This window comes from Curtobacterium sp. AG1037 (assembly GCF_003349855.1).
GTDB lineage: Bacteria > Actinomycetota > Actinomycetes > Actinomycetales > Microbacteriaceae > Curtobacterium > Curtobacterium citreum.
The window spans coordinates 399,964-515,306 of the sequence record NZ_QQAO01000001.1; the positions used below are offsets into that span (position 1 = coordinate 399,964).

Here is a 115,343-nt window from a genome sequence, read left to right on the forward strand (position 1 = left end):
GGCACGTCGTCGGCGTCGTGGGCATCCTCGGCGACAAGGACGCCCGCGGGTTCGTCCGCGCGCTCCGGGACACCGTGCAGACGTTCGTCGTCACGCAGCCGCCGGGGGACCGCGCGCTCGACGCGGACGCCTTCGCGCGGATCGTCGTGGCCGAGGTCGGCGAGGACCGCGTCGTCGTGGAGCCCTCGCTCGAACAGGCGCTGCACGAGGCACGTGACCTCGCGGACGAGGCGGACGCCGAGGACGCGCTCGTGCTCGTCGCCGGCTCCATCGTGATGGTGGGCCGGGTCATGGACCTGGTGCACGCAGAAGGTGAGCGGTGATGACGGACGCACCACGCGCCTCCAGGCCGGGTCGACCGCCCCGGGTGCGGAAGCCGCGTCGCGAACGCGGGGCGCAGGAGAGCCTGCTCTCGATCACCCTCGTGCTCGAGGCGATCATGTTCTTCTTCCCGATGCTCGTCGTGTACGGCAAGGGCACCCTGCCGCCCCTCGCGGCCTTCGGCGGGGGCATCGCGGCGATGATCGTCCTCGCAGCTGCCTCACGCCTGACGGGCAAGTCGGCCGGTGTATGGTTCGGGTGGCTGCTGCAGGCGGCCATCCTCGCCACCGGGCTGATCGAACCGTTCATGTACGCGGTGGGCGTGGTGTTCCTGGCGCTGTGGGTGTTCTGCTTCGTCAAGGGCGGTCAGCTCGACCGGCAGAACGCCGCGCGGCGCGCCGCTCTCGGCGAGGAGTGACCAGCACCCCCGCGACCGAACACTAGGAGCAACTGCGTGTCCGACCTCGAAGAGACCCTCGTCCTCGTCAAGCCCGACGGCGTCGCCCGCCAGCTCACCGGAGAGATCCTCCGGCGCATCGAGGCCAAGGGCTACGAGATCGTCGACCTGAAGATGCTGACCGCGCCGCGCGACCTGCTCGACGCCCACTACGAGGAGCACCAGGGCAAGCCGTTCTTCGAGCCCCTCGTCGAGTTCATGCAGTCCGGGCCGGTCGTCGCCGTGCGCGTCGGCGGCAACGCGGTGATCCAGGGCTTCCGCTCGCTCGCCGGCACCACCGACCCGACGACCGCCGCTCCCGGCACCATCCGTGGCGACCTCGGCCGCGACTGGGGCCTGAAGGTCCAGCAGAACCTGGTGCACGGCTCCGACTCGCCCGAGTCCGCCGCGCGCGAGCTCGCCCTCTGGTTCGCCTGATCCTCCGGCCCGACAGGACATCGAAGCGATGACGAACAACGACCGACCGACCAAGAACGAACGCCGGCAGCACGCCCGCGAGGTCGCCCGGGAGCGCGCCGAGGCCGAGAAGCGCCGCAAGCGCCGGAACAAGTGGTTCCTGCAGGGCGGCATCGGCCTGGGCATCGTGGCCGTCGCGGCGATCATCGCGATCGTCGTGGTGAACGTGAACAGCGGCGGGACTACCTCGGCCGCCGGCCCGAAGAACATGGCGACCGGTGCGATCCAGTTCACCGGGCAGAACGGCGAGGTCACCCCGGTGACCTCGAAGGCCGTCAGCGCCTCGGGGACCGAGTCCGCCGTGCCGACCAAGGGCGTCGACGGCTCCGTGCAGGTCACCGAGTACGTCGACTGGGCCTGCCCGATCTGCAAGCAATTCGAGGGCGCCTACGCCGACCAGATCCTGGACAAGGTGAAGTCCGGCGAGGTCACGCTCGCGATCCACCCCGTGTCGATCCTCGACCACAGTTACGCCGGCTCCCGGTACGCCAGCCGTGCCGCGAACGCCGCGATGTGCGTCGCGAACTACGAGCCGGACAAGTTCCTCGACGTGCAGACGCAGTTCTTCGACAAGCAGCCTGAGGAGGGCACGAAGGGCCTGACGAACACCGAGATCGAGGACCTCGTCAAGGCCGGCGGAGCGACCTCCTCCCAGGTGGCGTCGTGCGTCGCCGACGAGTCCTTCAAGGGCTGGGTCACGAAGACCACGAACGTCGTGCTTGCGGACACCTCCCTGCAAGGTGCCCAGGGCTTCGGCACGCCGACCATCGTGGTGGACGGCAAGCGCCTCGACAACCTGACCGACGTCATGACCGCGATCGAGTCCGCAGCGAAGTAGTCCGCCGCGCAACGCCGCTGACGCCCCGCGTTCCCGTCCCGGGAGCGCGGGGCGTCGTCGTGCGCGCGCGGCTGGGTGCCGTTCCGCGCGCAGGAGGCCGTTCCGCGCGTAGGGTGCCGTTCCGCGCGAAGAAGACCGTTCTTTCCGCCGCCCCACGCGCGTTCCGCCTTCCCAGGTCACGCGCGATGGGATCCTCCGCGTAAGGTCAGCCGTTCCCGTTCCCGTTCCCGTTCCCGTTCCCGTTCCCGTTCCCGTTTACCGAACGCAGGGCGCACCCGCCGAGCACGGGCACGGGCACGGGCACCCCGTACACACCCGGACGTTCCGGGCGTACCGGGACACTCCGGGCGTACCTGGGCCGCCGTTCCGACCAGCAACGCCCGGTTCCACCCGGTACCGCGCGGAGGAAGACCAGGCAGCCCATTAGGCACCCGGCCCAGCGCCCGGTCTCAGCGAATCAGAACGAGCTGAACAGCCGCGGGAACATGATCAGGATCGACACGACGATCACCGCGTAGTTCGCCAGCACGAAGGCCCACGAGTAGGGCAGCAGCGTCCGACCGACCCGCTGGAGCCCGGCGCCGAAGCGCCCCTGCGCCGCGTTCCAGATCGTGAACACCCAGAACATCGGGATCGTCATCGACCAGACCAGCAGGCACCATGGGCAGAGGTAGCCGATCACCCACACGGTCTGGGTGAACAGCCACGTCACGAAGACCCAGGCGAGGAAGACGCCGGTGTTGAACGCGACCCAGAACCACCGACGACCGTTCTGCGCACCGGCGAGGAGCATCACTCCGACGGCCACCGGGGCCACGAAGCCCATGACGCCGAGCAAGGGGTTCGGGAAGCCGAGGAGGTGACCCTGCCAGCTCGTCATGACCTGGGAGCAGTTGACGAACGGGCTGACGTCACAGCTGAGTGCCTTCGTCGGGTTCTCGTACTTCGCGAACTCGTCGAGGACCAGGGAGAAGGCCGCGTAGAGACCGACCAGACCGGTCACCAGCAGGAAGATCCCCATGGCGATCGGGCGGCGGGGCGTGGTTGCGCTCGTGCTCACGGCGTCATCTTCGCACGCCGGTTCCGGCCCTTCCCTGGCAGGGCGTGCGACAATGACGAGGTCGCGCGGTCCGCTGCGCGGCGAGCAGAGCTTTCCGGGCCCAGCCCGGACGATCAGGTGCGGTGAGAGCGCACCGTGGTCGGACGTGCGTCACTCCGACGCCGAGCCGCACGGGCCGGGTGCCCGACACGGATCGGTCGCGGACCACCTGAAGACGGCGCACACCGGTCACGAGAGCACGACGACGGGGGCGTGGACGCCGCCCGTCACAACCGAAGAGTTCCCGCGGCCACAGCGGTCGCGGACAGAGTTCCCGCCGCCCGTCAGGGCGCGAGCGGGGTCAAGGAGTGCACCAGGACATGGTGGAGCAGAACACCGACAACACGAACAACGACGACACCACCCCGAAGCGTCGTGGTCGCCTGTTCGGCGGGCGTCGCGCCCGCTCGACCGGCCAGGAGGCCCGTGGTGACGTCGACCAGACGACGGACGTCGATGAGACGGTCGCGCTGACGGACGAGACGGCTGACGCTGCCTCGCCGGTCACCACCGTGGACGTCGACGGCACCGCGGTGCCGGTCGAGGTCGCCCCGGTCGCGGGCGGCTCGGACACCCCGGAGGCCGTCTCGACGGTGACGGGTGACCTGCCCGTGGTCGAGCAGCCCGAGGAGTCGGGCATCGGGGAGACCCGCACCGAGGAGTCGGGCACCGACGCTGCGACGGTCGCGGAGCCGAGCGCCGCCGCGGCGACCGGCGAGACGGATGCGCCCCGTGCCTCCCTGCCGTGGTCCGACGAGCCGGAGGGCGGCGAGCCGACCCCGGAGCCCGCCCCGGAGGTCGTCGTCCCGAAGGCGACGAGCACCCTCAGCCTGATCTTCCACGCGCCGGTCCTGCCGGAGCTGCCCGCGCGCTCCGCCCAGGACGACCGCTTCGACGAGGACGACGAGCAGGGCGCCGGTCGGCGCCGGTCGCGTCGCCGCGGTACCAGCGCCGACCGCGAGCAGCGCGGACCGCGCGACCACCTCGAGCCGCGTCGTCGCGAGCCCGAGCTCATCACCGAGCCGCAGCGCATCAAGGGGTCCACCCGACTCGAGGCGAAGAAGCAGCGCCGCCGCGACGGGCGTGACGCCGGCCGTCGCCGCACGGTCGTGACCGAGGACGAGTTCCTCGCCCGTCGCGAGAGCGTCGACCGGCAGATGATCGTCCGGTCGAGCTCGTCGAAGATCGAGATCGGCGTGCTCGAGGACGGCATCCTCGCCGAGCACTACGTGACGAAGTCGCACAACGTGTCGCTCATCGGCAACGTGTACCTGGGCAAGGTGCAGAACGTGCTGCCCTCGATGGAGGCGGCCTTCGTCGACATCGGCCGCGGTCGGAACGCCGTGCTCTACGCGGGCGAGGTCGACTGGGCGTCGGTGGACACCGGCAACCACGGCCGTCGCATCGAGGCCGCGCTCAAGCCGGGCGACAAGGTGCTCGTGCAGGTCACGAAGGACCCGGTCGGCCACAAGGGCGCCCGTCTGACGAGCCAGGTCTCGCTGCCGGGTCGCTACCTGGTGTACGTGCCGAACGGTTCGATGAACGGCATCTCCCGCAAGCTCCCGGACACCGAGCGTGCCCGGCTGAAGAAGATCCTCAAGGAGATCCTCCCGGAGCGCGCCGGCGTCATCGTCCGCACCGCGGCCGAGGGCGCGACCGAGGAGCAGCTGACCCGCGACGTGCAGCGCCTGACGAGCCAGTGGGAGGCGATCCAGAAGAAGGTCGCCGCCGGCCACGCGCCCGTGATGCTCCACTCGGAGCCGGACCTGCTCGTGAAGATCGTCCGCGACGTCTTCAACGAGGACTTCACGAAGCTGATCATCGACGGCGACGCCGCGCGCGGCACGATCGAGGAGTACCTCGACGCCGTCGCGCCGGACCTCAAGGACCGCGTCGAGGTCTACGACGGCCCGGACTCCTTCGAGGAGTACCGCCTGAACGAGCAGATCGAGAAGGCCCTCGACCGCAAGGTGTGGCTGCCCTCCGGTGGATCGCTCGTGATCGACCGTACCGAGGCCATGACGGTCGTCGACGTCAACACGGGGAAGTTCGTCGGCTCCGGCGGCAACCTCGAGGAGACCGTCACGAAGAACAACCTCGAGGCGGCCGAGGAGATCGTCCGGCAACTCCGCCTGCGGGACATCGGCGGCATCATCGTGATCGACTTCATCGACATGGTGCTCGAGTCGAACCGGGACCTCGTGCTCCGTCGACTCGTCGAGTGCCTGAGCCGCGACCGGACGAAGCACCAGGTCGCCGAGGTCACGTCGCTCGGCCTCGTGCAGATGACCCGCAAGAAGATCGGCGTCGGGCTCCGCGAGTCCCTCGACGAGGTGAACGCAAAGGTGAACGACAACAACGCCGACCCGGGGCCGACCAAGGGTCGTCGCAAGAGCCGCAGCGGTTCGGGCAACGGCTCCACCGGCGGCAACGGTGGCGGGTCGAACGGCGGCAACGGGTCGAACGGCGGCGGTTCCTCGTCCGGCACCGGCTCGTCGCACGCGTCGCAGGCGCACCAGATCACCGAGGACGTCAAGAACGCCCTCTCGCGGATCGCTGCCTCGACGCTCCCGCACGACGAGCCGCTGACCGGCATCGCCGCCCCGGCGCGCGGTGCCGCGACGCCGGACGCCGCGTCGGAGACCCCGCTGTCGCCCGTCTCGACCGCCACGCCCGCCTCCGCTCCGGAGGAGTCCGAGCAGCGGAACGGCGACCAGCCCTCGGGCAAGCGTCGTCGTCGCCGCGGTGGCCGCGGTGGCAACGGTGGCTCGGCGCAGACCGAGTCGACGACCACCGAGTCGAGCAGCACCGAGTCGAGCAGCACGGACGCCTCCGTCGAGGCGCCCGCTGCAGCCCAGGATTCGGTCGTGCAGCCTGCCGCTGCACCCGCGGAGTCCGAGCCCGCCGCGACGGAGCCGAAGGCCAAGGCCCCTGCTCGCCGCCGCGTCAGCTCGAGCGCGCCGGTGACCCCGACGGAGAACACCGTCGCGATCCTGGACATCCCGGTCGCGGTGACCCAGCGTGCACCCCGCCCGGTCTCCGGCGACGCCGAGTCCCTGCTCGACTCCGTGCTGCAGGCGCTCCCGGAACCGAAGCAGCCCGGCCAGGGCCGCTCGCGCTCGCGCCGGGTGTCCTCGCCGAGCATCAGCGCACCGGCGACGAAGGACGACGGCACGGACGGCGACGACGACGGCTCCGTGATCGTGGGGAACTGACGTGACGGGACCGGGGGAGCCGAGCGGGCAGCAGGACCGCGGGTACTACGGTGCGGGCTGGCAGCAGCCCGCGCCGTCGGCCCCGGCGCCGCAGGGCGGGTACATCCCGCCGCTGCCGCCCGCCCGGGGACCCCGGGACCGCGCCGAGGCCGACCCGCGTCGGGCCTTCGCCCCAGGGGCCTCGCTCGCGAACACCACGGGCGCGCTCATCGCGGTCGTCTCGATCGTGGTCGTCGAGTTCGTGTCGGGGGTCTTCGGGCTCCTCGGGACGTCGCTCGTCGTGCACCCCTTCACGACGTCCGGCACCGGGGCGAGCCTGATCGGCAGCTTCGTCTCCGGGGTCTTCGCGTCCCCGTTCCCGTTCTACGCCGGGGCCTTCCTGGCGCTGGCGTTCCTCACGCCGATCGCGCGCCGCAGCCCGCTGCCCACCGTGCTCCTGCGGGCCGTGCTCGCCGGGGCGGCCGGCACGGTGGCGCTCGCCCTCGTCGGCGTGTTCACCGGGCTGTACGCGGCGACGCGGACCGGCAGCGGTGTCCGACTCGTCACCGACGTGCTGACCGGGCCGCTGCAGAACGGGGTGCCGTTCACGCTCATGCTGCTCGGGACCGCGACGGTCGCGTGGCTCTGGACCGGTCGTCCCCGCGGCGGCCGTCGTGCCCTGTCGGGCTCCGGCGGGCGTCCGGGGACCGTGCGGCCCGCCGACGCGGTACCCCCGGCGACCGTGCAGCAGCAGCCGCAGTACCAGCCGCAGCCGCACCACCCGCAGTACCAGCCGCAGGCGCCGCAGTACCAGCCGCCCCTCCAGCAGCAGCCCGGCCCGCAGGCATCCGACGGCCGCTGGGCGCCCCCGGCGCCGCGCTGACCCGACGAGCGCAGCCCCGACGAGCGCAGCCCCGACCAGCGCAGCCCCGACCAGCGCTGATGCGAGTCGCGCCGGTGGTGCGCTGCGCGCCGGACCGGTGTCGTGCCTCCAGGCCGTCGACCCCGCGGGCTGCGCAGCCCGCCGTCGTCAGCGCGCCCGCTTGTCCCGCTGCGCGACCCGCAGGCCGCTCCCGATGAGCCGGAGGACCAGCTCGCGGCCGGTCACGGCCGTCGCCCCCAGCGAGACGAGCTCGTCGTAGCGCGCGAGCGGCACGTCGTAGTGGTCGTGGTCGAACGCGCGGCGGGGGATCCCGGCCCGTTCGGCGAACGCGTGCAACTCGTCGTAGGATGCGTCACTGACGAGGTGCGACCAGACGGTGTCGTGGGCGGGCCACGTCGGCGGGTCGATCAACACGGTCACGCGTGCCATCGTACGTGTGTCGCCGTTTGACCGGACCCGTGGGCATCGAGTAAACTCGATCCCTGGTGTCAGCGGGCCGTTCTGCCTGCGTCGCCGATCGGGCCCGGCCTACCGGGAGCCGCTCGTGCAGAAGTGGGCACCCGAGACTTCCCTCAAGCAGAGTACGTAAGGATTTCCACGTGGTTTACGCAGTAGTGCGCGCCGGCGGCCGTCAGGAGAAGGTCGAGGTCGGCACGATCCTCACGATCGACCGTGCCAAGGCCGACGACAAGGGCAACATCGACCTCGCCCCGGTGCTCCTCGTGGACGGTGACAAGATCACCTCGGCGGCTTCCGAGCTCGCCAACGTGACCGTCACCGCCGAGGTGCTCGAGGACCTCCGCGGTCCGAAGGTCGTCATCCAGAAGTTCAAGAACAAGACCGGGTACAAGAAGCGCCAGGGCTTCCGCGCTGAGCTCACCCGCGTCAAGATCACCTCGATCGCGTAAGGCGGGAGTAGAAGATGGCACACAAGAAGGGTGCGAGCTCCACTCGCAACGGTCGTGACTCGAACGCGCAGCGCCTCGGCGTGAAGCGCTTCGGTGGACAGGTCGTCAACGCCGGCGAGATCATCCTGCGCCAGCGCGGCACCCACTTCCACCCGGGCGCCAACGTCGGCCGCGGTGGCGACGACACGCTGTTCGCCCTCTCGGCCGGTGCGGTCGAGTTCGGCACCAAGGGCGGCCGCAAGGTCGTCAACATCGTCAACGCGTAACACCGCGACGATCTGACTCTGCGGGAGGGGCGGGCCACGTGCCCGCCCCTCCCGTTCTTCGTTCTGCAGTACCTAGGAGTGGACCCATGGCGACCTTCGTCGACCGAGTGACCCTGCACCTCAGCGCGGGCAACGGTGGCAACGGCTGCGTGTCGGTCCGCCGTGAGAAGTTCAAGCCCCTCGCCGGACCCGACGGCGGCAACGGTGGTGACGGTGGCGACATCGTCCTCGTCGCCGACCCGCAGGTGACGACCCTGCTCGGCTACCACCGCTCGCCGCACCGTTCCTCGAGGAACGGCCAGCCCGGCATGGGCGACATGCGCAGCGGTGTGAGCGGCGAGACGCTCGAGCTCCCGGTCCCGATCGGCACCGTCGTGCACGACGAGGACGGCGAGGTGCTCGCCGACATGACCGAGCCGGGCATGCGCGTCGTCGTGGCCCCCGGCGGTCAGGGCGGTCTCGGCAACGCCGCGCTCGCGACCACGAAGCGCAAGGCCCCGGGCTTCGCGCTCCTCGGCACCCCCGGGTGGGAGGGCGACGTCAGCCTCGAGCTGAAGACCATCGCCGACGTGGCCCTGGTCGGGTTCCCGAGTGCCGGCAAGTCCTCGCTCATCGCCGCGATCTCCGCCGCGAAGCCGAAGATCGCGGACTACCCGTTCACCACGCTCGTGCCGAACCTCGGCGTCGTCGAGTCGGGGGAGTCCCGCTTCACGGTCGCCGACGTCCCCGGCCTGATCGAGGGTGCCTCGGAGGGCAAGGGCCTCGGTCTCGAGTTCCTCCGCCACGTCGAGCGCTGCGAGGCGCTCCTGCACGTCATCGACTGCGCGACGCTCGACCCGGGCCGCGACCCGATCAGCGACCTCGACGTCATCCTCGGCGAGCTCGAGCGCTACCCGGTGCCGGAGGGGCAGACGCCCCTGCTCGAGCGTCCGCAGCTCGTCGCGCTGAACAAGGTCGACGTGCCCGAGGCCGCCGAGCTGGCGGAGTTCGTGACCGCCGAGCTCGAGGGCCGCGGCTACCGCGTGTTCCCGATCTCCACGGCCTCCCGCGCCGGGCTCCGCGAGCTGACGTTCGCGCTGGCCGACGTCGTCGAGCAGGCCCGTGCCGCCCGTCCGGCCGCGCCCGAGCAGGAGCGCATCGTGCTCCGCCCGAAGGCCGTCGACGAGAAGCCCTTCACCGTGCGTGCGGAGGGCGGCGAGGAGCACCGCTTCTACCGCGTCCGCGGCGCGAAGCCGGAGCGTTGGGTCGTGCAGACGGACTTCACCAACGAAGAGGCGATCGGCTACCTGGCCGACCGGCTCGCGAAGCTCGGTGTCGAGGACGGCCTGTTCAAGGCCGGTGCCGTCGCCGGGTCCACCGTGGTCATCGGTGGCGACGGCGGCATGGTGTTCGACTGGGAGCCGACGCTCACCTCGACCGCGGAGCTCATCACGAGTGCCCGCGGCACCGACGCCCGCGTCGGTGGTTCCTCGCGGCCGACCCGCAACGAACGGCGCGAGGAGTACTTCGAGCGCATGGACGCCAAGGCCGCCGCCCGCGCCGAGCTCGAGCAGGAGCGCGTCTCGGGTCTCTGGGCCGACGACGACGAGGACTGATCCCGGCATGACCGAAACGACCGCGCGCACCGACCTCGGCCCCGTCGCCGGGCGGCAGGACATCCCGCGTGCGCGGCGTCTCGTGGTGAAGGTCGGGTCGTCCTCGGTCAGCGGGGAGAACACGGCGCAGATCGCCGCCCTGGTCGACGCCCTGGCCGCGGCGCACGCCCGCGGGACCGAGGTGGTGCTGGTGTCCTCCGGCGCCATCGCCACCGGCTTCCCGTTCCTCGGGCTCGAAGGACGCCCCGACGACCTCGCGACCCAGCAGGCCGCGGCGGCGACCGGGCAGAACGTGCTGATGTTCCGGTACCAGAAGGAACTCGACCGGCACGGGGTGATCGCGGCGCAGATCCTGCTCACCGCGGGTGACCTGCAGAACCCCACCCACCGGGTGAACGCGCAGCGGGCCGTCGACCGGCTCCTCGCGCTCCGGGTGCTGCCGATCGTGAACGAGAACGACACCGTCGCGACCCACGAGATCCGGTTCGGCGACAACGACCGGCTCGCGGCGCTCGTCGCCCGCCTGCTCGGTGCGGAGGCCCTGGTGCTGCTGTCGGACGTCGAGTCGCTCTACACGCGTCCGCCGGAGCACCCCGACGCCGAGCCGATCGACGAGGTCCCGTTCGGCGACGAACTCGCCGGAGTGACCTTCGGCTCGATCGGCAAGGCCGGCGTGGGCACCGGGGGAGCGGGGACGAAGGTCGCCGCTGCGCGGCTCGCGGCCGAGGCCGGGACCGCCGTCCTCGTGACGGCGACGGCGCTCGTCGACCGGGCGCTGTCCGGCGAGCAGGTCGGCACGTGGTTCCACGCGGGGCCGCGTCCGTAGGTCGGTCCGGCCCGGCGTCGATCGGGCAGACCGGACGGGAGGCGCGGGTCACCCCGCGCGTGACGGGTCGCGTCACCGGCGTGTCACGGGGGCAGGGGCCGCACTACGATCGTCCCATGTCGCTGACCGCAGCCGCCCCGACCCTGACCGACAAGCTCGTCGCCGCCCGCGCCGCGTCGTCGGCGCTCGCGACCGCGACGACCTCGGTCAAGGACCGCGCGCTGCGCACGGTCGCGGAGGCGCTCCGTGCCGGGACGGCGGACATCGTCGCGGCGAACCACGGCGACCTCGTGGCGGGCGAGGCGGACGGGCTGTCGTCGGGCCTGCTCGACCGGCTCCGGCTCGACCCGGACCGCATCGAGGCGCTGGCCGCCGCGGTCGAGCACGTCGTCGGGCTGACCGACCCGGTGGGGGAGCAGGTCCGCGGGTCGCGGCTCCCGAACGGGCTGCAGCTGTCCCAGGTCCGCGTGCCGTTCGGTGTCGTCGGCGCGATCTACGAGGCCCGACCGAACGTGACGGTCGACATCGCGGCGCTCGCGCTGAAGAGCGGCAACGCGGTCGTGCTCCGTGGCGGTTCGGCGGCGCTCCGGACGAACGCGGTCCTGGTCGAGCGCATCCGGCAGGCCGTGTCGTCGGTGGGGCTGCCCGCCGACCTGGTCCAGACGATCGACGAGTTCGGGCGGCCCGGCGCCACCGAACTGATGCGCGCACGGGGGCTCGTCGACGTGCTCGTGCCCCGGGGCAGCGCGTCGCTCATCCAGACCGTCGTCACCGAATCGACCGTCCCCGTGATCGAGACCGGCGCCGGGGTGGTGCACGTGTTCCTCGACGCCTCGGCACCCGAGGGCCGCGCGGTGGACATCGTCCTGAACAGCAAGGTGCAGCGCCCCAGCGTGTGCAACGCGCTCGAGACCCTGCTCGTGCACGAGGGAGCGGCCGATCGACTGCTGCCCGTGCTGGCCGACCGACTCCGTGCCGCCGGGGTCACGCTCCGCGGTGACGACGCCACGCGGACGATCGTGCCCGGTGTCCTCCGGGCGACCGAGGCCGACTGGGCGACCGAGTCGATGGACCTCGACCTGTCGATCCGGGTCGTCGCCGACGTCGACGAGGCGATGGCGCACATCGCGCGGTGGTCGACGCACCACACCGAGTCGATCGTGACCGACGACGTCGACACTGCCGAGCGCTTCCTCGCCGAGGTCGATTCGGCCGTGGTGATGGTCAACGCCTCGACGCGGTTCACCGACGGCGGGGAGTTCGGCTTCGGCGCCGAGGTCGGGATCTCCACCCAGAAACTGCACGCTCGCGGGCCGATGGGCCTGCCCGAGCTCACGAGCACCAAGTGGATCGTGCGCGGCCAGGGACAGATCCGCGGCTAGACTGAGCGGCGTCTTCCCACCCGACCGAACGGAGCACCGGACCGATGACCTTCCTCGCTGCAGCTGCAGAGACCTCCTCCGGGGTGCCCGCGTTCGTGTTCCCGCTCTGCGGGGCGCTGTTCTTCACGTTCCTCGGCTTCGTCACCTGGAGCTTCCGCGACGTCGCGTACCGTCACTCGCACAAGTTCGAGGCCACCCGCCACGACGAGACGGGTGTCGACGAGTTCGGTCACACCAAGCACTGACCCCCGGCTCGATGCTCGAGAGCACGGGGCGCCCACGCATCGGCGTGATGGGCGGCACGTTCGACCCGATCCACCACGGGCACCTCGTGGCGGCGTCGGAAGTCGCGCGCGCCTTCGACCTCGACGAGGTCGTCTTCGTCCCGACCGGTCAGCCGTACATGAAGTCCGACGTGACGGACGCCGAGCACCGGTACCTCATGACGGTCGTGGCCACCGCGTCCAACCCGATGTTCACCGTGAGTCGTGTGGACATCGACCGCCCGGGGCCGACGTACACGGTCGACACGCTCCGTGACCTGCACGAACAGCGACCGGACGCGCAGCTCGTCTTCATCTCGGGCGCAGACGCCGTTCAGCAGATCCTCGACTGGAAGGACCACGATGGTCTCTGGGACCTCGCGCACTTCGTCGCGGTCACACGCCCGGGTCACGACCTGAGCATCACCGGGCTACCGGAACGCGACGTAAGCTTGCTCGAAGTCCCCGCGCTGGCGATATCGTCCACCGACTGCCGCGACCGGGTCAGGCGCGGGTTCCCCGTGTGGTACTTGGTCCCCGACGGCGTCGTCCAGTACATCTCCAAGCACCATCTGTATCGGAGCGTTGCATGAGTTCGTCCGACGCGCAGCCGCCACTGTCGCGACGCCAGGCGCGCGAGCGGGAGCGTGCCGCCGCAGCGGGTTCGCAGCCCGTCACGCCTCCGCCGACCGTCGCCGCCCCCGACCGGACCGAGGAGGCTCGGCGTCGGCCCGGCTCGCACGTGGCCCCGTCGTTGAACGGTCCTGCCCAGCGACCGGTCCCGTCGGCGCCGGACTCGTCCGTTCCGTCCGCGCCGAACTCCTCCGTCCCGTCGGCGCCGATCGCTCCTGCGCCCGGGGGTTCCGCGCCGGTCCCGTCGGTGCCCGTGACCAGCGTGCCCGTGACGTCGGCGCCGGCGTCGGCGACCGAGATCGTCCCCGGGACCGGCGGCATGACCCGCCGGCAGCTCCGGCTCCTGCGCGAGGCCGAGGGCCAGGCCGTCCAGCCCGTCCCGCTCCGTGCACCGACCCCGCAGTCGTCGGACCGGACCGTGCAGGACGTCATCGGGTCGGTCGACACCCTCGACCGCGGTGCCGACGGCGGACGTCCGCCCGGCTCGGCGCCGCAGCCCGCCGTCGTGCCGTCCGACGGCCGCCGTGACGAGGAGTCCGCGACGGATCAGGTCGCCGAACCCGAACCCGAGTCCGACGTCCTGGACGACGCCGCGATCGCGCAGGCGACCGAGGCGGACGGCTCCCCGGACGCGATCGAACCCCTCAGCGAGGCCGCCGCGCACGCCGAGGAACCCCGACGTCACCGGTCCACCTGGGCCGCGCACGACGACGAGACCCCTGCCGAGGACGGGTCGGTCGACGCCGCGCCCACCGCTGCGCCGCTGCCCGGGGCCCCCGCCGTCCCGGTCGTGCCGTCGTCCGCGACCCCCGGGGTCTTCCCGCTGTCGCTCGACGACGACACGAACGAGGTCCCGGTCCAGCAGTCGGCCGCCACGAGCGACCCCGACGACGAGCTCGACGCCCCGGCCGTCCCCGACGCGTTCCGTCGGCCGGTCGAGCCGAAGCCCGTGACGACGGCGTTCGCCCCGCCGACCGGACACTGGTCGCAGCTCGCGCACGACTCGAACGACGCCGAGGTCCACGACGAGGAGACCGGCACCCGCCGCGTCGCCGTGCACAACACGAACTCGATCGTCCTGCCCGACTCGGCCCTCGCGGACCCCACCGGTGCGCTGAACGCCACCGGCGAGGTCATCCTCACCGGGTCGATCGACCTGCCGGCGTCGCTGTCGTCGACCGGGTCGCACCGGCCGATCGACGGGGCCGAGGTCGACCGTCTGCTCGAGCAGCACGACGAGCAGCCCGAGACGGACGCCAGCCCGGTCCGGGCCAGCCGTGCGATCTCCAGCCACACGTCGACGCGCCAGGTCGTCCTCGCGGCCGCGAAGCCCAAGGAGTCCCGCACGCCGGTGATCCTCGGCGTGACCGTGGGGGCCGTCGGCGTCGCAGCGGCGGCCGTGATCATCGTCGCGCTCGTCACCACGCACATGGGCGGCTGACCCGGCCGCCACCGTCCCGATCACCCACCCCGCTGCCCGGCCTGGCCGGTGTCGGCGGGGTGGCCTATGATCGGGTCCCATCACCGGGGCCCGCGCACCGCGGGTCCGACCGACCGGAAGGACTCCGTGACCGCCTCCCCACGCGCACTGGAACTCGTACAGCTCGCGGCCACCGCGGCCGACGACAAGCAGGCAGAGGACCTCGTCGCCCTCGACGTGACCGGACCACTGCAGCTCACCGACGTGTTCCTGCTCGCGACCGGCCGGAACGAGCGCAACGTGCTCGCCATCGCCGACGAGGTCGAGGACCGCCTGATCCAGGCCGGTGCCAAGCCCCTCCGTCGCGAAGGACGGACCGAGGGCCGCTGGGTCCTCATCGACTTCGGCGACATCGTCGTGCACGTCTTCCACGAGGAAGACCGTCAGTACTACTCGCTCGAGCGTCTCTGGTCGGACTGCCCGACCATCCCGCTCGAGCTGTCGGTCGACCAGACCGCGGCCGCCGACCAGTCGGTCTGAGCGCCGCCCGCTCGCGACGCGCCCGGGTGACGAGGCCGATTTCGTCACCCGGCGTTCGCGTGGTGTACGCTTCCATGGTGCCTCCGGGAACGGGGACACGGAACACAGCAACACCCGTACGGGTCTGTGGCGCAGCTGGTAGCGCACCTGCATGGCATGCAGGGGGTCAGGGGTTCGAGTCCCCTCAGATCCACCCGAACACAACACGGAACAACCCCGTCGCTCACGAGCGACGGGGTTGTTCCGTTCCCGCCACCCGTGCCCGTGCCCGAGGGCGTCCGGCGGCCCCACTACGCTGTTGCGCATGAGCAACGACGCGCCCCTGTCCGGATCCGCCCTGACGATCACCGCAGCCGGCTACACGGCCGAGATCGCCTCGGTGGGGGCGTCGCTCCGCACCCTCCGGTACGCGGGCCGCGACCTGGTCGTGCCGTTCGACGCCGACGAGGTCCGCCCGGCCTTCCGCGGCGCCGTCCTCGCACCGTGGCCGAACCGGGTCGTCGACGGTCGCTACACGTTCGGCGGCCAGGAGCACGAGCTCGCCCTGACCGAGCCGAAGCGGCACCACGCCCTGCACGGTCTCGTCGCGTGGACCGACTTCCGCACGGTGTCCCACGAGCCCGACCGGGCCGTCCTCGCCACCACGGTGGCCGCCCAGGAGGGCTACCCCTTCCGCGTGGAGGTCCTCGTCGCGTTCCACCTCGACGCAGACGGGCTCCACACCACGATCACGGGGACGAACACCGGCGGCGCCGCAGCGCCGTGGGGGACCGGACCGCACCCGTACCTGGTCGGTGGGGCCGGCCGGGTGGACGACTGGACCCTGACGCTGCCCGCGGCCCGGGTGCTCGAGGTGACCGAGGACCGCCTCGTCCCGACCGGCCTCGCGGACGTGCACGACGCCTTCGACCTCCGCACCCCCACGCCCATCGGTGACCGGTTCATCGACCACGCCTACACGGACTTCGACCGCGACGACGCCGGCACCGCCACCATCGTGCTCACCGCCGCCGACGGGCACGGGGTCCGCGTCGCGTTCGGTCCGGAGTGCCCGTGGGTCCAGGTCCACACTGCCGACCACGTCGTACCCGAGTACCACCGCGCCGGCCTGGCCGTCGAGCCGATGACCTGCGCCCCCGACGCGTTCAACGCCGGCGCGGACGCGGGCCTCGTCGTGCTCGAGCCCGGTGCGTCCCACGCCGCCTCGTGGACGATCGCGGCGGTCTGACCGGAGCGCGGGTCGTCGTCCGTCGGCTGACCGACGGCACGGGCGCCGCGCCGGACCTCGGGGCGATGTGCGCCGCGACCCCGGCGGACGTCGTCTGGCTCGACTCGGCACTGCCGACCGGTGCGCCGGACACCGCCCACGATCGAGCCCGCTGGTCGGTGGTCGCGTGCACGGACGGGCCGTTCGCGACGCGCTTCCGGCACGAGGACCGGCTGGCCCACATCTCCGTCAGCCCGGCCGCCGAGCGCTGGTTCGACGGGACCCGGACCGAGGACCGGCCCGCCTTCGTGGTGCTCGCCGACCTGCTCGACCGGACGCCGCGGCTCGACGCCCCGGTGGACGGCTGCGGCTTCGCGCTCGGCTGGGTCGGGTTCCTCGGCCACGAGCTCGGCCGCGAGGTCGACGGCCCCGACCGGACCGCTGACGGCCACGCCGACGCCGACCTGCGGTTCGTCGACCGTGCGGTCGTCGTCGACGCGCGCGGTGGCACGTGGGCCCTCGCGCTCGTCGACCCGGCGGAGGCGGCCGCCAGCGCGGCGAACCGGGCGTGGCTCGACGCGGTGCCGGTGCCGGTGCCGGTGCCGGTCCCGACGACTGCAGCGGGATCGGCGGACGCCGCCACGATCCTCCCGTCCGGCACGGCGACCGGCCGCGTCCCGCGCGCCGCGTACGAGACGGCGGTCGAGGTCTGCCGTGCGGAGATCCGCGAGGGCAACGCGTTCCAGGTCTGCCTCACCACCGCCTTCGCGGTCGGCCTGGAGGCGCGGGTCGGGTCCGGCACGGACCCGCACCTGGACGAGTACCTGCGGCTGCGTGCCGTCGACCCCGTCCCGTTCGGCGCCTACCTGCGACTCGGCCCGCTGCGGGTCGCGAGCCGGTCCCCGGAGCGGTTCCTGCGCATCGAGGCGACCGGGCGCGTGGTCGCGGAACCCATCAAGGGGACCCGTCCGCGCGACCCCGACCCGGAGCGGGACCTGGCCGTGCGGACCGGGCTCGCGGCGAGTGCGAAGGACCGCGCCGAGAACGTGATGATCGTCGACCTGCTCCGGAACGACCTGCTGCGTTCGGCGCGGCCGGGGTCGGTCCGGGTGGAGCGCCTGTGCGACGTCGAGACGTACGCGAGCGTGCACCAGCTGGTGTCGACGGTCACGGCGGTGCTGCCGGACGGGACGTCACGGGCCGAGGTCGTGCGCGCGGCCTTCCCGCCGGGGTCGATGACGGGCGCGCCGAAGCCGAGCGCGTCGGCGATCGCGGACCGGCTCGAAGGGGCGCCGCGCGGGGTGTACTCGGGGGCGATCGGGTACTTCTCGGCGGACGGCTCGGTCGACCTGTCGGTGGCCATCCGCACACTGGTGACGGTCCTCGACGACGCGGGCGCGGTGCGGACGAGGACGTTCGGGGCCGGGGGTGCGGTGACGTGGTCCTCGGTGGCGGCGGACGAGGCGGACGAGGTCGAGGCGAAGACGCGGTCGGTGTTCGGCGGGCTGGGGATCGTCGGGCGCTGGTAGGGGCGCGGGCGCGGGCGCGGCGGGCGTGCGCGTACGGGTGCGTACGCGTGTGCCGGGCGGGTGCGTACGCGTGTGCGCGGGCTGGTACGTGCGTGCGCGCAGGTGCACTCGGCGTGTCGAACGGGTGTTCGATCCGGTTGTCCACCGGATGTCGGACCCGGTTGACATCATCGAACACATGTTCGAATATGAGGGCATGCAGACGGCGGCGGCACTCCGGTCGCCCGGGTCCCCGCGGCAACCCCGGCGGGAGTCGACCGGGCCCGCCGGTGCTGCTCGCCCGAGCCGTGTCGACCACCTCGGGGATGCTCGTGCGGCGCTCGACCGCATCACCGCGCTGCGCTCCCGGGTCGCCGAGATGGAAGCCCCCCGGGTCGACGTGCAGGGCCTGCCCACCGCGTCGGCGCTGCAGCCCCTGCTGCCGGGCGGTGCGATCCGTGTCGGCGGTTCCTACGCCGTGCAGGAGTCGGTGCTGCTCGCGATGACCATGCTGCAGGCGGCCTCGGCCGAGGGGGCCTGGTGTGCCGTGGTGGGCGTGCCGTCCCTCGGGGTCGAGGCCGCGGCCGCGATGGGGATCGACCTCGAACGCCTCGTGCTCGTCCCCGACCCGGGTGACCAGTGGCTCACCGTGACCGCAGCGCTCGTCGACGTCGCGCAGGTCGTCCTCACCCGGCCGCTCGGGCGCGTGGTGCCCGGTGACGTCTCCCGGCTGGGTGCCCGGCTCCGCCAGCGCGGCGGGGCGCTCGTCGCGCTGGGGGCCTGGCCGGGCGCGGACGTCACGCTCCGGGTGACCGACTCGGTGTGGAGCGGCATCGGCGACGGACACGGACACCTGACCGAGCGTCGGGCCACCGTCACGGCCTCGGGACGCTCGGGGGCCGGACGTCCGGTCAGCGCCGACCTGCTCCTGCCGGCGGCGGACGGCGCGGTGCGTGCTGCCGATCCGCTGGCGGCGGCCGGGGCGTCCGACACGCGGGTGCTCCGCCCGGTGGCGGTGGCCTCGTGAGTCCGCGCGGCGGCGGGCGCACCCGGACGACCGGACCGCGCGTGGCGGTGCGGGGGAGCGGTGTGCCCGGACCCGCGACCGTCCGGGCCGACGCCGTCGCCCGCGGCGGGGCCCTGCCGGAGCCCCCGCCCACCCGGACGGTCGTGCTGTGGTGCCCGGACTGGCCGGTGATCGCCGCCGCACGGGCGGCGGGGACACCACCGGACCAGCCGTTCGCCCTGGTGGTGCACGGGCAGGTCTTCGCGAGCTCCGCCGCTGCTCGGCAGCAGGGGGTGGTCCGCGGGCTGCGGGTGCGCGAGGCGCAGGCACGCTGCCCGGAGCTCGTGGTGCAGCCGTACGACGACGCGCTCGACCACCGGGCGTTCGAACCGGTGATCCGCGCGATCGAGGCGGCCGTCCCCGGGGTCGAGGTCCTGCGACCAGGCACGGTGGCCCTGCGCTCCCGCGGCCCGGCGCGGTACTACGGCGGCGAACGTGCGGCGGCCGCGACGCTCGCGGGCATCGCGGCCGACCACGGGGCGCCCGGGGTGCGTGCCGGGGTCGCCGACACCCCGTTCGCCGCGGAGCAGGCCGCCCGGGCACGCCCGGTGCGCCCCGGCGAACGCGTGCGGATCGTGCCCGTCGGGGGATCCTCGGACTTCCTGGCCGACCTGCCGCTCGGGGTGCTCGGCGACCCCGACCTGGCGATGGTGCTCGGGCGGCTCGGCATCGCGACGCTCGGGGAGTTCGCGACACTCGGCGACGAGCAGGTGCGTGACCGGTTCGGGGTCGCCGGCGCTTTCCTGCACCGGCTCGCGGGCGGCCGCGACCCGCGCGAGGTCGCCTCGCGCGCGGTGCCCCCCGAGCTCCGGGTCGAGGCGTCGTTCGAACCGCCGCTCGACCGCGCCGACCAGGTCGCGTTCGCGTTCCGACGGTCGGCGGACGACTTCGCCGCGCGGCTGCGGTCCGCGGGGCTCGTGGCGACGACGATCCGGGTCGGCATCGTCGACGAGCGCGACCTGTTGCTCGAGCGGACCTGGGTGCACCCCCGCTGGTTCGACGCGGCCGACGTGGTCGACCGGGTGCGGTGGCAGCTCGCCGGCGGGGTCGACCCCTCGGGACTCGAGGCACCGGTGGTGCAGGTCGTGCTCGAACCGGTCGCGGTGGACGACGCCGCGAACCACGAGCGTGGGCTGTGGGGGACCGGTCCCGACGAACGCGTGCACCACGCCCTGGCCCGCGTGCAGGGGCTCGTCGGGCACGACGGGGTCGTCACACCGCGGATCGGCGGGGGCCGCACGCTGGCCGAGCGCGTCGTGCTCGTGCCGTGGGGCGACGCGCCGGTCGGGGGCGAGCGTGCCCTGGCGACCGTCCGTGACCGTCCCTGGCCCGGCAGGCTCCCGGGACCGCCACCGGCGACCGTGCTCGAACGACCGCGCCCGGTCGACGTCGTCACGGCGGACGGCGGCACCGTCGACGTGGACGACCGCGGGGCGCTGACCGGAGCCCCGGAGCGGTTCCGGGCCGACGGGGAGCGCGGCGGCGGCTTCGCGTCGGTGACGGCGTGGGCGGGACCGTGGCCGCTCGTCGTGCGCTGGTGGGAGTCGGGCGGTCGTCGACTGCACCGTCTGCAGCTCGTCGACGAGGGCGGCCGGGCGTGGTACCTGGTGCTCGCCGACCACCGCTGGTGGGCCGAGGCGGTCGCGACGTGACGGAAGGTACCTGATGGGCTACAGCAACCCACCCATCCCGTGGTCGCAGTTCGAGCGCGCGCTCTCCGACAAGCGCCCGGACGCGGCCCACGCCGGTGACGGCGGCGACAGCCCCGCGTGGTCGCGGAAGCGCTCCCGCTACGTCCCGCCACCGCCGCCGTCCGACGACGGCGACCCCGTCGTGCCGTACGCCGAGCTGCACGCGCACTCGACCTTCAGCTTCCTCGACGGTGCGAGCGGACCGGAGCACCTGGTCGAGGAAGCGGCGCGCCTGCACCTGCACGGGCTGGCGCTGACCGACCACGACGGGTTCTACGGTGCCGCCCGGATGGCCGAGGTGGCCGAGGCGTACCCGACCGTGTCGACGGTCTACGGCACCGAGCTGTCCCTCGGGCTGACCGGGCCGCAGAACGGCGTCCCCGACCCCGAGGGCACGCACCTGCTGCTGCTCGCGGACGGTCAGGACGGCTACCACCGGCTCGCCGGAGCCGTGACGCGCGCGCACCTGGCCGCCGGCGCCGAGAAGGGCCGGCCGCGGTACGACCTGGACGACCTCGCGGCGCAGGCGGACGGGCACTGGCGGGTCCTCACCGGCTGCCGCAAGGGGACGGTGCGGCAGGCCCTCGAACGTGGGGGCGAGTCCGCCGCGGACGAAGCCCTCCGGGCGCTGCTCGACCGGTTCGGCACCGCCGGGGTCGTCGTCGAGCTCACCGACCACGGCGATCCGCTCGACACGGCCCGGAACGACGTCCTGGCCGGGCTCGCAGCGCGGCACGCCCTGCGGGTCGTCGCGACCGGGAACGTGCACTACGCCACCCCCGACCAGTTCCCCGTGGCCACCGCCCTCGCCGCGGTGCGTGCACGGCGCAGCCTCGACGAGATCGACGGGTGGCTGCCGGCTGCCCCGACCGCGCACCTGCGCTCCGGCGCCGAGATGGCCAGGCGCTTCGCCCGGTACCCGGGAGCGGTCGCGACGAGCGTCGAGCTGGCGGACGAACTCGGCTTCCGACTGCGGACGGCGAAGCCCGGGCTGCCCGACGTCGAGGTCCCCGAGGGGCACACCACGATGACGTGGCTCCGGGAGCTCACCTGGCGCGGGGCCCGCCGGTTCTACCCGGGCAGCGCGGACGGCGTCGACCCCGTGAAGCGCGAGCGCATCGAACGCGAGCTCTCCGTGATCGCCGACAAGGACTTCCCGGGCTACTTCCTCATCGTCCGTGACATGGTGCAGTTCGCCCGCGAGCGGGGCATCCTGTGCCAAGGGCGCGGGTCGGCGGCGAACTCGGCGGTCTGCTACCTGCTCGAGATCACCGCGGTGGACTCGATCCGCTACGGGTTGCCGTTCGAACGGTTCCTGTCGGCGATGCGCGACGAGGAGCCGGACATCGACGTCGACTTCGACTCGGACCGCCGCGAGGAGGTCATCCAGTACGTCTACGACAAGTACGGCCGGTTCAACGCCGCGCAGGTCGCGAACGTGATCACCTACCGGCCGAAGGGCGCGGTCCGGGACATGGCGAAGGCCCTCGGGCACAGCCCCGGGCAGCAGGACGCCTGGTCGAAGCAGGTCGAGCGCTGGGGGTCGGTGACCGAGAGCCAGGACCACGACATCCCGGACACGGTCGTCGACATGGCGCAGCAGGTCCTCGGGTTCCCGCGGCACCTCGGCATCCACTCCGGGGGCATGGTGCTGACCGACCGTCCCGTGGGCGAGGTCGTGCCGATCGAGCACGCCCGGATGGACGGTCGCACGGTCCTGCAGTGGGACAAGGACGACTGCGCGTTCATGGGGCTCGTGAAGTTCGACATGCTCGGCCTCGGCATGCTCGCGGCCCTGCAGTACTCGTTCGACCTGGCGGCCGAGCACTGCGGGGAGCGGTGGGACATGCACTCCATCCCGAAGGAAGAGCAGGGCGTCTACGACCAGCTGTGCCGCGCGGACACGATCGGGGTGTTCCAGGTCGAGTCCCGGGCGCAGATGGGCACGCTGCCCCGGCTGCTGCCGCGGCGGTTCTACGACCTGGTGATCGAGGTCGCCCTCGTCCGACCGGGGCCGATCCAGGGCGGCGCGGTGCACCCGTACATCCGTCGACGGACCGGCGAGGAGCCCATCACCTACATCCACCCGTCGCTCGAACCCGTGCTCGAACGGACGCTCGGGGTGCCGCTCTTCCAGGAGCAGCTCATGCAGATGGCGATCGCGGTCGGCGGGTGCTCCGGCGACGACGCCGACCTGCTCCGTCGTGCGATGGGGTCGAAGCGGGGCCTCGAGAAGATCGAGCGACTGCGCGAGAAGCTCTACGCCGGGATGGCGGCGAACGACATCCACGGCGAGGACGCCGACGCCATCTACGCCAAGATCCAGGCGTTCGCGAACTTCGGGTTCGCCGAGAGCCACTCGATCAGCTTCGCCCTCATCGTGTACGCGAGCGCGTGGATGCGTCTGCACTACCCGGGGGCGTTCCTCGCCGCGCTGCTCCGCGCCCAGCCGATGGGGTTCTACTCGCCGCAGACCCTGGTGGCGGACGCCCGGCGCCACGGTGTGCAGGTGCTCCGACCCGACGTGCTGCGCTCCGGGGTCGACGCCACGCTCGAGGCGCTGGGCGACGCCTCCGGGGCGACCGGCGACGATGCGTGCACGGCGGAGGAGCAGCCGCCCGTGCTGCCGTTCGACCCGGCGACGCCCGACGACACCGCACGGCACCGTCGCGACGGCGCGTACGCGGTCCGGCTCGGGCTGGCCGAGGTCGCCTCGCTCGGCAGGCGGAGCGCCGAGACGATCGTCGCCGAGCGCACCGCGCACGGACCCTTCACGGACATGTCCGACCTGGCCCGGCGGGTCCGGCTGACGACCGCGCAGCTCGAGGCCCTGGCTGCCGCCGACGCGTTCGCGGGCCTGGGGATCGACCGGCGGAGCGGGATGTGGTCGGCCGCCCAGGCCGCGGCCGAGCGTCCCGACCAGCTCCCGGGCACGCAGGTCACGGTGCAGCCGCCGCTGTTCGGACAGATGACGAGCGGTGACGTGCTCATCGCCGACATGTGGTCGACGGGCATGACCACCGACGACCACCCGGTCCGGCACGTCCGGGACCGGCTCGTCGCCCGCGGGGTGCTCAGCGTGCAGGACACCGCGACGGCGGAGACCGGGCGCCGGGTGGAGGTCGGCGGCATCGTCACACACCGACAGCGTCCGGCGACGGCGTCCGGCATCACGTTCATGAACGTCGAGGACGAGACCGGTCTCGTGAACGTCATCTGCAGCGTCGGCGTGTGGGGACGGTACCGCCGGGTCGCGCGGGAGTCACCCGCGGTCGTGGTCCGCGGGATCCTCGAGCGGTCGCCGGACGGGGTGGTGAACCTGGTCGCCGACCGGATCGAGCACCTGCCCCTGGCGGTTCGGACGCGCTCGCGCGACTTCCAGTGACCGGCGCCCGGCCGGAGGTCAGCCGCGCGATGCCGGCTCGTGGACGGCGGGGATGCGGATGGTGACCTCGAGCCCACCGGAACGGACGTTGCGGAGGGTGGCCGTGCCTCCCGCCCGTTCCGCGATGGCGCGCACGATCGCGAGCCCGAGGCCGGAGCCGCCCGGCATCGGGACCGCGCCGGTCGCGGGGTCCGGGTCGGGGCGCGAGGTGCGTGCCTCGTCCGGACGCGTGAAGCGGTCGAACGCGACCGGGATGAACGATTCGGGCACACCGGGACCGTCGTCGGTGACCTGCAGGACCCCCTCGGTCCCCTCGGTGCGCCACGAGACGAACACGCCGCCGCCGCGGGGGAGTGCCGCGACGGCGTTGCTCGCGGTGTTCGTCACGAGCTGGGCGATGCCCCCGGTGTCGAGTCGGTAGCGGGGCTCGTCCGTGCCGCCGGCCGACGACGGGGGCTCGAGCTCGAAGTCGACCGTGACGTCCTTCGTCGACGCGATGAGCCGCACGCGGTCGACGGCGGCCATGACCTCGTCACCGAGGTCCGTCCAGGCGGCGAGCGGTGGCGGTCCGCCGTCCTGTTCGCGGCGCTCGGACTCCTCGATGCGGGACAGGGTGAGCAGGTCGTTCGCCAGGCGGGACAGCCGGGCCACGCTCCGCTTCGCGCGGTCGATGTGCGCCGCGAGCGCCGTGGCGTCGTCCGCATCGAGCGACGCGAGGTCGAGCTGCGTGGTCAGGATCGCGAGGGGCGTCCGGAGCTCGTGGCTCGCGTCGGACACCATCTGCCGCTCGCGCTCGGTCGCCTGGCGGGTGCGCGCGAGGAACGCGTTCAGGGTGGTCGCGAGCGAGGCCAGCTCGTCCTGCGCCGGACCGACCGGCAGCTCCGCGCGCTCGGGCGCGACGGAGAGCCGCTCGGCCTCGCGGCGCATCCGGTTCACGGGGCGGAGCGCCGTCGTCGCCAGCACCCAGGACGCGATGCCGAAGGCGATGAGGATCGCCAGACCGGTGAGCGACAGGGTCGTGGTGAGGTCGTCGACGACGATGGCCTCGGCCTGCGAGTTGCGTGCGGCGACGACGGTCCACCGCCCGGCCTGGTTCACGGGGTGCTCGATGACGACGCGGTACTCGGACCCGGCGACGTCGACGAGCGACGCCCCGGCCGGCCGTGCGGTCAGGCTGCCGAGGGCCCGCTCGACGCTCTCGGGCATCGTCGACAGCCGGATGTCACCGGACGGGGCGACGACCGCGACGAGCTGCAGGTTGCCGGGGGCCGACAGGTCCGGGTCGCTGTCGACCTCGAGGGTGGCCACGTACGGGTCGACGTCGGCGTCGAGCAGCGTCCGCGTGGCGCTCGCGACGACGCTGACGACCTGGAAGCGCATGACGAGCACGAGCAGCAGGATCACCACGGCGGCGATCGCCGTCGAACCGATCGTGATGCGCGCCCGCAGCGAGAGCACCCGGAGGGGCCGGGGCAGGCCGCGCCCGACGCGGCCGACCCCGGAGACGGGTGCCGACCCGGTCACGCCCCGAGCAGGTCGAGCCGGTAGCCGCGGCCCCGGACGGTGGAGATGGCGACCGTCGCCTCGTGCGAGGTCAGCTTCTTGCGGAGGTACGAGATGTACTGCTCGACGACGTTCGGGTCGACGTGCTGCGAGCCGTCCCAGACCTCCTCGAGGATCTTCGGCCGGTCGACCACGGTGCCGACCGAGCGGGCGAGGAGCCGGAGGAGCGCGAACTCCGTCGGGCTCACGGCGACGCGCTGGCCCTTGATCGAGACCCGGCGGGCCTCGGAGTCGATGGAGACGTCCCCGACCTCGATCGTGCGGGGTGCACCCGCGCTCTCACGGCGGCCGAGTGCGCGGAGCCGGGCGGTGAGCTCGGCGAAGGCGAACGGCTTCGTCAGGTAGTCGTCGGCGCCGGCGTCGAGCCCGAACACCCGGTCGTCCACGGCGTCGCGGGCCGTCACGAGCAGGATCCGCACCGGGTCCTCGCGCTCGCGGATGCGGCGGGCCAGCTCGAAGCCGGACATGCCCGGCATCATCACGTCCACGACCGCGAGGTCGAAGCCCTGCTCGCCGAGGGCGATGAGCGCCTCGACCCCGTTCTCGACCGCCGTGACGCGGTACCCCTCTGCCGCGAGCCCACGCTCCATGAGCGCGCGCATCTCGTCGTCGTCCTCGACCACCAACAGGCGCATGATCGACCTCCTCTCGGCCCATCGTGGCATCGAACGGGGCAGTCGGGGCGGTACCGGCCCCGGAGTCGCTGAATCTCGTCACATGATCGCCCCGGAGGCACCTGGGAACGGGGGTCGCGGCGCGCCCCGAGGCCCGCGGACGAGGGCAGAACGGTCTGTCCCGCGGAGTGGGGTGGTGAAACCCCTACAACGCGTTGCTATGGTTCCCCCGGACGCGGCGTACCCGACGCAGCGTCCGAGTGGGGGCACCATGAACGACCAGTCGGACCACCCGGCCTTCGTCCGCCTGCGTGCGGAGCTCGACGCGGCCTGGGACGGCCTCGACGTGCTCGGCGAGCTGGAGGACGGTGGGCGCGAGCGTGTCGTCGCCGACCTGTTGACGAGCGTCCCGGACGCCGCGAGCCGCGCGGCCCGGGAGACCGATCCCGAGGCGGTCGTGGCGGAGGTGCGTCGCCGGCTCGTGCCGGACGCGCCGACGAGCGACCGGGCGCCGGGGGAACCGGGGCTGCGCGACGACCTCGTGCGCGCCGCCCTCGCGGCAGCCACGGCAGCCGAGCCGACGAGCACGGACCTGGCGAACTCCGGGCCGACGAGCGCCGACCTGACGCGCGCCGGGCCGACGGACGCTGAGCCGACGCCTGCCGAGCCGACAGCTGTCGAGCCGACGAGCGACGAGCCGACGAACGCTGGCCCGGTCCGGGCGGACCTGCCCCGCGTCGCGACGAAGCTCGTCGACGAGCCGACGCACGCCGAACGCGCCGACGCCTGACCTGCCCGCGCCGGGACCGATCACCGACGACGCGGCGCGACCAGCTGCCCGAGCGCGCCCCGCGCCCGACCAGCGGCCCGACCAGCGGCCCGACCAGCGCCCAGCACCACGGGCCCGCGTCAGTCGTCCTCGCCGAGCAGCTCCTCGCGGACGCGCCGGATGTCCTCGAGCAGTGCGCCGATGAGCACCCAGTGCTGTGAATTCGGCCGGACCACCCGCAGCGGCGCCGTGAGCGCCGGCGCCGCGGCCTCGGCGGGGTCCGGTCCCTCGTCGAGCGCCGCCGTGCCGTCCGGGGCGTCGATCCGGGTCGCCTCGACGCGGGCGCTCAGCGCACGGACGTCCGCGCCGATCCGGGCGACCTCGGTGGCGATGCTCCCGACGACCGGGTCGGAGCGGAGTCCCGGCGCGGTGTTGTCCCGGATCGCCCGGGTCATGCCGGTGACCCGCGTCACGAGGACCCGCAGGTGCTCGGCGACCGCGACGTCCCGCTGCAGGATCGTGCGGTGCCGTCCGCCCCGGGGGTTCATGGTGAGCGACTCGCCGGCGGCGGTGAGCGAGGCCTCGGCCCGGGCGTGCTGCTGCCGGAGCGCCCGCGCCTGCAGCAGTGCCTCGTGCCACCGGTCGTCGTCCCACCCCTCGGTGAGCCCGATCGCGATCCGCTCGAACGCCGCGGCGGTGTCGCGTGCGAGCCGGGCGACCGCGAGGTGCGCGGGCTCGAGCAGCACCGGCGGGACGATGAGCGCGTTCACCACGAGCGCGACGACCGCGCCGATCACGGTCTCGAGGATCCGGTCGGCCGAGTAGTTCGGCGTGACCACCCCGGCGGTGAGCACGAGCATGCCGCTGATGCCGACCTGGGTCGCGGACGTCGGGGTCAGCCGGAGCGCCCAGCTGAGCAGGATCGCGAGCACGATCACCACGAGCACGACCCACACGGCGTCGCCGAGCCACAGGTGGAACCCCGTCGCGAGCACCACCCCGAGCACGACGCCGGCACTGCGCTCGAGGCCCTTGACGAAGGACTGGTTGATGCTCGGCTGCACGACGAGCAGCGCGGCGATCGCGGCGAAGGTCGGGAACGGGCCGTCGATCACGAGCCGGCAGAGCAGCACGGCGGCGACCACCGCGACCGCGGTCTTCACGACCTGCAGGAACGGGGTCCGGCTGGAGCTGCGGAGTCGCGAGACCGGGTTCACGTCGACCACGCTAGCCACGAGCCGCACGCCGAGCCGTGCACGATCGCGACGAATCCGCACCGGCACGGTTGACTGGTCCCGTGTGGCCCAACCATGAGCGCGTCATCCCGCAGGCCTTCGCCGGCTCCGGGACCTCGGTCGTGGCCGCACGGGCACACTCCGTCGAGCCGTCCGGCAACGGATACCTGTACGGCTACGAGGTCGACACGGTCGACCGCGCCGGCCAGCGGTCGACCGTCCTGACCTACGTCGACACCGGCGGGGCCCACGACCAGAACAGCGCCATCGTCACCGACCCGGCGACCGGCGACCCGGTGTCCGTCTGGGCGTACCCGAACGACCCCGGCCTGCCGGTCCTGCCGCAGGTGACCTACCGCGACGCGGTGGCCGAGCTCCTCGCGGGCATCGGCATGCCGGTCACCGACCCGACGCTCTCGGTCGCCGCCTACCGTCCGGGCAAGCGCGCGGTGGTCCGCGTCGACGCCCCCGAACGCACCCTCTTCCTGAAGATCGTCCGCCCGCACCGTGTCGCCCCGATCGTCGAGTCGCACGAGCAGTTCGCGGCGGCCGGGCTCCCGGTCCCGCGCGTGCTGTCGAGCCGCGGCGACGGGCTCCTCGTCCTCGAGCGCATCCGCGGCGTGCCCGCCGGCAGCCGCATCACCGAGATCGCCGACGACCCGCGCTTCGTCGCGTCCCTCGCGGCGCTCACGGGACGGATCGCGACGGTGCCGATGACGCAGCAGGCCCGCGCGGACGCGATGGACCACGCCGACTGGCACCGCCGGACCCTCGTCGCCGCGCTGCCGCAGGACGCGGTCGAGATCGACGCGCTGTACGACGACATCGGTCGCCGCTCGATCGGCTGGGGCAACGCGCCCCGGCAGGTGGTGCACGGGGACCTGCACCTCGAGCAGGTCTTCGTCGACGAGGACGAGCCCTGGCGCATCTCCGGGCTGCTCGACATCGACACCGCCGGCTGGGGGTTCCCGGTCCGGGACATCGGCGCCGTGGTGGCACACCTGGTCGTCACGGGGTTGTGGCACCGGTCGCGCGGCGACGCGGAACGGGGTGCCGCGGCCGAGCGGCTCGCCGACGCGGTCGCCCGCGACTGGGTCGCGCGCAACCCGGCCGAGTCCGACCGCATCGGTCCGGCGATCGGTGCGCAGCTCCTCGCGCACGCCGGTGGGCAGGCGACGACGGGCTCCGCGAACGGCATCGCCACGGCCCAGCAGCTCCTCGCTGCCACGCGTGCGGCGCTCGCCGAGGCGGCTCCCGCGCTGCCGTCGGACGGGCTGGTCCGTCCGCGGTCGGCCCCCCAGGTCTAACCGGCGGCCGGCCCACCGGGCGAGGTCGCGCGGTGACGCGGCGACGGACGGGAGGCACGTGGCGGCGCCGCCACGTGCCTCCCGTCCGGCGCCTGGTCACCCACGCGACGCGCGCGGGTCGCGTGGAGTCGCCGGTGTCGGCGGTGCGGGAGTAAACTGCCCAGAGCATGCACCGCGTGCCCGCGTGCTGCGTCGATTCCGGATGCGGCGGTCGGTCGCTTGACCGACGCGGGGACCGGATCCGTGACCGCCCAGCAGGGCGTCGCGTGCGTGCGACGGCGCCGGATCCCGGCGCGGACCGTCGTGTCCGACACCGAGTGGTGTCACGGCGGAACGGTCCGCGGGACTCCACCGGACGTCCCGAGGCGGGACCGGCGAACGAGCGGGCCAGGGTGGCCCGTGGACCGGAGCCGCGCCAGGCGCCGGTCGATGACTTCCCGCCACGACGGCGGCTCGCCCGGACACGGGCGGAACAAGGAGGAGCGTTGGCTCGATCAGGCACCCGGCGTGCAGCCGGCGGGACGCGGACCGCGTCGCGTCGGACCAGGCCGCTCGACAACGACGGCGTCATCCCGGTCCTCGCGCGTGCCGTGCGCGAGGTCGAGGCGGCTGCCCAGCGCGGCCCGCTGAAGGCGTCGAACCGGTCGAAGTTCCAGGCCGTGGCCCTGCTCATGCGCGAGGAGCGCGCACGGGTGAAGGCCGACCAGGAGCTCACCGACGCGCAGCGCGCGGAGCAGCTCAAGCGGCTCGACGGCGTCGCGACCATCCTCGCGAAGACCGCGGCCCGCGACACGAGCGTGATCCAGCTGCTGACCGAGGAGGCCTCCGTCAGCGAGGCGACGCGGACCGTCAAGCGGGACATGATGATCGCGGGCGGTATGGAGCTGCAGCCCGAGGAGCTCGTCATCGCGGCGGAACCGTCGCCCGTGGTCGAGAGCCCGGTCCGTTCGGTCGTGCCGCAGGCCGTCGTGCAGCGGCAGCTCGCGAACCCCTTCCTGCCGCCGGACTTCGCGCTCGCCGACCAGCCCGTCGCCCACCCGCGACGCCTGGCGAACTGGGAGCTGTTCGGTCCGCTCTTCAAGTCGTTCGAGTACGGCGCGGGCGGGGGCGCGGCGTCGATGCCGCTGCCGGAGCCCTCGACGCTGCACTCGAAGTCGGGCACCACGCTCATGAAGCACCAGGCGGAGCTCGTCGCCGCCGCGTCGCACGGCCACCGCACGTTCCTGCTCGCCGACGAGCCCGGCCTCGGCAAGACCGCGCAGTCGCTGCTCGCCGCCGACGCCGCCGACGCGTTCCCGCTGCTGGTGGTCGTGCCGAACGTCGTCAAGACGAACTGGGCGCGCGAGGCCGAGCGCTGGGTGCCGAACCGACGCGCGACGGTCATCCACGGCGACGGCGGCGACCTGGACGGGTTCGCCGACATCGTCATCGTGAACTACGAGATCCTCGACCGGCACGCCGGCTGGCTCGGGTCGTTCGGGTTCAAGGGCATGGTCGTCGACGAGGCGCACTTCATCAAGAACAAGGAGTCGCAGCGCTCCCGGTTCGTGCTGCAGATCGCCGAGAAGATCCGGTCGCGGGTCGCGGCGCCGCTGCTCATGGCCCTGACCGGCACACCGCTCATCAACTCGGTCGAGGACTTCCGGACGATCTGGGAGTACCTCGGCTGGATCGACGACAAGAAGCCCCGCGCGAAGCTCATGAACGAGCTCGAGGACATCGGCCTGACGCCGGCTGATCCCGGGTTCTTCGTCGAGGCGCGGAAGGCCGTCATCGACCAGGGCATCGTCCGGCGCCGCAAGGTCGACGTCGCGGCGGACATCCCCGCCCGACGCATCGCCGACATCCCGGTCGAGCTCGACGGCGAAGAGGGCCGCTCGATCCGCGACGCCGAGCGGGAGCTCACCGCGAAGCTCGTCCGCCGGTACCACCAGGCGCTCGACGCCCGGACCGGGCAGGACCCAGTCGTCGGCATCGACCACAAGCTCGTCCGGCAGGTCGCCCGCTGGGAGCTCGAGGACCAGGACGCCTCGTCGACCGGCGAGAACGTGTTCTCGATGGTGCGGCGCATCGGCCGTGCGAAGGCGCAGCTCGCGGCGGACTACGCGGCGCAGCTCGCCTCGAACGTCGGCAAGGTCGTGTTCTTCGCGAAGCACCTCGACGTGATGGACCAGGCGGAGGAGGTCTTCGCCCGCCGGCACCTGAAGACCGCGACCGTCCGCGGCGACCAGACGCCCGCGCGGCGCACGGCCGAGATCGACGCGTTCGTGAACGACCCCGAGGTCGCCGTGATCGTCTGCTCGCTCACCGCGGCCGGTGTCGGCCTGAACCTGCAGGTCTCGTCGAACGTCGTGCTCGCGGAGCTGTCGTGGACGAGCGCCGAGCAGACCCAGGCGATCGACCGCGTGCACCGCATCGGGCAAGAGGAACCGGTCACCGCGTGGCGCATCATCGCCGCGCAGACGATCGACACCAAGATCGCCGAGCTCATCGACTCGAAGGCGTCCCTGGCCGCTCGCGCGCTGGACGGCTCGGACGAGGAGCTCGTCGACTCCGGCGACATCCAGCTCGACGCGATGGCGGCGCTGCTCACGGAGGCGCTCTCGCGCTGAGCCCTTCGCGGCGGCGGCGCGGCCCCGCCGATCGCACCCCGGAACGCACAACGCGCCCCGTCACAGTGGGGCGCGTTGTTCGTCTCGGGGTGCGACGTGTCAGATGCGGGACTGGACCTCGGCGAGCGAGGGGTTCGTCGCCGTGCTGCCGTCCGGGAACACCAGCGTCGGCACGGTCTGGTTGCCGCCGTTGACCTCGGCGACGAGCTCGGCCGTCCCGGGCGTGTGCTCGATGTCGACCTCGCGGAAGGGCACGCCGGCCTTCGTCATCTGGCTCTTCAACCGGGCGCAGTAGCCGCACCAGGTCGTGGTGAACATCGTGACGCCGCCGGCCTCCGGCACGAACGCGTCGCGGGTGATCGTCTCGCTCATGTCCACAGGCTAACCCGTCCGGTTCGGGGAACCCGGTGGCTCCTGGTAGACAGGAGCGCGTGACGGACACGCACCTCGAGATCGAGCGCACCTACGACCTGCCCGAGGGCGGGGACCTGCCGGACCTCATCGGCGTCGGCAGCATCCTGGCGACCGACCACCAGGCGCCGATCGCCCTCGACGCCACGTACTGGGACACCGAGCGCTACGACCTCGTCGCCGCCCGCGTCACCGTCCGCCGACGCACCGGCGGCGCCGACGCCGGCTGGCACATCAAGCGCGCGGCGTCCGACACCGTCCGGCACGAGCAGCACTTCCCCCTGACCGAGGGCGCCGACACCGTCCCGGACGCCGTCCTCGCCGCGCTCTTCACCGAGCGTCGCGGGCGCGGACTCCGCCCGGTCGTCCGCATCACGACGGCGCGCACGATCACCCGGCTCCTCGACGAGGACGGCGAGCAGGTCGCCGAGCTCGCGGACGACCGCGTCGCCGCGCAGCGCCTGGACGACGACGCGCCGACCACGCCGCGCACCTGGCGCGAGGTCGAGGTCGAGACCGTCGACGGCGTCGACGAGCAGGTCGTGCACGAGCTGTTCGCGGCCCTCGACGCGCGCTTCGCGGCCGTCGGCGCCGCCCCGGCCGCCGTGGCGTCCAAGCTGGCACGTGGGCTGGCAGGAGCACCGGCACCGCGCCTCCGGACCGCGGACAAGCCGGAGAAGGGCACCGCCGCCCGCGCGCTGACGAAGCGGCTCAAGAAGCTGCGCAGCAGCTGGCTCGAACAGGAGGCGCGGCTCCGCTCCGGCGAGCAGGCCGACCTCCGCGAGACGGCCCGGACCGCCCTCGGCATCGCCGCGGTGCTCGGCTCCTACCGACCCGCGTTCGCCGCGACCGAGGCGGCCGACCGCGCGGCCGAGGCCGCGGACGGCCTGGCGGCCGTGACGGCGCGGGCCGCACTCGCCGACTACCTGGTCGAGCGGCTGCCGTATGCGTCGTCCCCGGCGCAGGACCTGCTCGTCGACGCGATGACCCGGGAGCGCGTGCTCGCGGCCACACGGGAGCGTCGGGCCGTCGCCGTGCGCGAGGTCGTCGCGTTCCTGCACGACGAGCCCTACCTCGAGTTGCTCGACGCCCTCGACGACGCGGTGGAACGCCCGGCGCCGACGGACTGGGCACTCCGGTCGCCGAAGCACGTCGCGCAGGACGTCTCGGCGATCGAGAAGCCGCGGGTGCGGGAACTCGTGCAGCGCGCGGTGTCCGACGACGACGAGAGCGTGGGCCTGGTCGACCGCGAGGCCTCCGAGCGAGCTGCGACCGAGGACGCCTGGCGCGCGGCCACCCGGGCACGCGCGGCGATGGACGTGCTCGGCGACGACGCGTTCCCGCACGCGCTGTGGAAGCGGATCGGCGACGCGGCGGACGTGCTCACCGAGCGGGTGCGGTCCCTGCACGCCCTCGACGTGCTGCGGGTGCACTCGGGCATCGCCGAGCGCGGAGGCGAGGGCACCTTCGGCTACGGCGTGCTCGCGGGGGACCGCGTGCGCCTGGCGGAGGAGTCCTACGACCAGGCGGTGCACGCGCTCAACCGCGTGTGACGCCCGCGGAGCGGTGGCACGACTCCACGCGCGCAGCGACACTCCACGCGGCCGTCAGCCCGTGAGGTGTCGCTGAGCGTGTGCGAGCGGCGGACTCAGCCGGCGGCGATCGGCTCAGCGGACGCGGCGGCCGGGTTCACCTCGGCGAGCCCGAGGACGTTGAGGAGCCAGGCGAGCTCGAACGCCCGCTCCTTCCACGAGTCGTACCGGCCGCTCACCCCGCCGTGGCCCGCCGCCATCTCGGTCTTCAGGAGCACCGGCGCACCGACCTCCCGCAGCTTGGCGGTCCACTTCGCGGGCTCGACGTAGAGCACCCGGGTGTCGTTGATCGACGTCACCGCCAGGATCCGCGGGTACTGCACGTCGTCGCGGACGTTCTCGTACGGCGTGTACTCGCTCATGTACCGGTAGACCTCGGGGTCGTGCAGCGGGTCGCCCCACTCGTCCCACTCGATCACGGTCAGGGGCAGGTCCGGGTCGAGGATGCTCGTCAGGGCGTCGACGAAGGGCACCGCGGCGAGGATCCCGGCGAAGCGCTCCGGCGCCAGGTTCGCGACGGCGCCCATCAGGAGTCCGCCCGCGCTGCCGCCCTCGGCGACGAGCCGGTCCGCACTCGTGCGCCCGGTGTCGATCAGGTGCTCGGCGACCGCGACGAAGTCGGTGAAGGTGTTCTTCTTCGTGAGGGTCTTGCCGTCCTCGTACCAGTGCCGGCCCAGCTCGCCGCCGCCGCGCACGTGCGCCACGGCGAACACGACGCCACGGTCGAGCATCGAGAGCCGCATGACGCTGAAGCCCGGGTCGATGGAGTGCTCGTACGAGCCGTAGCCGTACAGGTGCAGTGGGGCCGGACGGGTGGGGTCGACGGCGTCCCGGCGCCAGACGAGCGAGATCGGGACCTTCGTGCCGTCCGCCGCGGTCGCCCAGTCGCGCTCCTGCACGTAGTCGTCGGGGTCGTAGCCGCCGAGCACCGGCTGCCGCTTGAGCACCGTGACCTCGCCGGTCGCCAGGTCCAGGTCGCTCACCTCGGACGGCGTGACGAAGGACGTGTACCCGATCCGCAGCGTCGGCTGGTCCCACTCGGGGTTGCCGCCGAGCCCCGCGGAGAACAGGGCCTCGTCGAAGGGGACCTCGTGCGCGTCGCCGTAGCCGTCGCCCTCGATGGGGATGACCGCGACGCGCGGGAGCGCCTCGGACCGGTACTCGAGCGCCAGGTGGCCGGCGAAGGCGTCGACCGACTCGATGCGCCGCTCGGGGTGGTGCGCGACGACGACACGGCGGTCCTGCTCGGACGTCGGGTCGTCGGCCGGGACGTCGACGAGCTCGAAGTTCTCGGCGCCGTCGTTGTGCAGGACGAGGAACCGGTCGCTGCCGCCGACGATCGCGTGCTCGATCTCGTACTCGACGCCCTCGCGGCGCGGCCACACGACCTGGAACTCCCCGGTCGGGTCCGCCGCGTCGAGGACGAGTGCCTCGGACGTGATCTTCGACCCGAGCTCGATGACGATGTACTGCGACGACCGGGTGACCCCGACACCGACCCAGTAGCGGTCGTCCGGCTCCTCGAAGACCACGACGTCGTCCGCAGCCGCCGAGCCGACGGCGTGCCGCCAGATGCGGTCGGGTCGCCAGGACTCGTCGACGGTGGGGTAGAAGACGTAGCGGCCGGACGGGTCGAACGTGGCGCCGCCGCCGGTGTTCGGGATCTCGTCGCCGAGGTCCTGCCCGGTGGTCAGGTCGCGGACGTGCAGCGTGTACCGCTCGTCGCCCTCGACGTCGACGCCGTAGACGAGCCGGGTGCCGTCGTCGCTCAGGTCGTAGCTGCCGAGCGAGAAGAAGTCGTGCCCCTCGGCCAGGGCGTTGCCGTCCAGGACGACTTCTTCCCCGGGCAGGCTGCCGTCTCCGTCTCCGTCGCCGACGCTCGGGGGCGTCCAGTCGTCCGGGCCGGCGATCGGGGCTCGGCAGTGCACCCCGTACTGGCTGCCCTCGGCCGTCCGCGTGAAGTACCACCAGCCGCCCATGCGCACGGGCACGGAGAGGTCGGTCTCCTGCACGCGGTTCTTGACCTCGGCGAAGATCCGGTCGCGCAGCGGTCCGAGGTGCTCGGTCGCCGCGTCGGTGTGGGTGTTCTCGGCTTCGAGGTACGCGAGCGTGTCCGGAGACTCCTTGTCGCGCAACCACTCGTAGTCGTCGACGAAGTCGATGCCGTGGTGGCTCCGGGTGACGGGCCGCTTCGCGGCGGACGGAGGGGTGGTGGCCTGGGCGTGCTCGCTGCTCACCGACCCAGCCTATGCGTCGCCCCCGGAGCGCCGCTCGTGCTCGAGTCGGCGCGCCCGTGCCTCGACCCCGTCGCGCACTCGCTCCGTGAAGGCGTCGAGCTCCCGGACGACGGCGGGCGCGACCCACGCCCGCCGTCGCCGCCGCGTGGTGACCGGGCGGAGCGCACCGGCGGCGCACAGGTCCTCGACCACGGCGTCGAGCGCCTCCGGCCCGGCGACCGGGTCCACCACGGTGAGGAGCCGTTCGGCAGCGTCCTCGGTCAGCACGCCGTCGGTGTCGAGCCCGCGTCCGACCACGGCGTGCAGTCCCGTCGCGCACACCGTCGCCGCCCGGTCGGACGCGGCCTCGGCGAGCAGGAGCCCCGTGACGAGGGCTTCGTCGGCGGCGGCCCCGAGGGCGATCGCGAGGTCGCGGACCCACTCGTCCACGGCGCCGTCCCGGTACCGGTCGAGGTGCGCGAAGTAGCGGTCCCGGTCGGCGACGAGCGCGGCCGACACCGGTGCGCTGACGGTCCGGGTCACCCCGCGCCGCCGGAGCACCGCGGCGACGAGCGCCCGGCCGATCCGTCCGTTGCCGTCGGTGAAGGGGTGGATCGACTCGAACTGTGCGTGCGCGAGCGCTGCCTGCGCGACCGGGTGCAGGTCGTCCCGGTCGAGGAACGCGAACAGGTCCGCCATCAGTCCGGGCACGAGGTCCGGCGGCGGCGGCACGTGGGTGGCGAGTCGGGGCGTGGCCCCGCCGCCGATCCAGTTCTGCACCGTCCGGTACCGTCCGGCGACCGGGCCGTCCACCGGGTCGTCGCGCAGCAGCCTGCGGTGTGCCGCGAGCAGGGCGTCCTCGTCGATCCGCCCCGACCGGGCGGCGTCGACGAAGCCCTCGAGGGCCGCAGCGGCGTGCACCATCACGGTGGCGCTCGTGTTCGCCCGGATCCCGACGAGCGCCCGGGCGACGTCCTCGAGCCCCGCGCTCTCGTGCTCGATGCGGGACGAGGCGACGGCATCCGTGCGCAGGAGCATGCGCCGGAGCGGCCCGGTGCCGTCCGCGTCGTCGAGGGCGCGGAGCGCGAGGGCGGTCCGGGCGAGCAGCGCGGCCGTGCCGTCGTCCGGTGCCCAGTCGAGGTCGGCGATCCGTGGTGGCACGGAGACGGTGACGGTGCGGAGCTCACGGTCGGCGCGGGAACCGCGTCCGGTGCTCCGCCACGGATGCTCCTCGCGCCGGTGCGACGGCCATCGCCGGTCGTCCGGGACAGGGCCAGCGGCAGCACCGGGAGCAGGATCAGGCAGGGTCACGAGGGCTCCTCCGGGCTCGTCCGACCGGGTGCCCCACGCACCCGGGACCGACGACGCTAGGACCCGCCGCCGCTCCACGGCCAGCAATCCACATGTCGCATGCACGGACGGTCCTACCGTGGTGACATGCGCAACTCCTTCGTCGTCACCGGGGCGCACGTCGTCCCCGTCACCGCTCCGCAGTTCGACGGCGGCGCCGTCGTCGTCCAGGACGGCCGCATCACCGCGGTCGGCCCGGACGTCACCCCGCCACCCGGCCTGCCCGTCGTGGACGCCGCCGGCGCCTGGCTCGTCCCCGGCTTCGTCGAGGCGCACGGCCACGTCGGCATCCACGAGGAGGCCAACGGCTGGGCCGGCAACGACACGAACGAGATGACCGACCCGAACACCGCGGCCGTCCGGGCGATCGACGCCGTGGACATCGACGACGAGGGCTTCCGCGACGCCCTGTCCGGCGGGATCACGAGCATCGTCGTGAAGCCCGGCTCCGGCAACCCGATCGGCGGCCAGACCGTCGCGATCAAGACCTGGGGCGGCCGCACGATCGACGAGCAGCTCATCTCCGACGCCGTGAGCGTGAAGAGCGCCCTCGGCGAGAACCCCAAGCGCGTGTACGGCGAGAAGGGGAAGACCCCGTCGACACGCCTCGGCGTCGCGAAGGTCATCCGCGAGGCGTTCGTCGCCGCGCAGGACTACCGCGCCGCACGGGACGCCGCGGCGGCGAAGGGGGAGCCCTTCACCCGCGACCTGACGAAGGAGACCCTGGTCCGCGTGCTCGACGGCGAGCTCGCCTGGGACCAGCACGTGCACCGGCACGACGACATCGCGACCGCGCTGCGCCTGGCCGACGAGTTCGGCTACCGGCTCGTCGTGAACCACGGGACCGAGGCGCACAAGATCGCCGACCTGCTCGCCGAGCGGGACGTCCCGGTGATCTACGGCCCGCTCTTCACGAGCCGCTCGAAGGTCGAGCTCCGCGACCGCGGCATCCCGAACCTCGCGGTCCTCGCAGCCGCGGGTGTCCGGGTGGCGATCACGACCGACGCACCCGTCGTGCCGATCAACATGCTCGTCGACCAGGCCACCGCGGCCGTCAAAGAGGGGCTGCCCTGGCAGACCGCGCTCGAGGCGCTCACGGTCAACCCGGCCGACTTCCTCGGCTTCGGGGACCGCGTCGGTCGCATCGAGACCGGCTTCGACGCCGACCTCGTCCTGTGGGACGGCGACCCGCTCGCCGCGACCAGCCGCGCGACGCGCGTCTGGATCGAGGGCGCGTCCGTCTTCGAGTGGGCCGACGGGACGGGCGTCACCACCCCGCGCTGGTGACCGGACGGCGGACGGAAGGATCGGGGCGACCCCGCCACGATCCTCCCGTCCGCCTCCCTCCACCCGCAAGACGCAACGTCAGCGGTTCCTCGCAGCGCTGTGACGCTGCGGGAAACCGCCCACGTTGCGTCTTGCGAAACCGACCGTGGGAAAGCAGTGGGGGCTACTGCTCGCGGGACAGCAGGAAGTCGTTGATGCGCTCGGTCATCGCCAGGTCCATCGCCCGGGTGACCCCGTTGACGGACCGGACCGGGGCCGCCTGGCGGACGCTCGAGAGCAGCCACAGGGCGTCCGCCGCCTCGAGGTCCGCGAGCGTGACCAGTTCGTACGACGTGGCGATCCCCTCGCCCTCGGCGAAGCGGAAGACGTCGGCCTGCGTGGTGCCGGCGAGGATGCCGATGTCCGTCCGGGGCGTCACGAAACGCCCGTCGACGGCCATCACGAGGTTGGCGCGCGTGCCCTCGAGCACGTAGCCGTCCGTCGAGACGAAGAGCGCGTCGTCCGCCCCGCGTCGCTCGGCCTCGCGCAGGGCGGCCATGTTCACCGCGTACGACAGCGTCTTCGCGCCCTGCAGCAGCCACGGCGAGGTGCGCTCGACGTCGTGCCGGTAGCCGCGGTCGAGCGTGACGACCGCGATGCCCTCGGTGCGTGCGACGCTCTGGTCGCCGGACGGCGCCGCGTAGACCCATCCGGTCGGGCGGCCGGAGCCCTCGACGCCCCGGGTCATGACGGTCTTCGCGAACGCCTCGTGCACCGGGTCGAGGCGGGCGCACACGGCCTCGATCGCCTGCCGCCAGGCGTCGACGTCCGGCTCCGGCAGGTCGAGCATGGCGGCGCTCCGGACGAACCGCGCCAGGTGCGGCTCGAGCGCCTGCGGGCGGCCGTCGACGACCGTGATCGTCTCGAAGACCCCGTCGCCGCGGATCGCCCCGAGGTCCTGGACCTGCAGGTGCTCCTCGAGCGGCTTCGCCCACGTGTACGCGTCGGCCGACGGGTCGTGGGGGTCGGCGTGCCGCGATGGCTGGTTGAGGACGGCGAGGACGGTGTCGGTCATGCCCCCATCCAACCGCAGGTCGGTCGGCCCGGAGCGCAGGTCAGTGGTCGCCGGGGAGCGCGCCCATGAGCTTCCACACCGCGGGGGTCAGCTCGGGGTGCAGCAGGGCGATGCGGCGCAGCCGGTGGTACTCCTCGCCGAGCTCGGTGCCGTGCCCGGAGGCCGGGTGCACCGCCCAGTGCGCGCTCCGCTGCCCGATCGCGGCGTCGAGCTCGACGGACTCGGCCCGCAGGATCAGCACGACCTGCTCGTCGACGGTGGGCAGGAGCGGCATGAACTCCCACGGGTCCTCGCCCGCGCGGCTGCGGTGCTCGACGAGCATCGCGATCTCCTCGGCGGCCTCGGCGCGCAGCACTTCGAGGCTGCGCCCGGTCCTGCGGGGCTCAGCCATGGTGCCCCCGCAGCACGCCTGCCATGGAATCAGCGTACGGCAGATCGTCCGACAGACTGGACGCGTGACCGAGCGCGACGAGAGCAAGTCCCAGCACGCCCCCGTGGTCGTCGTGTACCTGCTCCGCGACGGCGACGCCGGTCCGGAGGTCCTGCTCGGCGAGAAGCGGCGCGGGCTCGGGACGGGCCGCCTGGTCGGTCCGGGCGGCAAGCGCGAGACCGGCGAGCCACCGGTGGCGGCCGCCGTGCGCGAGGTGCAGGAAGAGGTCGGCCTGCGGCTCGACCCCGCCGACCTGGAGGCTCGTGGCACGTTGGACTACCGGTTCCCGTACCGTCCGTCCTGGTCCCAGGTCTCGGACGTGTTCGTCTGCCGCCGTTGGCACGGCAGCCCGTCGGGGAGCGACGAGCTCGAGCCGCGGTGGATCCCGGTCGACGCCGTCCCGTACGACGCGATGTGGGACGACGCGCGCTACTGGCTGCCGGCCGTGCTCGCAGGGGGAACGGTGGACGCGCGCTTCACCTTCGCCGAGGACAACGCGACGGTGTCCGGCTTCAGCGGCACCGGGGTCTGACGGCGGGACCCGCCGGCGACGTCAGCGCTGCGCCTGCGTGCGGGTGCTGCCGGTCCGGGCCTCTTCCGCGGCGGCGATGACCTCGGCGTCACCGCTCCGGCCGCCGAGCGGGCGCACGAAGAAGTCCACGATGCCGACCGCGATCGCGGCGAGCACGGCGAACATCGCCCAGCCGACGAACAGCCCGGCGACGTTCCGGCCGTCGGCGGGAGCGAGGACCACGCTCGTGATCCAGAGTCCTGCGGCGAGCACGAGGAACACGACGACGGCGGTGACGAGCGTGCGGTGCCAGACGGTGCGGGAGTCCATCGCGTCAGGATACGCCGGAGCGGGCGTCCCTCAGCGCTCCGCGTGCCGCCCGTGCTGCGGCTCCGGGGCGCGTGACGCGTCCGTCCGCGGGACGGGACGCGTGCGCGGACCGTTCCCCGAGCCTCCCGGCCGCCCTGGACCGGACCGGTCCGCCGGACGCACCACGGGGATCCGGCCCGTCTGCGGAGCCTGCCCCTCGAGCCCGTCCCGGCCACCCGTGAAGACGTCGCCGCCGACGCGGTCGTCCTCCCAGTCGTCGTCGCGCACGACGCTCAGCGTGCCGGTCTCGGTCGAGGTCAGCCCGTGCCGCTCGAGCTCGGCGTCGCGCTGCTTGCCGAGGAACTCGCGGTTGGCGTTCTGGGCATCCTGGAACATCGTCGTGCGGCCGTTCACGATCGCCGCGATCCGCCGGCGCTCCCACCACTTCTTGCCGAAGAACATCAACACGAGCCCGGCCGCGGCGTAGCAGGCCATCGTGAGCAGACCGCGGCCGGAGCCGGGGCCGACGCCGTAGATCTCGTGCTTGATCATGTCGACCATGCTCGAGCCGACGACGACGTTGTTCAGCCACGCGAACGGCTCCGGCATGAACCACTTGGGGTACGCACCGCCGGAGGACGGCATCGACAGGAAGACGAAGCAGATCATCGCGGGGGCGGCGATGAACCGGCCGACGAAGTAGCTCAGGCCGTTCACCGCCAGGCCGATCGCGACGATCCAGCCCCAGGCGATCAGGACGAGTTCGATCCAGTGGCCCTGGATCGCGCCGACGACCGGGCCGGCGAGCGTGTTCGTGATGAGCGAGATGACGAGGCCGCCGACGACGATGACCGTCATCCGGGTGCGGTGTCGGAGCGGGCCGCCCATGATGCCGATGAACATCGCGACCATGTAGCCGCCGATGCACCACGCGAGCATGACGTACATCGCGACGGTGCCGTACTCGTCGTACGCGGGCAGGGGTGCCAGTTCGGTGACGGTCGGGGCGGCGGCGCCGGTCGCGGTGAGGACGCTCGTCAGCGTCGCGGGGACGAGCGAGGCCACCTGGAACTGGTGCGCGCTGGCCTTGAAGACCTCGTTGGTCGACGGGTCGTACGCCACCGCCATTGTCCCGGCGAGCACGTCGCGCTTCGCCTGGGCGAGCGAGTCGTACAGGTGGAACACGTACTCGCCCGGCAGGGCCTTGTCGACGGCGGCGACGAGCGACGGGTCGCTGCCGACGAGCGCCACGGGCACGTCGTGCGGGTGCGGGGCGTGGAACGCGAAGACGTAGCAGAGGCAGAAGCCGACGATGAAGAACAGCGGCATCCAGAGCTGCAGGCCGATGAGCTGCAGCGACGGGTGGAGCGTGCCGTACCAGCGGCGGTAGCGGCTGATCCGCTGCGGCTCGGGCACGGACGCCTGGCGGATCCGGGTGGTGCGTGCTCCGGTCGACCGGCTCCCGGCCACCGGGGCACCGCGGCGGGGCTTCGAGCCGCCCCGCGTGGAGGGCCGGGTCTGCCGGGGCTTCGGCGCGGCGGTGCGCGGCGCTCCGTCTCGATCAGGGAGGTCGTGGTTCCTGGGGACGTCGTTCCGCGGCTCGCTCACTCGGCGCAGTGCTCCTTCAGCTGGTCGGAGCGTCACGATACGCCCGGTGTACTCACCGTGCGCCGAGAGCGGGGAACGTCACGAGCGGCTGCGGGACGCCTGGGCCGAGTCCATCGCGAGCTCCTCGGCGTCGAGCGTCACGAGCACGCGGCGCATGACCTCCTCGTCGAGGTTGCCCTTCTCGCGCTCCTCGAGCACGATCTCCCGCCGTCGGTCGAGCAGTTCGCGTCGGATGTCCTGGATCTGCGCACCCCGGAGGCGCATCGGGGCGTTGCGCTCCTCGTCCTCTTCTTCCTCGGCGTCGCGGCGGAAGGTCTCGGCCTGGCGCTCGAGCCGGGCCTTGAGGCGGTTCACCACCGAGTCGACGGCCGGGGCCCCGTACTGCTCGGACCACGCCGGCCGACGGCGCTCGAGCAGCGCGATGGCCGCCTCGGTCGTCCGCTGGTTCAGGCGCATCTCGCTGCGGACGTCCTCCTCGCCCTCGCCGGGGTCCTGCACGCGGAGCGCCCGGATCACGAACGGCAGCGTCAGGCCCTGCAGCAGGAGCGTGCCGACGGTCACGACGAACGCGATGATGAAGATCGTGTCCTGCGCCTTGATCTCCACGGGGTCGGCCACGACGGCGACCGCGGCCGCGAGCGTCACCACACCGCGCATGCCGGTCCACGAGATGACGAGCAGCTCCCGCCAGTTGAGCTTCGGTTCCGCGGAGCCCCGCAACCACCGCAGCGACGGGTGTCCACGGGACAGGCGGATGCGCAGCGGCCGGAGCCACCGTCCGTTGAAGCGGTTCCGCACGTACGACTCGAACACGAACAGCGGGCGGACCAGGATCACGACGAGGAGCACGACGGCGGCCGCGGTGAGCGTCTGCGTCAGGCTCCGGTCGCTCTCGAGGAGGTCCTGCACCACGGTCTTCAGCTGCAGGCCGATGAGCGCGAAGACGAACCCCTCGAGGATGACGTCGATGCTCGTCCACAGCGGACGCTCCTGCAGCCGTGTGGCGTAGCCCTCCTTCGGCGAGTTGTAGCCGATGTACAGGCCCGCCGTGACGACCGCGATGACCCCGGACCCGGACAGGTGCTCGGCGAGGACGTACGCGACGAAGGGCAGCAGGATGCTCATGATCGTCTCGACCACGGGGTCGTTGATGCGCATCCGGATCCAGTGCACCGCGACGCCGAGCACGATCCCGACCGCGAAGCCGACGCCGATCGCGAGCCCGAAGATCCCGAGGTCCTGCCAGATCGTCAGCGAGGTGCCCGCGGCGATGAGCGTGAACACCCGCACGAGCGTCAGCGACGCCGCGTCGTTGATCAGGCTCTCGCCGGACAGCACCGTCATCACGCGGCGGGGGAGTCCGAGCTTCCGACCGATGGACGCCGCGGACACCGCGTCCGGCGGGGCGACGACGGCACCGAGCAGGATCGCCGCGGGCCAGTCCATGTCCGGGATGAGCAGGTAGGCGGCGACCGCGACCGCGAGGGCCGTGATGATGACGAGGAAGATCCCGAGGCGGCGGATCTGCTTGATCGACTGCCGGAAGCTCTGCCACGACACGTCGAGCGCCGCCGAGTAGAGCAGCGGGGGCAGGACCACCGTCAGGATCACCTCGGAGTCGATCGTGATCTCCGGCAGGCCGGGGACGAACGACACAGCGAGGGCGACCGCCGTCACGAGCAGCGGCGCGGGGAGGCCCTTCGCCCGCGCGAACCCGGTCACCGCGAGGGAACCGATCAGCAGGATGAGGAGTTCCGCGGTGTCCATGACCCTCATCCTCCCATCCGGGTCGTACCGAACCTGAACGACCCCGCAGGTGTGGTGAACACCGGGTGAACGGCAGGGTTTGTGCTCAGCGGTCCGGCCTGGGACACTTTCCCGCGGTGGACATCACACTCATAGTCGTCCTGGTCATCGCGTTGGCCCTGTTCTTCGACTTCACAAACGGTTTTCACGACACCGCCAACGCGATGGCGACGCCGATCGCCACGGGCGCTATGAAGCCCAAGGTGGCGGTCACGGTCGCCGCGGTGCTCAACCTGATCGGCGCGTTCCTCAGCACCGCCGTCGCGACGTCGATCTCGCACGGCCTGATCAACGAGGGCCCGGGCGGGGTCGCGATCACGCCCGAGATGATCTTCGCCGGACTCATCGGTGCGGTGGTCTGGAACATGATCACGTGGCTGCGCGGTCTGCCGTCGTCGTCCTCGCACGCACTGTTCGGCGGGCTCATCGGCGCGGCGATCGTCGGCGCCGGCTTCGGGGCGGTGAACTACGCCGCCCTCCTGACCGTCGTCATCATCCCGGCGTTCCTGTCCCCGGTGATCGCGGCGCTCGTCTCGCTCCTCGCGACCCGCATCGCCTACCGCGTCACGCGCCGTCCGGTCTTCCCGAACGAGCGCGGCGGCTTCCGGATCGGGCAGGTCTTCACGAGTTCGATGGTGTCGCTCGCGCACGGGACGAACGATGCGCAGAAGACGATGGGCGTCATCACGCTGACGCTGATCGCCTCCGGTGCGCAGTCCGCCGACTCCGGCGTCCAGTTCTGGGTCATCGTCGCCTGCGCGCTCGCGATCGCCCTCGGCACGTACACCGGCGGCTGGCGGATCATCCGCACGCTCGGCTCGGGCATCACCGAGATCCGCGCGACGCAGGGCTTCGCAGCCGAGGCGTCGACCGCCGCCACGATCCTCGCGTCGAGCCACCTCGGCTTCGCGCTCTCCACCACGCAGGTGTCGTCCGGCTCGATCATCGGCGCCGGCCTCGGTCGCCGCGGCTCGAAGATCCAGTGGTCGACCGCGGGCAAGATCGTCATCGCCTGGTTCATCACGCTCCCCGCCGCCGCGGCGGTCGGCGCGGTCGCCTCGGGCATCGCGCTCCTCGGCGTCACCGGGCTCGTCATCGACGCGGTCGTCGGTGCCGCAGTGATCCTCGGCCTGTACCTGTGGTCGCTGCGGAAGCCCCACGAGCAGGCGATCGAGGTCGACGTGGCCGCGAACGCGGTGTTCACCCGCAAGGAGCTCCGCGACATGCAGCGCAAGAAGCGCGCCGCCCGGGTCGCCGAGCGCCGTGCGGAACTGAGCCGCGAGCGCACCCTGCGCCGCATGGCGGGACGGAACGGAGGACGTCGCTGATGGGCATCGACTGGTTCGCCTTCCTGACCGTCGCGATCGTCGCGGTCGTCTCCGCGTGCTTCGTGGTCCTCGTCTACTCGATCGGCCTGCGCCTCTGGAGCGCCGCCGACACCCGCGCCGGCAAGTACACCGTCAAGGACGACGGCACGGTCGGCCCCGCCACCGCCGGCTTCCCCCAACCGGGCGTGGTGCAGCCCGGCGTCCGCGCGTTCCGCGCGCTCGCCGTCGCCTGCTTCGCGGTCTCCGGCATCGCCGTGCTCTACGGGATCTACCTGATCGTCCCGCAGTTCCACTGACGCGGGTCGCGGTCGCGACCACCAGACGGACGGACGGGAGGCGCGTGGCGACGCCGCCACGGGCCTCCCGTCCGTCCGTCTGGTGGCGTTCTGGGCCCGCGGGAGATCCGTGGAGCAGGTCTCGTCGGGTCTGCGGATCGGACCCGACGTGAACTGCTCCATCGATGTGACTCGCGCACAGCAGCCTGCCGGACCCGACCGGCCGGACGGGCTAGCCTCGGACGGGTGACCGGCAACGAAGCACCACGAACGCGCACCGAGACCGACTCCCTGGGGGCCCGCGAGGTCCCGGCAGACGCCTACTGGGGCATCAACACCCTGCGGGCGAAGGAGAACTTCCCGATCACCTCGGTGCCGATCGCGGTGTACCCGGACCTGGTCGAGGCGCTCGCGACCGTCAAGCAGGCGGCCGCCCGGGCGAACAAGGCGATCGGCGTGCTCGACGCGGAGCGTGCCGACGCGATCGACCGGGCCGCGCAGGAGGTCCGCGACGGCGCCCTCCGAGACCAGTTCGTCGTCGACATCGTCCAGGGCGGTGCCGGGACCTCGACGAACATGAACACGAACGAGGTGCTCGCGAACCGGGCCCTCGAGCTCCTCGGTCGCGAGAAGGGCGACTACGGGTACCTGCACCCGATCGACCACGTCAACCGCAGCCAGTCGACGAACGACACCTACCCGACGAGCATCAAGCTCGCGATGATCCTCGGCGTGCAGCGGCTCGTCGAGCAGCTCACCCTGCTGTCCGACGCCTTCGCCGAGCGCGGCCACGCGTTCGCCGACGTCCTGAAGATCGGGCGCACCCAGCTGCAGGACGCCGTGCCGATGACCCTCGGGCAGGAGTTCACCGGCTTCGCGCACACCATCCAGGAGGACGTGCTCCTGCTGCGCACCGTGATGCCGCTGCTCGCGGAGACGAACCTCGGGGCGACGGCGATCGGCACGGGCATCACCGCCGACCCGCAGTACCGGGACGAGGTGCGCCGGCAGCTCCAGGTCGCGAGCGGGCTGGACATCGTCACGGCCCCGGACCTCATCGAGGCGACGAGCGACGCCGGGGCGTTCATGACGCTGTCCGGCACCGTGAAGCGCAGCGCCGCCAAGCTCTCGAAGATCTGCAACGACCTGCGGCTGCTCGCCTCGGGACCGCAGGCCGGCCTGGGCGAGATCACGCTCCCGGCACGCCAGGCGGGGTCGTCGATCATGCCCGGCAAGGTCAACCCGGTCATCCCCGAGGTCGTGAACCAGATCGCGTTCGCCGTCGCCGGGGCGGACACCACCGTGACGATGGCGGCCGAGGGCGGGCAGCTGCAGCTCAACGCCTTCGAGCCGATCATCGCGCACTCGATCCTGCAGTCGCTGCAGTGGATGGCGAGCGGGTGCGCGACGCTCCGGATCAACTGCGTCACGGGGATCCAGGCGAACGAGGCGAAGCTCGCGGCGCAGGTCGACACGAACGTCGGCGTCGTCACCGCGCTGACGCCGTACATCGGCTACGCGGCGGCGGCGTCGATCGCGCACACGGCGCTGACCACGTCGACGCCGATCGCGACGCTCGTCACCGCGGCGGGGCTGATGGACGAGGACCAGGTCCAGCGCGTCCTGAGCCCGGCGCGCCTGTCGGGTATCGAGCTGGCGACCGGCGCCATCCCGGTCATCACCGAGGAGATGTTGGACGCCGAGGCCGCCCGGGTGCACCGCGAGCGCTGAGCCGCTCGCCCGTTCCTCGTTCCGCGTTCTCCGTTCCGCGGAACGCAAGGACGGCGGTTCCTCGCAGCGACGTTCCGCTGCGAGGAACCGCCCACGTTGCGTTCTGCGGGCAGCCCCACCCCGCCCGGCCCGGCCGAGCCCGTCTCCGCCGCTCCGCGCTACGGCAGGGGACGCTCCCCGGCCCGGACCTGCCGGGACATCGCCCGCAGGTGCTCGGCGACGGGGTCGGGCTCGTCGTCCTCGGCCGCCCGCTCGAGCGCCGCGGTCCGCACGTCCTGGGCGGCCCGGATGTCCTGGTCCCGCCATCGTGCGAGCGTGAAGTTCCGCGCGACGTCCCGGAGCGGCAGCCGGATCGACTCGTCCGCCTCGATGCCGGCGAGCAGCTGGCGCATCCGGATCACCTCGGAGTCGAGTTCCCCGCCGACGACGAGCACGAAGTTCGAGATGTACAGGTAGACGAGCAGCAGGATCGCGCCACCGAGCCACCCGTACGCCCGGTTCCCACCCCCGCCGATCGTCTCGACGTAGACCGAGAAGCCCAGGGTCGCGAGCGCCCACGTCACGATCGCGAACCCGGCGCCGGCGGACACCCAGCGCAATCGCGGCGTCCTCACGTTCGGTGTCGCGTAGTACAGCACCGCGACCATCACGACGAGGTCGACCGCGAGGACCGGCCACTTCGCCACGTTCCACACGTCGTCGATCCAGGGCGCCCACCCGAGCTGCCGGATGATCGCCGCGGAGATCGTGGGGGTGCCGAGCAGGATGACGATCGCGATCGCCCCGCCGACCATGACGAGCAGCGTGACGAGGAGCATCATCGACCGGAACTTCCAGATCCGCCGCCCCTCCTCGACCTCGTACGCGGTGTTCATCGCGCGGCCGAACGCGGTCGCGTACCCGGACAGCGACCAGAGCGTCAGCACGACCCCGATCGAGAAGCCGAGCCACGGGTTGTCGAGCGTCAGCAGCTGCCGGAGCGGCCCCTCGAGGTGCTGCGCGGTCTCCGGACGCACGATGAACCCGAGCACCTGCACGACGTCGGTCAGGCTGTCACCCTGCCGGTCCACGACGGACAGTGCGGACACCACCGCGAGGGCGGTCGGGAACACCGTCAGCAGGGCGAAGAACGTCAGCGAGGCGGCGGCGTCCACGACGCGGTGCCGGATGACCGAGTGGTAGGTGCGCCGGACGACCGCGCGGACCCCGGTCCGCTGCAGGTCGCGCGAGGCGCTGTCGGGCATGCGATGTACGGTACCCGACCCCGTACCGGCCGGGAGGATCGTGGCGACCCCGCCACGCGCCTCCCGTCCGCCCCTGGTCGCGCCCGAGGGCGGCGCGCTCAGTTCGCGTGCGGGTCCAGCGCGTCGTAGCGGCGGAAGGACGGCACGAGCCGGAGCAGCAGCGCGACCAGGCCGATGATGAGCACGCCGCCGATGACCGGCGGGTACGCGATCCCTGCCGCGACGACCAGTCCGGCGTACAGGTCACCGAGCCGCGGACCACCGGTGACGACCACGATGAAGATGCCCTGCAGACGACCGCGCATCCCGTCCGGCGACGCCGCCTGCAGGATCGTGTTGCGGAAGACCGAGCTGACGTTGTCCGCCCCGCCCGCCAGCGCCAGGAACAGCGCGGCCAGCCCGAGCGCCGGCAGGATCTCGACGCCGAACGCCTCGCCCGACCGGCCGCCGAGGACGTGCGCCAGCGCGATGAACACGCCGAACGCGGCGATCGCGCCGCCGTAGGCCGTGATGGCCCAGCCGACGGCCTCGCCCTGGCGGCGCACGTGCCCGAGCGGGCCGGAGAACACGCTCGACAGCAACGCGCCGACGGCGTACGCGGCGGTGAGCGTGCCGACCGTGATCGACCCGCCGCCGATGACCAGCGCGCCGATCGCGGGGAAGAGCACGCGGGGCTGCCCGAACGTCATCGCGACGATGTCGAGCACGAACGTCATGGTGATGTTGCGGGAGCGTCGGAGGAACCGCGCACCTTCGATCAGCGAGCCGAGCCCGGGCTTCAGGGCACCGTGCTCCGCCGCCATCCGGGGCAGCGTGAAGACCCCGAGGAACGCGAACGTGAACAGGACGACGTCGATCGTGTAGGTCGGCGCGAACCCGACACTCGCGATGAGGACGCCGGCGATCGCTGGCCCGACGGTGACCTGGAAGCCGGACGCGATGCCGCCGAGGGCGCTCGCCGCGGGGAGCAGGTCGGTGCCGACGAGCCGCGGGACGATCGCGGACCGGGACGCGTTGCTGACCGTGGCCGCGACGGCGTTCACGGTCGCGAGGACGTAGAGGAGCGCGACGCTGTGCAGTCCGAGCCAGGCGTGCGTCGCGATGAGGGCGACCGCGGCCCACGCGACGATCGCGGACACCAGGGCGACGAGCCGCCGGTCGAACGCGTCCGCGAGCATGCCGCCGTACAGTCCCGCGACGATCATCGGGACGAGGGCGATGACGCCGACGAGGGCCACCGCGAAGGTGGAGTGGGTGATCTCGTAGACCTCGAGCCCGACCGCGACGGTGGTCATCTGCGTGCCGATGCCGGCGATCGCCGTGCCGGCCCACAGCCGCGCGAACGCGGGGGAGCGGCGGAGCGGGGTGAGGTCGGCGAGCAGGCGGCGGCGCGGGGCGGTGTCGGATCGTGTCACGGTGGAACCATTCTGGGGCCTCGGCGGGCTGGACAGCGATGCCCGCGCGAACTGGTTGACTGGCGGGCATGACTGACCTGAACAGCAAGCCCGAGTTCGACGCCCCCGACGGCCCGGCCCCCACCGAGCTCGTGATCACCGACATCGTCGAGGGCTCCGGCGACGAGGCCACCGCCGGCTCGACCGTCAAGGTGCACTACGCCGGCGTCGAGTACGAGACCGGCGAGGAGTTCGACAGCTCCTGGAACCGTGGCGAGCCCATCGACTTCCCGCTCGCGGCGCTCGTGCGCGGCTGGCAGGAGGGCATCCCCGGCATGAAGGTCGGCGGTCGCCGCAAGCTCGTCGTCCCGCCGGAGCTCGCCTACGGCCCCGCCGGTGGCGGCCACTTCCTGTCCGGCAAGACCCTGATCTTCGTGATCGACCTGCTCGGGGTCCGCTGATGCAGGTCGGCGCCCCGACGATCGAGCTGAACGACGGCCACCGTCTCCCGGAGCTCGGTCTCGGCACGTACGGACTGAACGGCGACGAGGGCGCCGCCGCGGTCGGCGCGGCGATCGCGGGCGGCTACCGGCTGCTCGACACCGCGCTGAACTACGGCAACGAGGACGCCGTCGGCCGCGCCGTCCGGGACGCCGAGGTGGACCGCGAGGACATCGTGGTCACCTCGAAGCTCCCCGGCCGGCACCACGGCTACGACGAGGCGCACCGCTCGGTGGACGAGACGCTCGCGAACCTGGGCCTCGAGCGGGTGGACCTGTACCTGATCCACTGGCCGAACCCGTCCGTCGACAAGTTCGTCGAGACGTGGAAGGCGTTCGTCGACCTGCGGGACAGCGGCAAGGTCCGTTCGATCGGTGTCTCGAACTTCACGCCCGAGCACCTGACGCGGATCATCGACGCCACGGGTGTCGCCCCGGCCGTCAACCAGGTCGAGCTGCACCCGTACTTCCCGCAGGCAGCGCTCCGGAAGGTGCACGCCGACCACGGGATCGTCACGGAGAGCTGGAGCCCGCTCGCGAAGCGCTCCGAGCTGCTCACCGAGCGCCCGGTCACCGACGCGGCCGCGGCGCACGGGGTCACCCCTGGTCAGGTCGTGCTCCGCTGGCACGTCCAGCTCGGCGCGGTGCCGGTGCCGAAGTCGGGCGACGCCGACCGGCAGCGCGAGAACCTCGACGTCTTCGGCTTCGCGCTGACCGACGACGAGGTCGCCGCGATCTCCGCCCTCGAGCGCGGGCGCCTGTGGGACGGCGACCCGGACACGCACGAGGAGATGTAGGGGCTGACGCCCCAGCGGACGGGAGGCACGTGGCGGGTCCGCCACGTGCCTCCCGTCCGTCGCGGTCCGGACCGCTGCTGCGCGGCACGGAGTGTCGGTCCGGCGGGACTACACTGGACACCCCTGTTTCCCGAAGGGTGGCGTGTGTCCGAACCGACCGAGATCGACCGCGAGCGCGGCTACGTGGACGGGCTGTTCGCGCGGCTCGACGAGCTGACGGCGGAGGCCGAGCAGCGGCTCGCCGAGACCCGTCGACAGACGGTCGGTGGCAACCACCAGAGCCGCAGCGAGCGTGACGCGTACGCGCGGCTGTACGAGGACACCATCGCGACGCTCGACCGGGTCGGCGACCGCCTTGTGTTCGGTCGGCTCGAGGTCTCCGAGCCGGACGACGACGAGGACACCTTCCGCTACATCGGCCGTGTCGGCCTGCGGGACGACGAGCACCGCCCGCTCCTGCTCGACTGGCGCGTCCCCGGGGCGAGCGCCTTCTACCAGGCGACCGCGGCGCACCCGATGGGCATGCGCGCCCGCCGGCACCTGACCCTCGACGGCCGCACCGTCGTCGGCGTCGAGGACGAGGTCTTCGACGCGACGCTCTACGACGACGAGCGCACGCACCTGCAGGGCGAGGGCGCGCTGCTCGCGGCGGTCACGGCGGAGCGCACCGGCCGGATGACCGACATCGTCGCGACGATCCAGGGCGAGCAGGACCGGATCATCCGCTCCCCGCTCGAGGGCGTCCTCATCGTGCAGGGCGGCCCCGGCACGGGCAAGACCGCCGTGGCGCTGCACCGTGCGGCGTACCTGCTCTACTCGCACCGCGAGCGCCTGCGCGGCTCCGGGGTGCTCATGGTCGGGCCGTCGTCGGCGTTCCTCACGTACATCGAGCAGGTGCTCCCGTCGCTCGGCGAGACGGGCGTCGTGATGGCGTCGCTCGGGTCGCTGTACCCGGGCCTGCACGCGACCACGCACGACCACGGCGACGTCGCCGCGGTGAAGGGCTCGGCGCAGATGGCCGCCCTGCTCCGCCGGGCGGTGCGCTCGCGCCAGGTCGTGCCGACCGCGTCCGTGACGCTCGACGTCGAGGGCGAGCGGCTCACCGTCCCGCCGCAGCTCGTGGCCGACGCCATGAAGCGCGCGCAGGACCGGGGGAAGCCGCACAACGTCGCCCGGGTGACGTTCAACAAGATCGCCCTCGACGCGATGACCCGCCTGCTCGCCGACCAGCTCCGGGAGCGGGGCACCACGGTCGACGAAGCCGACGAGAAGGTCCTCCGCGAGGACATCCGCAGCTCGTACGACGCCCGCGTGCTGCTCAACACCGCGTGGCTGCCGCTGCCGCCGGAGAAGTTCCTCGAGGACCTCTACGCCCGGCCGAACTGGCTCGCGTCGCTCACGCCGGACTGGACCCCGGCGAAGCGCGCACTGCTCGAACGCCCGCGCGGCTCGGGCTTCACGGTCGAGGACGTTCCGCTCCTCGACGAGGCGGCAGAGCTCCTCGGCCCGTTCGACCCGACGGGCGGGGCCGCGAAGCGCCGTGCGAAGGCGAGCCACGCCCGCGACGTCGAGAACGCGCGGCAGGCGATCGAGAACATGGGCGTCGAGGGCATCGTCACCGCGGAGCAGGTCGCCGGCTCCTTCGCCGAGGGCGGGGACCCCCGCACCACGGCAGAGCGCGCCGCCGAGGACCGCGAGTGGACCTACGGGCACATCGTGGTCGACGAGGCGCAGGAGCTCTCGCCGATGCAGTGGCGCGTCCTCGCCCGCCGCAACCCGCTCCGGTCGTTCACGATCGTCGGCGACATGGCGCAGGGGTCGTCGCCGGCCGCGGCCCGCTCGTGGGACGACGTCGTCGGCGCGCTCGCCCGTCGTCGCCGGGGTCGTGCGCCGCTCGTGCCGATCGAGCACCGCATCGCGGAGCTCACCGTGAACTACCGCACGCCGCGGTCGATCGTCCAGGCCGCCGGCGCGTTCGCGGACGCCGTCGGGCTCGCCGTCACCCGGACCGAGGCCGTGCGGGACGGCGACCCGGTGGACCGCGTTTCGGTGTCCCGGGAGGCGCTGCTCGACAGGGTCGCAGAACTCGTGCTGTCCGAGCGCGACTGGATCGGCTCCGGCACCGTCGGCGTGATCGTGCCCGAGGCGTCGGTGTCTGCGGTCCGGGAACGGCTCGCGGCGACGCAGGCCGACGTCCGGGGGCTCGGCTCGCCGCGTCCGGGGTCGGTCACGGTGCTCACGGGTGCCGACGCGAAGGGCCTGGAGTTCGACGGCGTGCTGCTCGTCGACCCCGAGCGGGTCGGGGCCGACGCGGCACGTGCGGCCGCGGCCGTCTACGTCGCGATGACCCGGCCGACCCGGCGGCTCGTGGTCGTCGACGTCACCGACTGACGACCGCGCCCGTCCGGGTCGACCGACCGGACGGGCGGGACGCGGTCAGGCGGGGTCGCCCTCGTTCCGCACCCGTGAGACGAGCGCGGCCCATGGTCCGTCGAGCTGGCTGCCCGGGATCTCGACGGTCGTCCGCGCGACCGTGACGGTCCACGTGAAGTCGTCCGGCGCCGTGCGGCGACGCGCGCCGGGCGACTCGCGGGGGAGCGCGCCGACGAGCTCGTGCCAGGCGTCCGGGTCGGCACACGACTCCGTGTCGACCCGCCAGCCCCGCGTCAGGCCGGCGAGTCCACCGCTGCGACGGACGACGATCTGCATGCCCCGGTTGTACGCCGTCACGACGCGGTGTGGACGCCCACCGTCCGCCAGGCGTCGCGGACCGCCGTCCACTCGGTCGACCCGGCACCGAAGCGGGCCGACGCGGCATCGAGCGTGACGCCCGCGAAGCCCGCGAAGTCGATCCCCGCGGTGGTCGCGGGCGAGGTCAGTGCGTCCCACCAGACCGCGCCGGCGCCCTCCCACGCCCGACCCCCGATCGCGGTGGCGGCGAGGGTGAAGGCGTGGTTCGGGATGCCCGAGTTGACGTGCACGCCGCCGGAGTCCTCGGTGGTCTGCACGTACCCAGCCATGGTCGCCGGCTGCGGGTCCTTGCCGAGCACCGGGTCGTCGTAAGCGGTCCCCGGCGCCCGCATCGAGCGAAGGGCGACCCCGTGCACAGCGTCCGTGAAGAGCCCCTCGCCGATGAGCCAGCTCGCCTGGTCGACGGTCTGCCCGGCGGTGTACTGCGCGACGAGCGAGCCGAAGACGTCCGACACCGACTCGTTGAGCGCGCCGGACTGCCCCTCGTACGTCAGGTCGGCGGTGTACTGCGTGACGCCGTGCGCGAGCTCGTGGCCGATCACGTCGAGGGCGATCGTGAAGCGGTTGAACACCTCGCCGTCACCGTCGCCGAAGACCATCCGCTGCCCGTCCCAGTACGCGTTGTCGTAGTCCTGCCCGTAGTGCACCGTGGCGTCGAGGGGGAGTCCCGCGCCGTCGACCGAGGCCCGCCCGAACACGTCGAGCCAGAAGGCGTGCGTCGCGCCGAGGCCCGCGTACGCCTCGTCCGTCGCGGCGTCGTCGGTGTCCGGCTCGCCCTCGCGGCGGACCACCCGCCCGGGCAGGGTCGTGCCGCCGGCCGCGTCGGCGATCGTCCGCTGCGGGGAGCGGTCGACGGTGCCGGCGACGCCCTGGGGACGGATGCGGTGCTCCCGCTTCGGCGCCGCGACCGCGGTCATCTCGCCCAGGACCGTCCGGGCGGCCGCGGCGGCGCGGGGGTGCTCGGCGGCGTCGGCGACGGCGCGGAGCAGGTAGGGCGGGACGACGGAGCGGATGCGGTCGGGCGCGGTCATGGCGTCATGCAACCACCGACCCCCGACCGGTGGCCGACGGAACTCAGTCCTGCTTGCGGTTCTCGACCAGCGCGAGCGCGTACGACTCCCACCACTGCCCGGCCGGTGGTCCGCCGTGGCAGGTGCCGTCGCTCAGCCCGGGGGTCTTCACCCAGAGCAGGGCGTCGAGCCGCGTCGTGCCACCGGTGACGTGCGGTGCCTGCCCGAGTCCGGCGCCCGGCGGGTTGCACCACGTGCCCTTCCAGCCCTGACCGTTGCGTGAGACGTCGATGACGAAGTGCGGGTCGTCCCCGATCGCGTCGGCGAGCCGATCCGCGTACGCGCGTTCCTGGTCGACGCGGTAGAAGTTCGAGACGTTCGTGGCGAACCCCTGCACCCGGTCCACGCCGGCCTGCCGGAGCCACCCCGCCATCGTCGTGACGGGGACGCGGTTCTCGTTGCCGCCGTCCAGGTACACCGTCAGGCCGTGTCCGGTCAGCTCGCCGACGGCCTTCCGCAGCAGGTGCAGCCGGTCCTCGCCGAGTCGCTTGCACACGTGGATCTGCGCGATCGAGTCGGGTTCGACGAGCACCACGGCGTGCGACCCGGCCATCGCCCGCACGGCCGAGCGCACCCACGGCAGGTAGTCGCGCTCGGTCGTCCCGCCGGCGGAGTAGCTGCCGCAGTCGCGGTCGGGGATCGCGTACAGGACGAACACCGGTGTGCGGTCCTGCTGCTCGGCGTCCCGCACGACACGACGGACGACCTGGCGGGTGGCGTCCTGCGACGGGTCGGTCAGCCAGGTCGCGACGGGCTGGTCCGCGATGACGTCGAGCCGGGACGCGGTGGTGGTGTCACCGGCGGCCCGGGCGTCCGACTCCCGGCGCAGCGCCTGGTTGTCGGTCGCGGGCTGCTGGGCGAGGCCACCCGGGAAGGCCTGCGCCGCCGTGCGTCGGTCGGTCACGTCCCGACCGTCCGGGTGGTCGCCCGCGGGCAGAACGAGGAGGAGCGTCGTGACGAGGGCCGCGACCACGACGGCGGCACCCCCGATCCACGCCCACTGGCGCCGACCGGCACCCCGGCGACTGCGGTTCCCCTGCTCCGGCATGCGCCCATGCTGGCAGGTCCGGCCCGCTCCGGGGAACCGCGACCCGGCGTCCGCCCAGCCGGCCCGCCGGGATCTGCCAGCCGCGTGCACCGATACTGACCGGATGTTCCGGAAGACCCTGCTCCTCGCCGTCACCGTCGGCTACGCCTGGGTGATCTGGCGGATGACCCTCACCCCGCAGGTCTTCACGCACGCCCAGAGCGAGCTCGTCCTGCACGCCATCGCCTGGCTCCAGCAGCTGCCGCACGGCGCCTGGTTCGGCTACGACCGCGTCGAGTTCCTCGCGAACATCGCGATGTTCGTGCCGGTCGGGATGCTCGCGGCGCTGTGGTTGCCCCGCCGGTGGTGGTTCCTCGGCGCCGTCGTCGGCGTCGGCCTGTCCGTCGGCATCGAGGCAGCGCAGGCCGCCTGGCTGCCCTACCGCGTCGCGGACCCGCGGGACGTCCTGTCGAACGGCCTCGGTGGCCTGCTCGGCGCGACGCTCGTCGGACTCGTCCGGAGCCTGCTGCCGGCCCCGCGACGCCGCCGCCTGCGTGCCCGCACGGTCTGATCTCTGGTAGTCTCGTCCGGTTGCCGTCGAACGGCCGCGGACAAAGAGCGCTCGTGCATCAGGCACGGGCACCGCGCAACGGACAGAAAGGGGATCATCCATGGCACTTGACGCGAAGGTCAAGCAGGAGATCATCGAAGAGTACGCGACCCACCCGGGCGACACCGGATCCCCCGAGGTCCAGGTCGCTGTTCTGACGCGTCGCATCAACGACCTGAACGAGCACCTCAAGGAGCACAAGCACGACCACCACTCGCGTCGTGGTCTGCTGCTCATGGTCGGCCAGCGTCGCCGCCTCCTCGGGTACCTCTCCGACGTCGACATCAGCCGCTACCGTGCGCTCATCGAGCGCCTCGGCCTGCGTCGCTAGTCGTCTCGCAGACACTGCTCGACCGAAGGCCCCGGTCCTCCTCGTGAGGACCGGGGCCTTCTCCGTTCCCGCGCACGACGGCGGGGAATGGTTGCGCCCGTCCGCCGGTTCGGTACGATGTTCATGCAAACGCATCGAAAGTCGGGAATCGCCATGACCACCATCGCCGTCGTCTCCGCCGGGCTCTCCGAACCCAGCTCCACTCGCCTGCTCGCGGATCGCCTCGCCGGGTCGGCCGTCGCCGCGATCACGGCGGACCAGCCGGGAGGCTCGGTGGACGTCCGCCACGTCGAGTTGCGTCCGATCGCCCACGAGATCGTCGACGCGATGCTCACGGGGTTCGCGGCGCCCGGGCTCGCGGCCGCGCAGGCGACGGTCCTCGAGGCCGACGCCGTCGTGTTCGTCACACCGGTCTTCACCGCCGGGGTGAGCGGGCTCGCGAAGTCCTTCCTCGACGTGCTCGACAAGGACGCGATGACCGACGTGCCGGTGCTGCTCGCCGCCACGGGCGGCACGGCGCGCCACTCGCTCGCGATCGACCACGCGCTCCGTCCGGTCTTCGCGTACCTCCGCGCCGCGGTCGTGCCGACGGGTGTCTTCGCCGCGACCGACGACTGGGGGAGCCCGGAGGACGCGGCCGCCCTGGACGCACGCATCCGCCGGGCCGGGGTCGACCTGGCATGGGCGATCCGATCCTCCCGGCGGACCCCGCAGCGGACCGACGCCCTCCCCGAGACGGTGGACTTCGCGTCCCTGCTCGGCGGACTCGGTCACTGATCCCTTCTTACAGTCCTCATCGGATCCGCGGGGCGCGAGCGCAGCGCACGCTCCGGGGACACCCGGGGCCGTCCGCGAGCCTCGTCCTGACGACGAGGAGGACCCATGGACGGCAACCGCAGGAACGGGCGACGCACCACCAGCGCGATCGTGAGCTCGGCGGGACTGGTGGTCGCCGGACTCGCCGGCGCCGGGGTGTGGATCGGGCACGAGGTCACGACCGCGACCGGCACGAGCGCGACGGACTCCAGCACGACGGGCACGAGCACGTCCGGCTCGAGCACGACGGGCTCGGGCGGCACCAGCTCGGGCAGCACCAGCTCGGGCAGCACCAGCTCGGGCGGCACCAGCTCGGGCAGCACCAGCTCGGGCAGCACCAGCTCGGGCGGCACCAGCTCGGGCAGCTCGAGCGACAGCGGCACCTCGGACCAGGGCGTCTCGCAGGGGACCACCGGTGGTTCCGGCGCCACCGACGCGACGACGACGGGATCGTGACCGTGCGCGCCGCCGCCGAGTGGGACCTCTGGACCACCACCGCCCGGGTCGTCCTCGACCGCCGGGACCGTCGGCACCTCCCCGCAGCCGAGGCCTGCGTGCGCGAGGTGACCGCGGCGGTCGACGCCGCGTGCAGTCGGTTCCGCGCCGACTCCGAGCTCCTCGCCCGCGCCGACGCACTCGTCCGCGGCACCGAGGTCTCCCCGCTCCTCGCGTCGCTCGTGCACCAGGCCGTCGACGCCGCGCGCCTGACGGACGGCGACGTCGACCCGACGCTCGGCCGCCGCATGGTGCGCCTGGGCTACGACGCTGCGTTCGTCGACGGTGCCCTCGTGACCGCGGGGCCCGGCCCCGAGGCGTCGCCGGACCTGCTCGCCCGGGCGCTCGACGTCCGTCCGGCGTGGCAGCGGATCCTGCTCACCGGCACCTTCCTGCGCGTCCCCGAGGGCGTCACGCTCGACCTCGGCGCGACCGCGAAGGCCGCCGCGGCCGACATGGCCGCGGCGAGCATCACCGCCCGCCTGGGCATCGGTGCGCTGGTCTCGCTCGGCGGCGACGTCGCGACCGCCGGCCCGGACCCGTCCGGCGGCTGGCAGGTGCGCGTGCAGGACCTCGACGACGATCCCGCGGACCGCGTGCGGATCGCCTCCGGCTGGTCCGTCGCGACGTCGAGCACGCAGAAGCGACGCTGGGAGCAGGACGGCCACGCGCGGCACCACATCCTCGACCCCCGGTGGGGCCTGCCGGTCGACCCGGTCTGGCGCTCCGTGACGGTCGTGGCACCGTCGTGTGTCACGGCGAACACGATGACGACCGCCGCCGTGGTGCGGGGGCACGCCGCCGTCGACTGGCTGCGGCAGAGCGGGCGGGCGGCGCGGCTGGTCGCAGCGGACGGCTCGGTCGTGCGCCTCGGCGGCTGGCCGGCAGAGGACGCGGTCGCCGCCTGACCGGGCCGGGGGCGTCCCGCCGTCACCCGGACGCGCACCCGCTCAGTACCAGTGCGGGTTCTCGCTCATCTCGTGGTTCCACGCGGCACAGGGCGAGCCGTACGCGTCGTGGATGTACGCCAGGCCCCAGTTGATCTGCGTCGCCGCGTTCGTCCGCCAGTCCGCTCCTGCCACGCCCATCTTGCTCGCCGGCAGGGACTGCGGGATCCCGTACGCCCCGCTCGACACGTTCAGGGCGTTCGCACGCCAGCCGGACTCCTGCGTCCAGAGCGACACGAGGCACGAGAACTGGTCGGAGCCCCAGCCGTACGCACCGATGGCGCCGCGGGCGTAGGCCTGTGCGCCGGCCGGGTCGACCACGACGCCGTCGGTGCTCGGGTACGCGTTGCCGGAGGACGCCGCACTCGAGCTCCCCGGCGTGGCCTGGGCCTTCGCCGCTGCCGCTGCCTGCGCCGCAGCCTGCGCCGCGCGTGCCTGCGCCGCCGCCTGCGCGGCCACCGCCTGCCCGACGGCGTACTGCTGCTCGGTCGCCGCGGTCGTGTCCTTCAACGAGGCGAGCTGCGCGTACAGCTCGTCGCTGTGCTGCTGGGTGCTCGCGACCGCCTGCGCCGCGGTCTTCGCCGCCGCCGTCGCCGCGTCGGACTTCCGCTCGGCAGCCGACGCGAGGGACGCCCGCTCGTCCTCGGCGCGGGTCGCCTGCTCGTGCAGCGACGACGCGGTGTGGGCGGCGACCGAGGCGTCGTCCAGGACGTCCGTCCACGTGCCCGTCAGCTGGTCGAGCGCGCCGAGTTGGTAGAGCAGGTCGTCCGGGTCCTCGGCGGTCGCGATCCGGGTGGCCATCGCGTTCTCGCTGCCGTCCCGGTACAGGCTCGCGGCGAGCTGACCGGCCCGGGCCTGAGCACGGTCGGCCGTCCGCTGGGCGTCGTCGGCCTGGGCCTGGAGGCTCGTGGCGGCCTGCGTGGCGGCGCTGAGGTCCGCCTCGGCGGCGTCCGCGGCGGCCGACGCGTCGAGCGCGGTCTGCGACTTGGCGGCGGCGTCGGCCTGGGCGGCGTGCAGGGCGTCCTGCACGGTGCCGATCTCGGCCTGCTTGGCCTGCTCGTTGCCCTTCGCGGCCTGCACGTCCGCCCACGTGGGGTAGTCGGTGGCGCTCGCGGGCGCGGCGGTCAGAGCGGGCACGACGAGCGCGCCGACGACCACGGCGGCCGCGACGAGCACGCTCCGGGACGGAGAGAGACGCATGTCGGCAGGCTAGCGGGGACACGCCCGCGTCCCCGGCGCCTCGCCGCCGTGGTGCCTGAGGGCTGGTAAAGTCCTCACCGTGCGGGGACCGTTCCCCGGACGTCACACTCGCTGTGACACCAAAACACTGCGCAGACCCGGCACGGAGCTGGTCATCGGTGGTGGCTCGCGGGCCGTTCGGAGTCCCGAGTGCTTCTACTGCTGGCCAGACATGCGCCCCGACCCCTCGGCGTGCACGCACCACAGGTGCCGTCGCCCCGGTCTGCCGAACACGTCAAGGAGGCACCCTTTTGGAGGGTCCCGAGATCAAGTTCGCCGAAGCCGTCATCGACAACGGCAAGTTCGGCAAGCGCGTCGTCCGGTTCGAGACCGGCCGCCTCGCACAGCAGGCGCAGGGCGCGGTCGCCGCGTACCTCGACGAGGAGACCATGCTCCTCTCGGCCACCAGCGCCGGCAAGCACCCGCGGGAGGGCTTCGACTTCTTCCCGCTGACCGTCGACGTCGAGGAGCGCTCGTACGCCGCCGGCAAGATCCCCGGTTCGTTCTTCCGTCGTGAAGGCCGTCCCAGCACCGAGGCGATCCTCGTCTGCCGCCTCATCGACCGGCCGCTGCGCCCGTCGTTCGTCGACGGCCTCCGCAACGAGGTCCAGATCGTCATCACCGTCCTGAGCATCGCGCCGGACGAGTTCTACGACGCACTGGCGATCAACGCCGCGTCCGCCTCGACGCAGATCTCCGGTCTGCCGTTCTCCGGCCCGATCGCCGGTGTGCGCCTCGCCCTCATCGGCGACCAGTGGGTCGCGTTCCCGAAGGCGTCGCAGCTCGCCGAGGCCGTCTTCGACCTCACGGTCGCCGGCCGCGTCGTCACCGACGACCAGGGCAACGAGGACGTCGCGATCATGATGGTCGAGGCCGAGGCCACCGAGCACAGCTGGGACCTCATCCAGGGCGGCGCGACCAAGCCGGACGAGGCCGTCGTCGCGCAGGGCCTCGAGGCGGCCAAGCCGTTCCTCAAGGTCCTCGTCGAGGCGCAGGCGAAGATGGCCGCCCAGTCGGCCAAGGAGATCCAGGACTACCCGGTCTTCCCGCCCTACGCCCCCGAGGTCTACGACGCGGTCGAGGCCCTCGCGCTCGACGAGCTGGGGGACGTCTACCAGATCGCCGGCAAGCTCGAGCGCCAGGACAAGGACGACGCCCTCAAGGCGAAGGTCAAGGAGGCCATCGCGGCCAAGGTCGAGGCCGGGGAACTCCCCGAGTCCGCCAACGGCCAGGTCAGCGGCGCCTACAAGTCGGTCACGAAGAAGGTCGTCCGCGGCCGCATCCTGACCGAGCAGGTCCGCATGGACGGTCGCGGCCTCGCCGACATCCGTCCGCTCGACGCCGAGGTCGCCGTGATCCCGCGCGTCCACGGTTCCGCGATCTTCCAGCGCGGCGAGACGCAGATCCTCGGCGTCACCACGCTGAACATGCTCAAGATGGAGCAGCAGATCGACTCGCTGTCGCCCGTCACGAAGAAGCGCTACCTGCACCACTACAACTTCCCGCCCTACTCGACCGGTGAGACCGGCCGCGTGGGCTCGCCCAAGCGTCGCGAGATCGGGCACGGCTTCCTCGCCGAGCGCGCCCTCGTGCCGGTGCTGCCGTCGCGCGAGGAGTTCCCCTACGCCATCCGTCAGGTGTCCGAGGCCCTCGGCTCCAACGGTTCGACGTCGATGGGCTCCGTCTGCGCCTCGACCCTGTCGCTCCTCAACGCCGGTGTGCCCCTCAAGGCGCCGGTCGCGGGCATCGCGATGGGCCTCGTCTCCGACACCGTCGACGGCCAGACCCGCTACGCGGCGCTGACCGACATCCTCGGTGCCGAGGACGCCCTCGGCGACATGGACTTCAAGGTCGCCGGCACGTCCGACTTCGTCACGGCGATCCAGCTCGACACGAAGCTCGACGGCATCCCTTCGTCGGTCCTCGACGCCGCGCTCAAGCAGGCCAAGGAAGCGCGCTCCGCCATCCTCGGCGTGTTGACCGAGGCGATCGACGCCCCCGACGAGATGGCCGACACCGCCCCGCGCGTCATCTCGGTGCAGATCCCCGTCGACAAGATCGGCGAGCTGATCGGCCCGAAGGGCAAGACGATCAACGGCATCCAGGACGAGACCGGTGCCGACATCTCGATCGAGGACGACGGCACCGTCTACATCGGCGCCGTCGACGGTCCCTCGGCCGAGGCCGCCCGTGCGCAGGTCAACGCGATCGCGAACCCGACGAACCCGGAGATCGGCGACCAGTTCCTCGGCACGGTCGTCAAGATCGCGACCTTCGGTGCCTTCGTGTCGCTGCTCCCGGGCCGCGACGGGCTGCTGCACGTCTCCGAGGTCCGCAAGCTCGCCGGTGGCAAGCGCGTGGAGAACGTCGAGGACGTCCTGGGCGTCGGCCAGAAGATCCTGGTCGAGGTCACCAAGGTGGACGACCGCGGCAAGCTGTCGCTCGCGCCGGTCGTCGCCGACGAGGTGGACACCGAGGGCCGCGAGGGCCACGAGAAGCACACCGAGGACAACGCCGAGGGTTGATCCCCGGCTGACCCACGACGGCCGTCACTCCCGCGGGAGTGACGGCCGTCGTCGTCTTCGTGGCGCGGGGCGTCAGGACGCCGGGGTCTCCTGCGTGCCGGTGAGCTGCGCGCGCCCGAGCAGGTGCTCGCGGAGCAGGAAGCCGACCACGGCGGGGGTGGCGTCGGCGGGTGCCTCGAGCACGGGTACGTCGAGCGCGCTCAGCGTGAACACGTACCGGTGCGGGCCGTGGCCGGCGGGCGGTGCGGCACCCAGGAAGGTGTCGGTCCCGTACTCGTTGCGGCGGCGGAGCGCCTCGGCGGGGAGCAGCGCGTCGTCGGTCCCGGCACCCTGGGGCAGCGAGGTCGTCGACGCCGGCAGGTCGGTCAGGCTCCAGTGCCAGAAGCCCGAGCCGGTCGGGGCGTCGGGGTCGTACACGGTGAGGACGTAGCTCTGCGTGCCCTCGGGCGCCCCGGACCACTCGAGCGCGGGGGAGCGGTCCTCGCCACCGGCGTCGGCGCCGCGCGCCCAGTCGGGCAGCGCGTCGCCGTCGGAGAAGTCGGGGCTCGTCAGGGTGAACGTGGGGACCTCGGGGAGGTTCCAGTTGGGGTCGTTGGCCATGCCGCCAGCAAACACCCTGCTCCTGTCGCACAGGTGGGACGGGTCGGCCCGGAGGATCGTGGCGGGCCCCGCCACGCGCCTCCCGTCCGCCGGTCGGGTCGGAGGCGAGGCGTCAGGCCGCGATGACGCGGTCGACCACGCGGCCGAGCGCCGCGGTCGCGGCGATCGCGTCGCCGGCGTACGCGCCGGCCATCGCGCCGTCGCGCGCGAGCATGAGCTCGTCGGCCCCGTCGCCGGGCAGCGGGTGCCCGGCGCGCTGCAGGAGCGAGGCGAGCTGGTCCGTGTACCAGTCGCGGTGGGTGGCGACGACCTCGCGCACGGGGTCGCGCGGGTCGTGGTACTCGGCGGCGGCGTTGAGGAACGCGCAGCCGCGGAACTCGGCACGACCGACCTCGTCCGAGACGGCGGCGACCCAGGCGCGCACCGCGGCCTCGGGGCTGGCGGCGTCGGAGACGAGCTGCTCGAAGCCGGCGCGGACGCGCTCGTGCTGGGTGCGCACGTAGGCGAGGATCAGGTTGTCCTTCGAGCCGTAGTGCTTGTAGAAGGTGGCCTTCGTCACGCTCGCCTCCGAGATGAGCCGGTCGACGCCGACCCCGCGGATGCCCTCTTCGTAGAACAGGCGTGTCGCGGTCTCGAGGATCCGGACCTTCGCGCCGCCGGAACGGGGAGCCGGGGGGACGCTCGACCCGTCCGGCGACGCGAGGTTCGTGCTCGGGCCGAGGAGACGCTGGACGGCCGGTTGGGGGGAATCGACCGTCACAGCGTTGCTCCTCGGACTCATCGGCTCCGCGGGGGAGTGGGGGGACTCCGCCGCGCGAGGACTGATGTCCCGAGCCATCGGGTCGGAATCTAGGGGGGCTTCCGACCCGATGCAAGAACTGTACCACGTGGAGGACAGACAGACGAGTCTTTCTATCCTCATCCGATGTACCCCAGTTCGAGGCACGTGCTGTGGGCCTGGGGAAACTGGGCGGTCGGCGCCCGCGGGTCAGTAGGCTCGTCTGCGATGAACCAGCCAGTACCGTTGCCGCTCGAGGCCCCGGACACGTCCTTCCTGACGTCCGGTGGTGCCTTCGTCCGTCGGACCGTGCTGCCCTCCGGAGTCCGGGTCCTCACCGAGTCGGTCCCCGGAGCCAGTTCCACGAGCCTCGGCTTCTGGGTCGGCGTCGGGTCCCGCGACGAACGCGAGGGCCAGTTCGGCTCCACGCACTTCCTCGAACACCTGCTCTTCAAGGGCACCGAGCGCCGCAGTGCGCTCGACATCGCGATCTCCTTCGACTCGGTCGGCGGCGAGCACAACGCCGCGACCGCGAAGGAGTACACCTGCTACTACGCCCGCGTCCGGGACACCGACGTCCCGATGGCGGTCGAGGTGATCGGGGACATGGTCACCGGTTCGGTGCTCGAGGCCGAGGCGTTCGACGTCGAACGCGGCGTGATCCTCGAGGAGCTCGCGATGGCCGCGGACGACCCGGCCGACGTCGCGGGCGAGGCGTTCTTCGCCGCGGCCTTCGACGGGCACCCGCTCGGTCGGCCGATCGGCGGGACGCCCGAGAGCATCCGCGCGGTCGGGCGCGCCGAGGTCCTGGACCACTACCGCGAGCACTACGCACCGAACGGCATCGTGGTGACCGCCGCCGGTGCCGTGGACCACGACCGCTTCCGCGAACTGGTCGAGCACGTCTTCCGGGACGCCCCGCACGCGTCGCCGCTGGCCCGGCGGACGCCGCAGCCCGTGGCGGACCCGGCCGTGCCGAAGCTCGCCGTCGCGCACCGTCCGACCGAGCAGGTCAGCATGCTCCGCGGATCGCAGGGTCTCGACCTCCGTGACGAGCGCCGTCCGGTGCTCAGCGTCCTGAACGCCGTCCTCGGCGGCGGGATGAGCTCGCGGCTGTTCCAAGAGGTCCGTGAGCGCCGGGGCCTCGCCTACGCGGTGTCGTCGTTCGCGCCGGCGTACCTGGACAACGGGGCCTTCGGGGTCTACGCGGGCTGCGCCCCCGACAACGTCGCCGGGGTCGTCGAGATCATCGACGCCGAGTTCCGGCGCATGGTCGACGACGGCATCACCGACGACGAGCTCCGTCGCGCGAAGGGCCAGATCGAGGGCGCGCTGACGCTCTCGCTCGAGGACAGCGACGCACGGATGACCCGGCTGGGCCGGTCCGAGCTCGGCACCGGCGAGTTCACCGACCTCGGCACCGCCCTGCAGCGGGTCGACCGGGTGACCCCGGCGGACGTCCTCGACCTCGCCCGCGACCTGCTCACCCGCCCGACCATCACCTCGGTCGTGGGGGCCGTCCAGCGCGACGAGCTCGCGGCCGCCATCGGCGCCGAGGGGTGACCGACGTGTCGCACTACCTGTACCTCGTCCGGCACGGTGAGCACCAGGACGCCGAGCACGGCCTGCGGGACGGCAAGCTCTCGGAGCGCGGGAAGCGCCAGGCGATGCTCGTCGCCGACCGGCTCGGCGGGGTCCCGTTCGACGGCGTGTACCACTCGCCGCTCGACGCCCCGAGCGAGACCGCGGCGTTCCTCGCGCAGCGCCTGCCGTCGATCCAGCCGGAGCCCTCGACCCTGCTCTTCGACTGCATCCCCTCCGGTCCGACCCCGGACATGCCGCACGCCTACCACGGCTGGTACGGCGGCGTCACGGAAGAGGAGATCGTCGCGGGCCAGGCGCAGATGGGCGATGCCGTCGCGGAGTGGTTCACGCCGGCGCGCGAGGACCGCCACGACCTGCTCATCACGCACAACGCCGTCATCGGGTGGTTCGTGCGCGAGGCGTTCCAGGCGCCGGAGTGGCGGTGGATGGGGACGAACGTCGCGCACACGGCGTTGACGATCATCCGGATCCGCTCCGCCAAGCCGGCCGAGGTCGTCACCCTGAACGACCTCGCGCACCTGCCGGTCGAGCTCCGCACGGGGCTGCCGGTCGACCAGCCGGTCTAGGGACGTCGACCGTTCCGGGCGGGCTTCAGCCGACCGGTCGCCGGTACCAGGCCGTCGCGTTCGGGTTCTCGTTGAACGGCGCGACCCGCTCGTAACCCCGGGCGCGGTACATCGCGCCGGCCGCGACGAGCGAGTCGTTCGTGTCGAGGACGACGCTCGTCGCCCCGAACCCGCGGGCAGCGTCCTCGAGCGTGTCCATCACCGCGGTCGCCACACCCTTCCCGCGACCGGCCGGCGTGACGTACACGTGCTTGACCTCGAAGCGGACGTCGTCCCCGTCGTCGGCGATCCGGCGGAGCCCACCGCACCCGACGGGCCGGTCGCCGTCGTACGCCACGACGAAGGTGCCGTTCGGCGGCACGAACTCCGCCGCCGGGGTGCGCTTGCGCGAGTACGACCCCTGCGCGCTCGGGAACGTGGCCTCGCGCTCGTCGAGGTACGCGTCGAGCAGGGCGTCGACCTCGGGCGCGTCGGCGGGCACGGACCTGACCTGGAGCGGCATGGTCCGATCCTAGGATGGGAGCCATGGTCACTCCCGTCGCCGTCGTCGGCGCCACCGGTCGTCTCGGGGGCCTCGTGGCCTCCGTGGTCGAGTCCCTCGACGGCTTCGAGCTCGTCGCCTCCCTGTCGTCGCGGGACGGCGCACACGAGGCACCGCCGTCGGTGTTCGGCGGCGCCGCACTCGTCGTCGACGTGACCGTCCCGGCGCTCAGCCCGGCGATCGTCGACAACGCCCTCGCGAGCGGCGCGAACGTGCTCGTGGGCACCTCCGGCTGGTCGTCCGACCGGCTCGCGACGCTCCGCGCCGGGCTCGAGGCACGACCAGACCAGGGGGTCCTCGTCGTGCCGAACTTCTCGATCGGCTCGGTACTCGCGACGCACCTCGCCACGATCGCGGCGCCGTGGTTCCCCGCGGTCGAGATCGTCGAGACGCACCACGCCGGCAAGGTCGACTCGCCGTCGGGGACCGCCGTGCGGACCGCGGAGCTCATCGCGGACGCCCGGCGCGAGGTCGGCCCCGTCGACGCCCCGCACGTCGACCAGCGCGCCCGCGGGCAGCAGGTCGCGAGCGTCCCGATCCACTCGCTCCGGCTCCCCGGGGTCAAGGCCGTCCAGGACGTGCACCTGAGCGGCCCCGGCGAGACCGTCACGATCCGCCACGACACGAACGACGACGTCGCGTACGTCGCCGGCATCCGCGCAGCGCTCGCCCACGTGGTCGACACCCGTGGCCTGACGGTCGGGCTCGGCAGCGTCCTCGGCATCGGCTGAGCGGCACGCCGTGCTCCGCTCGTTCCGCTCGCCGTTCTGGCCCGCCGCCCTGATGGCCGCCCTGCTCCTGCTCTACATCGTCGTCGTGGGGCAGCGCGCCGTCGCGTTCATGGCGACGGGGCAGCCGATCGGCATCGGGATCGGCGTCGCGCTCGTCGTGGTCGCCCTGATCGGCGCGCTCCTGCTCGTGCTCGAGTTCCGCTTCGGGATCCGCATCACCCGGCTCGGCCGTCGCCTCGAGCGCGAGGGCGGCACCCCGCAGGACGTCGTGCCGCTCATGCCGAGCGGCCGCCCCGACCGTGCGGCGGCCGACGAGGTCTTCCCGCGCTACAAGGACGCGGTCGAGGCCGACCCCGACGACTGGCGGGCCTGGTTCCGGCTCGGTATCGTCTACGACGCCGCGGGTGACCGCAAGCGCGCGCGGGCCGCGATGCGGACGGCGCTCGCCACCGCGCCCACCGACCGACGGGTGGACTGACGGCTTGACGGACGGGAGGCTCGTGGCGGGCCCGCCACGAGCCTCCCGTCCGGTCGACCGTCGCGACCGCCGCGACGTCCGTGCGGATCAGAAGGCGGCGTCGACCGCGCTCTCGGCGTACCGGTGGCGGAACGTGTAGCCGGACTCCTCGAGCTTCCGCGGCACCATCTGCTGGTTCGACAGGAGCATCTCGTCGGCCGCCTGGCGCAGCACCAGCCGCAGCGCGAAGGCCGGCACGCCGAGCAGGTACGGACGGTGCAGGTCCTGCGCGACGCGCTTCGTGATCCGGTCCGCGACCGACGGCTCCGGACCCGCGAGGTTCACCGGGCCGGACACCTGCGCGGCGTCCGGGCTCGTGGCGAGGTGGACGATCGCGCCGACCTCGTCCTCGAGCGCGATCCACGGCCAGAACTGACCGCCCGTGCCGAGCTTGCTGCCGAGGCCGGCCTTCGTCAGCGGGACGAGGGGCGCGAGCGCACCGCCGCCCTGGCCGACGACGATGCCGGTGCGGAGCAGCACGACCCGGACGCCCTCGGGGGCGGCGGTCGCGGCGGCCTCCCACTTCGTGCAGACGTCGGCGAGGAACCCGCTGCCGGCCGCGGCGTCGTCGTCGAGCACGTCCGTCGGGCGGTCCCCGTAGACGCCGGAGGCCGACCCGGACAGGAAGAGCGCCGGGGGGTTCGCAGCCCGGCGCATGGCCTCGACCAGGGTGTCCGTCGCCTGCACGCGGGAGTCGAGGATCTCGCGCTTGTAGGACTCGGTCCACGGGAGCTTGCCGATGTTCGCACCGGCGAGGTTGATCACGACGTCCGCGCCGTCGACGACCGCCGGGTCGAGCGGACGGGTGCCGGGCGACCAGCGGAACGCGCTCGCGGTGCGGGGCTCGCTGCGGGTGAGCGTGGTGACGTGGTGCCCGGCCTCGCGCAGGGCGTGGACGAGGGGGGTCCCGATGAAGCCGGACGCACCGGCGACGAGGATCGAGAGCGGCTGGGTCGACATGGGGGCCACGGTACTCAGTGCGCTTCGGGCTTCGCCGCGTGGGGTCGTAGAGTCTCCGTGTGAGCGAGACCGTGCAGCCCGACCCCACCGTCCCGACCCCTTACGAGGATCTGCTGCGCCGGGTGCTCGAGGAAGGCACGCCGAAGGGCGACCGCACCGGCACCGGCACGCGGAGCATCTTCGGGGCGCAGCTGCGCTACGACCTGTCGCAGGGCTTCCCGCTCGTCACGACGAAGCGCGTGCACTTCAAGTCCGTCGCGTACGAGCTGCTCTGGTTCCTGCGCGGCGACGGCAACGCACGGTGGCTGCAGGAGCACGGCGTCCGCATCTGGAACGAGTGGGCCGACGAGGACGGCGACCTCGGCCCGGTGTACGGCGTGCAGTGGCGCTCGTGGCCGACGCCGTCGGGGGAGCATGTCGACCAGATCGCCCAGGTCATCGAGCAGATCCGCACGAACCCGGACTCCCGCCGGCTGATCGTGTCGGCCTGGAACGTCGCGGACGTGCCGGACATGGCGCTCGCGCCGTGCCACGCGTTCTTCCAGTTCTTCGTCAACGACGGCAAACTGTCGTGCCAGCTCTACCAGCGCAGCGCGGACATGTTCCTCGGCGTCCCCTTCAACATCGCGTCCTACGCGCTGCTCACGCACATGATCGCGGCGCAGACCGGGCTCGAGGTCGGCGACTTCGTGTGGACCGGCGGTGACTGCCACGTCTACGACAACCACGTCGACCAGGTGCGTGAGCAGCTGTCCCGCACGGCCTACCCCTACCCGACGCTCGAGCTCGCCCCGCGTGACTCGATCGACGACTACGAGTACGAGGACTTCACGGTCGTCGGGTACGAGCACCACCCGGCGATCAAGGCCGCGGTCGCCGTCTGATGGCGTGGACCGAGCCCGTCCGCGGCGTCGGCATGGTGTGGGCGCGGACCGCCTCAGGGGTGATCGGCGCCGACGGTGGCATCCCGTGGCACGTGCCGGAGGACCTCGCGCACTTCCGGCAGGTCACCGGCGACGGTGTCGTGGTGATGGGCCGACGGACGTGGGAGTCGCTGCCGCCGCGCTTCCGGCCGCTGCCGGGACGCCGGAACGTCGTGTTGACGCGCGAGCCGACGTGGACGGCCGAGGGTGCCGAGGTGGCGCACGACCTGGGGGCCGCCCTCGACACCGACGAGCCCGTGTGGGTGATGGGCGGGGGTGCCGTGTACGCCGAGGCGCTGCCGTTCGCCGACCGGGTGTCGGAGACGATCGTCGACCTGGACGTCCCGGGTGACACCCGGGCGCCGGAGCTCGGCGACGGGTGGACCCTCGTCGAGGACGGACCGTGGCAGGAGTCCCGCGTGGACGCCACCCGCTACCGCTTCCGGGAGTGGCGCCGCGCCGAGCGGGCCTGACGGCCGCCGCGCTCGGACCCGCCGGGCTGCGCCGAGCGACCCTCGCGTCGCACCCCGCTGCCGGCACCGCAACCCGCTGTGCCCGGGTGCCACGTCCGTACCGGGGTGCGACGTGCGCGAGACCGGGCGACGTCCGTCCGCCGCGCACCGTCCGGGCGGACTGCCGGCCGGACGCACCGGGCCGGTACGCTGGTCCGCGTGTCCCCGCGTGAGAATCCCTTCGGTCAGGTCCTCGTCGCCCTCGTGACGCCGTTCACGGCCGACGGCGAGGTCGACTGGCCCGGCGTCGAGCAGCACATCGACGACTGCATCACCGCCGGCGCCGACGGCGTCGTCGTCACCGGGACGACCGGCGAGACGTCGACGCTGACCGACCCGGAGAAGCTCCGCCTGGTCGAGGTCGGCAAGTCCGTCGCCGCCGGCCGCGCGAAGATCATCACCGGTGGTGGCTCGAACGAGACCGCGCACGCCATCCACCTGTACAAGCAGAGCGAGAAGGCCGGCGCCGACGGTGTGATGATCGTCACGCCGTACTACAACAAGCCGACGCAGGCCGGTGTCCTCACGCACTTCCGGATGATCGCCGACGCGACCGACCTGCCGGTCATCCTGTACGACATCCCCGGCCGCACGGGCATCCCGATCACGTACGAGACCATCGTGCGGGCGTCGCACCACCCGAACATCCTCGCGGTGAAGGACGCCAAGGGCGACTTCGCCGAGGTGTCCCGCGTGCTCAACAACACCGACCTCATGTACTTCTCGGGCGACGACACGAACGTCCTGCCGCACCTGTCGATCGGCGCGACCGGGCTGATCGGCGTCACCGCGAACATCACGAGCACGCCGTACCGCACCATCGTCGACGCGGTGAACCGCGGCGACCTGGCGACCGCGACCGCCGAGCACAAGCGCGTCGAACCCCTGGTCCGTGCGATCATGACCCACGTCCCCGGGACCGTCGCGGCGAAGTACGTGCTGCACGGACTCGGCCGCATCGGCAGCCCGCGCGTCCGGCTGCCGCTCGTCGGCCCCGAGGACACCGAGGCCTACGCCATCGAGACCTCCCTCGAAGCAGTCCGGGACATCCCCGGCGCCGACTTCTCGAACTTCCGCCCGGACCGCAACGCAGCGGCGGGCGGCGCACTGCCGAAGGTGCCAGGCACCACACGTTAGGAAGACCGCGGCGCAGCACCAGCGCGTCGCACGACAGTCAGGACCGAATGCCCACCCAGATCTCCACACCGCAGCCGCTCGAACCCGGCACCCTCCGCGTGATCCCCGTCGGGGGTCTCGGCGAGATCGGTCGCAACATGACCGTGTACGAGTTCGACGGCAAGCTGCTCGTCGTCGACGCCGGCGTGCTCTTCCCCGAGGAGCACCAGCCCGGCGTCGACCTCATCCTGCCGGACTTCGGGCCGATCCGGGACCGCCTCGACGACGTCCTCGGTGTCGTGCTCACGCACGGGCACGAGGACCACATCGGCGCCGTGCCCTACCTGCTCAAGCTCAAGGGCGACATCCCCCTGATCGGCTCCACGCTGACCCTCGCGCTCGTCGAGGCGAAGCTCAAGGAACACCGGATCAAGCCGTACACGCTCGTCGTGGCCGAGGACCAGACCGAGCAGCTCGGCCCGTTCCACCTCGAGTTCGTCGCCGTGAACCACTCCATCCCGGACGCGCTCGCCGTCGCGATCACGACCGGCGCCGGCCGTGTGCTCCACACCGGCGACTTCAAGATGGACCAGCTGCCGCTCGACGACCGGATCACCGACCTCCGCGCGTTCGCCCGCCTCGGCGAAGCGGGCGTCGACCTGTTCCTGCCGGACTCCACGAACGCCGACGTCCCGGGCTTCACCGCGCCCGAGCGCGACATCGGACCCGTGCTCGAGAACGTCATCACGCGCGCCCGCAAGAAGGTCGTCGTCGCGAGCTTCTCGTCGCACGTGCACCGCGTGCAGCAGGTCCTCGACGCCGCCGCGGCCGCGAACCGCAAGGTCGCGTTCATGGGCCGCTCGATGATCCGCAACATGACGATCGCCGCCGAGCTCGGGTACCTGCGTGTGCCGGAGGACGTGCTGATCGACACGAAGAAGGCGAAGAACGTCCCGGACGACCAGATCGTCTACATGTCGACCGGGTCCCAGGGCGAGCCGATGGCCGTCCTCGCGCGCATGGCGAACCTCGAGCACCAGATCGAGATCGGCGAGGGCGACACGGTGATCCTGGCGTCGAGCCTGATCCCCGGCAACGAGAACGCCGTCTACCGCGTGATCGACGGCCTGACGAAGCTCGGCGCGAAGGTCGTCCACAAGGGCAACGCGAAGGTGCACGTCTCCGGGCACGCCTCGGCCGGCGAGCTCCTGTACTGCTACAACATCCTGCGCCCGAAGAACGTGCTCCCCGTGCACGGCGAGCACCGGCACCTGTACGCGAACGCCGACCTGGCGATCCAGACGGGTGTCCCGCCGCGGAACGTCATCCTCGGCCAGGACGGCATCGTCGTCGACCTCAAGGACGGAAGCGTCACGGTCGCCGGCCAGCTGGACATCGGCTACGTCTACGTCGACGGCTCCACCGTCGGCGAGATCACCGACGCCGACCTCAAGGACCGCCGGGTCCTCGCGGAGGAGGGCTTCATCTCCGTCTTCTGCGCGGTCGACTTCACGACCGGTCAGTGCGTCGTCGGCCCCGAGATCCAGTCGCGCGGCTTCGCCGAGGACGACTCGGTCTTCGACAGCGTCCGCCCGCAGATCACCAAGGCACTCGCCGAGGCGGCCGCCAACGGCACGCGCGACTCGCACGCCTTCAGCCAGGTGGTGCGGCGCACGGTGGGCCGCTGGGTCAACACCAAGCACCGCCGCCGTCCGATGATCGTCCCGGTGGTCATCGAGGCGTAGGCAGCGCGCAGCGCTGCTGCGAGAACCGGCCTGGAGGCACGGTGCGGGTCCGTCACGGACCCTGCCCCGTGCCTCCAGGCCGTTCCGCACCCCGTGGCGGGCAGTCGGGGACGGGCCGGCGGGGTCGGAGCGGTCCCGGCCCGGCGGCCAACCTGTTTCATCCCACAGGATGACGCGCATCTGGAATACCAGTCGCTACCGTCCGGAGCGTGACCGTCCTGCGTCGCTGGGTGTGGCCCGGCCTGAAGTTCCTCGTGTTCGCCGTCATCGCGGTGTCCCTCGTCCGTCTCGCGTTCTTCGCCGCGCAGCCCGAGGGGCAGGAGACCACGCCGACGGCGCAGCTCGAAGACCCGACCGTCACCGTCACCACCGGGGACGTCGTCAACGACGTCGAGGCGAAGGGGACCATCGAGTCGGTCGCCGCGACCCCGGTCCGCGCCACCGCCGAGGGCACGATCAACAAGGTGTTCGTCGGGAACGGCACCGCGGTCGAGCAGGGCGCCCCGATTGTCGACGTCCGTGTCGAGACCCCGTCGACCGGCACGACGGAGGACGGGCAGCCGCTGCCCGCGAAGGTGACCTTCGCCACCGTCGTCGCGCCCGCAGCCGGGGTGGTCTCGGGGCTGGACCTCGTCGCGAAGCAGCCCGTCGCGATCGGCGACGTGGTGGCCCGCGTCGCGCCGGAGGCCTACCGGGCGACCGCGACGCTCGGTGCCGCGCAGCTGTACCGGCTGACCTCGCGGCCGTCCGAGGCCACCGTCACCATCACCGACGGCCCGGCCCCGTTCACGTGCACGAACCTGTCGCTCACGAGCGCCGGGGCCGACGGCTCCGGGGCCGGCTCGTCCGCGGCCGGCTCGTCCGGCACGGGCTCCGACGGCTCGGACGGCACCGGCGCGGACGGTGCCGGAGGTGGCACCGGCGGCACCCAGCTCCGGTGCGACGTCCCCGGCGGCGTGACCGTGTTCCCCGGGCTCGAGGTCACCCTCGCCGTGTCCGCCGGGTCGGCGCAGGGGGTCCTGACGCTCCCGACCACCGCGGTCGAGGGCACCGCCCAGAAGGGCGTCGTGACCGTGGTCGACAGCGACGGCGGGCGCTCCGAGAAGACCGTCGAGCTCGGCCTGAACGACGGCGAGACCGTCGAGGTCAAGGCCGGGCTCGCCGAGGGCGACACGGTCCTGCAGTTCGTCCCCGGCAAGCAGGAGCAGTCCGACGAGGGCACGGACGAGGGCGGGGTGTTCGTCGGATGAGCCTGGTGCACGTCCGGGACCTCCGGAAGTCCGTGCCGCTGCCGGACGGGTCGACGCTCGAGATCCTGCGCGGGGTCGACCTCGACGTCGAGGCGGACAGCCGGGTCGCCATCGTCGGACGGTCCGGATCGGGCAAGTCGACGCTCCTCAACGTCCTCGGGCTGCTCGACACCCCGACCGACGGGCTGCACGAGTTCGACGGACGCGACGTCGGCCGCGCCGGGTCCGTCCGCCGCGACCGGATCCGCGGCGCCGACGTCGGCTTCGTCTTCCAGCAGTTCAACCTGCTGCAGGGCCGCACCGCGGTCGAGAACGTCGAGGTGCCCCTGCTCTACGCGAGCGGCCGCGCGTTCTGGTCGCGCCGCCGACTCGCGCTCGAGATGCTCGACCGGGTGGGGCTCGCCGACAAGGCGGACACGCAGCCGCACCGGCTCTCGGGCGGTGAGCAACAGCGCGTGGCGATCGCCCGCGCGCTCGTCCGCGCCCCGCGCCTGATCCTGGCCGACGAGCCGACCGGGGCGCTCGACGTCGACACCGGGCGGGTCGTGATGGAGCTGCTCGAGACCGTCGCGGCCGAGACGCGTGCGGCCCTGGTGACGATCACGCACGACCCCGCGGTCGCCGCCCGGGCCGACGTGGTGCACCGGATCGACCACGGGCTCGTGGCCGAGGGCGGTGCTGTGGTGGGGGCTGCTCCGTCCGGTGCCGTGGGGGTCGTCGCGTGAACCGGGTGGTCACCACGGTCGTCGGCACGTTCGTCGAGTCGTGGCAGGAGCTCCGCGTGCACCGCGGCCGCGTCGTCCTCAGCCTGGTCGGCGTGACGATCGCCGTGGCGTCCCTCGCGGTCGTCGTCGGCTTCGGGTCGCTCGCCGAACGGGTCACCGCCGCGTTCAACGAGCAGTACGGCGGCCGACCCGCGACGTACTCGTTCAGCGGTTCCACCACCGGCTCCGGATCCGCGGACCCCGCGGGCACGGCGGCCGTCGCGGACGCCGCGGCGCTCGACCGCGAGCTGCGCGCCGGAGCCGAGCGCTACGACGTCCGGTACACGTCCGAGGCCACGTTCGTGCAGCGCGACGTGCAGTTCCCGGACGGGGTCGCGCTCGTACAGGGCACGACGGTCGACCCCGCGTACGCCGAGATGCACCGCGTGCGGCTCGCGTCGGGGGCGTGGTTCACCGAGCGGGACCGGGACCGCCTGGCCCCCGCGATCGTCGTCAACCGGGCGTTCCTCGAGCGGATCGGCAGCCCGGACATCGTGACGCACCCGGTCGTGCGACTCCCGGGGACGCCCGACGTCACCGCCGTCGTGATCGGCCAGGTGGTGTCGTCGGAGTACGACACCGATCCGTCCTTCTACCAGCTGGCGAACTCCGTCGCGACCGCGAACGCCGCGGTGTCGCCGGACCTCGGGGCGGGCCGGACCTTCCAGGCGTGGGTCCCGGCGGCCTCCGGCAAGGCCGTCGCCGAACGCATCGCCGCCGACGCCGAGCGTGCCCTCGGCCCCGGGTGGACCGTCTCCGCGGACCGGTCCGACGCGGCCGGTCAGGTGGACGGCGACCCGCTCGGCCCGCTCCGCTGGGTGATCGCTGGCGTCGCGGTGCTGGTCCTGGTGCTCGGTGGGCTCGGCCTGCTCAACGTGTCGCTCGTCAGCGTCCGCCAGCGCATCCGCGAGATCGGGGTGCGACGGGGCGTCGGGGCGACCGCGGGACGGATCTTCGTCGCGGTCCTGCTCGAGAACGTGCTCGGCACGCTCGTCGCGGGCGGCGTCGGCGTGATGGTCGGTGCCGCGCTGCTCGGGAACGACACCGTCCGCGGCCTCATCACGCAGGGCGTCGACGTGGGCGGGGCACCGTTCCCGGTCGAGGCCGCGCTCGTCGGGGTCGGGTCGGCCGTGCTCGTCGGGGCGCTCGCCGGGTTCCTGCCGGCGATCGTCGCGGTCCGCGTCAAGGTCATCGACGCGATCCGGTACTGATGGCGGGGCGACCGCGGAATGTCCCGAGCGGGGATTAGGGTCGTCCCCATGGCCGGAGGCACCAAGTCGACCACGCGTTCGCGCGCGTCATCGTCGTCCCGCGGGAGCGGGTCGCGTGGGACGTCGCGCACGCAGGCGACCACGAAGAAGCTGCCGCAGGCCGCACCGACGCCGGTGTTCCGCGAGCAGAACCCGATCGTGAGCGCCTGGCTCGGCATGGCCCACGGGGTCGGCGCGCTCTTCCGGCTGCTCGGCAAGGAGTCCCTCGAGAAGGACCAGCGCCGCGACGGCTTCCCGTTCCTGCTGTTCGTGCTCGCGATCGCGGGCGGCGTGGTCGAGTGGCTCAACCCGACGAACCCGGTGTCGGTCGCGCTCGACGCGTACACGTTCGGCGGGCTCTTCGGCCGGCTGGCAGTCGCGCTCCCGGTGATCATGATCGTCTTCGCCGGGTGGCTGTTCCGGCACCCCGCTTCGGTGCACGACAACACCCGGATCGGGATCGGGCTCGGGCTGATGCTCGTGTCGATCGCCTCGCTCTGCCACGTGTTCGGCGGACAGCCGAGCGCCGCGGACGGCATGGTCGCCCTCGCCGCGGCGGGCGGAGTGCTCGGCTGGGTCGTCATCAGCTGGCTCGTCGCGGTCGCCACGGTCTGGGTTGCGGTACCCGTCGCCGTGCTGCTGCTCGTGCTCTCCCTCTTCATCATCACCAAGACGCCGCCGAACAAGACCGGTCGACGGCTGCACGAGCTCTACGCCTACCTGTTCGGCGCCCCGGCGCCCGAGGCCGACCCGGCCGCCGACGCCGACGCTCCTGCTCCGCGGCCCCGCGGTCGCAAGCGCCAGCAGGGCGGCGAGGGCGACTTCCAGCTCTTCGACGACCTCGGCTTCGAGGGCGACCAGAAGTCCGGCGGCGACCAGCCCGAGGGCGGCACCGTCCCGTGGTGGCGGCGCAACGGCTCCGGTCGCGAAGAGGACCCCGCGTACGACACCCCGGTGCTGCCCGCGCCCGCGCCCGCGCCGACGTCCGAGCGCCCGAACGCGGGTGCCGCGGCCGGCCTGGTCGACCACACGCCGACCGAGCCCGGATCGGTGAACCTCAACGACTCCATCGAGCAGGACCTCGAGGTCGCGGAGCGCGTGCTCCGCGACGCCGGGGTCGCCGTGCCCGACCACGCGGCGGCTGCGTCGGTCGTGGCTCCGGCTGCCACGCCGGCCGTCGCACCGGTCGCGCGCCCGGACGCCGGCGTCTCGCCGGTCGTGTCCGCCTCGGCACCCGCGTCGGTGCCGGACGCCGAACCGGCCGAGGACGACCTGCAGGGGCTCCCCGCCGCGGGCGCAGCGGACGAGGACCCGTCCGCGCCGTACCGACTGCCCGCAGCGACGACACTGAGCGCCGGGACGCCGTCGGTCGCCCGCAGCCAGGCGAACGACGACATCGTCGCCGCGATCACGGGCGTCCTCACGGAGTTCAAGGTCGACGCGAAGGTCACCGGCTTCTCCCGGGGCCCGACGGTCACGCGCTACGAGATCGAGCTCGGTCCGGGCGTCAAGGTCGAGCGGGTCACGGCGCTGTCGAAGAACCTGTCGTACGCGGTCGCGTCGAACGAGGTCCGCATCCTCTCGCCCATCCCCGGCAAGAGCGCGATCGGCGTCGAGATCCCGAACACCGACCGCGAGGTCGTCTCGCTCGGCGACGTCCTGCGCTCGAACGCGGCGCGGAAGTCCAAGCACCCGATGACGATCGGCGTCGGCAAGGACGTCGAGGGAGGCTTCGTCGTCGCGAACCTCGCGAAGATGCCGCACATGCTCGTCGCGGGCTCGACGGGCTCCGGCAAGTCGGTGTTCATCAACTCGATGATCACGTCGCTCCTCATGCGCGCGAAGCCGTCCGAGGTCCGGATGGTCCTCGTCGACCCGAAGCGCGTCGAGCTGTCGATCTACGCGGGGGTCCCGCACCTCATCACGCCCATCATCACGAACCCCAAGAAGGCGGCCGAGGCGCTGCAGTGGGTCGTGAAGGAGATGGACATGCGGTACGACGACCTGGCGTCGTTCGGCTTCCGCCACGTCGACGACTTCAACAAGGCCATCGAGAACAACGAGATCGTCCTGCCGGCCGGGAGCGAGCGGAAGCTCAAGCCCTACCCGTACCTGCTCGTCGTCGTCGACGAGCTCGCCGACCTCATGCTCGTCGCGCCCCGCGACGTCGAGGAGTCGATCGTCCGTATCACCCAGCTCGCCCGCGCTGCCGGCATCCACCTCGTGCTCGCGACGCAGCGCCCGTCGGTCGACGTCATCACCGGTCTGATCAAGGCGAACGTGCCGTCGCGCATCGCGTTCGCGGTGACGAGCGTCACCGACTCGCGCGTCATCCTCGACCAGCCCGGCGCCGACAAGCTCATCGGTCAGGGCGACGCGCTGTTCCTGCCGATGGGGTCCTCGAAGGCCGTCCGCGTGCAGGGCGCCTGGGTCCAGGAGAGCGAGGTCGCCGAGGTCGTCCAGCACGTCACCCGGCAGGCCCAGCCCGAGTACCGGCAGGACGTCGCCGCCGTGGTCGAGCGCAAGGAGATCGACGCGGACATCGGCGACGACCTCGAGCTGCTGCTCGCCGCGGTCGAGCAGGTCGTGTCGACGCAGTTCGGCTCGACGTCGATGCTCCAGCGCAAGCTCCGCGTCGGGTTCGCGAAGGCCGGTCGCCTGATGGACCTCATGGAGTCGCGGGACATCGTCGGCCCGTCCGAGGGGTCGAAGGCCCGCGACGTGCTCGTCACGCCGGACCAGCTGCCCGCCGTCCTCGCGAAGCTCCGCGGTGAGGAGCCGCCCGCCGAGCCGGCAGCGGCTCCCGCACCGGGCCCGGCGGCACCGGTCGCATCCGCGCCGACGTCGACGCCGCCGGACGAGGACCGCTACGGTACCGACCCGGTCGCCGACATGACGCGCGGGTACCCTGAGGAAGAGGACGGTCCGGACGAGGACGCCTGGGGACTGACGGGCAGGGAGTGACGACGTGACCAGCTCGCAGCACACCCGCTCGGCGGCCCGGTTCCCGTGGCGGGGCCGGTTGCTCCGCAAGGGCGAGGGACCGGCGTCGACCGCGAACGTCGCCAACGTCATCACCGTCGTGCGCATCCTGATGGCGCCGTTGTTCTTCGTGATGCTGCTCGCCGACGGCGGGCAGGACACGTCGCTGCGGGTGTGGGCCGCGGTCGTCTTCGTCGTGGCGATCGTCACCGACAGCGCGGACGGCATCATCGCCCGCCGCCAGAACCTGGTCACGGACTTCGGGAAGCTCGTCGACCCGATCGCCGACAAGGTGCTCATCGGCGGCGCCCTGGTCGCGCTGTCGATCCTCGGTGAGCTGCCCTGGATCGTGACCGTGCTGATCATGCTCCGCGAGATCGGCATCACCGTCTTCCGGTTCGCCGTCCTGTCGGACCGGGTGATCCCGGCGAGCCGCGGCGGCAAGGTCAAGACCGTGCTGCAGGCCGTCGCGATCACGCTCGCGCTGTTCCCGTGGTGGAACGTCGTCGGCGACCTCGCGCACTGGGTGAACGGCATCCTGATGACCGCCGCGCTCCTCGCCACCGTGATCAGCGGGGCCGACTACCTCTGGCAGGCCTGGAAGCACAACCGGACCGCCGCGTGACCGACGTCGCAGCGCTCGTCGCCGTGCTGACCGCCCGTGGCGAGACCGTGGCTGTGGCCGAGTCGCTCACGGGCGGCCTCGTCGTGGCGACCCTCGTCGGGGTCCCCGGGGCCAGCGTCGTCGTCCGCGGTGGTGTCGTGGCGTACGCGACGCCCGTCAAGCACACCGTGCTCGGCGTCTCGGCGGACCTCCTCGCCGAGCACGGGGCGGTCGACCCCGAGGTCGCCCGGCAGATGGCGAGCGGCGTCCGCACCGCACTCGCGGTCGACGGCGAGCCCGCCACGTGGGGGATCAGCACGACCGGTGTCGCCGGCCCGGACCCGCAGGACGGCAAGCCCGTGGGCACGGTGTTCGTCGGCATCGCGTCCGCGTCGGGCGCCGAGGCGTACGAACTCCACCTGGAGGGCGACCGCGAGGCAATCCGACAGGGCACGGTCTCCGAACTCCTGGCACGGATGTCGGCGACGGTGCGCAGCGGGGAATAGGCCCCGTTACCGCTGGGTTACATCCCACGCAATCTCCAGCAGGACGGCAGCCGGCGTCGCTAGCATGCTGCAACCGGCAACGTCACCGTTGCTGAACCCGACCACGGTCACCGGGACCAGGCGGGCGCGGAGACGACAGAGAGGAGGAGTTCTCATGGTTCTCGTTCGTCAGGAGATCGGCGACGTGCTGCGGGACTTCCGCTTGCAGAAGGGCCGGACCCTCCGTCAGGTCGCGTCCAAGGCCAGCGTTGCTCTCGGGTACCTGAGCGAGGTGGAGCGCGGTCAGAAGGAGGCCAGCTCCGAGATCCTCGCCTCCGTGGCCGACGCGCTCGACACGCCCATCTCGACCATCATGCGCGAGGTCGGCGACCGGCTCGCGGTCGTCGAGGGACTCACCCCGGTCCCGGACACCCTGCCCGACGACCTCGTCGCCGAGTTCGACAACGACCTCGCGGTGCGCTGACCCCGTACCGCTCCACGGACGCCCCCGCCGATGCAGGCGGGGGCGTTCTGCTGTCCGGGGCGCTCGTTACGCTGGTCGGATGCGGGTGAGTGAGTTCTGGCGTGCCGTCGACCAGGTGTTCGGGTCGGCCTACGGCGCAGTGGTGACGCGGGACGTCGTGCTCGAGGAGCTGGGCGGGCGGTCCGCGGCGGACGCGCTCGACGCCGGGATCGATGCGCGTCGTGTGTGGGAGGCGCTGTGCGACTCGCAGGACGTGCCGCTCGACAAGCGGCACGGCAAGGGGCTCGCGGAACCGCGGGACTGACCCGGTCCGCACGACCCGAAACTGTGTTCGGCGTGTTGCTCGAACGCGTGTTCGATCGGTGCTACGTTCCTCCACATCGGAGTTGCTCCGGATGTCCGTCCACAGGTGGCGCGTCGACCGGCAGTGATGTCGGTGGCCGGCCCTAGGTTCGAGCCATCGGGAACAGCCCGAAGCCTTGTCGCTCAAGTCCCGGCCCTGCAGCACCGGCCGGGGTGGACGCGACAGCCTACAGGCGGCCGACACCGAGCACGAAGGAGCACCACCATGCCATCACCCGCAGACCGCGAGAAGGCCCTCGAAACCGCACTCGCCCAGATCGACCGCCAGTTCGGCAAGGGCACCGTGATGCGCCTCGGGTCGGACGACCGCGCTCCGGTCGCCATCATCCCGACCGGTTCGGTCGCGCTCGACGTCGCACTCGGCATCGGTGGACTGCCGCGCGGCCGCATCATCGAGATCTACGGCCCGGAGTCCTCCGGTAAGACGACCCTGACGCTGCACGCCATCGCGAACGCGCAGCGTGCCGGCGGCATCGCGGCCTTCATCGACGCGGAGCACGCGCTCGACCCGGAGTACGCGAAGAAGCTCGGCGTCGACATCGACGCGCTGCTCGTGTCCCAGCCCGACACGGGTGAGCAGGCGCTCGAGATCGCCGACATGCTCGTCCGTTCGGGTTCGATCGACCTGATCGTGGTCGACTCCGTCGCGGCGCTCGTGCCCCGCGCCGAGATCGAGGGCGAGATGGGTGACTCGCACGTGGGTCTGCAGGCACGCCTCATGTCGCAGGCGCTCCGCAAGCTCGCGGGGGGGCTGAACCAGACGCAGACGACGATGATCTTCATCAACCAGCTGCGCGAGAAGATCGGTGTGTTCTTCGGCAGCCCCGAGACCACCGCGGGTGGCAAGGCGCTCAAGTTCTACGCGTCGGTCCGTCTCGACATCCGTCGCATCGAGACCCTGAAGAGCGGCACGGACGCGGTCGGCAACCGCACGCGCGTCAAGGTCGTCAAGAACAAGATGGCGCCGCCCTTCAAGCAGGCGGAGTTCGACATCCTGTACGGCACGGGCATCTCGCGCGAGGGCTCGCTGCTCGACTTCGGTGTCGACCACGGCATCGTCAAGAAGTCGGGCGCCTGGTACACCTACGACGGCGACCAGCTGGGGCAGGGCAAGGAGAACTCGCGTTCGTTCCTGATCCAGAACGCCGACATCGCCGCCGAGATCGAGGGCAAGATCCTCGCGAAGCTCGGTGTCGGTGGCGCCAAGGCCGACGCCGACGACGCCAAGGTCGAGTCCATCGCGCCGAAGATCGCGGAGCGCAAGGGCGCGTGACGGACGACCACGACCACGACGCAGACCTCGCGCCGGTGACCGACCTGTTCGGTGCGCGGTCGCGTCGTGGTCGCTCGGTTCCGCCGGTCGGGCGGCACGACGGTCTCCCGCGCGCCGGTGCGCCGTCCGGTGACGACGAGCGCTGGTACGAGCCCGAACCCGAGTCCGAACCTGAGCACGAGGCCGGGGTCGGCGCGGAGACGGCGTCCGAGACGGCGTTCCTGGGTGCGGCAGACGTCGATGCGCCGGTGCCGCTGCACGGTGCTCGTCCGCAGGCGGAGTGGCTGTCACCCGTCGTCGGAGACGGCAGCGGCCGGAGTGCACGGTCGGAGCGGACCGGGTACGAGGCTCAGCGCGGGTACGACACCGAGACCGCGGACGCTGCGGCGGCGTCGGTGTTCTCGATCCGCGGGGGACAGGAGCTCGAACCCGACGAGGTTCCGCGACCGCTCGACGAGCAGCGTGCTGATGCCGAACGGGTGAGCATGCGGGCGCTCGGGCGCAAGGGCGTCAGCGAGTCCGAGATGCGTCAGGTGCTGACCAAGCAGGACCTCGACCCGGACGTCGTCGAACACGAGGTCGCACGGCTCGTCCGGGTCGGACTGCTCGACGACGTGGCACTGGCGACGGACCTGGTCGACCGGCTCCACGAGCGGAAGGGCCTCGGGCGCCAGGGGGTCGTCGCGGAGCTCCGTCGGCGCGGGATCGACCAGACGGCGATCGACGCTGCGCTCGAGGCGGCGGCGGACGACGCGGACGACGAGTTCGTCCGCGCGATCGAGCTCGCTCAGAAGCGGGCCGGGCAGCTCCGTGGGCTCGACCGCGCGACCGCCGAGCGACGTCTCAGCGGGTTCCTCATGCGCAAGGGCTACGGCTCCGGCGTGGTGCGGATCGCGGTCGAGCGCGCCCTCGACGGCGGCGGACGGCGACCACCCTCCGGGTGCGGGTCCGTCCGTTTCGAGTAGTCCCGCACCGACCTACACTGGGACGATCATGGCCACCGTCGACGCCCGCCCCCGCACCTACGAAGTCCGCACCTACGGGTGCCAGATGAACGTGCACGACTCCGAGCGCCTCAGCGGTTCGCTGCAGTCGGCCGGGTACGTCGCCGCCGACGGCGAGCAGGCCGACGTCGTCGTGATCAACACCTGCGCGGTGCGCGAGAACGCGGACAATCGGCTCTACGGCAACCTCGGGCACCTGGCGGGTGTGAAGCGTGAGCACCCCGGCATGCAGATCGCCGTCGGCGGGTGCCTGGCGCAGAAGGACAAGAACGTCATCCTCGAGAAGGCGCCGTGGGTCGACGTCGTGTTCGGGACGCACAACATGGGGTCGCTCCCGACCCTGCTCGAGCGCGCACGGCACAACGACGAGGCGCAGATCGAGATCCTCGAGTCGCTCGACGTGTTCCCGTCGACGCTGCCGACGAAGCGCGACTCGACCTACAGCGGGTGGGTGTCGATCTCCGTCGGCTGCAACAACACCTGCACGTTCTGCATCGTGCCCTCGCTCCGCGGCAAGGAGAAGGACCGTCGACCCGGGGACGTCCTCGCCGAGATCCAGGCGCTGGTCGACGACGGCGCGATCGAGGTCACGCTCCTCGGGCAGAACGTCAACTCGTACGGCGTCGAGTTCGGGGACCGCCAGGCGTTCAGCAAGCTCCTCCGTGCCGCCGGTGCGATCGAGGGGCTCGAGCGGATCCGCTTCACGAGCCCGCACCCGGCGGCGTTCACCGACGACGTCATCGACGCGATGGCCGAGACGCCGAACGTCATGCCGCAGCTGCACATGCCGCTGCAGTCCGGTTCCGACCGCGTGCTCAAGGCGATGCGTCGGAGCTACCGGAGCGAGCGCTTCCTCGGGATCCTGGACCGCGTCCGGGCGAAGATCCCGAACGCGGCGATCTCCACGGACATCATCGTCGGGTTCCCGGGCGAGACCGAGGAGGACTTCGCGGACACCCTGCGCGTGGTCGAGCAGTCCCGGTTCGCATCGGCCTTCACCTTCCAGTACTCGATCCGTCCCGGTACCCCGGCGGCGACGATGCCGGACCAGCTGCCGAAGGCGGTCGTGCAGGAACGCTACGAGCGGCTGATCGCGCTGCAGGACCGGATCACCGCCGAGGAACACGCGAAGCAGGTCGGTCGCACCGTGCAGGTGCTCGTCGCCACGGGTGAGGGCAAGAAGGACGACGCCACCCACCGGCTGTCCGGGCGCGCTGAGGACTCGCGGCTCGTGCACTTCTCGGTCCCGGCCGACTCCGCCGTGCCGCGTCCCGGTGACGTGGTCACGGTCGAGGTCACGCGTGCGGCCCCGCACTTCCTGATCGCCGACAACGACGGACCCCTGCAGATCCGTCGCACCCGCGCGGGCGACGCCTGGGACCGCGCGCAGGCGGAGAGCTGCGGCGTCCCGACCCCGGCGCCCGCAGGTGCGGCCGCGGGACCGCGTCCGGTCTCGCTCGGTCTGCCGTCGCTCCGTGTCGGGCGCTGATCCCCTCTTGCCCGAGGGCCTGGCGATCGACGACCGGTCGTCAGACCCTGCCGCGGTCGACCTGATCGCGGTCGTCGGCGCGACGGGGACCGGCAAGTCCGAGTTCGCCCTGGCGATCGCCGAACAGCTCGCCCGTTCGGGTCGTGCGGCGGAGATCGTCAACGCCGACGCGATGCAGCTCTACCGCGGCATGGACATCGGCACGGCGAAGCTCAGCGTCGCGGAACGCCGAGGGGTCCCGCACCACCAGCTCGACGTGCTCGACGTGACCGACGAGGCGAGCGTCGCGACGTACCAGGGCGACGCGCGTGTCGACGTCGAACGGATCACGGGCTCCGGTGCCGTCGCGCTCCTCGTCGGCGGCAGCGGGCTCTACGTGTCGTCGGTGCTCTTCGACCTCGCGTTCCCGGGCACGGACCCCGAACTGCGCGCACGGCTCGAGCGCGAGCACGCCGAACTCGGACCCGGTGTCCTCGTCGAGCGGCTCCGGGCGCTCGACCCCGCCGCTGCAGCCGGCGTCGACCAACGCAACCCGCGGCGCCTGATCCGCGCACTCGAGATCGCGAGCCGATCCGAGGTCGTGACCCCGAGCCTCCCGTCCGCGCCCCGCGCCTGGCGACCCGCCCGGATCCTGCACCTGCACCGCGAACGCACCGGACTCGTCGCGTCACTGCACGAGCGTGCCGCGCGGATGTTCGACCGGGGGCTCGTCGACGAGGTCGCGGCGCTCCGCGACCACGGGTTGGAGCAGGGGAAGACCGCCCGCGCCGCGATCGGGTACGCGCAGGCGCTCGACGTGCTGCACGGGCGGGCGACTCGGGACGACGCCGTCGAGGCAACCGCGGTGGCGACCCGCAAGTACGCCCGGCGGCAGGTCTCGTGGTTCAAGCGGTACGCCGACGCCGAGGTGCTCGACGTGACCGGGACGGACCTCGCGGGCCTGCGGGAGGCGGCCCGTAGGATCGTCCCGTGACCGAACTGCACTTCACCAAGGGCCAGGGCACCGGCAACGACTTCGTCCTGTTCGCCGACCCCGACGCGACGGTCGACCTGACCCCCGAGCGGATCCGGGCCATCGCGGACCGTCGGTTCGGCGTCGGCGGCGACGGCGTGATCCGGGCCGTCCGGTCCGAGGCGCTGCCGGAGGGACGGGCGCTCGTCGCGGTCGCGCCCGAGGCGACCTGGTTCATGGACTACCACAACGCCGACGGCTCGGTCGCGGAGATGTGCGGCAACGGCATCCGGGTGTTCGCGCGGTACCTGACCGAGTCGGGGCTCGTCGACCTCGCACCGGGGGAGACGCTGACCGTCGGCAGCCGCAAGGGCCTGGTCGACATCCAGCGGACCACGAACGGGTTCTCGGCGGACCTGGGCCGGTGGGGGCTCGGCATCGAGGGCGGCGGCGCGAACGACGTCATGGTCCGGGCGCGGGAGCTCGACGGCGCACGACCCGGCCTCGGCATCGACGTGGGGAACCCGCACGTCGTCGTCGCGGTCGCGACCGAGGACGAGCTCGCCGGACTCGACCTGACCTGGATCCCCGTGCTCGACCCGGCACCGGCGGCCGGGGCGAACGTCGAGTTCGTGCTGCCCGGCGACCCGCTGGTCAAGGACGGCGTCGGCGAGATCACGATGCGGGTGCACGAGCGCGGGAGCGGCGAGACGCTGTCGTGCGGGACCGGTGCGGTCGCGGCAGCGGTGGCGACCCGGTACTGGGCGGGGCCCTCGGCGCCGGACACGTGGCGCGTACGGGTCCCGGGCGGGATCGTCACGGTGCGGATGTTCGCGGCCGAGGACGGGGAGCACGTGGCGCTCGCGGGGCCGGCGGAACTGGTGTTCTCGGGGGACTTGACGGTCTGAGGCTGTCGGCGCCGTGGTCGGGCGCGGCGCGGCGCGGGGCGGGCTGGGGCTCGGCGCCGGGGTTCGGCGCCGGGGTCGTTCTGCGCGAGGGAGGCCGATCTGCTCGACGGAGACGGTTCCGCGCGTCGGAGGTCGTTCGTCCTGACCGAGTACGCGCGATTCGTCCTCCCATGTCGGGCGTGATGGGAACGATCGACCACGCCCATGAGGCACCGCAGCGCCCGCGAGACGCCGCGTTGCTCGCGAGACGCCGCGCCACGGTCGAGACGCCGCGCCATGGTCGAGACGCCGCGCCATGGTCGAGACGCCACGGCTTCGCCGGGCGTCTCGCGTGATCGGAGGCGTCTCGAGCACGCCGGGGTGTCACCGGCGCAACGAGCACCGAGCCGGGCGGGCAGCCCGGACCACCGAGCCGGTGTGCCGGCACCCCGGAACAGCACGATCGGCCAGCGAGCAGGACGGACCAGCCCCGCCTCACTCCGCCGCGGCTGTGTCCTCTGCCACGCGGTGCACCCGGATCACCCGGAAGCCCTTGTCCGTCGTCGCCCGGGCGACCCGGAACCCGGCGCCGAGCGTGTCCCCGAGCCAGCGCTGCAGCGAGTCGCCACCGAGGTCCTTCGACACGACGAGCCACGCGTCGCCCTCGACCTCGAGCCGGGGGAGCCAGGTGAGCAGGATCTCGTGCAGCTCGTCCTTCCCGACGCGGATCGGCGGGTTGGACCAGATCGTCCGGAAGCGCAGGTCGGCGGGGATCTCCGACGGCAGGCCGACCGTCACGTTCGCGACGCCGGCCGCGGCGGCGTTGTCGCGCGCCAGCCCGAGCACCCGCTCGTTGACGTCCACGCCCCACACGTGCGCGTCCGGCGACTCGAGCGCCATCGTGATCGCGATGGGTCCCCAGCCGCAGCCGACGTCGAGCAGGGCGCCCGACGACGCGGGCGGCGGCACCGACCCGAGCAGGACGCGTGTGCCGCGGTCGACGCCGTCCGGGCTGAACACCCCGGCAGCGGTGGTCAGGGTCAGCGGCTTGCCGGCGAGCGTGACGTGCACCTGGCGCGCACGGGTCTCCGACGACGGGTTCGCGGAGAAGTAGTGCTCGTTCGCCATGGAAGAACCGTACCGGGACCCCCGTGTGTCCCGGGCGTGGCGGCGGTAGCCTGTGGAGAAGATGACGGAAACCACCATGAACGACGGACGATCCGACGACAGCGCCGAAGGTGTCGTGGAACGCGTCCTCCGCAACGCGGACTCGAAGGCATCGTCTGCGATCTTCGCCCCAGCGCAGGCGATCCAGACCCGATCGGTCGACGAGCACGGCTGGGCCGGCGACGGCGACCAGTACGAACGCGAGGACCGGGCGGCCCTGCGCCGTGTCACCGGCCTCTCCACCGAACTCCAGGACGTCACCGAGGTCGAGTACCGGCAGCTCCGGCTCGAGCAGGTCGTCCTCATCGGCGTGTACCCCCAGGGCAGCGCGCAGGACGCCGAGAACTCCCTCCGCGAGCTCGCCGCCCTGGCCGAGACCGCGGGTGCCGTGGTGCTCGACGGGCTCCTGCAGCGCCGTCCGACCCCCGACCCCTCCACGTACCTCGGCAAGGGCAAGGCCGAGGAACTCGCGATGGTCGTCAAGGCCACCGGCGCGGACACGGTTATCGCCGACACCGAGCTCGCACCCTCGCAGCGTCGCGCGCTCGAGGACGTCGTCAAGGTCAAGGTGATCGACCGAACGGCCGTGATCCTCGACATCTTCAGCCAGCACGCCTCCACCCGCGAGGGCAAGGCGCAGGTCGAACTCGCGCAACTGCAGTACCTGCTCCCGCGCCTGCGCGGTTGGGGTGAGTCGATGTCCCGGCAGGCCGGTGGACAGGTCTCCGGCGGTGCGGGCATGGGTTCCCGTGGCCCCGGTGAGACGAAGATGGAGCTCGACCGCCGGAAGATCCACACCCGGATGGCGAAGCTCCGGCGCCAGATCGCCGGCTTCACCCCGGCCCGCGAGGCGAAGCGTGCCGACCGAGCCCGGAACGAGGTGCCGAGCGTCGCGATCGCCGGGTACACCAACGCCGGCAAGTCGTCGTTGCTCAACCGCCTGACGAGCGCCGGCGTGCTGGTGCAGAACCAGCTGTTCGCCACGCTCGACGCGACCGTCCGCCGCACCGAGAGCACCAAGGGGCGCGAGTTCACGTTCGTCGACACCGTCGGCTTCGTGCGCAACCTGCCGCACCAGCTGGTCGAGGCGTTCCGGTCCACACTCGAGGAGGTCGGCCAGGCCGACGTCATCGTGCACGTCGTGGACGGCTCGCACCCGGACCCGGCCGCGCAGCTCGCCACGGTCCGCGACGTGATCGGCGACGTCGGCGCGCGCGACATCCCCGAGGTCGTCGCCTTCAACAAGGCGGACCTGATCGACGACGCGCAGCGCCTCGTGCTCGTCGGCCTGGTCCCGGACGCCGTCTTCGTCTCGGCGCGCACGGGCGAGGGCGTCGCCGAGCTCCTGGCGGCGATCGAGGACCGTCTGCCGGAACCGGACGTCGACCTCACGGTCGTCATCCCCTACGACCGTGGCGACCTGGTGTCCGCCCTGCACGACGCGGGCGCGGTCGAGACGACCGACTACGTCGAGGACGGCACCCGACTGCGCGTCCGCGTCTTCCAGCGGCAGGTCGCGGAGCTCGACCCCTACGTGGTGGCGCCCGTCACCACGGCCTAGTCGCCGGACCCACACCGGGACGGACAGGAGGCACGGTGCCAGCTGGCACCGTGCCTCCTGTCCGTCTGCGGGTTGCGATCAGAGCGGGTCGCGGTCAGAGCGAGCGGAGCACCGCGACGACCTTGCCGAGGACCGTCGCCGCGTCACCGAGGATCGGCTCGAACGCCGAGTTCCGGGGGAGCAGCCAGGTGTGGCCGTCGCGCTGGCGGAAGACCTTGACGGTGGCTTCCTCGTCGAGCATCGCCGCGACGACGTCACCGTTCTCTGCGGTCTGCTGCGACCGGACGACGACCCAGTCGCCGTCGCAGATGGCGGCGTCGATCATCGACTCGCCCACGACCTTGAGCATGAACAGGTCACCCGTGCCGACGAGCTGACGGGGGAGCGGCACGATCTCGTCGACGTGCTGCTCGGCCGTGATCGGCACACCGGCGGCGATCCGGCCGACGAGGGGCACGAGCGTCGTGGCGTCGACGTCCGGGGTCTGGACGTCCGGGTTCGGCTCGTCGACCAGGACCTCGAGCGCTCGGGGACGGTTCGGGTCGCGACGGATCCAGCCGCCGAGCTCGAGTTGACCGAGCTGGTGGGAGACGCTCGACAGGGACGACAGGCCGGCGGCGTCGCCGATCTCCCGCATGCTCGGCGGGTAGCCGCGGCTGGCGATGGACGCGCGGATCGCGTCGAGGATCGCCTGCTGCTTCGCCGTCAGCGGCTTCTGGCTCCGCAGTTCGTCCGCCACGTCGGGCCGCCCTTCGTCGGTGTCTGGACGTGATCGCCGCGGATGTCGGTGGTACCCGCTTGACTCGTCCCAGTCGATCGAAACAGTATCCGACCGTCCCACGCCGGACAAACACCTGTTCGAGCGTGTCGGCAAGAAATCCCGCAGAAATCCCTCCCTGGGACTTGTGCGGCCTCCGGTTCGAAAGTATGTTCGGTACACGACTTCGGTTCACCGAACGGGAAGGCAGAACGACATGAGCACCATCGCCATCGCTGACACCCAGCGCACCGCGACGCCCGCCGTCCGGACGCGCCTGCGCCTCACGCGCCGTGGACGGGTCGTCCTCACGACGCTCGCCGCGCTCCCGGTCGCTGTCGGCATCCTCCTCGCTGTGATCAACGGCGGCCAGGCCTCCGCCGGTGACGCCTCGCGCGCCGGGGCTCCCGTCCACTTCGAGACCGTCACGGTGCAGCCGGGCGAGACCCTGTGGTCGCTCGCCGAGCAGACCGCGCCCGACGCCGACCCGCGCGACTTCGTGCAGGACGTCGTCAGCCTCAACGCGCTCGACAGCTCGACGCTCCAGGCGGGCGAGCAGATCGCGATCCCGGCGAAGTACTCCGCGGGCAACTGACCTGCCGATCGTCCACGTGGCCGAGACCGTCCGGACGGCCGGTCGTCCGCACGGCAGCGCGGCCTACGATGGATCGGTGGCAACCACGCTCGACGACCTCCCGATCCGCGACGACCTCCGTGGGCAGAGCCCCTACGGTGCCCCGCAGAAGCACGTGCGGGTGCAGCTCAACGTCAACGAGAACACGCATCCGGTGCCGCAGGACGTCGCCGACGACATCGTGGAGTCGATCCGTCAGGCGCTGAGGACGGTGAACCGCTACCCCGACCGGGAGTTCACCGAGCTGCGCCAGTCGCTCGCCGCGTACCTCGGGCACGGTCTGACCGCCGAGCAGCTCTGGGCGGCGAACGGGTCGAACGAGGTCCTGCAGCAGCTCCTCCAGGCCTTCGGCGGTCCCGGCCGGAGCGTGCTCGGGTTCCCGCCCACCTACTCGATGCACTCGATCCTGGCGTCCGGAACCGGCACGACGTGGATCCCGGCGCAGCGCGACGACGAGTTCCGCATCTCGCCCGAGACCGTCGTGGCCGCCGTCCGCGAGCACCAGCCCGACATCGTCTTCCTGTGCGGGCCGAACAACCCGACCGGGACGCCCCTGTCGATCGACACCGTCCGCGCCGCGTACGACGCGACCGACGGCATCGTGATGGTCGACGAGGCCTACGCGGAGTTCATGCCCGCCGACGTGCCGAGCGCCGTCTCGCTGCTCCCGGGGCGTGAGCGGCTCGTGGTGTCGCGCACGATGAGCAAGGCGTTCGCGTTCGCGGGCGCCCGGGTCGGGTACCTCGCGGCCGACCCGGCCGTCATCGATGCGATCCGGCTCGTCCGGCTGCCGTACCACCTGTCCGCGCTGACGCAGGCGGCCGCCGTCGCGGCGCTCCGCCACGCGCCGGAGATGCTGGCGATGGTCGACGACATCAAGGAACAGCGCGACCGCATGGTCACCGAGCTCGGCGCGATGGGGTACCGCACGTACGAGACCTGGTCGAACTTCGTCCTGTTCGGCGGCGTCGCGGACCCGAACGCCGCGTTCGAGGCCCTGCTCGACCAGGACGTGATCGTCCGCGACCTCGGCATCCCGAACCACCTCCGGGTGAGCGCGGGGACCGAGGAGGAGACCACCGCGTTCCTCGACGCGATGCGCCGCGTGGCCGCCGTCCAGCCCCCGGTTAGGCTGGACGCATGACCGCCCGTACCGCCTCCGTCAGCAGGAGCACGAGCGAGTCGAGCATCGAGCTCTCGCTCGACCTGGACGGCACCGGCTCGTCCGACGTCTCGACGAGCGTGCCGTTCTTCGACCACATGCTGACCGCGTTCAGCAAGCACTCGCTCATCGACCTGCGGGTGCGCTCGACGGGCGACACCGAGATCGACGTGCACCACACGGTCGAGGACACCGGCATCGTGCTCGGGCAGGCGCTCAAGCAGGCCCTGGGAGACCGGTCCGGCATCGGCCGGTACGGCGACGCCCTCGTGCCCCTCGACGAGGCGCTGGCACAGGCGGTCGTCGACGTCTCCGGCCGTCCGTTCCTCGTGCACTCGGGGGAGCCCGCCGGCTTCGAGTTCCACCGCATCGGCGGGCACTTCACCGGGTCGATGGTCCGCCACGTGTTCGAGGCGATCACGTTCAACGCCGGCATCACCGTGCACGTCCGTGTGCTCGAGGGCCGGGACCCGCACCACATCGCCGAGGCCGAGTTCAAGGCCTTCGCCCGGGCGATGCGCAAGGCGGTCGAGCTCGACCCGCGCGTCGACGGCATCCCGTCGACCAAGGGCGCCCTGTGACCGGCACCGACCGACCCGGCACCGACCGGCCTGCGTCCGGCAGTCCCGAGACCGAGCCGTCGGGCGCGCGGCCGAACGTCGTCGTCCTCGACTACGGCTCCGGCAACGTGCACTCCGCCGCGAAGGCCCTCGAGCGCGCCGGGGCGGACGTGACGCTGAGCGCCGACAAGCAGACCGCGCTGCGCGCCGACGGGCTGCTCGTCCCGGGCGTGGGTGCGTTCGCTGCGGTCGTCGACCAGCTCGAGGGCGTGCACGGCGGCGAGATCGTCGACCACCGCCTGGCCGGCGGGCGCCCGGTGCTCGGCATCTGCGTCGGCATGCAGGTCATGTTCGCGCGCGGGGTCGAGCGCGGTGCCGACGTCGAGGGTCTGGCGCAGTGGCCCGGGACGGTCGAGCAGCTCGAGGCCGACGTCCTGCCGCACATGGGGTGGAACACCGTCGAGGCGCCCGAGGACTCGGTCCTGTTCGACGGGCTGCACGACGAGCGCTTCTACTTCGTGCACTCCTACGGCGTCACCGACTTCCCGCTCGACGCATACGGCCCGTTCCGCGCGCCCCGGCTGACCTGGGCCGAGCACGGCCAGCGGTTCGTCGCCGCGGTCGAGAACGGGCCGCTGACCGCCACCCAGTTCCACCCCGAGAAGTCCGGCGAGCCGGGCATCCAGCTCCTCCGGAACTGGGTCCGCTCACTCTGAGTGACCAGCGACCAGCGACCAGCGACAGCCCACGCCCACGCCCGCACGACCCCCGACAGGACCATGACCGACCTCACCGCCACCCCGCCCCTCGTCCTGCTCCCCGCCGTCGACGTGGTCGACGGCCAGGCTGTCCGCCTCACCCAGGGCGAGGCCGGCAGCGAGACCTTGTACGGCGACCCCGTCACCGCCGCCCGCACGTGGCGGGAGCAGGGTGCCGAGTGGATCCACCTCGTCGACCTCGACGCGGCGTTCGGTCGCGGCGACAACCGGCAGGTGATCGCCCGCGCGATCGACGAGGTCGAGGGGGTCTCCGTCGAGCTCTCCGGCGGCATCCGCGACGACGCCTCGCTCGAGGCCGCCCTCGCGACCGGTGCCGCCCGCGTGAACCTCGGCACCGCCGCGCTCGAGCAGCCCGAGTGGGCCGCCCGGGTGATCCAGCAGTACGGCGAGCAGATCGCCGTCGGGCTCGACGTCCGAGGGACCACCCTCGCGAGCCGCGGGTGGACCGAGGACGCCGGCGACCTGTGGGAGGTCCTCGACCGGCTCGAGGCCGCAGGGTGCGCGCGCTACGTGGTGACCGACGTGACGAAGGACGGCACGCTGCAGGGCCCGAATGTGGAGCTCCTCCGTGCGGTCTGCGACCGGACCGACCAGCCCGTCGTGGCCTCCGGTGGCATCTCGAACCTCGACGACCTGCGGGCCCTCCGCGAGCTCGTCCCGCACGGGCTCGAGGGCGCGATCATCGGCAAGGCGCTCTACTCCGGCGCGTTCACGCTCCCGGCCGCCCTCGACGTCGCCGGGGCGTAGCGCGCGGTGGCGGGCATCTCGAACGGCCGCGGCACGGGACCCGAGCCGACGCATGACGACGCGCACAGCCCCGGTGGTGCCGCCGACTCCGCGGGCAACCCCTGGGCCGGCCGGACGTTCGACGCGCACGACACCGCGTACGACGACGACGACGGCCTCGCCGACCCCGCGGTGGTCGCCGCGATCACCGCGCTGCAGCAGGGCGGCTCGCAGCGCGCCGTGGTGGACGCGCTCCGGTCCGCGCGGCTCCTCGTCCCGCTCGTCGCCGAGGCCGGGGACGTCGGCCACACGCCCGACGGCAAGCTCGTCGACAAGACCCAGGAGCTGTCCATCGTGACGGTCGCCGGGCCGGACGGGCGGAGGGTCATGCCGGCGTTCACGTCGGCCGAGGCGATGCGGTCGTGGGACCCGACGGCGCGGCCCGTGCCGGCGGACACGCGGCGCGTGGCGATGGCTGCGGCGAGCGAGGAGACCCAGCTCGTGGTCCTCGACCCGACGGCGCCGACCGAGTTCGTGCTGCGCCGACCGGCCGTGTGGGCGATCGGTCAGGACGTGCCGTGGACCCCGTGCTTCGAGGACCCGGAGGTCGCCCGGGCGTTCGCGGACTCCGTGGCCGACGAGCCGGCGATCGCGCGGGTCGAGCTGTCGCCCGGGGACCCGCTCGGTCGGTTCGCCGGGGCCGAGTTGACGGTGGGCCTCGCGCTCCACCCCGGTCTCGACCAAGGTGACGTGCAGGCCCTCGTCGGCCGCCTCCAGCAGCGCTGGACGGCGGACACCGTCGTCGCGGAACGCGTGGACAGCATGCGGGTGGCGCTGCGCCGGGCGTGAGTCGCGCCTCCAGGCCGGGAAGCGCGTGGCGCGCCCGCCCCGCCGGTCGCGCCGGGACGTCGGCGGCCCGCCGGTAGCATGACGGGGTGAGCACCAACCCGACGACCAGCCCCGGCACCGGCGAGACCCCGGTCGGCCCCACCGGGCGGCCCGTGCGGCAGTTCCCCGTCCCCGAGGAACTCGACGGCCACGGGCCGGCTCGCATCATCGCGCTCTGCAACCAGAAGGGCGGCGTCGGCAAGACCACGACGTCGATCAACCTCGGCGCCACGTTGGCCGAGTACGGCCGTCGCGTCCTCGCCGTCGACTTCGACCCGCAGGGCGCCCTGTCCGCCGGCCTCGGCGTGCGGACCCACGACATCCCCACGGTCTACGACCTGCTGATGGGCTCGGTGAAGGACCCGAACCAGGTCATCCAGCCGACGAACGTCCCGCTGCTCGACGTCATCCCCGCGAACATCGACCTGTCCGCGGCCGAGGTCCACCTGGTGAACGAGGTCGCGCGGGAGCAGATCCTGGCGAGCGTCCTCCGCAAGGTCGCGAACGACTACGACGTGATCCTCGTCGACTGCCAGCCGTCCCTCGGCCTGCTGACGGTGAACGCGCTGACGGCCGCGCACGGCGTGCTCATCCCGCTCGAGTGCGAGTTCTTCGCGCTCCGCGGCGTCGCGCTGCTCATCGAGACGATCGACAAGGTACGGGACCGGCTGAACCCGGCGCTGCAGCTCGACGGCATCCTCGCGACGATGTACGACTCGCGGACGCTGCACTCGCGCGAGGTCATGGAGCGCGTCGTCGAGACCTTCGACGACCGGGTGCTCGACACGGTGATCGGCCGCACGGTGAAGTTCCCGGACGCCACGGTGTCGGCGCGCCCGATCACGCAGACGGCCCCGGACCACGCCGCCGCCCACGCGTACCGGCAGCTGGCACGGGAGCTCGTCGAGCGTGGCGCCGTCGCCTGACCCGGCGGCCGCCACCGGGTTCCGCGTCCGGCTGTCGAACTTCGACGGCCCGTTCGACCTGCTCCTGTCGCTCATCACGAAGCACGAGCTGGACATCACCGAGGTGTCGCTCGGCGCCGTGACGGGTGAGTTCATCGCGTACGTCCGCCAGGCGGAGTCCGCCGACGAGCTCGACGAGGCGAGCGAGTTCCTCGTCGTCGCGGCGACGCTGCTCGACCTGAAGATCGTCGGGCTCCTGCCCCAGGGCGAGCTCGTCGACGCCGAGGACGTCGCCCTGCTCGAGGCGCGGGACCTGCTGTTCGCCCGGCTGCTGCAGTACCGGGCGTTCAAGCAGGCCGCGGAGTGGTTCGGGGAACGGTGGCAGGAGGAGTCCCGACGGCACGTGCGTCGTGTGCGGCTCGAGGAACGGTTCCGGGCCCGGACGCCGGAGCTCGTGTGGACGCTGTCGGTGCAGGACTTCGCCGCGCTGGCGATGCTGGCGTTCGCGCCGCGGGAGATCCCGACCGTCGGACTCGACCACCTGCACGCGCCGCTCGTGAGCATCCGGGAGCAGGCCGCGATCGTCGTCTCGCTCCTCCGCACACGCGCCGACGAGGACGTCTCGTTCCGCGACCTGGTCGCCGGGGTCACGGAGACGGGTATCGTGGTGGCTCGCTTCCTGGCGATCCTGGAGCTGTACCGGAACGCGTCGATCTCGTTCGAGCAGGCCGAACCGCTCGGGGAGCTCACACTCCGGTGGACCGCCGAGGACTGGTCCGACGAGAGCCTCGCGAACCTGGGAGCCGACTATGACGGATGACGCCGTGCACCGCACCGCCGCCCACGTCGCGCACGACGGCGGGGCCGGAGCCGAGCCCGGGGGAGCGGACGAACTCGACGCCGCGCCGCCCACCGCACCCCACGCCGCGCCGCTCGACGTCGCGGTCGACCGGCAGATCGAGGCGATCCTGATGATCGCGGACGAGCCCCAGTCGCTCGTGTCGCTCGCAGCAGCGGTCGGCGCACCCGTGCCCGTCGTCCGCCAGGCGGTGGAGCGGCTCGTCGCCGACTTCGACGGGCTGGTCGGGACCGTCCGTCGCGGCTTCGAACTCCGCGAGGTCGGCGGTGGCTGGCGCTTCTACGTCCGTGCCGACCTGGACGCCGTGGTCGAGCAGTTCGTCGAGGCCGAGCGTCCGGCGCGCCTGTCGCAGGCCGCGCTCGAGACCCTCGCGGTCGTCGCCTACAAGCAGCCGATCACCCGGTCACAGATCGCGTCGATCCGTGCCGTGAACGTCGACGGGGTGGTGCGCACGCTCGTGGCGCGCGGCCTCATCGAGGAGTCGTTCACTGATGCGGAAACCGGCGCCATCAACTACGTCACGTCCGACCTGCTCCTGCAGCAGCTCGGCATCAACTCGCTCGACGAGCTGCCGCTCATCTCGCCCCTCCTGGAGGACGGCGCCGGCGGCTTCGAGCAGAACGAAGGGATCCCCGATGGCCGCACATGAGGACGAACGACGAGGCGGGTCGCGAGACCGCGCCGGTTCCGGTCGCGACAGCCGGCCTGGAGGCGCGTCACGCGACCGCACCGCCGGCTCCGGTCGCGTGGGTGGCCGGTCCGGCGACGACCGCGGTGGGTACCGCGGCCGTGACGACCGCGGTACCGGTGGGTTCCGTGGGCGTGACGAACGTGGTGGGTCGGACCGTCGGTCGGAGGACCGCGGCGGGTACCGCGGCCGGGACGACCGCGGTACCGGTGGGTACCGGGGCCGCGACGACCGGGGCGGGTCGGACCGTGGCGGGTACCGCGGCCGTGACGACCGTGCCTCCGGTGGGTTCCGTGGGCGTGACGAGCGTGGTGGGTCGGACCGTCGGTCGGAGGACCGGGGCGGGTACCGCGGCCGTGACGAGCGCCCGGCTGGTGGGTACCGCGGGCGTGACGAGCGTCCTGCCGGTGGGTACCGCGGGCGTGACGAGCGTCCCGCCGGTGGGTACCGCGGGCGTGACGAGCGTTCCGCCGGTGGGTACCGCGGGCGTGACGAGCGTCCCGCTGGTGAGTACCGCGGCCGCGGCGACCGGCGCGAGGATGACCGGGGCCGCTTCGTCGGGCGCGGCGAGGACCGGCGTGCGAGCGAGCGCGGCGGGTTCGTCCGACGTGACGACGACCGTGGCGCACCTCGTGGTCGGGACGACCGCGGCCGCGACGACCGCGGCGGGCGCGACGACCGCGCCGGCGGCGGGTACCGTGGTCGCGACGACCGCGCCGGCGGCGGGTACCGTGGTCGCGACGACCGCGCCGGCGGCGGGTACCGCGGACGTGACGACGACCGCCGCGGGGGAGACCGCCGCGTCGCCGGACGCCGTGACGACCGGCGCGACGACCGCCGTGACCCGGCCCGCGAGGACCGCCGCAGCCCCGACGGTCGCCCGAGCACCGTCTGGCACAACGGCCGCCGCTACGTCGGCGGCACCACGACCGCCCGGAACGCCGACCGCCCGAGTGCCGTCGGCAGCCGCGGCACCGCGCCGCGCGCGGACACGACGCCGCACCCGGAGGGTGCACGCAACCCCCAGGGCGCACCGCTCGAGGGCACGCCCGAGCGCCCCGTGATCCCGGACTGGGACGCGTCGGGGGCGAGCGTGTCCGGCGGGGCCGGGGCGAGCCTCCAGGCCGACGGTGAGCGCCTGCAGAAGGTGATCGCCGCTGCGGGCGTGGCGTCCCGACGGGTCGCGGAGAACCTGATCGTCGAGGGCCGCGTGACGGTCAACGGCGAGGTCGTCGACGCGCTCGGTCGCCGGGTCGACCCGGCGACCGACGAGATCGCGGTCGACGGCGTGCCGGTGCAGGGCGACGCCTCGCGGCGGTACGTCCTGCTCAACAAGCCGGTCGGGATCGTGTCGAGCCTGCAGGACGAGCGGGGGCGGCGTGACCTGTCCGAGTTCGCCGACCGCTACGAGGAGCGCCTGTTCAACGTCGGCCGGCTCGACGCCGAGACCTCGGGGCTGCTCGTGCTGACGAACGACGGCGACCTGGCGCACGTGCTCGCGCACCCGTCGTTCGGCATCACGAAGACGTACATCGCGAAGGTCCGCGGCAACGTGAACCCCGGGACCGTGCAGCGCCTGCTCGACGGCGTCGAGCTCGAGGACGGGCCGATCGCGGCGGACAAGGTCCGGCTGCTCGAGTCGGCGAAGGGCGAGTCGCTCGTCGAGATCACGCTGCACTCCGGGCGCAACCGGATCGTCCGTCGCATGCTCGAGGCGGTCGACCACCCGGTCACCGACCTGGTGCGTCGCTCGTTCGGTCCGCTGCACCTCGGGTCGCTGCCCGTCGGCAAGACGCGCGAGCTGTCCACCGTGGAACTCGGCAAGCTCCTCCGCATCGCGCGCGAGGCCCGGGGTTCTGCACAGGCCGGGCCGGACGAGGAGCCCGCCGACTGACCGTCGGTAGGCTTGCCGGGTGACCGACGCCCCCGCACCGCTCGCCGAACCGGACATCGACCGGCGGCTCCGCGGACCCGTGCGCGTCGTCGGCGCCGGGCTCCTCGGGGCCTCGATCGGACTGGCGCTGCGCGAGAAGGGCGTCGACGTCGTCCTCGACGACGTGTCCCCGGCCGCCCTGGCGCTCGCCGTGGACTACGGCGCCGGCCGTCGTCCCGCCCACGGGGACGACCCGGAGCTCGTCGTCGTCGCGGTGCCGCCGGACGTCGTGGCCGCCGTCGTGGAGCGCGAGCTCGCGGCGTACCCGCGTGCGGTCGTCACCGACGTGGCGAGCGTGAAGACCGGGCCCCTCGACCGGCTCGTGGCGGCAGGGGCCGACGTCTCCCGCTACATCGGGTCGCACCCGATGGCGGGGCGGGAACGCTCCGGGCCGACCGCCGCGCGTGCCGACCTGTTCGTCGGACGGCCGTGGGTGATCGCCGGCCACGACGCCATCACGTACCAGCGCGCCGCCGTGGTCGAGGACCTGGCGCTCGACGTCGGCGCCACGGTCGTGCCGATGGCGCCGGAGTCGCACGACCAGGCCGTCGCCTACGTCTCGCACGCCCCGCAGCTCGTCTCGACGCTCATGGCCGCGCGGCTGCAGGACGCTCCGGAGGGCTCGCTCGACCTCGCCGGGGGCGGTGTCCGGGACGTCACGCGCATCGCGGCGAGCGACCCCGGGCTCTGGGTGCAGATCATCGGCGCCAACGCGGCGCGCATCCGCCCGGTGCTCGCGGACCTCCGTGACGACCTGGACCGCGTGCTGCACGCCCTCGACGACCCGGACGGCACGGGATCGCCGCGGACCATCGCCGAGACCATCGCCGCCGGCAACCGCGGGGTCGAGCGGCTCCCCGGCAAGCACGGCACCACCAGACGCTTCGCCCGGGTGGTCGTCCTGATCGACGACACCCCGGGGCAGCTCGCCGCCCTCCTGACGTTCATCGGGGAGATCGGCATCAACCTCGAGGACATGCGCCTCGAGCACTCACCGGGCGCACCGATCGGCATCGTCGAGGTGTCGGTCGTCCCCGATCAGGAACAGCGACTCGTCGACGAGCTCGACGGTCGCGGATGGAGGATCGCAGCAGCATGGGCCTGAACGACGAGACGACCCCGACCGTGCACGAGTCCGGAGTCACCGGCGTCCCGGACGGACCGGACACCGGCCTGCCGACCCCCGGCGACCCCAGCGGCCCCCTCGGCGGCGACGTCGCGGGCGGCCTCGACGGCCAGGGCGGCGGCGAGCCCGGTTCGACGAGCGCGCCGGTCCCCGCCGGACTGCCCGAGGGCGCCTTCGTCGCGAAGACCGTGATCGCGGTGGACGGTCCCGCCGGCAGCGGCAAGTCGAGTGTCTCCCGCGCCGCGGCCCGCGTGCTCGGCTTCGGGTACCAGGACACCGGTGCCGCCTACCGCGCACTCGCCTGGCACGCCCTGCAGCAGCGGGTCGACCTCGACGACGCCGCGGCGGTGCTCGCGAGCTGGGAGACGTTCGACTACGCGATCGGCACCGACCCCGACGACTACTTCGTGCGCGTCGGCGGCACCGACGTGACGCACGCGATCCGCACCCCGGAGGTCACCGCCGCGGTGGCGCACATCGCGAAGCTCCCGGAGGTCCGGCAGCGGCTCGTGCAGCTCTTCCGCCAGGTGATGCGTAAGGCCGACGGGCAGGGGATCATCACCGAGGGCCGGGACATCACCACGGTCGTCGCGCCCGACGCCGAGGTCCGGATCCTGCTGACGGCGGACGAGTCGGTTAGGATGGCTCGACGCTCGGCTGAGGTCACGACCCAGTCGGCCGCCGAGACCTCCGCCGCACTCGCTCGTCGCGACGCGGCGGACGCGAAGGTCGTCGACTTCATGAACGCCGCGGACGGCGTCACGACGCTCGACTCCACCGACCTCGACTTCGACCAGACCGTGCAGGCGGTCGTCGACCTGGCCCGCGCGGCCACGCACTGACGCACGACCGGACGGCTCCCGTCCGGTCCCCACAGCCGGGTGACCGGCCCGGCCGACACCGGCCACCGAACCCGCGGTTCCGGCCGCACGCGAGGAAACCACATGGCCCAGCAGGACAGCCACGACAACGACGACTTCCCGGAGTACGACGACGCCCTCGGTGAGCGGCTCGCTGGACTCGACGACGCCGAGGCGGACCAGCGGGCGAACGCGCTCCGTGCCGGACTCGACGAGTACGACCTGGACGACGAGGACGTCGCGCTCCTCGACGCCGGCGAACTCGGCGAGGACGGCGTCCACTACCTGCCGGCGTACCCGGTGCTCGCGATCGTCGGCCGTCCGAACGTCGGCAAGTCGGCGCTCGTGAACCGCATCATCGGTCGTCGCGAGGCCGTCGTGCAGGACGTCCCCGGTGTCACCCGCGACCGCGTCTCGTACAAGGCCGAGTGGAACGACAAGCGCTTCACGCTCGTCGACACCGGCGGGTGGGAGCCCGACGCCCGGGGCATCAACGCCTCGGTCGCGGCGCAGGCCGAGGTCGCGGTCGACCTCGCCGACGCCGTGCTGTTCGTCGTGGACGTCACGGTCGGCATCACGGCCACGGACGAGCACGTCGTCAAGATGCTCCGCGGCACCGACCGTCCGGTCATCGTCGTGGCGAACAAGGCCGACGACGACCGCCGCGACCTCGACGCCTTCGAGCTGTGGAACCTGGGCCTCGGCGAGCCGCACCCGGTCTCCGCGCTGCACGGCCGCGGCGTCGCGGACCTGATGGACCTGATCATCAAGACGCTGCCGGACACCTCGGCCGTCGCCAAGCAGGAGGTCGGCGGGCCCCGTCGCGTCGCGATCCTCGGCCGCCCGAACGTCGGCAAGAGCTCGCTGCTCAACAAGGCGGCGGGCGAGGAGCGCGTGGTCGTGAACGACCTCGCCGGCACCACGCGCGACCCGGTGGACGAGCAGATCGAGCTCGGCGGCAAGGTCTGGCGCTTCGTCGACACCGCCGGCATCCGGAAGCGCGTGCACCTGCAGCAGGGCGCCGACTTCTACGCGTCGCTCCGCACGACCGCCGCGCTCGAGAAGGCCGAGGTCGCCGTCGTGGTCCTCGACGTCACCGAGCCGATCTCGACGCAGGACCTGCGCATCATCGACCTGGTGCTCGAATCCGGCCGTGCGCTCGTGCTCGCCTACAACAAGTGGGACCTGCTCGACGACGACCGTCGCCGCTACCTGGAGCGCGAGATCGAGCAGGACCTGGCGCACGTCGCGTGGGCGCCCCGCGTGAACATCTCGGCGCGCACCGGTCGGCACCTCGAGAAGCTCGTCCCGGCGCTCGAGACCGCGCTCGAGTCGTGGGACACCCGCATCCCGACCGGCAAGGTCAACGCCTTCATCGCCGAGCTCGTGCAGGAGCACCCGCACCCGGTCCGCGGCGGCAAGCAGCCGCGCATCCTGTTCGGGACGCAGGCGTCGAGCCAGCCGCCGACGTTCGTCCTGTTCACCTCGGCGTTCCTCGACCCGCAGTACCGCCGCTTCATCACGCGCCGGCTCCGCGAGGTGTGGGGCTTCGAGGGCACCCCGATCAACGTCAACATGCGCGTCCGCGAGCGGCGGAAGCGCTCCTAGCGGGACTGCGGGGGCAGGGGGTGCGACGGCGAGCAGGACGGGGACCGGGAACGGTCGCCGTCCTGCTCGCCGTCGTCGTGCTCGCGATCGTCGGGGTGGTGGCGGGCGGCGTGGTCCCCGGGACCGGGTCCGAACGGGACGGCGGTCGGGTCAGCAGTGTGCGGCCGTGGTCCGATCCCCAGCCGTCCGCTGCGGCGACGCAGGACGTGCGCGTCGGCAACGCGCTCGGTGCGCCCGTGCCGCAGCAGTCCGCGGCGGCCGTGCCGCGCGCCGTCCGGGACTGGGTGGTGCAGGCGTTGCCGCTCGAGGGCGACCTCGTCGCCGTCGACGGCGGTGCGTCCGGTCGGGTGCGCATCGGGGCGATCGCGAGCTCCGAGGTGACGATCGCACTGCGCGACGTGGTCGTCGCTCCGGGCCACCCGTCCGTGGTCGTGCTGCTCTCGCAACAGGTGCGCGCGGACGGCCCGTCGCCCGGAAACGTCGACGTCGCGGGCGCGCTGGTCGAGCTCCCCGCCGACGATGCGTCCGCGTCGATCGTGCTGTCGGACCTGTCCGGGATCCCGACGGACGTCCGGTCGGTCGTCGTGGCGGACGCCGCCAGCGGTGTCGTGCTGGGACGCGCCGTCCTGCTCCCCGCCTGACGACGACCGCGGCTCTCGCGCGGCCCGCCCTGCTGGCCGTCGCGCGGCCGGTCGTGCCGCATGTCGCGCGGCCCGGCGTGCGGCTCGTCGGTCCGACCGGGAGGCGCGGCGCGGGTCTGCCCCGCCGGATGCGGCACCATGGACTCGTGCGTCTCCCCGCCCTCGCCGACCGTCTGTGGTGTCGGCTGCAGTTGGACCGTCTCGCCGGCGGCCGTCAGGCCGGCTACGTCATCCGCGAGGACATGCTCGCGCATCCCGACACGGTCCGGTCCTTCCGGTGGATCCGGTGGCTGCTCGTCGCCGAGACCGTGGTCGGCCTGGCGGCGATCGTCGTGGCCGTGCTGCTGACCCGTGCGGGGGAGACGGTCCCCTGGGCGGTGTGGTTCCGCGCGACCGTCGTGCTCCTCATCACCCTCACGCTGTACGTGTTCGCCTGGCGGGCGCAGCTCGGCTACTACTGGGCGTACCAGCGGCTGCGGTTGTTCAGCCGGATCTTCCCCGTCGTGACGCTCGTCGTCGCGGCGATCCCCGGGCTGTACCCGTTCTGGATGGTGATCGAGCAGATCGTGTTCTCGCTGCTGATGATCGGCATCGGGGACGTGCTGACGAGCGACCACATGCGGGCGACGTTCCCGAAGCCGGCACCGCGCAAGGCTTCCCGGGACCGAGTCTCGCGCTGACCGACGAGTCCCGTGTGCCCTGTGCCGTGACTCGTCGCAGAGCCCGAGACTCGGGAAGCGGCTGGCGCACGGGCACGACCGGGGAGCGAGGAGCATCGTCGAGGCATGACGAACGACACGCTCCCCGGCGGCACGTACGACCTCGGCGACCTCGAGGTCACCCGGTTCGGGTACGGCGCCATGCAGCTCGCCGGACCGCAGGTGTTCGGGCCGCCGGCCGACCGGGACGAGGCCGTCCGCGTGCTCCGCACGGCGGTCGAGCTCGGCATCACCCACATCGACACGGCGGACTTCTACGGCCCGTACGTCACGAACGAGATCATCCGCGAGGCACTGCACCCGTACGCGGACGACCTGCACATCGTGACGAAGGTCGGCTCGCGGCGGAACGCGAAGGGGCAGTGGCCGCCGGCGCGGAAGCCCGAGCAGCTGGTCGAGGACGTGCACGCGAACCTCGAGCGACTCGGGCTCGAGCAGCTCGACGTCGTGAACCTCCGGGTCGGCGGGTTCGACGCCCCGGAGGCCGGGAGCATCGCCCCGCAGTTCGAGGCGCTCGCGGAACTCCGCCGGCAGGGGCTGATCCGGCACCTCGGCCTGTCGACCGTCACCGCCGCGCAGCTCCTCGAGGCGCTCCGCATCGCGCCCGTCGTCTGCGTCCAGAACATGTACAACGTGGCGCAGCGGGCGGACGACGACCTGGTCGACCTGACCGCGGCGGAGGGGATCGCCTTCGTGCCCTACTTCCCGCTCGGCGGCTTCTCGCCGATCCAGTCCGGCGCCCTCGACGCCGTCGCCGAGCGCCTGGGGGAGTCACGGCTGTCGGTGGCGCTCGCGTGGCTGCTGCAGCGCTCGCCGAACATCCTGCTGATCCCCGGGACGTCCTCGGTGGAGCACCTCCGCGCGAACGTCGCCGGCGCAGGCATCACCCTGCCGTCGGACTCGCTCGCCGAACTCGACGCGATCGCCGCAGCCTGACCGCCAGAGCCCGACCGCCAGAGCCCGACCGCCGGAGCCCGACCGCCGGAGCCCGACCGGCCGAGCCAGGCCGACCGGGCCCGGCGTCAGGCGACCGTGGCGAGCGCGAACGGCAGCACGGCGTCCGCCCCCGCCCGCCGGAGCTCCCGCCCCGCGACCGTCACCGTCCACCGGCTGTCCACCAGGTCGTCCACGAGCAGCACCGGCCCCTCGTGCGCCTGCAGCGCCGCCGCGAGCCCGGGGTCGACCACGAACGTGTCCCAGACCCCGGCCAACCGGTACGCGCTGTTCGTCGCACCGTCCCCGCGCGGCTCGCCCCCGCTCCGCCCGAGCGTGCCGAGGAACCGCAGGCGACCGATCGTCGTCAGCGCCTGCGCGAGGGACGCCACGAGCTCCGGCCGCGACCGCGAGGACATCGCGACGACACCCGTCGGCCGCTCGGCCCACGGCCAGTCCTTGAGCGCCCGGACGCACCCGTCGACGAGTGCCTTCGACACGGGCCCGTCCGGCGTCGACGGCGCGAAGAGCGTGCGCAGGGGTCCGCCCCACCCGAGGTCGGTCAGCCGGGCGATCGCACGGCCCGGTTCGACGAGCTCGCCGGCCGGGATCCGCCCCTTCACCGGGACGCCGAGCGCCGACATGCCCGACGGCCACTGGGCGCGCGGTGCGACCTCGACCCCGACCCGGTCGAGTGCGGCGGCAGCACCGGAGGTGTCGGAGTCCGAGACCGCGGTCGGGTACCAGACGCCCGCGCAGTTGTCGCACCGACCGCACGGCTCCGCCGACGGGTCGTCGAGGTCCTGCTGCAGCAGCTGCATCCGGCACGCCGTCGTCGACTCGTACGCGAGCATCGAGGACGCCTCCGCCGCGCGGGCGGCCGCGACGCGCTCGTACCGGGGGGCGTCGTACTGCCACGGCTGGCCGGTGGACACCCAGCCGCCGGCGACGCGGCGCACGGCCCCGTCGACGTCGAGCACCTTGAGCAGGAGTTCGAGCGTCGACCGCTTGATGTCGACCAGCCCCTCGAGCGCGACGGTGGACATCGCGGTGTCGGTGGACAGGGCGCCGAGCACGGCGGCGGCGCGGGACTCGGTCGGCATCGACGCGCTGGCGAAGTACTGCCAGATCTCCTGGTCCTCGCGGCCGGGCAGGAGCAGGACGTCGGCGTTGTCGGTCGCACGTCCAGCGCGACCGATCTGCTGGTAGTACGCCACGGGGGAGGACGGCGCCCCGACGTGCACGACGAACCCGAGGTCCGGCTTGTCGAAGCCCATCCCGAGCGCGCTGGTCGCGACGAGGGCCTTGAGCTCGTTGGCCTTGAGCTGCTGCTCGAGCTGCTCGCGCTCCTCGTTGTCGGTGCGCCCCGTGTACGCACGGACGGCGTACCCGTTCTCGCGCAGGAGCCGCGCGATGTCCTCGGCCCCGGAGACCGTGAGCGTGTAGACGATCCCGCTCCCGGGCAGCTCGGCGAGGTGCGCGAGCAACCACCCGAGCCGCTGTCGGGCGTCCGGCAGCGTCAGGACCCCGAGCCGGAGCGACGCACGGGCGAGCGATCCGCGGATGGTGAACACCGGGTCGGCAGGACCCGCGGTGAGCTGCTCGGCGACGTCCTCGACCACGCGCTCGTTCGCGGTGGCGGTCGTGGCGAGGACGGGCACCCCGTGCGGCAGGGACCTGATGAGCTCCGCGAGCCGTCGGTAGTCCGGCCGGAAGTCGTGGCCCCAGTCCGAGATGCAGTGCGCCTCGTCCACCACGAGCATCCCCATCCGCGCCACGAGCGTCGGGAGCTGCTCATCGCGGAACCGGGGGTTGTTGAGCCGCTCCGGCGACACGAGGAGCACGTCGACCTCGTCCCGGGCGAGGGCGGCCTGCGTGTCCGCCCACTCGTGCGCGTTCGCGGAGTTGATCGACACCGCGCGCACCCCGGCCCGGGCGGCTGCCGCGACCTGGTCGCGCATGAGCGCCAGCAGGGGGGAGACGAGCACGGTCGGCCCGCCGCCCCGCCGCCGGAGCAGCAGCGTGGCGAGGAAGTACACGGCGGACTTGCCCCACCCGGTGCGCTGCACGACGAGCGCGCGCTGCCGGTGCTCGACGAGGGCCGAGATCGCCTCGAGCTGGCCGGGGTGGAAGACCGCGTCCGGCCGGCCGGTCAGGGCTGCGAGGGCCTCCTGTGCCTCGGCGGCGATCGCGGCGGACGGCTGCGCGGTGGTCGTGTCCATGCCCCCATGCTGTCAGCACCGACCGACGGAACCGGCCCCGATCCTCCCGGCTGTGGACAACCCGGCGACGCGACCCGCTACTGGTAGGTGATGAGCGACGGCGTCGGCGTCACGTCCGCCATCGTCTGCTCCGGGGTCAGCATGGGCGTGTCCTCGTCGATGAAGTTCTTCCAGCCCCAGTGCACCCCCGCCGGCGCGTCCTGGTGCAGCGCCTTCCACGTCGCCTGCTTGTCCGGCTGCGACCCCTGCCCGTCGACGTGCACGAGCAGGTCGATCTCGGGGTGAAGGGTCAGCGACGCCCGGTCCTGGACCATCGACAGCCGGAACTGGTGCAGGACCAGGGCCTTCGGCGGCAGGTCGTGCTGACGGACGAGTCCGGCGAGCCACGACGACACCCGGTCGACCTCGTCCGCCGAGACGCTCCCGATCTGCCGGAGCGGCACCTGGTCCGGCCCGAGCCGCCACTCCGGGTCGAGCGCGAGCCACACGTTCGGCTCCCGCAGCAGCGACTCGTACCGCTTCGCCTGCGACAGGAAGTCCGAGCGCCCGGGCTGCAGGTCGAGCACCACGGGCATCCCCGCCCGCCGCGCGGCGTCGACGTACGGCTGCAGCGTCGAGACCGGGAGCTCGCGCGAGTAGTCCCCGTCCACCCCGGGGTCGCCGGCCGCGACGGTCGCGATGACCTCGAGCGCGGGCGAGACCGGCTCGTCGCCGAGGCCGTCGTACGAGTCCGCGAGCTGCTCCGCCCGCTGCACCGTCGCCGCCGGGTCCTGCTCGCCGAGGACCCCGAGCACCGGCGCGCCCGGTGCCCCGTACAGCGCCGTCCAGCGGTGCCCGTCGAACGGTCGCTGCCCGCCGTGCGGCAGCTGCCAGCCACCCTGCGCGGCCCGCACCGTCCACCCCGGGTCCGACAGCGCGCGGAACGTCGCACCCACGAACACCGTCGGGTGCCCCGCCCGGTCGTGCAGCGTCGACACGACGTCGGGTGCCGCCGCGGGGTCGGTCACCCCCGCGGGCATCACGACCACGTGTGCGCCGGCCGCCTCCGCCGTCGCCACGGCCGGCGCGTCCGACCGGCGGTCCGCCACGACGACGGTCGCCGGACGGGAGGCACGCCCCACCGCCGCAGCGTCGCCCGCGTCCGGTGCGTCCCGCTCCGGCACGTCGGTGTCGACCGACACGTCTCCCTCGGCCTGGTACCAGTCCGCGCCGAGCCGCTCGAGCTCCGCGGCGACGGCCGCGTCGCCCCGCGAGGAGCCGTCGTCGCTCGGAGTGCGCTCGCCCGCCGCCGGATGGCCGGCCGACGGCGTCACCAGCAGCGGCACGTGCGCCCGACGGGCGGCGCTCGCCGCCGTGGCGACCGCGCGCTCGTCGCCCGCGGGCGCGACGACGACGCCCCGTGCGTGTGCGAAGAGGGCGCGGCTCACCTGGACGGACCGGGTCGTGGGGTCGTCGGACGCCGCGACCCGCACGGCGTCGGCGGCGGGACGGGTCAGCTCGGTCGCCGTCTGGTCTGCTGCGTCCGCCGTGCACCCGGCGGCACCGAGCAGGAGCCCGGAGACGACGAGTGCGAGCAGGGGGCGGAGGGGACGACCGGAACGCATCGGGCCACCCTAACGGGGGCCACGGGCGCGACCTGGACGCTACGTCAACGCTCGGTTCAGAGGTGGAAGCCGGCGCGCTCCAGGTCGGCGAGGAACGCCGCCGCGAGCTGCTGCTGCCCGGCGACCGTCGGGTGCTCGCTGTCGTCCTGCAGCCAGTCGGCGTGCCCGGCGATCGGCTGGCCGACGTCGATGTACGTCCCACCGACCGTCGCGAGCGCCTGCTGCAGGTCGGTGCTGCTCTGCGCCACCTCGTCCGGGACGTCGCCCGGCTGGTCCCACAGCGTGCTGAACCCGACGATCTTCGCGTCGGGCAGCGCCTGGTGCAGCTGTGTCACGGTCTGCATCGTGGCCGTCGCGAGGGCGGTCGGGTCCTCGCCGAGGTCGTTGTCCGACGACTGGATCACCACGAGCTCGGGCTTCGCGGACACCGCGCCCTGGATCAGCCCCGCGTAGTCCGTTCCGCAGTCGCCGACCGAGATGAACCCGGCGCCGCTGCACGAGTCGTTCGCCACGACCGCGCCGGTCTGCCCGCCGATCAGCGACGGCCACGCGTCCGCGGAGTCGTCGAGCCCGTAGCCGGCCATGATCGAGTCACCGATCGTCACGACGTCGCTGTCCACCGTGAAGGACGGCGGGGTCGGCGTGGGCGACGCGCTCGGGGTCGGGCTGGCGGAGGCGGTGGTGCGCGCGGCGGAGGCGACGGACTCGTGTCCGACGGCGGCGTGCCAACCGAGGACGCCGACACCGGCGACGACCGCGACGAGCGCAGCGGCGAGGAGCGGACGGGTCGAGGGCATGCGTTCGACTGTAGGTCGCCGGAGCGGTCGCTGTCCGGTCTCTGTGCCGACTGCTGGACGCTTCATGGCTGGGTCATGGGGAGCGCGACCTGGGAAGCCGACAGGTGTCGTCTCGTAGACAGGGTGCATGCAGGCCCCGCCCGACGACCAGCCCACCATCGGACCGGTCCCGGCTCCCGCCGTGCACTGCATGACGCTCAACCTGCGGCGGCGCGTCCCGCGACCGCCGGCCCACCCGGACGCGTGGGAACGGCGCCGGGACGCCGTGGTCGCGCTCGTCACCTCCGAAGTGCCCACCGTCCTGGCCGTCCAGGAGGCACTGCCCACGCAGACCGCGGACCTCACGTCGCGTCTCGGGTCGCGTTGGGAACCCGTCGTCGTCGGCCGCGGCGCGCGCGGGGGCGGCGAGGCCGTCGGCCTGCTGCTCGACCGGGAGCGGGTCCGGGTCGTCGAGCGGCGCACCTGGGCGCTCTCCCGCACGCCGTCGCGACCCGGGTCGCGCTCCTGGGCGACCGCGTTCCCGCGGCACGCCGTCGGTGCGGTCCTCGAGGACCGCGCGACCGGCACCGTGTTCCTCGCCGTCGCGACGCACCTCGACGTCGCGTCCCCGTGGGCGCGCTTGCGGCAGGCGGAGCTCCTCGGCCGGGTCGTCCGCCAGCGGGGCCTGCCGGCCGTCGTGATGGCGGACTGGAACTGTCCTGCGGGCTCCGCGCCGTGGCGAGCCCTGGCGGAGGCGGGGGTCGTCGACAGCGTGCCCCGTGCCTCCCGGCTGGTCGGCGAGGAGTGGGGGACGTACCCGCACTACCGGGATCCACGTGTCGGGGGCCGGCGCATCGACGGGGTGCTCGTGACCGAGGACGCCGTCGTCGAGCGGGCCGCCGTGTCCTTGCGCCGACCCGGCGGGGTCTGGCCGTCCGACCACGCGGCCGTGCACGCCGTCGTGCGGTGGGCGTCGTGATCGCGGCGCTCGGACCGACGTTCCTGCGGCCGCGCTTCACCGTCGCCGACGTGGTGCGGCTCGCGACGCTCGTCAGCGTGCCGGTCGCCGCCGTCGGGTGGGGGAGCACCTCGTTCGCGGTGATGGCCCTCGCGCTGTTCGGCGTCGTCGTGCCCCGCGCGCTCGGGCTGCGGCCCGCGTTCGACCTGGCCGTCTGCCTGCTCGTGCTGCTCGCGGGGTGGTCGAGCGCGCTCGAGTGGTACACGTCGGTGTTCCTGTGGGACAAGGTCGTGCACGTCGTGCTGACCGGGCTCCTGGCGGCGCTGCTCGCGGTGATCGCCGCCGACCTGCGGCTCGTGCCGCACGCCCCGGAGGCCGGACGGGTGGCCGTGGCGCTCCTGGTGTTCTGCGCGGGGCTCGCGATCGGGGCCGTGTGGGAGATGTGCGAGTGGCTCGGGCACGAGTTCGTCGACTCAGCGATCTTCGTCGGCTACGACGACACGATCGGGGACCTGGTGGCGGACGGGCTCGGCGGGCTGCTCGTCGGGTTCGCGCTGCCGTGGCTGGCGGCGTCGCGGGAGGTCGTCCGGCCGGGGTAGCGGAGGGGTGCCGCGGGTGGTGGGTCGCGACGTGACGCGCGGTGGGCCTCGGCGACGCGCCGTGGCGCGGAGGGGGTCCGGCGTCCGCTATGCTTGACGGGCTGCTCGCGCTCCGGTCGGACGCGGCGGTGGATTCCACTCGTGGGGTCCGGGTCCGTCAGGACTCACGGGCTGTGGCGCAGCTTGGTAGCGCACTTGACTGGGGGTCAAGGGGTCGCAGGTTCAAATCCTGTCAGCCCGACCGAGAAGCCCCGATGGAACACAGGTTCCGTCGGGGCTTTCGTCGTCCGTGCTGCATCCGCGGCCCCGGTGACCCTCGTGGATCGCGTCCCCCGTGGATCGCACGGAGACGGGGGCCGGTACCGGCTCGTTCGTGGACCCGACCACTCGACCGCGGTGGCTCGCTCGTCCGGGTGTGCGGCGATCGCTACTGCACGGACCGCAGCAGTCGACGGGACGTACCCATGACGGAGCTCGTCGGCGATCACTGGCCTGTCGGCTGAGCCGAGGGCGCGTCGGCTGATTGCCGGAGGTGCTCGTGTGAAGGTGCCCGTCGTGCGGACCGCTGCGGAATTCGGGATCACCGACGAGGAGGCGTCCCTCCTGGTCACGGGCCTGCTGGAGTGGGGTGGGCCGGCAGGGCTCACGACCGCTGCGGCGCTCGGGTGAGCCGGACTCGGACGTCTTCGCGCACTGCTCCGTGCTGAGCGGGCACGGGTTCCTCGCGCTCCGACCGGGCCAGCCCGTCAGGTTCGAGGTCGAGCCCCACCCGCCAGGACAGGACGGGTACTTCTTCCGCGCCCTGCGCGTCACGGCGGTCTGACCGCCGGGCGAGCGGCGGACCCGGTGGCGTTCCGAGCGGCCGACCACAGGGCGGACGGGAGGCACGGTGCCAGCTGGCACCGTGCCTCCCGTCCGGATCCGGGGCCGACCGCGAGACCGGTGGAAGCGTCCGCGACACGGCGGCGCCGTGCCGCCGGCCCCGGCGCGGGCCGGGCCAGGGGCGGTGCCCCGCTTCCCGACCCCGGACGACGCCCCGCCAACCGCGAGTGCCATCGAGGCTGACCAGACCAGCACGAGGGCCAGCACGAACCAGCCCGGGTACGTCCGTCCCGCTCCGCCCGGACGGTGCGCCTGCATCGGGTCGTGCCGGTGCCGCAGGTCATCCGTCACGGCGCGAGGACACGGGCTCGCCTTCGGGGCCTCCGGACTGGGGACCGCTGTGTACTATCTGCGTGTGCACGTAGACAAGCAGCCCTGCGGATTGAGTCCGGAGTCCGAGTACGTCGAGCTCGCCGTCGAGGTGTTCGCGATGCTCGCCGACGCCACCCGCGTGAAGATCATCCTCGCGCTGCGCGACGCCGAGGAGCTGTCCGTCAACCGGCTGGCCGAGGTCGTCGACAAGAGCGCAGCCGGGGTGTCGCAGCACCTGGCGAAGCTCCGTCTCGCGCGGATGGTGTCCACCCGTCGCGACGGGACCACCGTGTACTACCGCCTGACCGACGAGCACGCTTCGGAGCTGGTGGTCGACGCCGTGAAGCAGGCGGAGCACGTCGTCGGGTCTGCGCACCACCACCGTGGAGAGCGGGGGAGCGCATGAGCGGGCACGACCACACGGCGGTCCACGGCGGCCACCAGCATGAGCACCAGCACGACCACGACCACGGTGCGGACGGCCACTCGCATCCGCACGGCGGGGCGAAGGGGTTCCTCTACGACTTGTTCGTGCCGCACACGCACGACTCCGCGGACTCGATCGACGACGCGATGGAGGCCAGCACCGCCGGCGTCCGCGCCCTGAAGACCAGCCTGTTCGTCCTCCTCGCCACCACGGTGCTGCAGGCGGTGATCGTCGCGTTCACCGGATCGATCGCGCTGCTCGCGGACACCGTTCACAACTTCGCCGACGCCCTGACCGCGGTGCCGTTGTGGATCGCGTTCGTCCTCGGACGGCGGGTCGCGAACCGCCGCTACACCTACGGCTACGGCCGCGCCGAGGACCTCGCCGGCATGTTCATCGTGTTCGTCGTCGCCCTCTCCGCCGTCGTCGCCGGCTGGCAGGCCATCGACCGGTTCATCACCCCGCGACCGATCGAGAACCCGTGGCTGCTCGTCGTCGCCGGTCTCATCGGCTTCGCCGGCAACGAAGCGGTCGCGATCTACCGCATCCGCGTCGGCCGGAAGATCGGCTCCGCCGCGCTGGTCGCCGACGGGGTACACGCGCGTCTCGACGGGTTCACGTCGCTGTCGGTCGTCCTCGGCGCGATCGGTGTGCTCCTCGGGTACCCGATCGCCGACCCCATCATCGGGCTGCTCATCGCCGTCTCGATCATGGTGCTGCTCTGGGGGACCGTGAAGTCCATCGGTGCCCGACTCATGGACGCCATCGACCCCGCCCTCGTCGGCAGGGCAGAGCACGCGCTCGAGCACACTCCGGGTGTCGAAGCCGTCCGGGACCTCCGGCTGCGCTGGGTCGGGCACCGGCTCACCGGGTCCGCCACGGTCGAGGTCACGGCATCGTCCCTGCACGACGCCGAGCACGTCGCCGAGCACGCTGCCGAACACGTGCACGAGGTGATGGGCAACGTCGACGAGTTCACCGTCA

Annotated in this window: 110 protein-coding genes and 2 tRNA genes (2 of these 112 only partly in view); 82 read left to right on the forward strand and 30 right to left on the reverse strand. The window is 72.7% G+C overall.

The genetic code is table 11. The features are described from left to right. The 4 genes in view from DEU32_RS01830 to DEU32_RS01845 are tightly spaced (at most 36 nt apart) and all read left to right on the forward strand, a layout consistent with a single transcriptional unit that may run on beyond the window. Positions 1–323: the 3' end of a folylpolyglutamate synthase/dihydrofolate synthase family protein gene (locus tag DEU32_RS01830; RefSeq protein ID WP_114849066.1), read on the forward strand. 1,159 nt of this gene lie to the left of the window's left edge; 323 of the gene's 1,482 nt are visible here — the last part of the coding sequence; the start codon falls outside the window, past its left edge; its stop codon occupies positions 321–323. Then, positions 323–739, forward strand: a complete 417-nt coding sequence (locus tag DEU32_RS01835; RefSeq protein ID WP_083519912.1) for a DUF4233 domain-containing protein — start codon at positions 323–325, stop codon at positions 737–739. Before DEU32_RS01830 ends, DEU32_RS01835 begins: the two co-directional genes overlap by 1 nt. 36 nt (positions 740–775) lie before the next feature. Continuing rightward, positions 776–1,195 (forward strand): nucleoside-diphosphate kinase, encoded by a 420-nt coding sequence (ndk, locus tag DEU32_RS01840; RefSeq protein ID WP_058741641.1) that lies wholly within the window; start codon positions 776–778, stop codon positions 1,193–1,195. Between the two features lie 28 nt (positions 1,196–1,223). Then, complete coding sequence (locus tag DEU32_RS01845; protein WP_114849067.1) at positions 1,224–2,072, forward strand: thioredoxin domain-containing protein; 849 nt, start codon at positions 1,224–1,226, stop codon at positions 2,070–2,072. 457 nt (positions 2,073–2,529) lie between these two features. On the opposite strand, the gene DEU32_RS01850 is transcribed toward DEU32_RS01845, so the two are convergent. Beyond that, positions 2,530–3,132: a vitamin K epoxide reductase family protein gene (locus tag DEU32_RS01850; protein ID WP_254631538.1), complete on the reverse strand. Its 603-nt coding sequence runs from the start codon at positions 3,130–3,132 to the stop codon at positions 2,530–2,532. Between the two features lie 359 nt (positions 3,133–3,491). Here DEU32_RS01850 and DEU32_RS01855 point away from each other — a divergent pair, with 359 nt between their 5' ends. Together DEU32_RS01855 and DEU32_RS17020 are read left to right on the forward strand one after the other, a co-directional pair. Further along, positions 3,492–6,386 carry an Rne/Rng family ribonuclease gene (locus DEU32_RS01855; protein ID WP_114849069.1) on the forward strand — a complete coding sequence of 965 codons (2,895 nt, stop codon included), beginning with the start codon at positions 3,492–3,494 and terminating at the stop codon, positions 6,384–6,386. A gap of 1 nt (position 6,387) precedes the next feature. Continuing rightward, positions 6,388–7,248: a hypothetical protein gene (locus DEU32_RS17020; RefSeq protein WP_181819161.1), complete on the forward strand. Its 861-nt coding sequence runs from the start codon at positions 6,388–6,390 to the stop codon at positions 7,246–7,248. A 147-nt stretch (positions 7,249–7,395) separates the two neighbouring features. Here the strand turns inward: DEU32_RS17020 and DEU32_RS01865 are convergent, their stop codons facing one another. After that, positions 7,396–7,668 carry a DUF4031 domain-containing protein gene (locus DEU32_RS01865; RefSeq protein WP_058741654.1) on the reverse strand — a complete coding sequence of 91 codons (273 nt, stop codon included), beginning with the start codon at positions 7,666–7,668 and terminating at the stop codon, positions 7,396–7,398. Between the two features lie 179 nt (positions 7,669–7,847). Between DEU32_RS01865 and rplU the strand changes: the two genes are divergently transcribed. The 15 genes from rplU (at position 7,848) to DEU32_RS01940 (ending at position 23,938) form a co-directional block, all read left to right on the forward strand. Then, on the forward strand, positions 7,848–8,156 hold the full coding sequence (rplU, locus tag DEU32_RS01870) for a 50S ribosomal protein L21 (RefSeq protein ID WP_058741645.1): 309 nt from the start codon (positions 7,848–7,850) through the stop codon (positions 8,154–8,156). 14 nt (positions 8,157–8,170) lie between these two features. Continuing rightward, positions 8,171–8,422, forward strand: a complete 252-nt coding sequence (gene rpmA, locus DEU32_RS01875; RefSeq protein ID WP_058741646.1) for a 50S ribosomal protein L27 — start codon at positions 8,171–8,173, stop codon at positions 8,420–8,422. Positions 8,423–8,508: 86 nt separating this feature from the next. Further along, the gene (gene obgE, locus DEU32_RS01880) at positions 8,509–10,017 is read left to right on the forward strand and encodes a GTPase ObgE (RefSeq protein WP_114849070.1); all 1,509 of its coding nucleotides are present in this window, start codon (positions 8,509–8,511) and stop codon (positions 10,015–10,017) included. Positions 10,018–10,024: 7 nt separating this feature from the next. Beyond that, on the forward strand, positions 10,025–10,843 hold the full coding sequence (gene proB, locus DEU32_RS01885) for a glutamate 5-kinase (protein ID WP_114849071.1): 819 nt from the start codon (positions 10,025–10,027) through the stop codon (positions 10,841–10,843). 116 nt (positions 10,844–10,959) lie between these two features. Further along, positions 10,960–12,225 carry a glutamate-5-semialdehyde dehydrogenase gene (locus DEU32_RS01890; protein WP_114849072.1) on the forward strand — a complete coding sequence of 422 codons (1,266 nt, stop codon included), beginning with the start codon at positions 10,960–10,962 and terminating at the stop codon, positions 12,223–12,225. Between the two features lie 44 nt (positions 12,226–12,269). Beyond that, positions 12,270–12,470 (forward strand): hypothetical protein, encoded by a 201-nt coding sequence (locus DEU32_RS01895; RefSeq protein ID WP_058741649.1) that lies wholly within the window; start codon positions 12,270–12,272, stop codon positions 12,468–12,470. 11 nt (positions 12,471–12,481) lie between these two features. Beyond that, positions 12,482–13,081 carry a nicotinate-nucleotide adenylyltransferase gene (gene nadD, locus DEU32_RS01900; RefSeq protein WP_083519913.1) on the forward strand — a complete coding sequence of 200 codons (600 nt, stop codon included), beginning with the start codon at positions 12,482–12,484 and terminating at the stop codon, positions 13,079–13,081. A gap of 293 nt (positions 13,082–13,374) precedes the next feature. After that, positions 13,375–14,562: a hypothetical protein gene (locus tag DEU32_RS01905; RefSeq protein WP_147281387.1), complete on the forward strand. Its 1,188-nt coding sequence runs from the start codon at positions 13,375–13,377 to the stop codon at positions 14,560–14,562. A 126-nt stretch (positions 14,563–14,688) separates the two neighbouring features. Further along, positions 14,689–15,081: a ribosome silencing factor gene (gene rsfS, locus DEU32_RS01910; RefSeq protein ID WP_114849200.1), complete on the forward strand. Its 393-nt coding sequence runs from the start codon at positions 14,689–14,691 to the stop codon at positions 15,079–15,081. 120 nt (positions 15,082–15,201) lie between these two features. After that, positions 15,202–15,274, forward strand: a tRNA-Ala gene (locus DEU32_RS01915). A gap of 111 nt (positions 15,275–15,385) precedes the next feature. Then, positions 15,386–16,309, forward strand: coding sequence for an aldose 1-epimerase family protein (locus DEU32_RS01920; protein ID WP_114849074.1), 924 nt, complete (start codon positions 15,386–15,388; stop codon positions 16,307–16,309). Continuing rightward, entirely contained in the window at positions 16,288–17,817 is a 1,530-nt protein-coding gene (locus DEU32_RS01925; RefSeq protein WP_114849075.1) for an anthranilate synthase component I family protein, read from the forward strand. The genes DEU32_RS01920 and DEU32_RS01925 overlap by 22 nt, the downstream gene beginning before the upstream one ends. A 178-nt stretch (positions 17,818–17,995) precedes the next feature. Next, positions 17,996–18,823: a hypothetical protein gene (locus tag DEU32_RS01930; protein WP_258554753.1), complete on the forward strand. Its 828-nt coding sequence runs from the start codon at positions 17,996–17,998 to the stop codon at positions 18,821–18,823. 62 nt (positions 18,824–18,885) lie between these two features. Then, positions 18,886–20,514, forward strand: a complete 1,629-nt coding sequence (locus DEU32_RS01935) for a DNA polymerase Y family protein (RefSeq protein ID WP_114849201.1) — start codon at positions 18,886–18,888, stop codon at positions 20,512–20,514. 13 nt (positions 20,515–20,527) lie between these two features. Further along, complete coding sequence (locus tag DEU32_RS01940) at positions 20,528–23,938, forward strand: error-prone DNA polymerase (RefSeq protein WP_114849076.1); 3,411 nt, start codon at positions 20,528–20,530, stop codon at positions 23,936–23,938. Positions 23,939–23,956: 18 nt separating this feature from the next. Here the strand turns inward: DEU32_RS01940 and DEU32_RS01945 are convergent, their stop codons facing one another. Both DEU32_RS01945 and DEU32_RS01950 read right to left on the reverse strand, forming a co-directional pair. Next, complete coding sequence (locus DEU32_RS01945) at positions 23,957–25,462, reverse strand: cell wall metabolism sensor histidine kinase WalK (protein WP_114849077.1); 1,506 nt, start codon at positions 25,460–25,462, stop codon at positions 23,957–23,959. Beyond that, on the reverse strand, positions 25,459–26,136 hold the full coding sequence (locus DEU32_RS01950; RefSeq protein WP_058741664.1) for a response regulator transcription factor: 678 nt from the start codon (positions 26,134–26,136) through the stop codon (positions 25,459–25,461). Before DEU32_RS01950 ends, DEU32_RS01945 begins: the two co-directional genes overlap by 4 nt. Positions 26,137–26,386: 250 nt before the next feature. Between DEU32_RS01950 and DEU32_RS01955 the strand changes: the two genes are divergently transcribed. Further along, entirely contained in the window at positions 26,387–26,905 is a 519-nt protein-coding gene (locus DEU32_RS01955) for a hypothetical protein (RefSeq protein WP_114849078.1), read from the forward strand. Positions 26,906–27,024: 119 nt separating this feature from the next. Here DEU32_RS01955 and DEU32_RS01960 read toward each other — a convergent pair whose 3' ends face one another. After that, the gene (locus DEU32_RS01960; protein ID WP_114849203.1) at positions 27,025–28,101 is read right to left on the reverse strand and encodes an aromatic acid exporter family protein; all 1,077 of its coding nucleotides are present in this window, start codon (positions 28,099–28,101) and stop codon (positions 27,025–27,027) included. Positions 28,102–28,181: 80 nt separating this feature from the next. On the opposite strand from DEU32_RS01960, the gene DEU32_RS01965 reads away from it, so the two are divergent. Next, entirely contained in the window at positions 28,182–29,426 is a 1,245-nt protein-coding gene (locus DEU32_RS01965) for a phosphotransferase enzyme family protein (RefSeq protein WP_114849079.1), read from the forward strand. 485 nt (positions 29,427–29,911) lie between these two features. Further along, positions 29,912–32,038, forward strand: coding sequence for a DEAD/DEAH box helicase (locus tag DEU32_RS01970; protein ID WP_181819162.1), 2,127 nt, complete (start codon positions 29,912–29,914; stop codon positions 32,036–32,038). Positions 32,039–32,137: 99 nt separating this feature from the next. Here the strand turns inward: DEU32_RS01970 and DEU32_RS01975 are convergent, their stop codons facing one another. After that, complete coding sequence (locus DEU32_RS01975; protein ID WP_058741668.1) at positions 32,138–32,410, reverse strand: mycoredoxin; 273 nt, start codon at positions 32,408–32,410, stop codon at positions 32,138–32,140. 59 nt (positions 32,411–32,469) lie between these two features. Here DEU32_RS01975 and DEU32_RS01980 point away from each other — a divergent pair, with 59 nt between their 5' ends. After that, positions 32,470–34,002, forward strand: a complete 1,533-nt coding sequence (locus DEU32_RS01980) for a CYTH domain-containing protein (RefSeq protein WP_181819163.1) — start codon at positions 32,470–32,472, stop codon at positions 34,000–34,002. A gap of 95 nt (positions 34,003–34,097) precedes the next feature. On the opposite strand, the gene DEU32_RS01985 is transcribed toward DEU32_RS01980, so the two are convergent. Together DEU32_RS01985 and DEU32_RS01990 are read right to left on the reverse strand one after the other, a co-directional pair. Then, complete coding sequence (locus DEU32_RS01985; protein ID WP_114849081.1) at positions 34,098–36,278, reverse strand: S9 family peptidase; 2,181 nt, start codon at positions 36,276–36,278, stop codon at positions 34,098–34,100. A 9-nt stretch (positions 36,279–36,287) separates the two neighbouring features. After that, entirely contained in the window at positions 36,288–37,418 is a 1,131-nt protein-coding gene (locus tag DEU32_RS01990) for a Fic family protein (protein ID WP_114849082.1), read from the reverse strand. Between the two features lie 276 nt (positions 37,419–37,694). On the opposite strand from DEU32_RS01990, the gene DEU32_RS01995 reads away from it, so the two are divergent. Continuing rightward, positions 37,695–38,894, forward strand: coding sequence for an amidohydrolase (locus tag DEU32_RS01995; protein ID WP_058741667.1), 1,200 nt, complete (start codon positions 37,695–37,697; stop codon positions 38,892–38,894). A 163-nt stretch (positions 38,895–39,057) separates the two neighbouring features. On the opposite strand, the gene DEU32_RS02000 is transcribed toward DEU32_RS01995, so the two are convergent. Both DEU32_RS02000 and DEU32_RS02005 read right to left on the reverse strand, forming a co-directional pair. Continuing rightward, on the reverse strand, positions 39,058–39,948 hold the full coding sequence (locus tag DEU32_RS02000) for an aminodeoxychorismate lyase (RefSeq protein WP_058742579.1): 891 nt from the start codon (positions 39,946–39,948) through the stop codon (positions 39,058–39,060). A 40-nt stretch (positions 39,949–39,988) separates the two neighbouring features. Continuing rightward, positions 39,989–40,339 carry a tryptophan synthase subunit alpha gene (locus DEU32_RS02005; protein ID WP_114849083.1) on the reverse strand — a complete coding sequence of 117 codons (351 nt, stop codon included), beginning with the start codon at positions 40,337–40,339 and terminating at the stop codon, positions 39,989–39,991. A gap of 64 nt (positions 40,340–40,403) precedes the next feature. On the opposite strand from DEU32_RS02005, the gene DEU32_RS02010 reads away from it, so the two are divergent. Beyond that, positions 40,404–40,910, forward strand: a complete 507-nt coding sequence (locus DEU32_RS02010) for an 8-oxo-dGTP diphosphatase (protein WP_181819164.1) — start codon at positions 40,404–40,406, stop codon at positions 40,908–40,910. Positions 40,911–40,931: 21 nt separating this feature from the next. Here the strand turns inward: DEU32_RS02010 and DEU32_RS02015 are convergent, their stop codons facing one another. The 3 genes from DEU32_RS02015 to DEU32_RS02025 all read right to left on the reverse strand — a co-directional run bounded on the left by DEU32_RS02015 (position 40,932) and on the right by DEU32_RS02025 (position 44,573). After that, the gene (locus DEU32_RS02015) at positions 40,932–41,219 is read right to left on the reverse strand and encodes a hypothetical protein (protein ID WP_114849085.1); all 288 of its coding nucleotides are present in this window, start codon (positions 41,217–41,219) and stop codon (positions 40,932–40,934) included. A 30-nt stretch (positions 41,220–41,249) separates the two neighbouring features. After that, positions 41,250–42,806, reverse strand: coding sequence for an ABC transporter permease (locus DEU32_RS02020; protein ID WP_220152760.1), 1,557 nt, complete (start codon positions 42,804–42,806; stop codon positions 41,250–41,252). 78 nt (positions 42,807–42,884) lie between these two features. After that, positions 42,885–44,573: a sodium:proton antiporter gene (locus DEU32_RS02025; RefSeq protein WP_114849087.1), complete on the reverse strand. Its 1,689-nt coding sequence runs from the start codon at positions 44,571–44,573 to the stop codon at positions 42,885–42,887. Positions 44,574–44,689: 116 nt separating this feature from the next. On the opposite strand from DEU32_RS02025, the gene DEU32_RS02030 reads away from it, so the two are divergent. From DEU32_RS02030 to DEU32_RS02040, 3 genes are all read left to right on the forward strand, one after another. After that, entirely contained in the window at positions 44,690–45,940 is a 1,251-nt protein-coding gene (locus DEU32_RS02030; protein ID WP_058742584.1) for an inorganic phosphate transporter, read from the forward strand. Then, the gene (locus tag DEU32_RS02035; RefSeq protein WP_058742585.1) at positions 45,940–46,236 is read left to right on the forward strand and encodes a hypothetical protein; all 297 of its coding nucleotides are present in this window, start codon (positions 45,940–45,942) and stop codon (positions 46,234–46,236) included. The genes DEU32_RS02030 and DEU32_RS02035 overlap by 1 nt, the downstream gene beginning before the upstream one ends. Positions 46,237–46,461: 225 nt before the next feature. After that, positions 46,462–47,946 (forward strand): aspartate ammonia-lyase, encoded by a 1,485-nt coding sequence (locus tag DEU32_RS02040; protein WP_114849089.1) that lies wholly within the window; start codon positions 46,462–46,464, stop codon positions 47,944–47,946. Positions 47,947–48,104: 158 nt separating this feature from the next. On the opposite strand, the gene DEU32_RS02045 is transcribed toward DEU32_RS02040, so the two are convergent. Beyond that, entirely contained in the window at positions 48,105–49,190 is a 1,086-nt protein-coding gene (locus tag DEU32_RS02045; protein ID WP_114849090.1) for a YihY/virulence factor BrkB family protein, read from the reverse strand. A 98-nt stretch (positions 49,191–49,288) separates the two neighbouring features. Further along, positions 49,289–50,605, reverse strand: coding sequence for an MFS transporter (locus DEU32_RS02050; protein WP_114849091.1), 1,317 nt, complete (start codon positions 50,603–50,605; stop codon positions 49,289–49,291). Positions 50,606–50,673: 68 nt separating this feature from the next. Here DEU32_RS02050 and DEU32_RS02055 point away from each other — a divergent pair, with 68 nt between their 5' ends. The 3 genes from DEU32_RS02055 to DEU32_RS02065 all read left to right on the forward strand — a co-directional run bounded on the left by DEU32_RS02055 (position 50,674) and on the right by DEU32_RS02065 (position 54,272). Next, positions 50,674–51,045 (forward strand): FKBP-type peptidyl-prolyl cis-trans isomerase, encoded by a 372-nt coding sequence (locus DEU32_RS02055; RefSeq protein ID WP_181819165.1) that lies wholly within the window; start codon positions 50,674–50,676, stop codon positions 51,043–51,045. Then, complete coding sequence (locus DEU32_RS02060) at positions 51,045–51,881, forward strand: aldo/keto reductase (RefSeq protein ID WP_114849092.1); 837 nt, start codon at positions 51,045–51,047, stop codon at positions 51,879–51,881. Before DEU32_RS02055 ends, DEU32_RS02060 begins: the two co-directional genes overlap by 1 nt. A gap of 144 nt (positions 51,882–52,025) precedes the next feature. Further along, a complete protein-coding gene (locus DEU32_RS02065) occupies positions 52,026–54,272 on the forward strand; it encodes an ATP-binding domain-containing protein (protein ID WP_114849093.1) in 2,247 nt (748 codons plus the stop codon). A gap of 45 nt (positions 54,273–54,317) precedes the next feature. Here DEU32_RS02065 and DEU32_RS02070 read toward each other — a convergent pair whose 3' ends face one another. From DEU32_RS02070 to DEU32_RS02080, 3 genes are read right to left on the reverse strand one after another with little or no spacing between them, the layout of a single operon-like run. Next, the gene (locus DEU32_RS02070) at positions 54,318–54,590 is read right to left on the reverse strand and encodes a protealysin inhibitor emfourin (protein ID WP_147281390.1); all 273 of its coding nucleotides are present in this window, start codon (positions 54,588–54,590) and stop codon (positions 54,318–54,320) included. A 17-nt stretch (positions 54,591–54,607) separates the two neighbouring features. Continuing rightward, complete coding sequence (locus DEU32_RS02075) at positions 54,608–55,663, reverse strand: M4 family metallopeptidase (RefSeq protein ID WP_114849095.1); 1,056 nt, start codon at positions 55,661–55,663, stop codon at positions 54,608–54,610. A 43-nt stretch (positions 55,664–55,706) separates the two neighbouring features. After that, entirely contained in the window at positions 55,707–56,750 is a 1,044-nt protein-coding gene (locus DEU32_RS02080) for a glycoside hydrolase family 6 protein (RefSeq protein ID WP_114849096.1), read from the reverse strand. 103 nt (positions 56,751–56,853) lie between these two features. On the opposite strand from DEU32_RS02080, the gene DEU32_RS02085 reads away from it, so the two are divergent. The 3 genes from DEU32_RS02085 to DEU32_RS02095 all read left to right on the forward strand — a co-directional run bounded on the left by DEU32_RS02085 (position 56,854) and on the right by DEU32_RS02095 (position 58,447). Beyond that, the gene (locus DEU32_RS02085) at positions 56,854–57,300 is read left to right on the forward strand and encodes a VanZ family protein (protein WP_167510032.1); all 447 of its coding nucleotides are present in this window, start codon (positions 56,854–56,856) and stop codon (positions 57,298–57,300) included. Positions 57,301–57,400: 100 nt separating this feature from the next. Next, complete coding sequence (rpsO, locus tag DEU32_RS02090) at positions 57,401–57,670, forward strand: 30S ribosomal protein S15 (protein ID WP_058742593.1); 270 nt, start codon at positions 57,401–57,403, stop codon at positions 57,668–57,670. Positions 57,671–57,823: 153 nt separating this feature from the next. Then, a complete protein-coding gene (locus tag DEU32_RS02095; RefSeq protein ID WP_114849098.1) occupies positions 57,824–58,447 on the forward strand; it encodes a CE1759 family FMN reductase in 624 nt (207 codons plus the stop codon). Here DEU32_RS02095 and DEU32_RS17025 read toward each other — a convergent pair. Next, a complete protein-coding gene (locus DEU32_RS17025; protein WP_181819173.1) occupies positions 58,441–58,899 on the reverse strand; it encodes a hypothetical protein in 459 nt (152 codons plus the stop codon). The two genes, DEU32_RS02095 and DEU32_RS17025, sit on opposite strands and share 7 nt — an antisense overlap. A gap of 39 nt (positions 58,900–58,938) precedes the next feature. On the opposite strand from DEU32_RS17025, the gene DEU32_RS02105 reads away from it, so the two are divergent. Continuing rightward, positions 58,939–59,889, forward strand: coding sequence for an FAD:protein FMN transferase (locus DEU32_RS02105; protein ID WP_220152761.1), 951 nt, complete (start codon positions 58,939–58,941; stop codon positions 59,887–59,889). Positions 59,890–59,931: 42 nt separating this feature from the next. On the opposite strand, the gene DEU32_RS02110 is transcribed toward DEU32_RS02105, so the two are convergent. Beyond that, positions 59,932–61,128, reverse strand: coding sequence for a lytic transglycosylase domain-containing protein (locus tag DEU32_RS02110; protein WP_114849099.1), 1,197 nt, complete (start codon positions 61,126–61,128; stop codon positions 59,932–59,934). A 290-nt stretch (positions 61,129–61,418) separates the two neighbouring features. Between DEU32_RS02110 and DEU32_RS02115 the strand changes: the two genes are divergently transcribed. Then, entirely contained in the window at positions 61,419–63,692 is a 2,274-nt protein-coding gene (locus tag DEU32_RS02115; RefSeq protein WP_114849100.1) for a polyribonucleotide nucleotidyltransferase, read from the forward strand. A gap of 72 nt (positions 63,693–63,764) precedes the next feature. On the opposite strand, the gene DEU32_RS02120 is transcribed toward DEU32_RS02115, so the two are convergent. Next, on the reverse strand, positions 63,765–64,292 hold the full coding sequence (locus DEU32_RS02120) for a YbhB/YbcL family Raf kinase inhibitor-like protein (protein WP_114849101.1): 528 nt from the start codon (positions 64,290–64,292) through the stop codon (positions 63,765–63,767). 112 nt (positions 64,293–64,404) lie between these two features. Continuing rightward, positions 64,405–65,052: a TetR/AcrR family transcriptional regulator gene (locus tag DEU32_RS02125; RefSeq protein ID WP_181819166.1), complete on the reverse strand. Its 648-nt coding sequence runs from the start codon at positions 65,050–65,052 to the stop codon at positions 64,405–64,407. Positions 65,053–65,298: 246 nt separating this feature from the next. Here DEU32_RS02125 and DEU32_RS02130 point away from each other — a divergent pair, with 246 nt between their 5' ends. Both DEU32_RS02130 and DEU32_RS02135 read left to right on the forward strand, forming a co-directional pair. Further along, positions 65,299–66,633 carry a pitrilysin family protein gene (locus DEU32_RS02130; RefSeq protein WP_114849103.1) on the forward strand — a complete coding sequence of 445 codons (1,335 nt, stop codon included), beginning with the start codon at positions 65,299–65,301 and terminating at the stop codon, positions 66,631–66,633. Between the two features lie 5 nt (positions 66,634–66,638). Continuing rightward, positions 66,639–67,241 carry a histidine phosphatase family protein gene (locus DEU32_RS02135; protein ID WP_114849207.1) on the forward strand — a complete coding sequence of 201 codons (603 nt, stop codon included), beginning with the start codon at positions 66,639–66,641 and terminating at the stop codon, positions 67,239–67,241. 25 nt (positions 67,242–67,266) lie between these two features. Here DEU32_RS02135 and DEU32_RS02140 read toward each other — a convergent pair whose 3' ends face one another. After that, positions 67,267–67,743 carry a GNAT family N-acetyltransferase gene (locus tag DEU32_RS02140; RefSeq protein WP_114849104.1) on the reverse strand — a complete coding sequence of 159 codons (477 nt, stop codon included), beginning with the start codon at positions 67,741–67,743 and terminating at the stop codon, positions 67,267–67,269. 23 nt (positions 67,744–67,766) lie between these two features. On the opposite strand from DEU32_RS02140, the gene DEU32_RS02145 reads away from it, so the two are divergent. Continuing rightward, positions 67,767–68,513: a 4-hydroxy-tetrahydrodipicolinate reductase gene (locus DEU32_RS02145; protein ID WP_258554754.1), complete on the forward strand. Its 747-nt coding sequence runs from the start codon at positions 67,767–67,769 to the stop codon at positions 68,511–68,513. A gap of 52 nt (positions 68,514–68,565) precedes the next feature. After that, positions 68,566–68,991 carry a tetratricopeptide repeat protein gene (locus DEU32_RS02150; RefSeq protein ID WP_114849208.1) on the forward strand — a complete coding sequence of 142 codons (426 nt, stop codon included), beginning with the start codon at positions 68,566–68,568 and terminating at the stop codon, positions 68,989–68,991. Between the two features lie 87 nt (positions 68,992–69,078). Here the strand turns inward: DEU32_RS02150 and DEU32_RS02155 are convergent, their stop codons facing one another. Continuing rightward, positions 69,079–69,990, reverse strand: coding sequence for a TIGR01777 family oxidoreductase (locus DEU32_RS02155; protein ID WP_181819167.1), 912 nt, complete (start codon positions 69,988–69,990; stop codon positions 69,079–69,081). Positions 69,991–70,049: 59 nt separating this feature from the next. On the opposite strand from DEU32_RS02155, the gene DEU32_RS02160 reads away from it, so the two are divergent. The 17 genes from DEU32_RS02160 to dapF all read left to right on the forward strand — a co-directional run bounded on the left by DEU32_RS02160 (position 70,050) and on the right by dapF (position 88,094). Beyond that, positions 70,050–70,874, forward strand: coding sequence for a thymidylate synthase (locus tag DEU32_RS02160; protein WP_114849107.1), 825 nt, complete (start codon positions 70,050–70,052; stop codon positions 70,872–70,874). Continuing rightward, entirely contained in the window at positions 70,874–71,386 is a 513-nt protein-coding gene (locus DEU32_RS02165) for a dihydrofolate reductase (RefSeq protein ID WP_114849108.1), read from the forward strand. Before DEU32_RS02160 ends, DEU32_RS02165 begins: the two co-directional genes overlap by 1 nt. Before the next feature lie 198 nt (positions 71,387–71,584). Continuing rightward, positions 71,585–72,562 carry a 4-hydroxy-tetrahydrodipicolinate synthase gene (gene dapA, locus DEU32_RS02170; protein ID WP_114849209.1) on the forward strand — a complete coding sequence of 326 codons (978 nt, stop codon included), beginning with the start codon at positions 71,585–71,587 and terminating at the stop codon, positions 72,560–72,562. Between the two features lie 47 nt (positions 72,563–72,609). Then, positions 72,610–74,286 (forward strand): ribonuclease J, encoded by a 1,677-nt coding sequence (locus DEU32_RS02175; protein ID WP_114849109.1) that lies wholly within the window; start codon positions 72,610–72,612, stop codon positions 74,284–74,286. 209 nt (positions 74,287–74,495) lie between these two features. Next, positions 74,496–75,536 (forward strand): HlyD family efflux transporter periplasmic adaptor subunit, encoded by a 1,041-nt coding sequence (locus tag DEU32_RS02180; RefSeq protein ID WP_114849110.1) that lies wholly within the window; start codon positions 74,496–74,498, stop codon positions 75,534–75,536. Next, positions 75,533–76,261 (forward strand): ABC transporter ATP-binding protein, encoded by a 729-nt coding sequence (locus DEU32_RS02185; RefSeq protein ID WP_114849111.1) that lies wholly within the window; start codon positions 75,533–75,535, stop codon positions 76,259–76,261. Before DEU32_RS02180 ends, DEU32_RS02185 begins: the two co-directional genes overlap by 4 nt. Beyond that, positions 76,258–77,511 (forward strand): ABC transporter permease, encoded by a 1,254-nt coding sequence (locus DEU32_RS02190; protein WP_114849112.1) that lies wholly within the window; start codon positions 76,258–76,260, stop codon positions 77,509–77,511. The genes DEU32_RS02185 and DEU32_RS02190 overlap by 4 nt, the downstream gene beginning before the upstream one ends. 48 nt (positions 77,512–77,559) lie before the next feature. Next, positions 77,560–80,514 (forward strand): DNA translocase FtsK, encoded by a 2,955-nt coding sequence (locus tag DEU32_RS02195; RefSeq protein WP_114849113.1) that lies wholly within the window; start codon positions 77,560–77,562, stop codon positions 80,512–80,514. 4 nt (positions 80,515–80,518) lie between these two features. Continuing rightward, entirely contained in the window at positions 80,519–81,157 is a 639-nt protein-coding gene (pgsA, locus tag DEU32_RS02200; protein WP_114849114.1) for a CDP-diacylglycerol--glycerol-3-phosphate 3-phosphatidyltransferase, read from the forward strand. Then, on the forward strand, positions 81,154–81,642 hold the full coding sequence (locus tag DEU32_RS02205) for a CinA family protein (protein WP_114849115.1): 489 nt from the start codon (positions 81,154–81,156) through the stop codon (positions 81,640–81,642). Before pgsA ends, DEU32_RS02205 begins: the two co-directional genes overlap by 4 nt. Positions 81,643–81,796: 154 nt before the next feature. Then, entirely contained in the window at positions 81,797–82,105 is a 309-nt protein-coding gene (locus tag DEU32_RS02210; protein WP_058742950.1) for a helix-turn-helix domain-containing protein, read from the forward strand. A 79-nt stretch (positions 82,106–82,184) separates the two neighbouring features. After that, positions 82,185–82,409: a DUF3046 domain-containing protein gene (locus DEU32_RS02215; protein WP_114849116.1), complete on the forward strand. Its 225-nt coding sequence runs from the start codon at positions 82,185–82,187 to the stop codon at positions 82,407–82,409. 264 nt (positions 82,410–82,673) lie between these two features. Next, positions 82,674–83,741, forward strand: coding sequence for a recombinase RecA (gene recA, locus DEU32_RS02220; RefSeq protein ID WP_114849117.1), 1,068 nt, complete (start codon positions 82,674–82,676; stop codon positions 83,739–83,741). Next, complete coding sequence (locus tag DEU32_RS02225; protein ID WP_114849118.1) at positions 83,738–84,706, forward strand: regulatory protein RecX; 969 nt, start codon at positions 83,738–83,740, stop codon at positions 84,704–84,706. The genes recA and DEU32_RS02225 overlap by 4 nt, the downstream gene beginning before the upstream one ends. Before the next feature lie 28 nt (positions 84,707–84,734). Further along, entirely contained in the window at positions 84,735–86,234 is a 1,500-nt protein-coding gene (gene miaB, locus DEU32_RS02230; RefSeq protein ID WP_114849119.1) for a tRNA (N6-isopentenyl adenosine(37)-C2)-methylthiotransferase MiaB, read from the forward strand. A gap of 7 nt (positions 86,235–86,241) precedes the next feature. After that, on the forward strand, positions 86,242–87,207 hold the full coding sequence (gene miaA / locus DEU32_RS02235) for a tRNA (adenosine(37)-N6)-dimethylallyltransferase MiaA (protein WP_244289132.1): 966 nt from the start codon (positions 86,242–86,244) through the stop codon (positions 87,205–87,207). Then, the gene (gene dapF, locus DEU32_RS02240; protein ID WP_114849120.1) at positions 87,204–88,094 is read left to right on the forward strand and encodes a diaminopimelate epimerase; all 891 of its coding nucleotides are present in this window, start codon (positions 87,204–87,206) and stop codon (positions 88,092–88,094) included. Before miaA ends, dapF begins: the two co-directional genes overlap by 4 nt. 474 nt (positions 88,095–88,568) lie before the next feature. On the opposite strand, the gene DEU32_RS02245 is transcribed toward dapF, so the two are convergent. Then, positions 88,569–89,201, reverse strand: a complete 633-nt coding sequence (locus DEU32_RS02245; protein WP_114849121.1) for a class I SAM-dependent methyltransferase — start codon at positions 89,199–89,201, stop codon at positions 88,569–88,571. Positions 89,202–89,262: 61 nt separating this feature from the next. Between DEU32_RS02245 and hflX the strand changes: the two genes are divergently transcribed. Beyond that, the gene (gene hflX / locus DEU32_RS02250; RefSeq protein WP_114849211.1) at positions 89,263–90,801 is read left to right on the forward strand and encodes a GTPase HflX; all 1,539 of its coding nucleotides are present in this window, start codon (positions 89,263–89,265) and stop codon (positions 90,799–90,801) included. 94 nt (positions 90,802–90,895) lie between these two features. Here hflX and lexA read toward each other — a convergent pair whose 3' ends face one another. Beyond that, complete coding sequence (gene lexA / locus DEU32_RS02255; protein WP_058742957.1) at positions 90,896–91,540, reverse strand: transcriptional repressor LexA; 645 nt, start codon at positions 91,538–91,540, stop codon at positions 90,896–90,898. Between the two features lie 235 nt (positions 91,541–91,775). Between lexA and DEU32_RS02260 the strand changes: the two genes are divergently transcribed. From DEU32_RS02260 to scpB, 9 genes are all read left to right on the forward strand, one after another. Then, on the forward strand, positions 91,776–92,153 hold the full coding sequence (locus DEU32_RS02260; RefSeq protein ID WP_114849122.1) for a LysM peptidoglycan-binding domain-containing protein: 378 nt from the start codon (positions 91,776–91,778) through the stop codon (positions 92,151–92,153). Between the two features lie 76 nt (positions 92,154–92,229). After that, the gene (locus DEU32_RS02265) at positions 92,230–93,336 is read left to right on the forward strand and encodes a histidinol-phosphate transaminase (protein ID WP_114849212.1); all 1,107 of its coding nucleotides are present in this window, start codon (positions 92,230–92,232) and stop codon (positions 93,334–93,336) included. Then, entirely contained in the window at positions 93,333–93,935 is a 603-nt protein-coding gene (hisB, locus tag DEU32_RS02270; protein WP_058742959.1) for an imidazoleglycerol-phosphate dehydratase HisB, read from the forward strand. Before DEU32_RS02265 ends, hisB begins: the two co-directional genes overlap by 4 nt. After that, entirely contained in the window at positions 93,932–94,630 is a 699-nt protein-coding gene (gene hisH / locus DEU32_RS02275; protein ID WP_114849123.1) for an imidazole glycerol phosphate synthase subunit HisH, read from the forward strand. Before hisB ends, hisH begins: the two co-directional genes overlap by 4 nt. A 63-nt stretch (positions 94,631–94,693) precedes the next feature. After that, positions 94,694–95,440, forward strand: a complete 747-nt coding sequence (gene priA, locus DEU32_RS02280) for a bifunctional 1-(5-phosphoribosyl)-5-((5-phosphoribosylamino)methylideneamino)imidazole-4-carboxamide isomerase/phosphoribosylanthranilate isomerase PriA (protein WP_114849124.1) — start codon at positions 94,694–94,696, stop codon at positions 95,438–95,440. 6 nt (positions 95,441–95,446) lie between these two features. Then, a complete protein-coding gene (locus DEU32_RS02285) occupies positions 95,447–96,268 on the forward strand; it encodes an SseB family protein (RefSeq protein WP_114849125.1) in 822 nt (273 codons plus the stop codon). A gap of 86 nt (positions 96,269–96,354) precedes the next feature. After that, on the forward strand, positions 96,355–97,233 hold the full coding sequence (locus tag DEU32_RS02290; protein WP_058742961.1) for a ParA family protein: 879 nt from the start codon (positions 96,355–96,357) through the stop codon (positions 97,231–97,233). Continuing rightward, on the forward strand, positions 97,217–98,032 hold the full coding sequence (locus tag DEU32_RS02295; protein WP_114849126.1) for a ScpA family protein: 816 nt from the start codon (positions 97,217–97,219) through the stop codon (positions 98,030–98,032). The genes DEU32_RS02290 and DEU32_RS02295 overlap by 17 nt, the downstream gene beginning before the upstream one ends. After that, a complete protein-coding gene (gene scpB, locus DEU32_RS02300; protein WP_114849127.1) occupies positions 98,022–98,720 on the forward strand; it encodes an SMC-Scp complex subunit ScpB in 699 nt (232 codons plus the stop codon). Before DEU32_RS02295 ends, scpB begins: the two co-directional genes overlap by 11 nt. 67 nt (positions 98,721–98,787) lie before the next feature. Here scpB and DEU32_RS17365 read toward each other — a convergent pair whose 3' ends face one another. Beyond that, a complete protein-coding gene (locus DEU32_RS17365; RefSeq protein WP_141860844.1) occupies positions 98,788–99,657 on the reverse strand; it encodes a hypothetical protein in 870 nt (289 codons plus the stop codon). A 195-nt stretch (positions 99,658–99,852) separates the two neighbouring features. On the opposite strand from DEU32_RS17365, the gene DEU32_RS17370 reads away from it, so the two are divergent. The 7 genes from DEU32_RS17370 to DEU32_RS02335 all read left to right on the forward strand — a co-directional run bounded on the left by DEU32_RS17370 (position 99,853) and on the right by DEU32_RS02335 (position 106,582). Further along, positions 99,853–100,653 carry a pseudouridine synthase gene (locus tag DEU32_RS17370; RefSeq protein WP_220152766.1) on the forward strand — a complete coding sequence of 267 codons (801 nt, stop codon included), beginning with the start codon at positions 99,853–99,855 and terminating at the stop codon, positions 100,651–100,653. A 19-nt stretch (positions 100,654–100,672) separates the two neighbouring features. After that, positions 100,673–101,797 (forward strand): prephenate dehydrogenase, encoded by a 1,125-nt coding sequence (locus DEU32_RS02310; protein ID WP_114849129.1) that lies wholly within the window; start codon positions 100,673–100,675, stop codon positions 101,795–101,797. Positions 101,798–101,976: 179 nt separating this feature from the next. After that, positions 101,977–102,660, forward strand: a complete 684-nt coding sequence (gene cmk, locus DEU32_RS02315) for a (d)CMP kinase (RefSeq protein ID WP_395858320.1) — start codon at positions 101,977–101,979, stop codon at positions 102,658–102,660. 102 nt (positions 102,661–102,762) lie between these two features. Next, positions 102,763–104,286 carry a ribosome biogenesis GTPase Der gene (der, locus tag DEU32_RS02320; RefSeq protein ID WP_114849130.1) on the forward strand — a complete coding sequence of 508 codons (1,524 nt, stop codon included), beginning with the start codon at positions 102,763–102,765 and terminating at the stop codon, positions 104,284–104,286. Positions 104,287–104,306: 20 nt separating this feature from the next. Continuing rightward, positions 104,307–104,927: a hypothetical protein gene (locus DEU32_RS02325; protein WP_114849131.1), complete on the forward strand. Its 621-nt coding sequence runs from the start codon at positions 104,307–104,309 to the stop codon at positions 104,925–104,927. A gap of 146 nt (positions 104,928–105,073) precedes the next feature. After that, positions 105,074–105,607: a hypothetical protein gene (locus tag DEU32_RS02330; protein ID WP_258554755.1), complete on the forward strand. Its 534-nt coding sequence runs from the start codon at positions 105,074–105,076 to the stop codon at positions 105,605–105,607. A 105-nt stretch (positions 105,608–105,712) separates the two neighbouring features. Beyond that, positions 105,713–106,582: an oxidoreductase gene (locus tag DEU32_RS02335; protein WP_114849133.1), complete on the forward strand. Its 870-nt coding sequence runs from the start codon at positions 105,713–105,715 to the stop codon at positions 106,580–106,582. 86 nt (positions 106,583–106,668) lie between these two features. Here the strand turns inward: DEU32_RS02335 and DEU32_RS02340 are convergent, their stop codons facing one another. The 3 genes from DEU32_RS02340 to DEU32_RS02350 all read right to left on the reverse strand — a co-directional run bounded on the left by DEU32_RS02340 (position 106,669) and on the right by DEU32_RS02350 (position 111,202). Continuing rightward, positions 106,669–108,801 carry an ATP-dependent DNA helicase RecQ gene (locus DEU32_RS02340; RefSeq protein WP_181819168.1) on the reverse strand — a complete coding sequence of 711 codons (2,133 nt, stop codon included), beginning with the start codon at positions 108,799–108,801 and terminating at the stop codon, positions 106,669–106,671. A gap of 77 nt (positions 108,802–108,878) precedes the next feature. Beyond that, positions 108,879–110,405 carry a hypothetical protein gene (locus DEU32_RS02345; RefSeq protein WP_114849134.1) on the reverse strand — a complete coding sequence of 509 codons (1,527 nt, stop codon included), beginning with the start codon at positions 110,403–110,405 and terminating at the stop codon, positions 108,879–108,881. Positions 110,406–110,461: 56 nt separating this feature from the next. Beyond that, a complete protein-coding gene (locus tag DEU32_RS02350) occupies positions 110,462–111,202 on the reverse strand; it encodes an SGNH/GDSL hydrolase family protein (RefSeq protein WP_114849135.1) in 741 nt (246 codons plus the stop codon). Positions 111,203–111,329: 127 nt separating this feature from the next. Between DEU32_RS02350 and DEU32_RS02355 the strand changes: the two genes are divergently transcribed. From DEU32_RS02355 to DEU32_RS02380, 6 genes are all read left to right on the forward strand, one after another. Further along, a complete protein-coding gene (locus tag DEU32_RS02355) occupies positions 111,330–112,160 on the forward strand; it encodes an endonuclease/exonuclease/phosphatase family protein (RefSeq protein ID WP_114849136.1) in 831 nt (276 codons plus the stop codon). After that, positions 112,148–112,738: a hypothetical protein gene (locus DEU32_RS02360; RefSeq protein ID WP_114849137.1), complete on the forward strand. Its 591-nt coding sequence runs from the start codon at positions 112,148–112,150 to the stop codon at positions 112,736–112,738. Before DEU32_RS02355 ends, DEU32_RS02360 begins: the two co-directional genes overlap by 13 nt. A gap of 167 nt (positions 112,739–112,905) precedes the next feature. Then, positions 112,906–112,979, forward strand: a tRNA-Pro gene (locus tag DEU32_RS02365). 387 nt (positions 112,980–113,366) lie between these two features. After that, positions 113,367–113,561, forward strand: a complete 195-nt coding sequence (locus DEU32_RS02370; protein WP_181819169.1) for a cold-shock protein — start codon at positions 113,367–113,369, stop codon at positions 113,559–113,561. Positions 113,562–113,975: 414 nt separating this feature from the next. Further along, positions 113,976–114,338 carry a metalloregulator ArsR/SmtB family transcription factor gene (locus DEU32_RS02375; RefSeq protein WP_258554756.1) on the forward strand — a complete coding sequence of 121 codons (363 nt, stop codon included), beginning with the start codon at positions 113,976–113,978 and terminating at the stop codon, positions 114,336–114,338. Further along, positions 114,335–115,343: the 5' portion of a cation diffusion facilitator family transporter gene (locus DEU32_RS02380; RefSeq protein WP_114849139.1), read on the forward strand. It continues 29 nt past the right edge of the window; 1,009 of the gene's 1,038 nt are visible here — the first part of the coding sequence; its start codon is at positions 114,335–114,337; the stop codon falls past the right edge of the window. Before DEU32_RS02375 ends, DEU32_RS02380 begins: the two co-directional genes overlap by 4 nt.

Coding starts and splice junctions, on each gene's coding strand:
- DEU32_RS02000 (WP_058742579.1), bottom strand. CDS start 39,948: ATGACCGACACCGTCCTCGCCGTCCTCAACCAGCCATCGCGGCACGCC.
- DEU32_RS01930 (WP_258554753.1), top strand. CDS start 17,996: ATGTTCGAATATGAGGGCATGCAGACGGCGGCGGCACTCCGGTCGCCC.
- DEU32_RS02165 (WP_114849108.1), top strand. CDS start 70,874: ATGGCGTGGACCGAGCCCGTCCGCGGCGTCGGCATGGTGTGGGCGCGG.
- DEU32_RS02005 (WP_114849083.1), bottom strand. CDS start 40,339: ATGGCTGAGCCCCGCAGGACCGGGCGCAGCCTCGAAGTGCTGCGCGCC.
- scpB (WP_114849127.1), top strand. CDS start 98,022: ATGACGGATGACGCCGTGCACCGCACCGCCGCCCACGTCGCGCACGAC.
- der (WP_114849130.1), top strand. CDS start 102,763: ATGGCCCAGCAGGACAGCCACGACAACGACGACTTCCCGGAGTACGAC.
- recA (WP_114849117.1), top strand. CDS start 82,674: ATGCCATCACCCGCAGACCGCGAGAAGGCCCTCGAAACCGCACTCGCC.
- DEU32_RS02055 (WP_181819165.1), top strand. CDS start 50,674: ATGACTGACCTGAACAGCAAGCCCGAGTTCGACGCCCCCGACGGCCCG.
- DEU32_RS02085 (WP_167510032.1), top strand. CDS start 56,854: ATGTTCCGGAAGACCCTGCTCCTCGCCGTCACCGTCGGCTACGCCTGG.
- DEU32_RS01995 (WP_058741667.1), top strand. CDS start 37,695: ATGCGCAACTCCTTCGTCGTCACCGGGGCGCACGTCGTCCCCGTCACC.
- rpmA (WP_058741646.1), top strand. CDS start 8,171: ATGGCACACAAGAAGGGTGCGAGCTCCACTCGCAACGGTCGTGACTCG.
- DEU32_RS02155 (WP_181819167.1), bottom strand. CDS start 69,990: ATGTCGACCCAGCCGCTCTCGATCCTCGTCGCCGGTGCGTCCGGCTTC.
- DEU32_RS02025 (WP_114849087.1), bottom strand. CDS start 44,573: ATGGACACCGCGGAACTCCTCATCCTGCTGATCGGTTCCCTCGCGGTG.
- DEU32_RS01940 (WP_114849076.1), top strand. CDS start 20,528: ATGGGCTACAGCAACCCACCCATCCCGTGGTCGCAGTTCGAGCGCGCG.
- rpsO (WP_058742593.1), top strand. CDS start 57,401: ATGGCACTTGACGCGAAGGTCAAGCAGGAGATCATCGAAGAGTACGCG.
- DEU32_RS02045 (WP_114849090.1), bottom strand. CDS start 49,190: ATGCCCGACAGCGCCTCGCGCGACCTGCAGCGGACCGGGGTCCGCGCG.
- DEU32_RS02150 (WP_114849208.1), top strand. CDS start 68,566: ATGGCCGCCCTGCTCCTGCTCTACATCGTCGTCGTGGGGCAGCGCGCC.
- DEU32_RS02035 (WP_058742585.1), top strand. CDS start 45,940: ATGGGCATCGACTGGTTCGCCTTCCTGACCGTCGCGATCGTCGCGGTC.
- DEU32_RS02140 (WP_114849104.1), bottom strand. CDS start 67,743: ATGCCGCTCCAGGTCAGGTCCGTGCCCGCCGACGCGCCCGAGGTCGAC.
- DEU32_RS02130 (WP_114849103.1), top strand. CDS start 65,299: ATGAACCAGCCAGTACCGTTGCCGCTCGAGGCCCCGGACACGTCCTTC.
- DEU32_RS01855 (WP_114849069.1), top strand. CDS start 3,492: ATGGTGGAGCAGAACACCGACAACACGAACAACGACGACACCACCCCG.
- DEU32_RS02340 (WP_181819168.1), bottom strand. CDS start 108,801: ATGGACACGACCACCGCGCAGCCGTCCGCCGCGATCGCCGCCGAGGCA.
- DEU32_RS02060 (WP_114849092.1), top strand. CDS start 51,045: ATGCAGGTCGGCGCCCCGACGATCGAGCTGAACGACGGCCACCGTCTC.
- hflX (WP_114849211.1), top strand. CDS start 89,263: ATGACGGAAACCACCATGAACGACGGACGATCCGACGACAGCGCCGAA.
- DEU32_RS02120 (WP_114849101.1), bottom strand. CDS start 64,292: ATGGCCAACGACCCCAACTGGAACCTCCCCGAGGTCCCCACGTTCACC.
- DEU32_RS02175 (WP_114849109.1), top strand. CDS start 72,610: ATGCCCACCCAGATCTCCACACCGCAGCCGCTCGAACCCGGCACCCTC.
- DEU32_RS02080 (WP_114849096.1), bottom strand. CDS start 56,750: ATGCCGGAGCAGGGGAACCGCAGTCGCCGGGGTGCCGGTCGGCGCCAG.
- DEU32_RS02110 (WP_114849099.1), bottom strand. CDS start 61,128: ATGCGTCTCTCTCCGTCCCGGAGCGTGCTCGTCGCGGCCGCCGTGGTC.
- hisB (WP_058742959.1), top strand. CDS start 93,333: ATGACCGCCCGTACCGCCTCCGTCAGCAGGAGCACGAGCGAGTCGAGC.
- miaB (WP_114849119.1), top strand. CDS start 84,735: ATGGCCACCGTCGACGCCCGCCCCCGCACCTACGAAGTCCGCACCTAC.
- DEU32_RS02015 (WP_114849085.1), bottom strand. CDS start 41,219: ATGGACTCCCGCACCGTCTGGCACCGCACGCTCGTCACCGCCGTCGTC.
- DEU32_RS01895 (WP_058741649.1), top strand. CDS start 12,270: ATGACCTTCCTCGCTGCAGCTGCAGAGACCTCCTCCGGGGTGCCCGCG.
- obgE (WP_114849070.1), top strand. CDS start 8,509: ATGGCGACCTTCGTCGACCGAGTGACCCTGCACCTCAGCGCGGGCAAC.
- DEU32_RS02195 (WP_114849113.1), top strand. CDS start 77,560: ATGGCCGGAGGCACCAAGTCGACCACGCGTTCGCGCGCGTCATCGTCG.
- DEU32_RS02345 (WP_114849134.1), bottom strand. CDS start 110,405: ATGCGTTCCGGTCGTCCCCTCCGCCCCCTGCTCGCACTCGTCGTCTCC.
- DEU32_RS01950 (WP_058741664.1), bottom strand. CDS start 26,136: ATGCGCCTGTTGGTGGTCGAGGACGACGACGAGATGCGCGCGCTCATG.
- DEU32_RS01845 (WP_114849067.1), top strand. CDS start 1,224: ATGACGAACAACGACCGACCGACCAAGAACGAACGCCGGCAGCACGCC.
- DEU32_RS01975 (WP_058741668.1), bottom strand. CDS start 32,410: ATGAGCGAGACGATCACCCGCGACGCGTTCGTGCCGGAGGCCGGCGGC.
- DEU32_RS02210 (WP_058742950.1), top strand. CDS start 81,797: ATGGTTCTCGTTCGTCAGGAGATCGGCGACGTGCTGCGGGACTTCCGC.
- DEU32_RS02355 (WP_114849136.1), top strand. CDS start 111,330: ATGCAGGCCCCGCCCGACGACCAGCCCACCATCGGACCGGTCCCGGCT.
- DEU32_RS01835 (WP_083519912.1), top strand. CDS start 323: ATGACGGACGCACCACGCGCCTCCAGGCCGGGTCGACCGCCCCGGGTG.
- DEU32_RS01955 (WP_114849078.1), top strand. CDS start 26,387: ATGAACGACCAGTCGGACCACCCGGCCTTCGTCCGCCTGCGTGCGGAG.
- nadD (WP_083519913.1), top strand. CDS start 12,482: ATGCTCGAGAGCACGGGGCGCCCACGCATCGGCGTGATGGGCGGCACG.
- DEU32_RS02075 (WP_114849095.1), bottom strand. CDS start 55,663: ATGACCGCGCCCGACCGCATCCGCTCCGTCGTCCCGCCCTACCTGCTC.
- DEU32_RS01890 (WP_114849072.1), top strand. CDS start 10,960: ATGTCGCTGACCGCAGCCGCCCCGACCCTGACCGACAAGCTCGTCGCC.
- DEU32_RS02245 (WP_114849121.1), bottom strand. CDS start 89,201: ATGGCGAACGAGCACTACTTCTCCGCGAACCCGTCGTCGGAGACCCGT.
- DEU32_RS02335 (WP_114849133.1), top strand. CDS start 105,713: ATGACGAACGACACGCTCCCCGGCGGCACGTACGACCTCGGCGACCTC.
- DEU32_RS01920 (WP_114849074.1), top strand. CDS start 15,386: ATGAGCAACGACGCGCCCCTGTCCGGATCCGCCCTGACGATCACCGCA.
- DEU32_RS02350 (WP_114849135.1), bottom strand. CDS start 111,202: ATGCCCTCGACCCGTCCGCTCCTCGCCGCTGCGCTCGTCGCGGTCGTC.
- DEU32_RS02185 (WP_114849111.1), top strand. CDS start 75,533: ATGAGCCTGGTGCACGTCCGGGACCTCCGGAAGTCCGTGCCGCTGCCG.
- DEU32_RS02260 (WP_114849122.1), top strand. CDS start 91,776: ATGAGCACCATCGCCATCGCTGACACCCAGCGCACCGCGACGCCCGCC.
- DEU32_RS02215 (WP_114849116.1), top strand. CDS start 82,185: ATGCGGGTGAGTGAGTTCTGGCGTGCCGTCGACCAGGTGTTCGGGTCG.
- proB (WP_114849071.1), top strand. CDS start 10,025: ATGACCGAAACGACCGCGCGCACCGACCTCGGCCCCGTCGCCGGGCGG.
- priA (WP_114849124.1), top strand. CDS start 94,694: ATGACCGACCTCACCGCCACCCCGCCCCTCGTCCTGCTCCCCGCCGTC.
- DEU32_RS02070 (WP_147281390.1), bottom strand. CDS start 54,590: ATGCAGATCGTCGTCCGTCGCAGCGGTGGACTCGCCGGCCTGACGCGG.
- DEU32_RS02095 (WP_114849098.1), top strand. CDS start 57,824: ATGACCACCATCGCCGTCGTCTCCGCCGGGCTCTCCGAACCCAGCTCC.
- DEU32_RS02145 (WP_258554754.1), top strand. CDS start 67,767: ATGGTCACTCCCGTCGCCGTCGTCGGCGCCACCGGTCGTCTCGGGGGC.